The sequence below is a fragment of the Pseudoalteromonas sp. SG45-2 genome, from assembly GCF_014164115.1.
GTDB lineage: Bacteria > Pseudomonadota > Gammaproteobacteria > Enterobacterales > Alteromonadaceae > Pseudoalteromonas > Pseudoalteromonas distincta.
Genome location: NZ_JACJEO010000024.1, coordinates 1 through 80,992 on the forward strand (window position 1 = coordinate 1; position 80,992 = coordinate 80,992).

72 protein-coding genes are annotated in these 80,992 nt (G+C 38.6%); 46 read left to right on the forward strand and 26 right to left on the reverse strand.

The genetic code is table 11. The features are described 5' to 3' along the window. Positions 1-1,031: 1,031 nt before the first annotated feature. From H5116_RS16325 to gntR, 4 genes are all read left to right on the forward strand, one after another. Positions 1,032-2,303 carry an O-acetylhomoserine aminocarboxypropyltransferase/cysteine synthase family protein gene (locus tag H5116_RS16325; RefSeq protein WP_182716639.1) on the forward strand — a complete coding sequence of 424 codons (1,272 nt, stop codon included), beginning with the start codon at positions 1,032-1,034 and terminating at the stop codon, positions 2,301-2,303. A gap of 258 nt (positions 2,304-2,561) precedes the next feature. Continuing rightward, positions 2,562-2,942, forward strand: coding sequence for a BlaI/MecI/CopY family transcriptional regulator (locus H5116_RS16330; RefSeq protein WP_182692377.1), 381 nt, complete (start codon positions 2,562-2,564; stop codon positions 2,940-2,942). 11 nt (positions 2,943-2,953) lie between these two features. After that, positions 2,954-4,570 (forward strand): M56 family metallopeptidase, encoded by a 1,617-nt coding sequence (locus tag H5116_RS16335; RefSeq protein WP_182716640.1) that lies wholly within the window; start codon positions 2,954-2,956, stop codon positions 4,568-4,570. A gap of 192 nt (positions 4,571-4,762) precedes the next feature. Next, positions 4,763-5,773 (forward strand): gluconate operon transcriptional repressor GntR, encoded by a 1,011-nt coding sequence (gntR, locus tag H5116_RS16340; RefSeq protein WP_182681961.1) that lies wholly within the window; start codon positions 4,763-4,765, stop codon positions 5,771-5,773. 109 nt (positions 5,774-5,882) lie between these two features. On the opposite strand, the gene gntU is transcribed toward gntR, so the two are convergent. Continuing rightward, positions 5,883-7,226 carry a gluconate transporter gene (gntU, locus tag H5116_RS16345; RefSeq protein ID WP_004586388.1) on the reverse strand — a complete coding sequence of 448 codons (1,344 nt, stop codon included), beginning with the start codon at positions 7,224-7,226 and terminating at the stop codon, positions 5,883-5,885. A 150-nt stretch (positions 7,227-7,376) separates the two neighbouring features. Here gntU and H5116_RS16350 point away from each other — a divergent pair, with 150 nt between their 5' ends. Next, complete coding sequence (locus H5116_RS16350) at positions 7,377-7,925, forward strand: gluconokinase (RefSeq protein WP_182716641.1); 549 nt, start codon at positions 7,377-7,379, stop codon at positions 7,923-7,925. A 40-nt stretch (positions 7,926-7,965) separates the two neighbouring features. On the opposite strand, the gene H5116_RS16355 is transcribed toward H5116_RS16350, so the two are convergent. The 10 genes from H5116_RS16355 to hisG form a co-directional block, all read right to left on the reverse strand. Beyond that, entirely contained in the window at positions 7,966-8,154 is a 189-nt protein-coding gene (locus H5116_RS16355) for a DUF1289 domain-containing protein (RefSeq protein ID WP_182716642.1), read from the reverse strand. A gap of 2 nt (positions 8,155-8,156) precedes the next feature. Then, positions 8,157-8,711, reverse strand: a complete 555-nt coding sequence (locus H5116_RS16360) for a hypothetical protein (RefSeq protein ID WP_024597354.1) — start codon at positions 8,709-8,711, stop codon at positions 8,157-8,159. A 108-nt stretch (positions 8,712-8,819) separates the two neighbouring features. Then, the gene (gene hisIE / locus H5116_RS16365; protein ID WP_007376299.1) at positions 8,820-9,434 is read right to left on the reverse strand and encodes a bifunctional phosphoribosyl-AMP cyclohydrolase/phosphoribosyl-ATP diphosphatase HisIE; all 615 of its coding nucleotides are present in this window, start codon (positions 9,432-9,434) and stop codon (positions 8,820-8,822) included. Then, positions 9,425-10,204: an imidazole glycerol phosphate synthase subunit HisF gene (hisF, locus tag H5116_RS16370; RefSeq protein WP_002960269.1), complete on the reverse strand. Its 780-nt coding sequence runs from the start codon at positions 10,202-10,204 to the stop codon at positions 9,425-9,427. Before hisF ends, hisIE begins: the two co-directional genes overlap by 10 nt. Then, a complete protein-coding gene (locus tag H5116_RS16375; RefSeq protein WP_182716643.1) occupies positions 10,186-10,920 on the reverse strand; it encodes a 1-(5-phosphoribosyl)-5-[(5-phosphoribosylamino)methylideneamino] imidazole-4-carboxamide isomerase in 735 nt (244 codons plus the stop codon). The genes hisF and H5116_RS16375 overlap by 19 nt, the downstream gene beginning before the upstream one ends. Positions 10,921-10,953: 33 nt before the next feature. Next, complete coding sequence (hisH, locus tag H5116_RS16380; protein ID WP_002960265.1) at positions 10,954-11,544, reverse strand: imidazole glycerol phosphate synthase subunit HisH; 591 nt, start codon at positions 11,542-11,544, stop codon at positions 10,954-10,956. Beyond that, positions 11,541-12,602 (reverse strand): bifunctional histidinol-phosphatase/imidazoleglycerol-phosphate dehydratase HisB, encoded by a 1,062-nt coding sequence (gene hisB, locus H5116_RS16385; RefSeq protein WP_008138596.1) that lies wholly within the window; start codon positions 12,600-12,602, stop codon positions 11,541-11,543. Before hisB ends, hisH begins: the two co-directional genes overlap by 4 nt. After that, on the reverse strand, positions 12,599-13,708 hold the full coding sequence (gene hisC, locus H5116_RS16390) for a histidinol-phosphate transaminase (protein WP_182716644.1): 1,110 nt from the start codon (positions 13,706-13,708) through the stop codon (positions 12,599-12,601). The genes hisB and hisC overlap by 4 nt, the downstream gene beginning before the upstream one ends. After that, on the reverse strand, positions 13,698-14,999 hold the full coding sequence (gene hisD / locus H5116_RS16395; RefSeq protein ID WP_182716645.1) for a histidinol dehydrogenase: 1,302 nt from the start codon (positions 14,997-14,999) through the stop codon (positions 13,698-13,700). The genes hisC and hisD overlap by 11 nt, the downstream gene beginning before the upstream one ends. 5 nt (positions 15,000-15,004) lie before the next feature. Then, a complete protein-coding gene (hisG, locus tag H5116_RS16400) occupies positions 15,005-15,904 on the reverse strand; it encodes an ATP phosphoribosyltransferase (protein WP_002960257.1) in 900 nt (299 codons plus the stop codon). Positions 15,905-16,323: 419 nt separating this feature from the next. Here hisG and H5116_RS16405 point away from each other — a divergent pair, with 419 nt between their 5' ends. Then, entirely contained in the window at positions 16,324-16,560 is a 237-nt protein-coding gene (locus H5116_RS16405; RefSeq protein WP_002960256.1) for a hypothetical protein, read from the forward strand. Between the two features lie 114 nt (positions 16,561-16,674). On the opposite strand, the gene H5116_RS16410 is transcribed toward H5116_RS16405, so the two are convergent. Beyond that, complete coding sequence (locus tag H5116_RS16410; RefSeq protein WP_182716667.1) at positions 16,675-18,528, reverse strand: cytochrome c/FTR1 family iron permease; 1,854 nt, start codon at positions 18,526-18,528, stop codon at positions 16,675-16,677. Between the two features lie 283 nt (positions 18,529-18,811). Further along, entirely contained in the window at positions 18,812-20,095 is a 1,284-nt protein-coding gene (locus H5116_RS16415; protein WP_024597348.1) for a sodium:proton antiporter, read from the reverse strand. A gap of 331 nt (positions 20,096-20,426) precedes the next feature. Between H5116_RS16415 and H5116_RS16420 the strand changes: the two genes are divergently transcribed. The 3 genes from H5116_RS16420 (at position 20,427) to H5116_RS16430 (ending at position 23,452) form a co-directional block, all read left to right on the forward strand. Continuing rightward, positions 20,427-22,343: an ATP-dependent DNA helicase gene (locus H5116_RS16420; protein ID WP_002960248.1), complete on the forward strand. Its 1,917-nt coding sequence runs from the start codon at positions 20,427-20,429 to the stop codon at positions 22,341-22,343. 9 nt (positions 22,344-22,352) lie between these two features. After that, complete coding sequence (gene tsaB, locus H5116_RS16425) at positions 22,353-23,054, forward strand: tRNA (adenosine(37)-N6)-threonylcarbamoyltransferase complex dimerization subunit type 1 TsaB (protein ID WP_182681955.1); 702 nt, start codon at positions 22,353-22,355, stop codon at positions 23,052-23,054. 68 nt (positions 23,055-23,122) lie between these two features. Next, on the forward strand, positions 23,123-23,452 hold the full coding sequence (locus H5116_RS16430; RefSeq protein ID WP_182716646.1) for a hypothetical protein: 330 nt from the start codon (positions 23,123-23,125) through the stop codon (positions 23,450-23,452). A gap of 95 nt (positions 23,453-23,547) precedes the next feature. Here the strand turns inward: H5116_RS16430 and H5116_RS16435 are convergent, their stop codons facing one another. Then, a complete protein-coding gene (locus tag H5116_RS16435) occupies positions 23,548-24,837 on the reverse strand; it encodes an alkaline phosphatase (protein WP_182716647.1) in 1,290 nt (429 codons plus the stop codon). 414 nt (positions 24,838-25,251) lie between these two features. Between H5116_RS16435 and H5116_RS16440 the strand changes: the two genes are divergently transcribed. The 3 genes from H5116_RS16440 to rnd all read left to right on the forward strand — a co-directional run bounded on the left by H5116_RS16440 (position 25,252) and on the right by rnd (position 29,053). Further along, complete coding sequence (locus H5116_RS16440; protein ID WP_182716648.1) at positions 25,252-26,103, forward strand: alpha/beta hydrolase; 852 nt, start codon at positions 25,252-25,254, stop codon at positions 26,101-26,103. A 115-nt stretch (positions 26,104-26,218) separates the two neighbouring features. Beyond that, positions 26,219-27,871: a long-chain-fatty-acid--CoA ligase FadD gene (gene fadD, locus H5116_RS16445; protein WP_182716649.1), complete on the forward strand. Its 1,653-nt coding sequence runs from the start codon at positions 26,219-26,221 to the stop codon at positions 27,869-27,871. Between the two features lie 51 nt (positions 27,872-27,922). Beyond that, on the forward strand, positions 27,923-29,053 hold the full coding sequence (gene rnd / locus H5116_RS16450; RefSeq protein WP_182716650.1) for a ribonuclease D: 1,131 nt from the start codon (positions 27,923-27,925) through the stop codon (positions 29,051-29,053). A 324-nt stretch (positions 29,054-29,377) separates the two neighbouring features. Here rnd and minE read toward each other — a convergent pair whose 3' ends face one another. Genes minE through minC form a run of 3 tightly spaced genes read right to left on the reverse strand, consistent with a single transcriptional unit; the run spans position 29,378 to position 31,162 of the window. Beyond that, positions 29,378-29,641, reverse strand: a complete 264-nt coding sequence (gene minE / locus H5116_RS16455) for a cell division topological specificity factor MinE (RefSeq protein ID WP_004334706.1) — start codon at positions 29,639-29,641, stop codon at positions 29,378-29,380. 1 nt (position 29,642) lies between these two features. Continuing rightward, complete coding sequence (gene minD, locus H5116_RS16460; RefSeq protein ID WP_004334708.1) at positions 29,643-30,452, reverse strand: septum site-determining protein MinD; 810 nt, start codon at positions 30,450-30,452, stop codon at positions 29,643-29,645. 5 nt (positions 30,453-30,457) lie between these two features. Then, entirely contained in the window at positions 30,458-31,162 is a 705-nt protein-coding gene (gene minC / locus H5116_RS16465) for a septum site-determining protein MinC (protein ID WP_024596847.1), read from the reverse strand. A 155-nt stretch (positions 31,163-31,317) separates the two neighbouring features. Here minC and H5116_RS16470 point away from each other — a divergent pair, with 155 nt between their 5' ends. Further along, on the forward strand, positions 31,318-31,605 hold the full coding sequence (locus H5116_RS16470; protein ID WP_182716651.1) for a YcgL domain-containing protein: 288 nt from the start codon (positions 31,318-31,320) through the stop codon (positions 31,603-31,605). Then, the gene (locus tag H5116_RS16475) at positions 31,598-32,614 is read left to right on the forward strand and encodes a lytic transglycosylase domain-containing protein (RefSeq protein WP_004334714.1); all 1,017 of its coding nucleotides are present in this window, start codon (positions 31,598-31,600) and stop codon (positions 32,612-32,614) included. Before H5116_RS16470 ends, H5116_RS16475 begins: the two co-directional genes overlap by 8 nt. 40 nt (positions 32,615-32,654) lie before the next feature. Here H5116_RS16475 and H5116_RS16480 read toward each other — a convergent pair whose 3' ends face one another. Next, positions 32,655-33,200 carry a GbsR/MarR family transcriptional regulator gene (locus H5116_RS16480; protein ID WP_024596846.1) on the reverse strand — a complete coding sequence of 182 codons (546 nt, stop codon included), beginning with the start codon at positions 33,198-33,200 and terminating at the stop codon, positions 32,655-32,657. 205 nt (positions 33,201-33,405) lie between these two features. On the opposite strand from H5116_RS16480, the gene adhP reads away from it, so the two are divergent. After that, positions 33,406-34,416 (forward strand): alcohol dehydrogenase AdhP, encoded by a 1,011-nt coding sequence (gene adhP, locus H5116_RS16485; protein WP_024596845.1) that lies wholly within the window; start codon positions 33,406-33,408, stop codon positions 34,414-34,416. 138 nt (positions 34,417-34,554) lie between these two features. On the opposite strand, the gene H5116_RS16490 is transcribed toward adhP, so the two are convergent. After that, positions 34,555-36,975, reverse strand: a complete 2,421-nt coding sequence (locus H5116_RS16490; protein WP_182716652.1) for a TonB-dependent siderophore receptor — start codon at positions 36,973-36,975, stop codon at positions 34,555-34,557. 219 nt (positions 36,976-37,194) lie between these two features. Beyond that, positions 37,195-38,472, reverse strand: coding sequence for an amidohydrolase family protein (locus tag H5116_RS16495; protein WP_165723874.1), 1,278 nt, complete (start codon positions 38,470-38,472; stop codon positions 37,195-37,197). A gap of 154 nt (positions 38,473-38,626) precedes the next feature. Here H5116_RS16495 and H5116_RS16500 point away from each other — a divergent pair, with 154 nt between their 5' ends. From H5116_RS16500 to H5116_RS16585, 18 genes are all read left to right on the forward strand, one after another. Next, the gene (locus H5116_RS16500) at positions 38,627-40,468 is read left to right on the forward strand and encodes a DUF885 family protein (RefSeq protein WP_024595018.1); all 1,842 of its coding nucleotides are present in this window, start codon (positions 38,627-38,629) and stop codon (positions 40,466-40,468) included. A gap of 97 nt (positions 40,469-40,565) precedes the next feature. Beyond that, positions 40,566-41,078 carry a YcgN family cysteine cluster protein gene (locus tag H5116_RS16505; RefSeq protein ID WP_004334734.1) on the forward strand — a complete coding sequence of 171 codons (513 nt, stop codon included), beginning with the start codon at positions 40,566-40,568 and terminating at the stop codon, positions 41,076-41,078. Then, entirely contained in the window at positions 41,078-41,590 is a 513-nt protein-coding gene (locus H5116_RS16510) for an RNA methyltransferase (RefSeq protein ID WP_024595017.1), read from the forward strand. The genes H5116_RS16505 and H5116_RS16510 overlap by 1 nt, the downstream gene beginning before the upstream one ends. A gap of 78 nt (positions 41,591-41,668) precedes the next feature. Then, positions 41,669-42,559: an ABC transporter substrate-binding protein gene (locus tag H5116_RS16515; RefSeq protein ID WP_182716653.1), complete on the forward strand. Its 891-nt coding sequence runs from the start codon at positions 41,669-41,671 to the stop codon at positions 42,557-42,559. A gap of 88 nt (positions 42,560-42,647) precedes the next feature. Beyond that, positions 42,648-43,904 (forward strand): sugar MFS transporter, encoded by a 1,257-nt coding sequence (locus tag H5116_RS16520; protein WP_165723870.1) that lies wholly within the window; start codon positions 42,648-42,650, stop codon positions 43,902-43,904. Between the two features lie 255 nt (positions 43,905-44,159). After that, on the forward strand, positions 44,160-46,049 hold the full coding sequence (locus H5116_RS16525) for a methyl-accepting chemotaxis protein (protein WP_182716654.1): 1,890 nt from the start codon (positions 44,160-44,162) through the stop codon (positions 46,047-46,049). Positions 46,050-46,054: 5 nt separating this feature from the next. Then, positions 46,055-47,137, forward strand: a complete 1,083-nt coding sequence (locus H5116_RS16530; protein WP_182716655.1) for a GGDEF domain-containing protein — start codon at positions 46,055-46,057, stop codon at positions 47,135-47,137. 13 nt (positions 47,138-47,150) lie between these two features. Continuing rightward, positions 47,151-47,765: a DsbA family protein gene (locus H5116_RS16535; RefSeq protein ID WP_182716656.1), complete on the forward strand. Its 615-nt coding sequence runs from the start codon at positions 47,151-47,153 to the stop codon at positions 47,763-47,765. 251 nt (positions 47,766-48,016) lie between these two features. Next, on the forward strand, positions 48,017-48,769 hold the full coding sequence (locus H5116_RS16540) for a DUF3450 domain-containing protein (RefSeq protein ID WP_004334751.1): 753 nt from the start codon (positions 48,017-48,019) through the stop codon (positions 48,767-48,769). A 10-nt stretch (positions 48,770-48,779) separates the two neighbouring features. Further along, positions 48,780-50,147, forward strand: a complete 1,368-nt coding sequence (locus H5116_RS16545; protein WP_182716657.1) for a MotA/TolQ/ExbB proton channel family protein — start codon at positions 48,780-48,782, stop codon at positions 50,145-50,147. Positions 50,148-50,150: 3 nt separating this feature from the next. After that, the gene (locus H5116_RS16550; protein WP_182672359.1) at positions 50,151-50,678 is read left to right on the forward strand and encodes a MotA/TolQ/ExbB proton channel family protein; all 528 of its coding nucleotides are present in this window, start codon (positions 50,151-50,153) and stop codon (positions 50,676-50,678) included. A 53-nt stretch (positions 50,679-50,731) separates the two neighbouring features. Next, positions 50,732-51,145, forward strand: coding sequence for a biopolymer transporter ExbD (locus H5116_RS16555; RefSeq protein ID WP_004334764.1), 414 nt, complete (start codon positions 50,732-50,734; stop codon positions 51,143-51,145). A gap of 12 nt (positions 51,146-51,157) precedes the next feature. Continuing rightward, the gene (locus tag H5116_RS16560; RefSeq protein ID WP_024597386.1) at positions 51,158-51,763 is read left to right on the forward strand and encodes an energy transducer TonB; all 606 of its coding nucleotides are present in this window, start codon (positions 51,158-51,160) and stop codon (positions 51,761-51,763) included. Between the two features lie 44 nt (positions 51,764-51,807). After that, entirely contained in the window at positions 51,808-53,136 is a 1,329-nt protein-coding gene (locus tag H5116_RS16565) for a lipopolysaccharide assembly protein LapB (protein ID WP_182716658.1), read from the forward strand. Positions 53,137-53,432: 296 nt separating this feature from the next. Further along, positions 53,433-57,521 (forward strand): hypothetical protein, encoded by a 4,089-nt coding sequence (locus tag H5116_RS16570; RefSeq protein WP_182716659.1) that lies wholly within the window; start codon positions 53,433-53,435, stop codon positions 57,519-57,521. A gap of 64 nt (positions 57,522-57,585) precedes the next feature. Further along, positions 57,586-60,282 carry a TonB-dependent receptor domain-containing protein gene (locus tag H5116_RS16575; protein ID WP_182692812.1) on the forward strand — a complete coding sequence of 899 codons (2,697 nt, stop codon included), beginning with the start codon at positions 57,586-57,588 and terminating at the stop codon, positions 60,280-60,282. A 203-nt stretch (positions 60,283-60,485) separates the two neighbouring features. Continuing rightward, entirely contained in the window at positions 60,486-61,625 is a 1,140-nt protein-coding gene (gene asd / locus H5116_RS16580) for an aspartate-semialdehyde dehydrogenase (RefSeq protein WP_004334779.1), read from the forward strand. Between the two features lie 176 nt (positions 61,626-61,801). Continuing rightward, the gene (locus tag H5116_RS16585; RefSeq protein ID WP_220487480.1) at positions 61,802-63,691 is read left to right on the forward strand and encodes a bifunctional diguanylate cyclase/phosphodiesterase; all 1,890 of its coding nucleotides are present in this window, start codon (positions 61,802-61,804) and stop codon (positions 63,689-63,691) included. A 151-nt stretch (positions 63,692-63,842) separates the two neighbouring features. On the opposite strand, the gene H5116_RS16590 is transcribed toward H5116_RS16585, so the two are convergent. Further along, on the reverse strand, positions 63,843-65,003 hold the full coding sequence (locus H5116_RS16590) for a GGDEF domain-containing protein (protein WP_182716661.1): 1,161 nt from the start codon (positions 65,001-65,003) through the stop codon (positions 63,843-63,845). A gap of 477 nt (positions 65,004-65,480) precedes the next feature. On the opposite strand from H5116_RS16590, the gene H5116_RS16595 reads away from it, so the two are divergent. Next, entirely contained in the window at positions 65,481-66,605 is a 1,125-nt protein-coding gene (locus H5116_RS16595; RefSeq protein WP_182716662.1) for a DUF748 domain-containing protein, read from the forward strand. Positions 66,606-66,693: 88 nt separating this feature from the next. Here the strand turns inward: H5116_RS16595 and H5116_RS16600 are convergent, their stop codons facing one another. Beyond that, positions 66,694-67,503: an ion transporter gene (locus H5116_RS16600; protein WP_007583228.1), complete on the reverse strand. Its 810-nt coding sequence runs from the start codon at positions 67,501-67,503 to the stop codon at positions 66,694-66,696. A 100-nt stretch (positions 67,504-67,603) separates the two neighbouring features. Between H5116_RS16600 and H5116_RS16605 the strand changes: the two genes are divergently transcribed. From H5116_RS16605 to H5116_RS16625, 5 genes are all read left to right on the forward strand, one after another. After that, positions 67,604-67,816, forward strand: coding sequence for a hypothetical protein (locus H5116_RS16605; RefSeq protein WP_007583226.1), 213 nt, complete (start codon positions 67,604-67,606; stop codon positions 67,814-67,816). A 14-nt stretch (positions 67,817-67,830) separates the two neighbouring features. Beyond that, entirely contained in the window at positions 67,831-68,112 is a 282-nt protein-coding gene (locus H5116_RS16610) for a hypothetical protein (RefSeq protein ID WP_165723858.1), read from the forward strand. A 68-nt stretch (positions 68,113-68,180) separates the two neighbouring features. After that, positions 68,181-68,372: a YwbE family protein gene (locus H5116_RS16615; protein WP_004334795.1), complete on the forward strand. Its 192-nt coding sequence runs from the start codon at positions 68,181-68,183 to the stop codon at positions 68,370-68,372. Continuing rightward, complete coding sequence (locus H5116_RS16620) at positions 68,372-68,890, forward strand: DUF4240 domain-containing protein (protein WP_024598177.1); 519 nt, start codon at positions 68,372-68,374, stop codon at positions 68,888-68,890. The genes H5116_RS16615 and H5116_RS16620 overlap by 1 nt, the downstream gene beginning before the upstream one ends. Before the next feature lie 439 nt (positions 68,891-69,329). Then, on the forward strand, positions 69,330-69,791 hold the full coding sequence (locus tag H5116_RS16625) for a hypothetical protein (RefSeq protein ID WP_004334802.1): 462 nt from the start codon (positions 69,330-69,332) through the stop codon (positions 69,789-69,791). Positions 69,792-69,818: 27 nt separating this feature from the next. Here H5116_RS16625 and H5116_RS16630 read toward each other — a convergent pair whose 3' ends face one another. From H5116_RS16630 to H5116_RS16640, 3 genes are all read right to left on the reverse strand, one after another. After that, entirely contained in the window at positions 69,819-71,078 is a 1,260-nt protein-coding gene (locus tag H5116_RS16630; RefSeq protein WP_024598178.1) for a Y-family DNA polymerase, read from the reverse strand. Beyond that, positions 71,066-71,479, reverse strand: coding sequence for a S24 family peptidase (locus H5116_RS16635; protein WP_004334808.1), 414 nt, complete (start codon positions 71,477-71,479; stop codon positions 71,066-71,068). The genes H5116_RS16630 and H5116_RS16635 overlap by 13 nt, the downstream gene beginning before the upstream one ends. An 81-nt stretch (positions 71,480-71,560) precedes the next feature. Beyond that, positions 71,561-71,980, reverse strand: coding sequence for a MarR family winged helix-turn-helix transcriptional regulator (locus H5116_RS16640; protein WP_004334811.1), 420 nt, complete (start codon positions 71,978-71,980; stop codon positions 71,561-71,563). Between the two features lie 204 nt (positions 71,981-72,184). Here H5116_RS16640 and H5116_RS16645 point away from each other — a divergent pair, with 204 nt between their 5' ends. The 3 genes from H5116_RS16645 to H5116_RS16655 all read left to right on the forward strand — a co-directional run bounded on the left by H5116_RS16645 (position 72,185) and on the right by H5116_RS16655 (position 75,356). Beyond that, positions 72,185-72,928: a siderophore-interacting protein gene (locus tag H5116_RS16645; RefSeq protein WP_182672349.1), complete on the forward strand. Its 744-nt coding sequence runs from the start codon at positions 72,185-72,187 to the stop codon at positions 72,926-72,928. Between the two features lie 141 nt (positions 72,929-73,069). Beyond that, entirely contained in the window at positions 73,070-74,059 is a 990-nt protein-coding gene (locus tag H5116_RS16650) for an LLM class flavin-dependent oxidoreductase (protein WP_007583209.1), read from the forward strand. Positions 74,060-74,342: 283 nt separating this feature from the next. Further along, complete coding sequence (locus tag H5116_RS16655) at positions 74,343-75,356, forward strand: patatin family protein (RefSeq protein ID WP_182716663.1); 1,014 nt, start codon at positions 74,343-74,345, stop codon at positions 75,354-75,356. Between the two features lie 250 nt (positions 75,357-75,606). On the opposite strand, the gene H5116_RS16660 is transcribed toward H5116_RS16655, so the two are convergent. Further along, positions 75,607-76,038: an Lrp/AsnC family transcriptional regulator gene (locus H5116_RS16660; protein WP_182716664.1), complete on the reverse strand. Its 432-nt coding sequence runs from the start codon at positions 76,036-76,038 to the stop codon at positions 75,607-75,609. A gap of 172 nt (positions 76,039-76,210) precedes the next feature. Here H5116_RS16660 and H5116_RS16665 point away from each other — a divergent pair, with 172 nt between their 5' ends. The 4 genes from H5116_RS16665 (at position 76,211) to H5116_RS16680 (ending at position 80,863) form a co-directional block, all read left to right on the forward strand. Then, a complete protein-coding gene (locus tag H5116_RS16665; RefSeq protein WP_182716665.1) occupies positions 76,211-77,281 on the forward strand; it encodes an ornithine cyclodeaminase in 1,071 nt (356 codons plus the stop codon). Then, positions 77,278-78,189, forward strand: a complete 912-nt coding sequence (gene ctlX / locus H5116_RS16670) for a citrulline utilization hydrolase CtlX (protein ID WP_182716666.1) — start codon at positions 77,278-77,280, stop codon at positions 78,187-78,189. Before H5116_RS16665 ends, ctlX begins: the two co-directional genes overlap by 4 nt. Before the next feature lie 121 nt (positions 78,190-78,310). Next, positions 78,311-79,717, forward strand: coding sequence for a sodium:alanine symporter family protein (locus H5116_RS16675; protein ID WP_182712372.1), 1,407 nt, complete (start codon positions 78,311-78,313; stop codon positions 79,715-79,717). Positions 79,718-79,843: 126 nt separating this feature from the next. Then, on the forward strand, positions 79,844-80,863 hold the full coding sequence (locus tag H5116_RS16680) for a patatin-like phospholipase family protein (protein ID WP_182712371.1): 1,020 nt from the start codon (positions 79,844-79,846) through the stop codon (positions 80,861-80,863). Positions 80,864-80,992: the final 129 nt, after the last annotated feature.

Below are 80,992 nucleotides of genomic sequence, written 5' to 3' on the forward strand. Positions count from 1 at the left end.
GAATCGAGCGGTTTATTAAAATAATGACTGAGTTTTAGTAAATGTTCACAGTAGCTTTTACATGTACTTTGTGAATAACCAAGATAGGCTATTTCAGTTTTGACTTGTTCAATGAGTGTATTCATTACTTACCTCCAAATATGGGATAACCCCAAGGTAAGTGTGGCTCAAATGGTCAGAATAGGATCTCCGCGTAGCGGCTTAGTTCAACAATTTAATAGTGCGCTCATCGCCCATATTTCTGCCGACTTAACGCTCATTTATCTACTTTATTTAGTTTTAACAAATAACCTAAAGCATTACTACCACTAAGTTTTTAAAGCTTTAAAGTAAAGTTTAATAGAACAATATGCGCGCGTCGCTTATTTTCATGAATATACGCGCAAAGAGCAGTTTGACCAATCAAGTAACTACGATTTTTAGCCAACCTCAACGATCTGCTGATCGCTCTTAGCTGATCTTAGAAAGAATGCTAGAAGCTTATGGCGTTTGCTCTCTTGTATAAATAACGTTACGCAAATAGCTTCATATAAAACTAAGAGAACCAACTACCTTTCTTATTTAATACAGAGTAAGTTATGAGAATAGAGATGACAGCTAAACCTAGCCCTATAAATATGTTATTAAATGATATGTATGTAGCGCAAATTAATGTCACTCCACAACTCATTTTTATAGCAATATTTCTGTTTGATTTTAACTCGAACATTTTTGACATACTAATAACTCCTTTTATTACACTGCAGGTTTATTGAAGGATACTTTTCTTTTTTATGCTGGAATATCCTTATTTTATGGGCTTCTATTAATAGCAAATTGTGTAAATTATTACCAATAATAAATATTATACTTGGGGTGGGTTATTATATTGTTAGTTAAAGGGCTGACTAGTTGTTATTTAGCCTTTGAATGTCTGCTAATCACCGCCTTTAACTTAAATCAAATCACCTTAACACCCTTAAATATATTTCATGTACATTTTATAACCAAGAAGTGCTAGGTTAGTGGTAAATTAATTGAAGGAAATAATTATGAAATTAGAGTCATTAGCACTGCACCACGGTTACGAATCTGAGCCTACGACCAAATCGGCAGCCGTGCCTATTTATCACACTTCTTCTTATACATTTGACAACACGCAGCATGGCGCTGATTTATTCGATTTAAAAGTACCTGGAAATATTTACACCCGCATAATGAACCCAACCAATGCCGTACTTGAACAACGTATTGCCGCGATGGAAGGGGGCATTGGTGGGCTGGCTGTTGCCTCTGGGATGGCTGCTATTACGTATGCTATTCAATGTTTGTGTGAAGTCGGTACTAACATTGTCAGCACCAGCCAAGTATATGGTGGGACGTATAACTTATTTGCTCATACACTACCTAGGCAAGGTATTGAAGCACGCATGATTAAAGCCGATGACTTTACCGCGTTCGAGAATGCAATTGACGACAACACCCGCGCTGTTTTTTGTGAATCTATTGGTAATCCTGCAGGTAATATTGTTGATATTGAACGTTTAGCACGTATTGCACACAGCAAAGGTGTGCCGCTTATTGTTGATAATACCGTGGCTACGCCGTATTTATGCCGCCCATTTGAGCTGGGCGCCGATATAGTGGTTCACTCACTTACAAAGTATATAAACGGGCACGGTACTGCCATTGGCGGCATGATTGTCGACTCAGGTAAATTTGATTGGAAAGCGAATGCTACGCGTTTTGCAATGATGAACGAGCCTGATCCGTCGTATCACAACGTGGTGTATACCGAAGCCTTTGCTGAAGCTGCATTTATTGGACGCTGCAGAGTAGTGCCACTTAGAAATACCGGCGCAGCGCTTGCACCTAAAAACGCATCTGACATTCTAATCGGCCTTGAAACCTTAGGCTTAAGAATGGATCGCCACTGCGAAAATGCACAGCAGTTAGCTGAATATTTAGAAAACCATCCAAAAGTGCTTTGGGTTAATTACGCAGGGCTTAAATCAAGCCCGTATAACGAAATGAGTCAAAAAATTACCAGTGGTAAAGCATCCGGTATTTTAAGCTTTGGCATTGCGGGTGGTCTTGAAGCAGGCACGCGGTTTATTGATTCGCTAAATATGATTTTACGCTTAGTTAATATTGGCGATGCCAAGTCGCTTGCGTGCCATCCTGCGTCAACTACACACCGCCAATTAAACGATGAAGAGCTAGCTAATGCGGGTGTAAGTCGCGATTTAATTCGTTTATCGGTCGGTATTGAGAACATTGCTGACATAATTGCCGATGTAAGCCAAGCGCTCGATAAAGCATAGTTACCTCACTACCTTTCATAAAAAACTTTAAAGCATAAAAAGCGTTAGTTGAAAATAAACTATCGTTTTTTATGTTTTTCTAAAATCTATTAATAAGTATACCTCTTTATTTTATCTACCTTTTTTATAAAACCTTCCTAAGGCTTTTATATTTTTACCGCTTGTTTTTTATTCACATGTCAATTTTGTATTGACACTAAGATTACTTACTACTACATTTGTAACAGTACCACTACAAGTGTAGTAATAGGAGCGACAATGAAACTTAGTGATTTTGAAATGGATATTATGCAGCTGCTCTGGCAGGAAGAACCCTGTACCGCGAGTCAACTACATAAGGTGCTTTTAGCTGATAAGCAAAAAGATAAAAAAGTAGCCTATACAACAGTTAAAACTATTGTAGATAGGTTAGAACACAAAGGAGCGATTGAGCGTTGTGGACATGAAGGACGAGCTATTATTTTTAGAACAATCGTTACTCAAGACACATTATCGGAGCAAGCTATGCCTAGTTTTATGCAACGATTTTTTAAAGGTAATTCTCGTAGTTTAATTGCCCACTTTATCAAAGAAGAAAAGCTAAATGATGAAGATATAGAATATTTACAAACGCTTTTAAAAAATAAAAAGTTAGATTAAAGGAGAGGGTAATGACGGATTATTTACTAACTTGCACACTTATTAGCTTATGTATTTTGCTTACAGTAAAAGGGCTTAAAAATGCCCCAGCACGATTAAACTTTTACATTTTAATGACTGCCTTGGCATGTTGGTTTGTCCCTTGGCAGTACTTTTCCCAGTTACCCTTATTTGAAGGGGCAAATCGTTACACATTTAACGTGGCGCAATTGATTCCCGATGTTAAAGCACTAATACCAAATGCTGAACAAGTAGCAACTAAGGACGAATTACAAAGCGATATGGGTATATGGGACTTATTGCCATCACTTAGTAATGTTTTTATAGTTTTAGTTTTAGCTGGTTTTGGATTGTTTTCATTACGCGTGAGCCTTTATGTAAAGCTTATAAAAAACTTATACATTAACTCAAAGCCAAGTCCTGAACTTAAACACATTAACAATCAGTATCCAATTAGACTAACAACCCATACAGAGCCTGCTTTTGCTACCGGGTTAATAAAGCCTGTTATTTGGCTAGAGTCGACGATGGTAAATCGTGAAGAATTAGATTCAGTCATTCAACACGAGGTAACTCATTTACAACAAGGTGATATTTATTGGACGTGGCTTATTTGTTTTATAGAAAGCGTTTTTTGGTGGAATCCTATTTGCTTAAAGTTAACTGGTTTAGCAAAAGAGCAACTCGAACTTAGCTGTGATGAGTTGTGTATGCAAAAGCTAAAAGGTAAATACCAATTGGATTTAGCCAGTTTATTGCTACAAGAGCAAAGTGCAAAAAGCTCGCCTAACTTTTTTACCCCCCCACTTTTGAATATTGCTCATTCTAAGAGTTTTAATATTCAGAGGATCAAAATGTTAAACAAGGAAAAAACAATGAAAAGTAAATATTTGGTTATGGTTGCGGCGGCAATGTCTTTTAGTGCTTTAGCTGCAGCGCAAATTGTAGATGGTAGTTCAGATAACAAGCAGCCAAGTAATAATACGTCTCAGGCTCCTGTTAAAAGTGAAGAATATAAACAACAACTTGCACAGCTTCTAAAAAGTGCTGCTGGGGCAAAAAGTGATAACCCTGAACTGTTAAACCAAGCTGCGCAAGGCATACAACAATGGCACTTAAATAGAGATAAACTTGCTGGTTTTGAAGAAGCTGAAATTAAACTACAAAGCTTTAGGCTGCTAGATCACGTTTACTCTAAACTTGAGCAATATGAAGATATACTGAGTGCTTACGAAAAATGGTATGAGCCTGGTAGTAACCCACCTTATTTTTTAAAAAATTCACTAGCAACCGCGTATATACAGCTAGGGCGTTATGAGCTTGCTGTTGCAGAGCTTGAAGATTTATCAAAACAGCTTGAAGGTAAGCTACATGTTGGCTCTGCTGATAACTTAGCACTGGCATACATTTACCTTGATGATTACGATAAAGCGTTAAAAACCCTAGAGAAGGTTGATGCAAAAGACGATGTATACGGCAATATCCTTAAATATTATGTCTATGATAAACAAAATAACCGTAAAAAGATGGATGAAATCAAAAGTAAAATCCCAGAAGCATTTGCAGTTACCCCCGCGTTATTACCACAAAGCGGCCTACCTGGTTCGCAATTGTTGAGATTGCTATAAGTTTTTAATTACGATGAGGCTCGGAGTATCTGAGCCTCTGTTTAATGTTATTGGTACAAATACATAAAAGAGGATAGGTTATTTAAATCTCTGGGTAATCGCTTAGCGATAACCTAAATAAAAATGGCTAAAAGTAGTGATTTTTCACAATAGTTGGTATGTTACAAGTAACATTTTATTTAATTGTGTGTGATGAAAAAAAACAAACGTTCTTCTCTTCAAGATATTGCCGATGCGGTTGGTGTAACCAAAATGACGGTGAGTCGTTATTTACGTAATCCCGAAAAAGTATCAGAGTCTACTCGCACTAAAATTAGTGCAGCTATTGATACGCTAGGTTACATTGCAAATAAAGCCCCTGATTTACTCTCTAATGCTAAAAGCTACTCTATTGGTGTACTAGTCCCATCGTTAACGAACCACGTATTTGCTCAAGTTATAAAAGGTATTGAAGATGTAACAGGGCCTGCAGGATACCAAACAATGTTAGCCCATTATGGTTACAACCCTGAAATTGAAGAAAAACGGGTTGAGTATCTATTGTCGTATCACGTTGATGGTTTAATTTTATCAGAAACCACACACACAGACAGAACGCTAAAAATGATTGAAACGTCAGGCGTACCTGTGATTGAAATAATGGATACTCATCACTCTCCAATGCAGCAAGCGATTGGTTTTGATAACGTTAAAGCCGCTTTTGATATGACGACGGCACTTTTAAATAAAGGCTATCGAAATATTGTTTATATAGGTGCAAGGCTCGATGTACGAACACGCCTAAAATTTCAAGGTTATTCAGATGCTATGTTAGCTAAAGGTTTTACGCCTAAAAGTGTGATGACTGATCAAGCTTCATCTTATAGTTTAGGTGCTGAACTTTTACAAAAAGCGCGTACTGACTACCCAAATACTGACTGTTTGTTTTGTACTAATGATGATTTAGCAATTGGGGCTATTTTTGAATGCCAGCGAAACAACATTTTAGTGCCTAGCCAAATGGGGGTTGTGGGTTTTCATGGCCATGATATTGGCCAAGCAATGGTGCCTCAATTAGCAAGTGTGATCACCCCTCGTTATCAGATAGGTAATGTTGCGGGAAGAGAGTTGTTGAGCCGGATTAATTCAGATTTGGATGCTAGGATTAATTATAAGCAAGTAATTGATACTGGTTATATAGTTCATCTAGGTGAAAGTGTTTAAATACTCTAATTATATGAGCCTAATTACCTGTGCCTAATTACCTGAGCCTAAATAACAAAAGGCTCAGGTAATTTTTATATGTGTGATGATAACTCTACATACTGTAATTTTACAAAAACAGAGAAATAATCATAGCGACAAGTGCGCCAACAGTACCAATAATAGTTTCCATTACCGTCCACGTTTTAAGAGTTTGCATTTCGCTCAAACCGAGATAGCGACTCGCTAACCAAAATCCTGAGTCGTTTACATGGGAGAGCACAATAGAGCCCCCACCAATAGCGATAGTGACAGCGGCAAGCTGCGCTCCATCAAGGCCTAAAGGCTGAAGCATTGGAATAATTAAGCCACACGCTGTAAGCATAGCTACTGTCGCAGAGCCTTGAATAACCCGCACAGCGGCTGATAATACAAAAGCGAGTATTACAATCGGTAATCCTGAGCCAGCTAAGTAATTACCTAGTGCAGTACCTACTCCTGAATCAACTAATACTTGTTTAAATACCCCACCGGCACCAGTGACAAGAATAATAATTCCTGCAGGTTGTAAGGCACTACCACAAATTTCCATGATTCTAGCATTAGGGACACCGCGCCTTGCACCGAGCAAATAAAATGCCATTAGGCAGGCAACTAAAATTGCTGTAAATGGATGACCTATAAAGGCTAACCAATTATATAAATCAGAGTCTTTTTCAACAAAGCGGCTACCAATAGTATTTAAACTAATCATAATTAACGGCAGAGCAATTAAACCTAATGCTAATCCAAAACTAGGCGTCCCTTTACCAACTCTTTGGTTATCGTCGATTTGTTCGTGCTGTGGGAGTTCTACATGAATAGATTTAGAAATAATAGAGCCCCAAATTGGACCTCCTATAATCATTGCCGGTATGGCAGCAATAAGGCCAAATAAAATCATATAACCATAGTCAGCGCCTAATTGAGAGGCAACCAAAATCGGCCCTGGCGCAGGAATAAGAAACGCCTGACAAGACGCTATCCCAGCAAGTAGCCCAATACCAATTTTAACAACGCTGCCACCGCCTTTTCGTACTACAGCAAAAACAATACCGATTAAAAGTACCACGGCTACATCAAAAAAGAGGGGGAGAGCACAAATAAAGCCCGTAAAGGTAAGCGCCCAATTAGCGTTTTTTTCTCCAAAACGGTGTAAAAGTGTGTGGGCAATGCGATCCAGCGCGCCGGTTTCTTCCATTACTTTGCCAAACATGGCGCCTAAAGCGACCACCACCGCAACAAAGCCTAGTGTTCCGGCCATTCCTTTTTGAATTGTAGCGGCAATTATTTCTGGGCTCATTCCTGAGAATAATCCTGCAATCATAGAAACAAGGATCAAAGAGACGACAGCATGTAGTCGTACTTTCATTACTAAAAAAAGCAATAAAAATATGGAGCCTACCGCTGTTAGTATTAATGATAAATCTGACATTTTTCCCTACTTATATTCAGTGTGAATTATGATGTTTAGTGTGTGTTTAACTTCACTTTCGTATTTGTTACGCGTAACATGTTACCCGTAACTCAATATAATATATACATTGAAAATAATTAATTATTAAATTAAGGCGAGGGTAAATACATGAGTAACACAAATGTAGGTCGTATTTATATTGTAATGGGGGTTTCAAGCACAGGAAAGTCAAGTGTGGGTGATGCATTAGCAAAGCGCATTGGCGCTAAATTTATCGACGGAGACGACTTACATCCCAAGGCTAATATATTAAAGATGTCATCTGGGCAGCCTTTAAATGATGCTGATCGTGTGCCTTGGCTCGAAAGAATACGTGATGCTGCATTTAGCATTGAAAAGAAAAATGAAGTCGCGGTAATAGTCTGCTCAGCATTAAAAAAGAAATACCGAAAACAAATATGTGATGGAAATACAGGCATTACCTTTTTACATCTTTTTGGTGATTTTGAGCTGGTTAAAAGCCGTATGCAGGACAGAAAAGGGCATTTTATGCCTGTTGATTTACTCAAAAGCCAATTTGAAGCGCTAGAAGTTCCAAAAGAAGATGAGCCCAATGTTATAAATATAGATATTAATAACTCATTTGAGCAAGTAGTCGAAAGCTGTATTAGCGCAACTAAAATGAATAGCCACAACAAGTTAAAAGTTTTTAGTTAATCAATTAACTGTTACTTTTAACATTTAGGGGCTTTATTTGTTATGAGTTAGCGTCTGCTCGTGGTGTTTCTAAAATCGCTTTTTTTTCATCTTCAGATAATATTATCCAATCAAAAATTTCTTCGTTGGTACGCCCACACCCGGTGCAGTAACCGCTGCGCCTTTCGCATATTCCTAGGCAATCAGTTTTAAATTTAGATGTTTTTTTGTTTTGATTTAATTGGCGCATTATTAAAGTCCTAACGGTGGAGCAATTTCAAAGCGAGTAGAAAACCCATTACCTTCTTGATTGGTAGCAAGTGTAATGACAGGGGTTTTAGTATCAAGTACAAAGGTGCTGTAAATTGAACTTGCTGTTTCTTTTTGGCTTTCCAACCAACCTGTTTTGGTTAAGCATTGGCGCAATTGCTTAGCCAGTTTTTGATGAGACTTTATTGTTTGCGTTTGTGTTTTAACAGGTGTTTGGCATTGGTAGCTTGCTTGCTCTGACTTATTTAAAGTAACTGTACAGTTTGCTCCAATTATATGAGTATTAGTACGCCATTGATTAGTAAACTGGTTATTTACTTTATCTGTTTTGATTGAATTAAAACCAGACTCATAACCATTTATTAGGTTATTTATGGTGCTGCATTCATCGGGTGTTACTGTGGTTTTTACAGACTGATTCGTTGTAGTAGTGGTTGCTGTAGTTGTCGTCTGATTAGTTTTGCTGGTACAGCCCGCTAAAATAAACGCGACGACTAAAATAAATGCGACAATAGAAGGAGTAATATAGTTTTTCATAGTTCACAGTAACCGATTAATTTAGCCACGCACTATATCACACGTGATTTACTGTAAAAATAAAAAAGCCCATATAAATATGAGCCTCTTTGTTAGTCACAACTAATGCTATTTATGGCGACCTTGCAAGCATTTAACTACATCTTCAAGGGCTAAGCCTTGGCGTTGTAGCAATACTGTAAGGTGATAAATTAAATCAGCAGACTCGTTTGTTAGCTCATCGTTATCGTGTTTCATAGCGGCAAGGGCAACTTCTACGCCTTCTTCACCTACTTTTTGACAACTACGGCTTAAGTCTTTTGCAAATAATGACGCTGTGTAGCTTTTTTCAGGGTCGTCATTTTTACGCGCAACAATCACATCTTCTAACTGTGCTAAAAAGCTTAAACTTGGTTTTGCTTCATCACCAAAACAGCTTTGTGTACCTAAGTGACACGTTGGGCCTTCTGGGTTGGCAAGTACTAAAATTGAATCGTAGTCACAATCTGTATGCACAGATACTACGTTTAAGTAGTTTTCTGATGACTCGCCTTTAGTCCATAAACGCGATTTTGAACGCGAGTAAAACGTTACCTTATTGGTATCAAGCGTAACAGCGAGTGCTTCGCTGTTCATAAAGCCTTGCATTAAAATAACACCAGAGCGGGCATCTTGAATAATCGCAGGGATCATGTCACTTTTAGCGAAATCGACCTGAGCTTGGTTTTGTTGTGTTACTTGCATAATCTTGCTGCCACTTGGTTATCTGTTAAAAATTGTTTTAGTTCGCCAATGTTAATCACATTTTTATGAAAAACGCTGGCAGCTAATGCACCATCTACTTTGCTTTGTTTAAATACATCAACAAAATCTTGCATACTACCCGCACCGCCAGAGGCGATTAAAGGAATGTCACACAGCTCGCGAATTTTACTTAGTTGCTCGTTGTCGTAACCGTTACGAACGCCATCTTGGTTCATACAGTTTAATACAATTTCGCCTGCGCCTAGGTCTTGTACGCGTTTAACCCATTCTTGTGTTTTATAGCGCGTACGGCTTGATGCATTAGGATCGCCGGTTAATTGATACACTAAATACTCGCCGGTAATTTCATCAAAAAAGCTGTCAATGCCGACTACAACACATTGCTTACCAAACTCATCGTGTAATTCTTTAATAAGTTCAGGACGCGCAATAGCAGGGCTGTTAATACTGATTTTATCAGCACCGCGCTCAAGTACACGCGCTGCATCAGCCACTGATTTAATACCGCCCGCTACACAAAATGGAATATCGATATTACGTGCAATGCTCTCTACCCAGTTTACATCAAGTAGGCGTTTTTCAACGCTTGCGCTGATCTCGTAAAAAACTAGTTCATCGGCACCGGCTTCGCTGTAAGCTTTAGCCATTGTTAAAATATCGCCAACAATTTCATGGCCTTTAAACTTAACGCCTTTAACTACTTGGCCGTCTTTAACGTCTAAACACGGGATTATGCGTTTTGATAACATGCCAATGCCTCCTCAACGCTAAATGCGCCATCAAGCAATGATTTACCTAAAATAACGCCGCCCACACCCAGCTCTTTAAGCTTTTTAATGTCATCTAGTGAGCTTACGCCACCTGAGGCTTGCACTTTAATTGTGCTGTTATGGTGAGTTAAATCTTCGTAAAGCTCAAACGATGGGCCCGTCATGGTGCCATCTTTACTGATGTCCGTGCATAAAAAATCAATAACACCTAAGCTTACATAAAAATCTACCAGCTCAAGTAAACCAAATTCAGATTCACTTAACCAACCGTGCGTTGCTGGTGCCCAGCCCGTGGCTGTTTTATTTACATCAAGAGCAATTACAAAATGCTCTGCGCCAAATTGCTCAATCCAGGCTTTTACTTGTTCGCGTTTTTCTACTGCCATTGAACCAATAACAACTTGGTTTGCACCGGCTTTAAGCCAATCACTTACATCTTGCTCTGAGCGAATACCGCCGCCCACTTGATACGGTACATTAAGTGCTTTGGTTGCAGCTTGGATATGTTTCCACTGCTTTTTACTTGGATCGCGTGCACCTTCTAAATCAACAAGGTGTAACTTGCCTGCGCCACTGTCGGCGTATTCTTTTAAACGCGCACCAAGTTCGAAAGGGTAAAACTGTGCTGTGTCGTATTTACCTTGGTACAAGCGCACAATTTGATTTTGTAATACGTCTAATGCTGGAATAATCACAAATAATCTCTTTTTTGTTAGTTAATGGGCAGCTTATAACTGCCAATCAACAAAATTTTGTAATAAACGTGCGCCAACTTTTGCGCTGCGCTCTGGGTGAAATTGCATGCCTGCGTAATTGTCTTTAGCAACAATGGCTGAAAAGGTTTGACCATATTCGCCGCTCACTAGTGTGGCGTCGTTTACGGTGTGCGCAAAGCTGTGAACAAAATACACTTGCTCATCAAGCGTAAGCCCTTTAGTTAATGCATGCTCTTTGTTAACGCTTAAGTTATTCCAACCCATATGCGGCGACGTTAAATTGCCTACATCAAGCGCTTTTACTTGCCCTGGTATTTTACCTAGGCACTGTACGTTACCTTCTTCGGTGCTTTCGCACAGTAACTGCATACCTAAACAAATGCCCATAAGCGGGCGCTGGTATTCATTTATAGCTTGTTGCCAGCCGTTATCTACTAGGCGTTTCATAGCAACCGACGCGTGACCTACACCTGGCAATATAGCGCGCTCAAAACCCGCTAATTGCTCTGGTGAAGTAATTACTGTTGGCGTTTGGCCTAAGCGTTCAAACGCAAAGCGTACTGAATTTATATTGGCACAACCGGTATTAATTATGGCAATCATAAACATCCCTTAGAGCTGGCTGTTTGTTGGGTCGTGTCTTGTGCTACGGCCATACGAAGAGCACGTGAAAACGCTTTAAATAAGCCTTCTACTTGGTGATGACAGTTACCGTCGCTTACCGATAAAATAAGGCTAATAGCGGCGTTATCACTTAAGCTTTTGAAAAAGTGCTCAACCATTTGTACGTCTAAGTCGCCTGCTTTTTCGCGGCTAAAGTTAGCGTTTAATACAAATGATGCACGGCCCGATAAATCAATTTGTGCTTCAGCTTTACACTCGTCCATAGGAAGCGCAAAACCATAGCGTGCAATTTGCGATTTAGTGCCAAGCGCTTGTTTAAGTGCGACACCAAGAGCAATACCAATGTCTTCAACAAGGTGGTGCTCGTCTATGTGTAAATCGCCTTTGGCTTTAATGTTTAAACCAATGTTTGCGTGGGTGCGAATTTGATCAAGCATGTGATCAAAAAAGCCAAGTCCGGTGTCTATGCTGCCATTTTTAGTTTGATCTAAGTTTATGGCTACATCAATTTGGGTTTCTTTAGTGTTGCGTGTAACACGACCCTCGCGGTTTGCGGTAGTCAATTTTGTCACTATCGCACTCCAATCGCCGTCGTATAAAATACCTTCACAACATAAGTTTTGAGCAAGGCCAATATCGGTCTGGCGATCGCCAATAACAAAAGAGCGCGCTAAGTCTACTTTGCCAGAGCGCATAAGCTCGGTAAGTAAGCCCGTTTTAGGTTTACGGCAATCACAGTTTTGCTCATCAAAGTGTGGGCAAATTAATACTTCGTCAAAGCTAATGCCTTGGCTTTGCATTATGTCCATCATTTTGTCTTGTGCTATGTCAAAATCAGCAGTAGGAAAGCTATCTGTGCCTAAACCATCTTGGTTAGACACCATTACTAAACGGTAACCTGCGGCTTGTAATTGTAATAACGCAGGAATAACACCAGGTAAAAATGCTAGCTTTTCAAGGCTATCTACCTGTTTGTCGGTAATTGGCTCTTCAATAATAGTGCCGTCGCGGTCTATAAATAAATAGGGGTTACTCATGATACTTCGTTTCCTGCTAAAGATGCTGCGGTAGCCGGCGTTTGTAAGCCATCTAACCAAATTTTTACTTGTTCAAGTTCTTGTTCACTGCCAATTGAAATTCGTAGCCAGTCGTCTTCACCGTATAGTGTAAAAGCGCGCATAACCAAACCTTGCTCAAGTGCAATTTTAAAGTAGTTTTTATCGGCTAATTTTAAAGTAACAAAGTTACCTTCACCAGTGAGAATTTTTAATGCAGCAGGGGAGGCGTTTAGCCAATCTACCAACTTAGCTTTTAAGCTATTTAAAATAGTAACTTGGCGGCGCATTGATGTAATTGCATCGGGTGCAATTGCTTGCGCTGCAATACTTGCTACAACACCTGATACCGGATACGGCGCAATGACTTTACGAATTGGCGCTAGTACGCTCACTTGTGCAAGCGTAAAGCCCGTTCTGAGCCCTGCTAGCGCAAAGGCTTTAGAAAGCGTACGCAAAACCACTACATTACTAAACTCATTAATAAGTTTAGTCGCGCTTTGCTCTGGGCAAAACTCTATATAGGCTTCGTCAACAATAACTAATGCTTTACCTGCAAGTGCTGTTGCAATCGCTTTTACTTTATCAAGTGGCGTTAAGCTGCCAGTTGGATTATTTGGGTTACAAATAAATACCAGCTTTGAGCTGCCAACAGCTGCAACTATTTCATCAACACTGCCACTTAATAATAATTCTTGTGTAAGCGCGTTAATACTAACGTTGTGTGTATCGGCGGTAACTTTGTACATACCGTAAGTTGGTAAAAATAGCGCAATACTATCTTTAGCTGGCTCACAGTATGTGCGCACTAAAAGCTCAATGCCTTCATCTGCGCCGCGCGTCATTAATACATTTTCGCTTTCAAGCTCTGTATAAGCGGCGTAACGGTCAATAACCAGTTGCGGTTGTGGATCAGGGTAGCGATTTAAATCCTCAATACTCAGTTCAAGATTTTTAGCATACGGGCTTTCGTTAGCATTTAGCCACGTAGTACCGGTTAGCTTTTCACTTTTTGCAGAGCTGTATGCAGCAAGGGCTGCAATATTCTTAGGTAATAAGCTAGACGCTTGTGCGCTCTCATTGCTCATTTTTAATTGCCTCTAAACGAATTGAAACCGCATTAGCGTGGGCATCAAGGCCTTCTGCATCTGCAAGTGGTAAAATTGCTTTTGAAAGCTGCGTTAAACCACTTTTAGTAATTGTTTGCACTGTGTATGTACGGAAAAAATCAAGCAAGTTTAAACTCGAGTAAGTTGCACTGTAACCATATGTTGGTAACACGTGGTTAGTACCCGATGCGTAATCGCCTGCAGATTCTGGTGTGTAGTCACCTACAAATACTGAGCCTGCATTTTTAACTTTATCTAGGTAAGGTGTTGCATCGCCTAGTTGTAAAATTAAGTGCTCTGGGCCGTATTGCGCCGATACATCAAATGCTTGTTTAACTGAATCAACTAAAATAAGTGAAGAATTAGCGAGCGCTTGCTCGGCTGTTTCTTTGCGGCTCAAATTAGCTAATTGGCTTGTAAGTGCCTGCTGAGTTTGTTCTATAATACTTTCGCTGTTACATAGTAAAATAACTTGCGAGTCAGCGCCGTGCTCTGCTTGTGAGAGTAAATCGGCGGCTATAAATTCTGGGTTTGCACGTTCATCTGCAATAACTAATACTTCAGAAGGACCTGCTGGCATATCAATTGCCATACCTGGGATAGTTTGCGCAACGAGCTGTTTAGCCATTGTTACGAAGCTATTACCTGGGCCAAAAATTTTGTTTACTTTAGGAACTGATTCAGTGCCATAAGCCATTGCTGCAATTGCGCCTGCGCCACCACTTTCTATCAAAGTAGTAATGCCACATAACTTAGCTGCATATAAAATAGCAGGGTTAATTGCTTTATCACCTTGTACCGGCGTAGCAAGTACAACGGTTTTAGCGCCGCTTAACTGTGCTAATACACCTTGCATAATAACCGACGATGGCAGCGGAGCACTGCCACCGGGTACATAAATACCGACTGCTTCGATGGCTTGATATTTCAGTTCACATACAACGCCTGGTTGGGTTGATAATTTAATATCTTTTGGCAACTGCGCTTCGTGAAAACGTTTAACATTTGCATAAGCGGTGTCAATTGCGTATTTAAGCTCAGCACTTAGTGCTTGCTCAGATGCGTTAATTTCATCTAGCGGTACGCGCAAACGTGGGTTAGCTCTATTATCAAACTCTTTGGCCATGCTAAGTAAGGCCTCATCGCCTTGCTCTTTTACATTAGCTAAAATAGTTTTGCATATTGCTTCAACCTTTGCGCTTACAGAAACTGCAGGGCGCATTAGCGCCGCTGCTTGTACTTGTGAAGATTCCTCATTCCAACGAAGCATGGTACTTACTCCATCATTTTTTCAATTGGCATAACTAAAATAGAGTTAGCGCCTAGGGCTTTTAACTGCTCCATTGTTTCCCAAAATAATGTTTCGCTGCTTACCATGTGCAGTGCTACGTATTCTTCATTACCCGCAAGGGCAAGTAGAGTCGGTTGACCAGAACCAGGTAAAATTTCACAAATTTCATCAAGTTTGTTTTTTGGTGCGTGTAGCATGATGTATTTGCTTTCTTTAGCTTGTCTAACACCACGTAGGCGCGGCATAAGCTTATTGATTAGTGCTAGTTTGTCAGCGTCTTGCAGATCTTTATTTTGAATTAAACATGCGTTTGATTCTAAAATTGTATCACCTTGAATTAAGCCGTTAGCTTCAAGTGTTGCGCCAGTAGATACTAAATCACAAATTGCATCAGATAAACCTGCACGTGGTGCTACTTCAACAGAGCCAGTAAGCATTACTGTACTTGCGTTGATGCCTTCGCGCTTTAACCACTGAGTTAAAATTTCTGGGTAGGTAGTTGCAATACGTTTGCCTTCAAACCAGCTCTTATCGCGAGCGCCTAGCTCTTGTGGCCAAGCAAGTGCAAGACGACAGTAACCAAAATCTAGTTTTGAAAGTTTGTTTACTTCGCTTGGAACACCTTGGCGTTCACGTTCTGCTTGAACTTCTACTAGTACGTTTTCGCCAACAATACCTAAATCACATACACCGTCCATTACTAAACCAGGAATATCGTCATCGCGCACACGTAGTACGTCAATTGGCATATTAGTTGAGTGTGCAATTAAGCGTTGTTCACGAAGGTTAAGTTTAACACCTAACTGTTTTAACAGATCTTGACAATCTTTAGATAGGCGGCCGCCTTTTTGGATGGCGATACGTAGACGATTTGTGTTACTCATTATTCATTTTCCTTTAATTTAAAAACTAAAAACCCCGAGGGGAACCTCAGGGCGAAAATGAATCAATGTTTTTTGAATCGCCAGAGGTTCCTTTTAGGAATAACCTCTCAGCGAAAGACCTGACAGGTTATTCCGGTGAATGGTGGTGATGATGTACTGTTGTCAGGTTTAAGCGCATTTTTTATCCTATTTAACTGCTCGTTGTTATAGTAACGTTCAGTTGTTATCTGTTTAAATAAATTTCGCATTCATAAAAACATAAACAGCCATATTATGGCAAGTTTTTTTTAGCTTAATTAAAGCATATCTTATAACTGTCGATAATATTAAGAAGGGAAGTGCATTTTTTGCATATATTTGTTTGTTTATTAGCCAAACCAAGCGTTTAGATAATTTAACAGTAAACTAAGGAAGTGTGTATGGATATCATGATTCCTTATTTAGGAAGAATAACCAGACTAGAAGTTGAGTCAAAAAGTGCTTTTCATATTGCGGGTGTGCAAAGTGGATCGGCCGCTGAAAAAGTTGAGCTAGAGAATAAAAAAAGGCGTGAGTTACAAAAAAAGAAAAAGCTCAATATGCTTGACGACCAAAATAGTAAAAAAAAGTCTAACGTAGATGATGACGAAAACCCCCATTTAGATACATGGGCTTGATAATACCAATTTTACTAAATACATAAGCAATTAACTAAAAAGGCCCTTGCGGGCCTTTTTACTATGTATTTTGCTTATGCCAATTAGCTTAAACTCTTAAGCAGATAGGCATTACTATTGGTTTTTGCTTTTAAATATATAAAAGCTAAATATAGCGAACACACATACCTGAGCTACAATACCTTGCCATGTTGACTTAATACCAAGCCATGCTATTTCAAAGCTCATTGGTAGCGACGCAATACCTATTATATCGGCCTCTTGTAATGCAATAACGGCTTTGCCCATAAGCACAAACGAGAGTGCAAATAATAGGTAAGTGGTAATTGCAAAAAACTTAGCAACCGGTAATTTAATTGAGTACTTAATTAATACCCACGTAATAATAGCCAGTATTGCTACAGCTATCGCGAAACCCGATGCAATAGATGAATATTGAGCAGGCGAGCTTTGCGTTAATAAAGACTGATAAAACAATACGGTTTCGAATACTTCTCGGTACACGGCAATAAAAGAAAGCCCCGCTAATCCCCAAAGTGTTCCCGACTCAAGACGCTTATCTATATTGTCTTTTATATATTTTTGCCATTGTTGCGCACTTGTTTTACTGTGCATCCATACGCCAACATACAGTAAGATTACAGCGGCAAACAATGCACCAGCACCTTCCATAACTTCGCGACTTGCACCACTTATTTCTATTAATGTTTGCGCAGCAGCCCATGTTAAGCCACCGGCAATAAGTGCGGTTACCCAGCCAACATGTACGTATTTAAGCGCATCTTGACGTTTCGTTTTAATAAGCACAGTCATAAGGGCAATAATAACTAAGAGTGCCTCTAAGCCTTCTCGCAGTAATATTATTAAACTCGCTGAAAGTAGAGCGCCATCAGTTAGCTTGGTTTCGTTTAGCATGCTATCTGCTTTAGCGAGTTGTGTTAGTGCGGCATTTACTTTTTCGGCAACGACGGCTGTATCTTTTTCGTTTTTGAATGTTTGGCGTAGGTTCATCAGTTGTACTTCGATGTTTTTACGCAGTGTTTCGTCGTAGGCATTTAAGTTGTTTTCAACAAGCTCAAAGCCATCTAAGTATGCGCTAATTGCTAAATCACTTGCTTGTGAGTAATTGCCTTTAGCATGCGCAGCTTGCGCTGCAAGTAACTGCGTGCGAGTAACTGTTATCGGATTTTTGTTAGCGCTAAATAATTGCTCTGGATTACCACGAAGCCATTTAACGTAATGTGCTTGTGCCTCACTTTGACCTGCCGATAATTGTGCAGGGTTTAGGTTTACAATCTGCGAAGCGGTAATGTTTTGTTCTACATTTTGTGGTTTTTGAACATCTTTAAATGCCAAGCTACCTACATAAAAAGCTAAAGACCATCGTTGTTGTTCATTAAATTGGGTAAAAGCAACCATAGGTGTGTCGTCAATGCCGTTACTTACAGCGTCAAATAACCCCATTAATGAGCGGTTTGTTGCGCGCTCTTCGTCGGTAAAGTTGGTAGGCTCTGGCGATAAATTTTTTGCAAGCGGACCGTCGCCTTGACCACTAGGGCCGTGACACATTGAGCAGTTAGTAGCAAAAAGCGCTTTAGTTTGCTCAACCGGAAGCAGCGATGTAGGTAACGATAGTTGTGGCATAAATGTAAGCAGCGACTCACGAAGCGCTGAGCTTGCTGCACGTACATCGGCAACACTCGCTTTATTGGCAATCGCTGTATGCAGTGTTTTAGCTTGTGCCTTTACTGTATCAAACTCATTGGTTTGGCTTGATAGCTGTCCAGCTTGCTCAATAATAACGTGCGAAAATTCAGTCATTTCTTGATATTCGTCGGGGTCTAGTATTTCACCATTTCCAACAGCTGCCACGTAATCTACACCTACATACTCTGCAAGCTGTGCAATTTGTTTTATTTTTGTTTGCTCATTAGGTGAGGCCGACACATTAAAGCTTGCCATAGCCATTATAAAAAGCACAATAAAACAATGAAGTTGTCGTTTGCCCAGAGATACCAAATTTAAAAACACGTGAGAATTATTTTTGGACATTGAAAAGCCCTACAGAGGAAAAGCCAAAATTATAATTGTTTTCATTTGCATTTCAAGCGGATTAATTTAAACAAAGAAGATAAATAAAAAGGATAACAATTTATAGAACTTTAAAGTGTTTTTGTAACACGTGAGTAACAGTAACCAAGTGATTTATATAATAACTTGGTTACTGAGTTGATTGCTCACAAAGCATTTATTACTTTGCTTGCTCAGCTGATTTAATACTGCTTTGAATAAGCGGTGAAATAGTTAAGCCTTGTACAATAATAGAAAATATAACCACAACGTAGGTAACAATCACGATTAGGTTATGTAGGTCAGAGCCACCTACAAAAACTTGCTCGCGTGGAATTGCTGCCGCCATTGCCAGTGCAAGACCACCGCGTAGCCCACCCCAGGTTAAAATTTTAACACTGTGTTTATCGTAACTTCTAAAGCGTTTAAAGATGACAAAGGGTGCGCCTACGCTAATAAAGCGTGCTAGTAATACTGCAGGTACCATTAGTAAGCCTAAGCCAATTTCACCAAGCGTGATTGGCATCGTCACTATTAGCATACCTATTATTAAAAACAGTAGGGCATTTAAAAAGCTATCGGTTGCATGCCAAAAATCTTTTACGTAACGAGTGTCTTCAGGCCCCGTGCGCTCAGTTGCTTTAGTACGAGTAATGTTACCCATTAATATGCCGCTTGTTACCATGGCAAGTGCGCCTGATATTTCCCAAATATTTGCAGCAGCAAAACCTGCGGTAGGAATAGTTAAGGTTATCAATAAGCGAATGTTTACATCGCGGCTGTTAATAATTAAAAAGTGGCCAACCAAAGCGATAACCAAACCAAACGCAATGCCGCCTAGGGCGTCTACAAAAAAGAGTTCTGCTATATCGCCAAATTGTGCATCGGTGCCATAAAAAGCAACCGAAAAAATGGTCGTAAATATTACTAAACCAATACCGTCGTTAAATAGTGACTCACCTTCTACTTGAACTGAGATTCCTTCTGGCGCTCGCATTTGTTTAATAATTGCAAGTACGGCAATAGGGTCGGTTGGGCTAATAAGCGCGCCAAATAATAAACAGTATATAAACGGTACATCAAAGCCAAATAAGGCAAATAGATAAAAACTCAAATAACCGACTATAAAAGTGGAAGCAATAGTAGAAAATAGCACTAGTGCGGTTATTTCCCAGCGCTGTTTTCGAAGCGCCATAAGGTTAATTTCCAATGCGCCAGCATAAAGTAAAAATCCGAGCATACCTTTGAGTAATAACTCGTTAAAGTTAATACTGGAAACAATTTGGGTCATGGCTAACGCATTTTGATCGCCTAATAATTTAACGGCAATAATCAATAATAAAGAAATAACAACTGAGCCTGTAGTAATGGCAATTGTAGTTTGCATTTTGAGGATATATTGGTTTGCAAAAGCAATAAAAATTGCAATGGCAGAGAGAAAACAAATGAGATACCAAGCATTCATTGGCTAACCTTACTATTTTTTTAACGACACACGAAAAAGAGGATTATAAACCCGCGTATGGTACTCCTGTAATATTTCAGAGTCACAGTTTTTATGCCTAAATATAGCTTTTAATACGGATTATTTTTAGTAAGAGTTAATAGAAAATTAGGCTTTGTAAATATTGTCATTATTAAATTAAATGTACGTTATAAATACACAGTGTATTGTAATATCGAATGATTAATCTCACTATTAAAGTGCGTATTAATTCGTAAAGTAAAAGTGGGTTTTGTAATTACTTGCCCTTAATGCTTTGCTTACGTAAAATCCCGCTATTATTTATTTTAAAGTGATTGGTATTATCAAACAGCTGTTTAGTGCAACCGGGCCTTTAGCGTTATCTTTAGATGGGTATACGCCTCGCCAACCACAAATTGATATGGCAGTAGCTGTTGCGGATGCATTAAAAAACAGTTCGCAATTAGTTGTTGAAGCAGGTACGGGTACGGGTAAAACATTTGCATATTTAGCCCCTGCACTTAAGTCAAAAGGGCGCACAATAATATCAACAGGTTCTAAAGCTTTACAAGAGCAGCTTTATCACCGAGATTTACCGCAACTAGTTAAAGCTTTAAGTGCTTCAAAAAAAACCGCCTTATTAAAAGGGCGCGCCAATTACCTATGCACCTACCGACTTAATCAACATGTTGCACATGTACCTACTGACGACTCTGACGTAATGCATCAACTAGCTATGGTAGCTAAGTTTGCAAGCGAAACACAATCGGGCGATTTGGCTGATTGTATAGGTATAGAAGATGATGCCAAAGTACTGCCTTATGTAAATTCAACAGCCGATAATTGTTTAGGTAAAGAGTGTCCAGATTTTCAAAGCTGTTATATACGCAAAGCACGTTTAACTGCGGCCGATGCCGATGTGGTTGTAATTAATCACCATTTGTTTTTTGCTGATATGGCTGTAAAAGAAAGTGGCTTTGCTGAACTTATGCCAAAAGCAGATGCTTACATATTTGATGAAGCCCATCAGTTAAGCGAAATTGCCAGCGATTACTTTGGTGAAAGTGTTAGCACTAAAAAGTTGGTAGATTTAATTAATGATTTACGTGCTATTTATAGAGCTGAAATTCCCGATATGCTGCAACTTGGTAAAAGCTTAAACAAGCTTGAGACAAGCGTTGCTGATTTACGTTTACAATTTGGTGTTGATGGCAGTAGAGGCGATTGGCGAGAAAAACTAAGCGATAAACAAATTTGCGCGGCGCTCCATCGTGTGATCAGTGATTTAGATTTTGTTTATCAAGTACTCAAGCTTTGCCTAGATAGAAGCGACAAAATTGAGCATCCATTTGAACGTGCACTTGCGTTTAAAGGGCAGTTAGAGCGGGTTTTTGATACAGCCCAAACCGGCTTTAGTTATTGGTATGAAACAACGCGCCGTTATTTAACAATTAATATAACGCCATTGAATGTATCAGCTAAGTTTGCTCAAATGATGCAAGACACGGGCGCAGGATTTGTATTCACTTCTGCCACACTTTCGGTTGATAACAAACTAGAGCATTTTAATGCAAGCCTAGGTTTAAAGCCAAAACAAAGCATGATGGTAGATAGCCCATTTGACTACCCTAATCAGGCGCTGCTGTGTTTACCTCGCTACTTACCCGAATCGCATGCTGATAATATGCCACATGCAATTGTAAAACTAACGCTTGAGCTTATAAAATCAGCACAAGGGCGTTGTTTTGTGTTATTTACTAGCTATCGAATGATGCACTTAGTGGCCGAAGGGCTAACTACACAAATAGACTACCCAGTTTATATGCAAGGGCAAATGTCTAAGCGTATAATTTTAGAGAAATTTACTCGCCATGGTAATGCGGTGTTACTCGGCACGGCTTCTTTTTGGGAAGGCGTTGATGTACGCGGCAGTACATTAAGTTGTGTTATTATAGACAAATTGCCATTTGCAGCCCCTGACGATCCATTGCTACAAGCTAAAATGCAAGATTGCCAAATGCAGGGAAAAGACCCTTTTTCTCACATACAATTACCGCAGGCTGTTATTGCGCTAAAGCAAGGTGTAGGGCGTTTAATTCGAGATAGTAAAGACAAAGGCGTACTTGTAATATGCGATAATCGCTTAGTGACACGCCAATATGGCCAAGTATTTTTAAAAAGCTTACCACCTATGCGCCGCACGCGAAGCTTAGAAGATGCCAATACATTTTTAAAACAAATTAATTAGAGTACTAAAATGATCAAAAGTAATATCCTTGCCCTTGATGCTTCAACTGAAGCACTTTCAATTGTTTTACATTACCAGGGCCAAACGTTTCATCATTTTGAAGAGTGTCCGCAGCAGCATAGCCAAAAAATACTTCCACTTGTGGATGAACTTTTAACTAAAGCAAACTGTAAATTAAAAGATTTAGACGTAATTGGTTTTGGCCAGGGGCCAGGTAGTTTCACCGGTGTACGTATTAGTGTTGCTATAGCGCAAGGTTTAGCGTATTCAACTAATTTGCCGCTTGTTGGTGTGTCTACACTGGCTACTATGGCTCAACAAACGTTTGAACAAAACGGCAGCCTGAGTGTTTATCCAAGTATAGATGCGCGTATGGGGGAGATATACTTTGCACATTACCAAGCGCAAAATAATCTAATGCTTTTAGTTAACCAAGAATGCGTTATAAAACCTGATTTACTAAACAATAAGTATATAACAACCACTGAGCCATCTGTAGCAGTGGGCACAGGTTTTAAAACCTATCCTGATGCGCTTAATGACTTTGAAAACGTGACAATTAATACTGATATTACATTGCCTGATGCACGTTATATGTTAGCGCATGTTGAAGCCGCGTTTTTAGCGGGTGACGTTGTAAAAGCGAGTGACGCTCAACCTAAATATGTGCGCGATACGGTAACGTGGAAAAAGCTACCAGGACGTGAGTAATCATATTATTTGCAAATTGGTTGTTTTTAAATCATAATTTTATGCAATATTAAGGTTGGAGACGCGTAATGACGCTGCCTATTGGTTCAGGTTTTTTTACCGGAGATATTCCGGGTAGGGTTAGCTCTACTAAAGTTGTTACTAATAAACCACAGAGTTTATTAGACCAACCGGCTGCTCAAAAAACGAATCCCGATTATGTAAAAAGCAGTGTCGAGGGCGTTGAACTTGCTAATCAGCTGTTTAAAAGCAGTGCTAAAAGTAATGAATACAGCCAAACAATTTACGACCAACCGACAGCTCAAGTAAGCAAAGCGATTTCTACTTATACTGAATTTGCTAATTTAGAACGCAGAGCAGAAGTACAAAATTTAATAGGCGTTGATATATACGCTTAACGCTTATTTAAGCGCTTTAGATAAATACAGCTATAAAATTTAATAAAAAGCCCGAACAAATGTTCGGGCTTTTTGTGTTCAAAACTACGTAAAGCTTACTGCTTAATAAAGCCAATCAGCTTATCTGCTATATCAGTATTATTTTGTGAACCAATAAATTGCTCACTGCCCTTACCATAGGCAAATACCTGCACGTCTACAGCGGTATGTCCGCCTGTTGTCCAGCCAGTAAAGCTTGCATCGCTAATAATACTCTTAACAGCTAAATTAAGCGCTTTTTCACCCATTTTTTTAGCTTGCTCAAGTTTTATTTGGTTTTCAGTTGTAAATTCAATATTGGTGTTAGCAGTCCATACTGGTTTTAAGTCTTTAGACTCCATAAGTTTGTCTGTTAACTTACTAGCCGTTGCCTTAACACCTTTAATTACGTCTGTTTCCCATTTAAATTGGCCGTGCGAACCAATAGTTAAGCCGCCCGTTGAGTGATCGGCTGTAACTACAAGTATAGTGTCTTTATTTTTATCAACGTACGCTTTTGCTTTTTCGATTGATTTAGCAAAGTCGTCCATTTCAGCCATCGCACACGCTATATCGTTAGAGTGACCACACCAATCAATTTGGCTGCCCTCAATCATCACAAAAAAGCCTTCTTCATTCTGGTTATCTAGTAAACCAAGCGCTTTAGATGTTAACTGAGTAAGGCGAGTTGGGTTCATATCAAGGGCAAATGGCAAGCCTTTGCTTGCATACAAACCTATGGCAGGTATTTGTGTAATTTGTCCCAGATTATTAATATCGTCACCGTATTGGTAACCTGCCGCTTTAAATTCTTCAACTAAATTACGGTCGTCACGAATAAAATATTTAGTACCGCCACCTAGCATTAAATCAACAGGTAATTTACCAGCAATCTTATTATCAATATAATCGTTGGCAATATCATCGTAGTTGTAACGAGATTCATTGTGAGCTGTAAAGCTAGCAGGTGTTGCATGGTTTATTTGTGAAGTTGCTACAAGCGCTGTTGTCATACCGCGCTCTTTTGCCATTTCAAGCATGGTTTTAACTGGCTTTTTATCTGTATCTACAGCAACTGCACCATTATAACTTTTATGGCCGCTACTAAGCGCTGTAGCACCCGCAGCGCTGTCTGTTACATAAGTATGGTCATCAGGGTAGGTGTGAGCCATGCCTTTTAAAATAGTGTCAAAAACCGTGCCTTCTACTTCTTTTGTTGCAGGGTCATCTTTAAAATAGCGATAAGCCGTGGTGTAAGCCGGACCCATGCCGTCACCAATCATATAAATTACATTTTTAGGTGCTGATTCTGCGTAAGCACCAGAAGCGGTGCATAAAAGTGCCAATAAGCTGATCTGTTTTTTCATGGTTGTACCTTATGAGTGTACCTTATTTAATAGCCGCTGATATTGTATACAGATAGGATGATAAATAAATGAATATCTGAGATATTTATAATTTATACTTTGATTTTATATACATAAAATTATAGTTAACGCTGTTAGTTCTATTTATTTAAATTATACTAGTTATAAGTTAAGTATATACAATGCCGCCATTTTTAAATTGTTCAAAATACATACAGAGCAAGCTTATTAAAAACGGTTAGTTTGTTGTTTTTAGTTTAAGTTATTAATAATGTTATGTTTAATTATTATGCTTTGCTTCTTTTTTCATCACGAAGATAATTAAATCGTGAATTTGGCACCATTTTCTAAGTTAGTGGTCTGACAACTTGTATGCTATAAATAATGATGCTCTAAATTAATAAAGGACTTACCGTGCAGCCATTTAATATTGAAACCAATAATTTAAATATCCATGGCTTAAAAGTAGGTTCAGGGAACGAAATAGTAATAGCATTGCATGGGTGGTTAGACAACTGCCATAGCTTTATGCCAATGTTAAACAACGTTAACCCAAAGCATACGTGGTACTGTATTGACTTTGTCGGGCACGGTTTATCATCTTGGCGAAGTGATGATGCACACTATTATTTTGTTGATTATATTGATGATGTGTACCAACTTATAAATGCCCTTGGTGTTAAAAAAGTACATTTAGTTGGGCATTCGATGGGAGCCATGGTTGCAGGACTTTTTGCTAGCTGCTTTAGCGATTATGTAGAGTCTGTTACCTTTATTGAGGGGATTGGGTGTGTTACAACCCCTAGTGAAGGTGTGTGTGAACAGTTACAAAGTGCAGTACTAAATAGAGCGCGTTTAAAAAATAAAAAGTCGAGAATTTATAAGTCGAAAGAACTTATTTATGAAGCTCGTGCTCAAACAACCGATTTGAATAGCGAGCTTATTAAGCTCTTAATGCAACGAAATATTAAACAGGTTTCAGATGGTTTTGCGCTAACAACAGATCCAAAGCTCAAAAATCACTCAGGTTTTAGGTTTGATGAAGCGCAATGTATTGGTGCAATAAAAGATTTAATTGCACCATGTCAATTAATTTTAGGTAACGAAGGTTATTCGTTTGTAAAACAAAATTTGGCAAAGTATATTAGTTATTACAATAGCTTGAAGGTCATTAATGTAGATGGTGGGCACCACTGTCATATGCAAAGTAGTGAACTATGTTTTAAGCATATTCAAGACTTTATGCTGCAAAATGGTGCATGTTAATTGTAAGTTTACGTAAAATGTGGGATTATTCCTCCATTAGAGTATTTGCTCAATTGTTAAAGCGCCTTACTTAGATTAAGGTTAATAAAAATATAATTATAAACAGGGGCTAAGAGTGGAAAAAATCTGGCTTAAGCGCTACCCAGAGGGTATGCCTGAAACAATCGATCCTGAGCATTACAACTCGTTACTCGAAGTGTTCGAAAAAAGTTTTACTGACTACACCGATTTACCTGCATTTACTAATATGGGTAAAACGCTGTCTTATAGCGAAATAGATACAGCAACAAAAAAAGTTGCTTCCTACATTCAAAATGATTTAGGTCTTAAAAAAGGCGACAAAGTTGCCGTAATGATGCCTAACTTACTACAAACACCAGTAACCATTTTAGGTATTTTACGTGCAGGTTGTGTGGTTGTAAATGTTAACCCACTTTACACTGTGCGTGAATTAGAGCATCAGCTAAAGGATTCTGACACTACCGCTATTTTCATTTTAGCAAACTTTGCTGACACACTTGAAAAGTCGCTTGCACACACTGATGTTAAACACATTGTAGTAACGCAAGTAGGCGACATGGTTGGTGGGCTTAAAAAGCACATAGTTAACTTTGTTGTGAAGCACATTAAAAAAATGGTGCCAAAGTACAACTTACCAAACACAATTAACTTTTCAGACGTTTTAGCTGCAGACGAAACTAAATATACACGTCCTGAAATGAGCTTGTCAGATCTTGCTTTTTTACAGTACACCGGTGGTACAACAGGTGTATCAAAAGGGGCAATGCTGAGCCATGGCAATATGGTTGGTAACCTTGAGCAAGTTTCAGGCTGTTTAGACAAAGTGTTAAATCGTGGTACAGAAGTTGTTGTTACCGCTTTACCGCTTTATCATATATTTGCTTTAACAGCTAACTGCCTGACGTTTATGAAGTACGGTGGTTTAAATATATTAATCACAAATCCACGAGATATGCCTGGGTTCGTTAAAGAGCTGGGTCAGCATAAATTCACTGCTATTACTGGTGTTAATACGTTATTTAACGGTTTATTAAACACACCAGGTTTTGCTGAGCTTGATTTCAGTCATTTAAAAATGTCACTTGGTGGCGGTATGGCCGTGCAACGTCCTGTTGCTGAAAAATGGCAAAAAGTGACTGGCTCAAAATTAATGGAAGGCTATGGCCTTACAGAATGTTCTCCATTAGTAACTATTAGTCCTTATGATTTAGAAGCATATAATGGCTCTATTGGTTTGCCTGCGCCTAATACTGAGATTAAGCTAATACTTGATAACGGTGAAGAAGCCGCTAAAGGTGAACCAGGTGAAATGTGTGTGAAAGGCCCGCAGGTTATGGTGGGCTATTACAAGCGACCAGATGCAACAGCTGAATGTTTAAAAGATGGCTGGTTTGCAACAGGTGATATTGCAACTTATGACGATGAAGGTTTCTTCTTTATTGTAGATCGCAAAAAAGACATGATCATTGTATCTGGCTTTAATGTTTTCCCTAATGAGATAGAAGAGGTAGTGGCTATGCACGAAGGTGTGCTTGAAGTTGCTGCCATTGGTATTCCTCACGATGTAAGTGGCGAACAAGTTAAAGTTTTTGTTGTTAAAAAAGACCCTTCTTTAACTGAAAAAGATATAATAAGTCACTGTCGTGATAATTTAACTAATTACAAGGTCCCAAAACTGGTAGAGTTTAGGGATGAGTTACCTAAAACTAACGTAGGTAAAATACTCCGAAGAGCCTTGAAAGATTAGCAACCTATAAAAAAGCCGACACATGTCGGCTTTTTTATTGTAGGAGATTAAGTGCAATACCAATTGATCGAAACCCAAAATCAACTGAACACTTTTGTTGAACAAATAAAAAATAAGCCTATTTTAGCTATTGATACTGAGTTTATGCGTCGTCGCACTTTGTATCCAGAAGTTGCACTTATCCAAGTTTTTGATGGTGAGCATTTAGCGCTTATCGATCCGTTAGCTGAGCTCTCATTATTCGATTTTTGGGAAATACTAAAAGATCCTAGTGTTTTAAAAGTACTGCATTCTCCTTCAGAAGATATTGAGGTTTTTCAAAAATACGCAGGCTTTGTTCCATCCCCACTTTTTGATACACAATTTGCGTTGCAGTTACTTGGGGAAGGTAACTGTATGGGCTTTGCCCTTATGGTAAAAGAGTTGCAAGGTATTGAAATAGATAAAAGTGAGTCACGCACTAACTGGCTGCAACGTCCGTTAACTAAAAAACAGTTAGATTATGCTGCTGCAGATACTTTTTACTTATTGCCGTGTTTCGAGCTGATTATAGAGCGTATTAATGCCGCTGGGTTCTTTGACATTGTAATAAACGAGAGTGAGCTGATAGCTAAAAAACGTGCGTTTCAAACACCAGACGATCTTTTATATAAAGATATTAAAAATGCATGGCAACTCAAACCGCACGAACTCGCGGTTTTAAAAGAACTTGCTGTATGGCGTAGAAACAAAGCCATTAAGAAGAATTTAGCGCTAAATTTTGTGTTAAAAGAACATAACATGACTGAAATTGCCAAACGTGGTCCTTCAAGTTTAAATGCTCTACGTCAAATCCCAGGAGTTGAAGCTATTGAAGTTAATCGCTCTGGTGTAGATATAATCAAGTGTATTGAAGTTGCCAAAGCGGTACCAGATGCAGAGCATCCTGATGTACTTAAGCGCTTAATTGATTTTCCTACCTATAAAAAAGTAGCCAAAGATATTAAACAAAAGATCACTAAAGTCGCTAAAGAGCACAATATACCAGAAGACGTTATGGCCTCTAAAAAGCAAATTAATCAATTGATTAGTTGGAATTGGAAGTTAACGTCAAAACAAAAAGAAAGCCATATTAAGCCTGATTTATTAAGCTCTTGGCGATATACCTACGTTAAAGACGCTTTAAAAGAGTGGGATACTTAAGACTAGATATTTTTTTTACTGTGTAATACTTATATCAATCCGCAATAATACTTAATCATTTTGCGGCGCTAAACGTGTCGTTACCTGTGTTAAAAAAATCTCATTTAGAACAACTAAATAGTGATTTTTTTGCCTAGCTATCAACACGTTTTTCCATCCTCAAAATAGATCACTTAATTAAACGAATTGGTATTATCTATAATTTTTGTGTTACATAGTAGAAAAGTTTTAGTTGCATGCAAGGGATTAAAACGTAGATATTTAGAAAGTTATTAAAAAGTAAATGAAAATAAAGAGGGCGCTTATAAAGCGCCCTTTCTTCAATTACTTCTTTTCTTCATCAGGTAGTGTAACGTTTAGCTCAAGTACGGCTAAATCGTCTTCGTTTTGATCAAACTGAACCTGAACTGCATCGGTACTTACGTTCACGTATTTACGGATCACATCTAAAATATCTTGTTTTAATTGTGGTAAGTAATCCGGCGTTCCTCGCTGAGAACGCTCGTGCGCGACAATGATCTGCAATCGCTCTTTTGCTAGTGACGCACTGTTTTTCTTTTCTGAGCGGAAGTAGTCAAGTAAAGACACGTTAACCTCCAAAAATCCGTTTAAATAAGCCTTTTTTCTCAACGTCTAAGAAGCGAAAATCGACGGTTTCACCTAGTAAGCGGTTAATTGCATCAGAATAAGCTTGGCCTGCATCAGATTCTGTATCCAATATAACAGGTTGGCCTGAGTTTGAAGCACTTAATACCGCTTGCGATTCAGGAATAACCCCTAATAATGGGATTGACAGAATATCTTGCACATCTTCTACCGATAGCATTTCACCTTTTTCAACACGACCAGGGTTATAGCGTGTTAATAGTAAGTGTTCTTTAATATTTTCTAGGCCTTCTTCAGCACGTTTTGATTTGCTGTGTAAAATACCTAAAATACGATCTGAATCTCGAACTGACGACACCTCTGGGTTTGTTGTAACAATTGCTTCATCAGCAAAGTACATCGCCATCATAGCGCCAGCTTCAATACCTGCTGGTGAATCACATACTATGTAATCAAAGTCTTCTTTTAGTTCATTTAGTACGCGTTCAACACCTTCACGTGTTAAAGCATCTTTATCACGAGTTTGTGAAGCAGGTAGTAAAAATAATTTATCTACACGTTTATCTTTAATAAGCGCTTGGTTAAGGTTTGCCTCACCATTAATTACATTTACAAAGTCATAAACAACGCGGCGTTCACAACCCATAATTAAATCTAAGTTACGTAAACCAATATCAAAGTCGATAATAACTGTTTTATAGCCTTTTAACGCTAAGCCTGTGCCAATTGCAGCACTTGATGTTGTTTTACCAACACCGCCTTTACCTGAGGTAACGACAATTACTTTTGCCATGAGATTTATCCTTTAACCAAAGCTGAAATTTCTAATGATTCGTCTTTTTGTTGTATTTGCACTGCATTTCCCCAATGTTCACCTTGTAGCGAATCACTGATCCAGTAATTACCATCTATTGAAACCAGCTCGGCTTCAAGTTTTTGGCAAAAAATGTGTGCTTCTTTAAAACCTTTTGCGCCTGCAATAGCGCGACCGCGTAGGGTGCCATAAATATGCACATTCCCATCGGCAATGACTTCCGCACCATGACTAACTGCGCCAAGTACTATCAAATCTCTATCTTTTGCATAAACTTGTTGTCCAGAGCGAACTGTACCGCTGATAATTTGCGCTGGTAAATGCACCGTTTTTTCTACAATCGATGTATTGGGCTCTTGTTTAACAGGTTCGCTCTTAACGTCTTGTGAATAATTTAAAACAGATAAGCCAGCAGCCTTTGCTTGAGTATGTTGCTCATCTGAGCCATTACACACACCAACTGCATTAAAACTCATTCGCTCGATTAATGATTTTAAGTGAACAAAATCAAGTGAACTGTTTTTAATTTCAATTAAATTAACGACAATAGGCGCACCCTCAAAAAACTTAGGGGCCTGGGCTATTTTTACATACAGTTGTTCTGCTAAAAGGTTTATATCAGTACTATAAAGATGCAAAACTGATAACGTAAAAAGATTCCCTTTTAACTCAAAAATTTGGTCCGACATACACGCTCAATTGATTTGTCTGATTAGAAATTAATTTTAGATAAACGTAGGCTGAATAGGGCCTTTATTGAAATTTCTAATCTAATTTTTCTAACTTATTATTACTCTCATGTTATAGTGTGCGGCATTGTTAAGCAAGAATTTATAGGGCCATAATGCTCACTGCAGTATATAAAAGTAAGAAAAAAGCGGATACGTTCTTATTTGTTGAAAAAAGAGATGATTTTAGCAAAGTTCCGGAACCTTTGATGGCTACGTTTGGTCAACCTGTTTATGTGATGATCATCAATTTAGCAAAACGTGAGCATTTAGGTGGGGCAGATTTAGAAACTGTAAAAGCAGCGTTATCAAATCCTGATAAAGGCTACTACTTACAAATTCCACCACCTGAGCAAAATTTGCTAAGCCAATTACGAAAAGACAATGGAGTTGATAGTGATTAAAAAACTTATCGTTATATTATGTGGTGTATGTTTAAGCTCACCTGTTATGGCAAAAACTCAGGCTGAATTTCAAGATTATTTAGCGAATTTAAAGCAAGAAGCTATCGCAAAAGGTTACGAAGCCAAACTTATTGACGATGCGTTTGCAACAGCAACGTATAAAGAAAAAGTTGTTTCGGCTGACAAAAACCAGCCAGAAGTAAAAGAAACCCTTGAAACGTATTTACCAAAACGTGTACCACAATGGAAAATTGACCGCGCACGTAAGCTTTACGCAGAAAACAAAGAGGTACTTGAAAAAGTAGCGAAAGAGTTTGGCGTACAAGCACGCTTTATAGTCGCGCTTTGGGGGCTTGAAAGTAACTTTGGTACAATTCAAGGCGGTCATAACGTTATTTCATCATTAGTGACACTTGCTTTTGATGGGCGCCGAGAAGCACTTTATAAGCGCCAACTTTGGGCTGCACTGGATATTTTAAAGTCGGGCCACATAACGCTTGATAAATTTAAAGGCTCTTGGGCAGGCGCAATGGGGCAAACGCAATTTATGCCTACCTCTTTTAATGCTTACGCGGTTGATTACAACAACGATGGTCGTAAAGATATTTGGACTACAAAAGAAGATGCTTTTGCCTCAATTGCTAATTATCTAAAGCAAGAAGGCTGGAACGACTCTCTTACGTGGGGTCGCCAAGTTCAGTTACCTGAAAACTTTGATAGTAAATACGTTTTAGTGCGTGGTACCAAAACTCGCAAGCAGTGGTTAGAATATTGGAACGACTCAGAGCGCTCATTAGCTGATTGGCAAGCACTGGGTGTTCGTAAAGCTGATGGTTCTGATTTACCTAATGTAGACGTACGTGCTGCGCTGGTTATGCCTGATGATATAAATGGTCGTATGTACTTAGCGTACGATAACTACAAAGTGTTTATGCATTGGAATCGCTCGTATTACTTTGCTACTAGTGTAGGTTACTTGTCGGACAGAATTGGTTATCCAAAAATCTAATTTTTAAAATATACCTATAAATAAAGCCGCAATTGCGGCTTTATTCTTTTTTGAATATCTTTTCTTTTAGGTCAATAACTTTACCAATTCCAGAACCTAGCTTCATTAGCTTATTAAGTTGCTCTGGCGTTAAACGCTGTAGTTCTGATGACCATTTAGTGACGGTTTCAAGTAGGTTGTGAATCTCACCCATTTGTTTTTGTGCATAAAGCTCATCATCGTTACTGGCTTCGTCTAATAAGTTATCGCGTAGTAGTGTTAAGGTGGGCTCAATTTCACGTTTTTTACGTTCTTCAAATACGCGATTTGCCATATCCCAAATATCGCCAGCAGGGGCGTAGTACTCTTTACGATCGCCAGGAATATGCTGTACTTTAATTAACTGCCACGATTGCAGCTCTTTAATGCCCATACTTACATTACCGCGAGAAATACTAAGCGCATCTGCAATCTCATTAGCTGTCATTGGGTTTTTAGTAATAATCAGCAAACCACACATTTGTCCGATCGTACGATTGAATCCCCATCGGCTGCCCATCTCACCACAATGCATTACAAAGGCAAAATTCTTTTCGGATAAACTCATAGCTTAGTAACTTTCAGTAATTTCAGAAAGTAAATGCTAGCACGCTCATTATGGATAGCAAGTTCTTAGCAGGCTTATAAGTTAATTTAAATGACTAAAATATGATTTAGATTAATATTTATACATCTATATTAGGATATGTTGTACACAACAATACATAAATAAATCCTTATCTTTAATTTTCTTCACATACGATGGAATGACTATGAAAGCTGCAATTAATACTCAATACAAAGGTAAATTAGAAATAACAGACTTACCAATTCCTGAGGTGGGAATAAACGATGTTTTAGTAAAAATAGCGGCCTGTGGCGTTTGCCATACCGATTTACATGCCTGTCATGGGGATTGGCCAGTAAAACCAAAAATGCCATTAGTACCAGGGCACGAAGGTGTCGGTGTTATCGAAAAAGTCGGAAGCAACATTAAGCACTTAGAAGTTGGCGATAGAGTCGGTATTCCTTGGCTCTATAGTGCATGTGGGCACTGTGAGTTTTGCCTAGATGGTAAAGAAACACTGTGTTTATCGCAGCACAATACTGGCTATTCTATTGACGGTAGTTATGCAGAATATTGTTTAGCGCATGGCGACTACGTTGTAAAAATACCAGAAGAACTCGGTTTTTCTGAGGCTGCTCCATTATTTTGTGCAGGTGTTACAACCTATAAAGCATTAAAAGTATCCGGTGCTAAACCAGGACAGTGGGTTGCTATTGTTGGTGTGGGCGGGCTTGGTCATTTAGCAGTACAGTACGCTAAAGCAATGGGTTTTAATGTAATAGCTGTTGATACAGGTAAAGAAAAACTCGCGCTTGCTAAAGAGCTAGGCGCAGATATCACCCTCGATTTTAAAGAGGTGGTTCCAAGCGAAGCTATTTTTGAACAAGTCGGTGGCGCGCATGGTGTTGTGTGTACTGCGGTGTCTAAAGCGGGGTTTGAACAAGCCTATAAAAGTGTACGCCGTGGCGGTAAATGCGTATTAGTGGGATTACCTCCAGAGGATATGCCACTTCCTATTTTTGATACTGTGCTTAATGGCATTTCAGTAGTTGGCTCTATTGTTGGTACACGTAAAGATTTGCAAGAATGCTTGGAATTTGCAGCGCAAGGTAAAGTAAAAGCGATTATTGAAGAAAAACGCTTAGAGGACATTAACGAAATTTTTGATGATATGCTCAAAGGTGAAATTAACGGTCGCATAGTGGTTACTATTTAATTTAGATTAAGCGTTTATAAAACACAAAAAAGCACGGCTTCTAAATTAGAAAACCGTGCTTTTTAAGTATTTAACTAACCTGAGCGCTGAAAATAGCTGCTTGAGATAGATTTATTATCCAGAGTTCAGGTTAGCTAGTTAAAGTGTGTAACTAAAACTTAGTTTTGCATTACGCTCTTCGCCCGGCATACCACCTAAAAACATCGCTTTTGAGTAATACTTTTTGTTGAACAAGTTATTTAAGTTTAACTGCATATGCCATTTATCAGTTGTATACGATACAGCTGTATCGTAAGTCGTGTAACTTGGTACATAACCATCAGGAATCGAAAACGAACTTGAATTAGTACTTCTGTTATCTACAAATGTAATACCACCACTTATATTTACAGCTTCAGGTAAATTAAACATATCTGCGTAGTAGGTTACCCACGTACTTGCTGTTACGTAAGGCACACCTTTTTGGCGTGTGTCGTAACTGCTGCTATTAGGATTACTTTTGTCACGTGCATCTTGATAAATACCGTTTACGTTTACTTTCCATTTATCGTTCAAGTAAGCATTTAAATCAAGCTCAACACCTTTTGTTTGCTCTTTACCATCATAATAGCTTTCAGGTACATCTGAGCCTGATGTTAATGCGTCATAAAGCGGGTTTGCGTATTCTAAATTAGTACGAGAGCTTTCAAATATAACAACAGATGCGAGTAGTTGGTCATCAAATGCTTTAAATCTAAAGCCTAGGTCGTTACTTATAGACTCTGAATCTTCACGGTCAGCTTCGTTACCTGCCACAGAGCCTAATACACTATACGCTGTACGCCCTTTTGAATGATTTACAAATACAGATAAATCTTCAGATGGCTGATACGTTGCACCAAGGTTATACGTTAAGCCAGAATCTGATGTACTCGCTTCAGGTGTTGGCTCTGCACGGCTAGAACTGTAGCGCTCATCAACACCAAAGTGCTCATAAGTTTGCTCAATTCGGTTATATGCCACACCAATACGCGTTGTAAGTTCTTCAGTTATGTAACCAACATGTTGAATGCCTAAGCCCCATGCTTGTACTTTTTTATTGTAGTCACTTGTTTTAAGCGGATCGTAATCTTCAAAGTTACCGGTTGGCCAATTTGGTTCTCTTATATCGTAAATATACGGCAAAGAACCTTGGTACGTTACATCACCATCATTGTTTGTGAGTACGTAATCCTGATCCCATATTGAGAATTGTTTAAAACGAATATCTCTATCTTCGTAGTTGGCGTTAACTAGTAATTCGTTATCTACGTCGCCTAACATAAAGTCATAACGTAAATCTAAGAAGTACTGCCATGATTTTTCATCTGCTTCTACTTGGCGGTATTCTTGTCGGCGTGCTGCATACGGGTAAAGTACACCGTCTTCAACTAATGGAGCACGAGGGTCGTTATTAATTATTCCATCGCGTGTTGAATAGACGTAGTTATATGCACCTGTTTGGCGCGCAAAACTTGATGTGTAGTTACGGTACTGTAGCTGCTGGTTTAAAAACAAATCGTCAGTAATGTAATAGTTATGCGTTAATTTAAAACGCAACTCTTCACCTTCGTTAGCATCAGCCATTGGTGAAATAATACCATTTGTGCCAAAGCTATAAGGTGTTAAGCCATCAGATGCAGATAATGAATTAGCAAGTTGGTCGCGTTGTGCATCACTTAACTGTACGCCGCTTCCTGTTGGATCGTTTACTAAATCGGCACCAGTTACTTCACCCGCGCTTAAGCCGTTTGCAGTTTCTGCATTGTAAATACGAATAGGGTGACCAATAGAATCAACCGCTATTTCATCTTTTATATAGGCGGCAGAAAGCATGATGTTTTGTCTGTCATTAAGCACGTATTTAAGCGAGGTATAAATTTCGTCGCGATCTTCTTTTAAATCGCGAAATCCGTCACTTGACGCTGTTTTAGCCATAACACGATAAGCTAAATCATCTGTTATAGCGTTAGTGCTATCAAACGATAATGAATAGCTATCCCACTGGCCAAGCTCAGCTGATACTTTGTGTTTTTCTTCAAACTCTGGCTTTTTTTCAATTAGGTTTATTACGCCACCTGCACTACCAATGCCATATAAACCTGTTGCAGGGCCTTTTAAAACCTCAACAGATTCAACATTTGTAAGTGAACGAGTTGGGTTAAATGTATTACCCAAGCCAGCACCGCCGTACATACCATCGTAGGTGTAGTTTGCATCTAAACCACGAATTACTAAGTTATCACCAATACCGTAATTATTACCTGCTTGTGTTAAGCCACTTACGTTTCTAACTAAATCTTGTAAGCTATCTACACCTTGAGATTCAATCAGTTCTCGGTCAATAATTACTACCGGTGCAGGTGTTTCCATTAAAGACATGTCTGATTTAGTAGCAAGACCAGAGCTCATCACCACGCGGTTTTGCTTTTCGTATACGCTGATGCGTTCAATATCAGCATCGACTTGTGTATTTTGGGCAAATGCCATATTTGCATTTAAACAAGCAAGAGTTATAAGAGAGTACTTAAACGTTTTCATAGAGTGATAACTATTCGCGTTATTGAATTTGTGCGAATGATAATGGTTATTGTTTTTAAAGTGAATAGAAAGTTCATTTTATTTGATTAAATAAAACTGTTCGGATAATTAATAGACAAAAGCGAGTCTAATAGGGGGGGCGGTGACCCTTTTATGGCATATTCAATACGGGTGAGAGTTTTATTAAGGCTGAGTAAACTCAGCCTTAATAGCGTGTATTTACAATTGGTTTTTATAAACAACCCCTGCTTTCATTACAAAAGGTACTGCCTCTAAGGTTTTAATACTTTTAAGAGGATTTGCTTTAACCGCAATTATATCAGCTGCAAATCCGGTTTTAATTTGTCCTAACTGAGTATCCATTTTTAATAACTTAGCGCTATTAATAGTTGATGCTTGAATGGCTTGTAGTTCTGTCATGCCAAATTCAACCATGCGGCTAAACTGTTTTGCATTATCTCCGTGCGGGTAAATTGCTGCATCCGTTCCGAACACCATTTTAACACCCGCTTTTACAGCACGGCTAAAGCTATCACGTTGCCTTTTAGAAACTTGGCGCTCTTTATTTAGGTTTTCTTCGTCTACCCCGTTTTGCTCGCCATAAGTGAGCGTGTATTCGGTGTTATAAATATCCATAGAAAGCCAAGTTCCATGCTCTTTAGCAAGCGCTATCGCTTCGTCATCTAAAAAGCTGGCGTGCTCTACGCTATCAACACCCGCTTTAATGGCTGTTTTAATCCCGCTTGTACCGTGTGCATGAGCTGCTACTGGTAAATCTCGCATATGGGCTTCATCAACAATGGCTTTCATTTCTTCAAAAGAATACTGCTGTGCACCTACTTTAGTCCCTTTTGAAAATACTCCACCTGTGGCGCAAAACTTAATAGCATTTGCCCCGTATTTAATATTTTCGCGTACTTTTATACGCGCAGCCCATGGACCGTCTGCGACGCCACTTGAAGTATATTTAAGCTCAGGAGGTAGGCGGTTGTTATCACAGTGCCCGCCAGTAATGCCGAGTGATGGGCCTGCAGCCCAAATACGAGGGCCAACTATGTCACCCGCATTTATGCCGTCACGCACGGCTATGACGCTGTAACCTTCTGCGCCAACATTACGTACTGTTGTAAATCCAGCTTCTAAGGTTTTTTTAGCAAAATGAGCCGCTTTAATCGCCATTCTAGGAACTGACTGGCCTAAACGTTCACTGCGCGGCACCGTAGGGTCGCTTGTTAAATGCACATGCATATCCATTAAACCTGGCATAAGGGTTAAATCAGGGAGTTGAATGTGTTTATCATCTTTAGTCAGCGTTGGTTTTTTATTTTGTTCAATGTTTGTAATTACGCCATCATCAATAGTAATTAAGGGTGATTTAATGAGCTTGCCATCTTTAACATCAACCATGGCTTTAGCCGATAGGTATGTAACTGCATGGCTATTAAAAGCGGTTAAGCAGAGTAAGGCAATAGAGGTGCTGAGTAGTTGTTTTTTCATTTTATTTTTCTTTTAAATCATATTTGAATTAATAGAAATGTAACAAGTTCAGATAAAAGTGCAAATTTAATACGATGAATGCAATCTATCGTAATTTCTTTATTAAGCACGGTTTAATGCGCATAATTAAAAAACGATATTAAAAAGGATTATCATGAAATCAATTAAATTAGCATTAGTTGCCAGTGGCGTTATGTTTGCTTTAAGTGGCTGTATGAATACTGAGCTTAGTACACAGACTAATACCAGTACGCAGTTAAACACAGTTAACGCATCAGCAGGTATTGTTTCAGAGCTTTCAGCAGAGCAACAACTCGATGTACTTGTTGCACAGTATTATGATGAATCGCTCACATATAGCCCCATCAGTGCAACGTACAATGGTCGTAATGAGTTTAACGATCAATTCACGCCTGTGATTTCAAAAGAAAATAGAGCTAAAAAAGCCGCTTTTTATAAAAAATATCAACAGCGATTAAACTTTATTGATAAAGCACAGTTAACAGGGCAATCGCTTTTAAGTTTTGAAATATTAGAGCGTGACCTTGCACTTAAATTAGAAGGCATGCAGTTCCCTGATTATTTACTACCAATAAATCAAATGGCGGGTGCGCATAACACCTTTGCAGGTTTTGGTTCAGGTCAAAGTGCTCAGCCGTTTAATACCGTTGAAGATTACACCGCTTTTATCTCGCGTAGCGAAGGTTTTGTAAAGTGGCTTGCAAGTGTAGAGCGTTCAATGGCGCAAGGCATCAAACTAGGTATTACGTTACCAAAACCACTTGCTGAAAAATTACAGCCACAATTTGCAGCTCATGTAGTTAAAAATGCCGAAGACTCATTATTTTGGAGACCAGTTAAAAAATTACCAGAATCGTTTAGCGAACAACAAAAGCAAAAAATTACAGCGCAGTATCGTCAATTGATTATGCAGCACTTAGTACCGGCTTATAAAAGTATGAGTGACTTTTTAGCTAATCAGTATATTCCTAATAGTCGAGAAAGCGTAGGTTACAGTGACTTACCAAACGGTAAAGCATGGTACGAATACCAAATTAAGAAAAACACGACGCTTAGCTTATCTGCAGACGAAATTCATGACATTGGTTTAAGTGAAGTGTCGCGCATTTTAAGCGAAATGAAAAAAGTAAAAGAAACCGTAGGCTTTAAAGGTGAGCTATCTGAATTTTTTGATCATTTACGCGATTCAGATGAATTTTACTACGACACGCCCGAGGAGTTAATTGCGGCATATGAAAACGTTAAGAAAAAAATAGATGCGCGTTTACCTCTACTTTTTAACATAGCACCCAAAGCACCTTACGTTGTAAAAGCAGTTGAAGCCTACAGAGCGCAGTCGGCAGCAGGTGCATCCTATGCATCTCCGGCGCCTGATGGCTCTCGCCCTGGTATTTTTTATATCAATGCTTATAACTTAAAAGCGCAGCCTAAATTTTTACTCGAAACTTTATCGATTCACGAAGCAGCCCCAGGTCATCACTTTCAAATAGCACTTCAGCAAGAAATAGAGGGCTTACCTGATTTTCGTAAATTTGGTGGCTATACCGTGTTCGCAGAAGGTTGGGCGCTTTACGCAGAAAGCTTAGGCAAAGAGCTAGGCTTATTTACCGACCCTTATATGTGGTATGGACGTTTATCGGATGAGCAATTACGCGCAATGCGTTTAGTGCTTGATACTGGTTTTCATGCAAAAGGGTGGACGCGTCAACAAGGTATAGATTACATGCTTGCAAATTCATCTATGGCTAAAAGTGATGTAATTGCTGAAGTAGAGCGATATATTGCATGGCCAGGACAAGCGCTTTCTTACAAGTTAGGGCAATTTAAAATTCAAGAATTACGTGATTTTTCTAAAAAAGAACTCGGTGATAAATTTGATATTAAAGCGTTTCACACGCAAATATTAATTGATGGCGCATTACCAATGCCAATCCTTGAGGAAAAAATTAAGCGTTGGGTTAAATCTCAAAGCTAATTTGTAGCGCAAAGCCAGTACTTTGAAAGGGTATTGGCTTTGCGCCATTTACAGCAATACGGTAGAATGCGCGCTCTTTAGGGGGCACGAGTAAACTATGTTTGATCAACAATTAGCAAATACACAATTTTGGCTTAAAAAAAGCTTAAGCGACATGAGTCAAAACGAATGGGAAGCCATTTGTGATGGATGCGGAAAATGTTGTTTAAATACGTTTATTGATAGCGAAGATGAAGACGAATTTACCGCCACCGATCAGTTACGCGAAGGTGAGCAATTAATATTTACTAATATTGTATGTCAGTATCTTGATAACAACACCTGTGGTTGTAGCGAATATGAAAACCGCCAAACGCTTGTTCCTTCTTGTGTAAAACTCACAAAAGAAAACCTTAAAGACATCTTTTTTATGCCACAAAGCTGCAGTTACCGTCGTTTACATGAAGGTCGTGGTTTGGCTTCTTGGCATCCGTTATTAAATAATGGTGATAAAACAAAGATGCATGAGCTAGGTATTTCTGTAAAAGACAAAACAGTAAAAGATTGCGATGTAAAGCTCGACGACTTTGATTTGTACATTGCAGAATGGCCAACAAAGGACGTAGATTAATGAGTAAACAACAAGCCGTAATTGGTTTAATCAATCCTAAAAGCCCGACTAATGTTGGCGGTGTATTGCGAGCAGCTGGCTGTTATGACGCTAAACAAGTTTTTTTTACAGGCAATCGCTACTTAAACGCCAAAAAGTTCCATACAGATACAAAAAATGTAGTGGAGCGTATTCCTTTAACCGAAACAGATAATTTAGAAGCAATAAAGCCACAAGGCGCAACGGTTGTGGTTATTGAGCTTATTGAAGGTGCAACACCTTTACCTGAGTTTAAACATCCTGAAAATGCATTTTATGTATTTGGTCCCGAAGATGGTTCTGTCTCAAAAGACGTCTTAAAGTGGTGCGATGAGGTTGTTTATATTCCAACTATTGGCTGTATGAATTTAGCGGCAACCTGTAATGTAGTTTTGTATGACCGCTTGGCTAAATTAGGCGGCGTTGAGAGTAGTGACGATACTATTATTAGCTCTCGTGATACAAACAATAAAATGAGGTGGCAAAAAAGCTGATTAGTTAAGGTTTATTTGTGCAAAAGTGTTAGTAGTAGCTAAACTTAAAAACACTATTAATCACAAATAGATACTAAAATGCGCTGGTTTTATTTTATATTATTGCTAACAACTAGTAATAGTTTTGCTGAAACATCGGTTGAGTATTTTCAAAATGGTACTCAACACACTTTAACTGGGCATTCCCATAAATCAGGGGTGCTCTATGAAGCTAAAAACTCCAAACAAACACTTCATCTAGCCACACTCGATTGGCCTCCCTATATTGGTAATAATGTATGTAATAAAGGCTGGGTTTATCAATTTTCAATTGCCTTGTTAAATAGTAAGGGCTACAGCGTATATATTGAATTTTTGCCTTGGGCAAGAGCGGTACGAAATGTAGAACTAGGCAGGGCTGACATACTAATGCCTGAATACTTTATAGAAGATACAGCCCCCTCCGATTATGTTGATGGTAAAACACGTCGAGAATTACTCGGCTTATCTAATTCGTTTAAAGGTGGCGAAATTGCTTTTTTAAAAAGGAAAGGCGATACAGACCATTTCACAGGAAACTTGAACTCGCTCAAAGGGCTTAAGATTGGTGTTGTTCGAGGGTATCAAAATACGCCAGAGTTTGATGCCATGATGGACAATGGTGAGTTTGAAGTTATCGCCTCTGTTGATGACTTACAGCTTGTTAAGCTACTGACTGCTAAACGTGTTGATTTGGTTATAGGCGATCCTCAAGCTTTGAAATCATCTGTGGCTTACTCCTCTTTAACTAAACCTGAAAAACATTCTTTGCTTTCTTCCATTGAGCAAGAAAGCATTCCTTTGCAATATAACTCGTTATATTTTGCCATTAGTAAGCGTGCACATAATTGGCTTTTAGTATTAGAGGATATAAACGAAGGGCTTTATCAGTTTAATAACAGTGGCGAAATAGACCGAATTGTTAGAGCGACCAACACGCAATGTGAATAACGCCACTGGAACGTTCCATAAGTGCGCTGACTAATTTATATTTAAACATGTAAAATCGTTTTCAACTTGTTAATGGAGTGAAAACGACGTGAGTGAAATAAATACAAACCAATCATTCGCGGTCAACGAACAGCCAAATAAAAATTATCTGTTTCCACTGACTGCAATGACGACCCTATTTTTTTTATGGGGCTTTATTACTGTTTTAAACGATGTACTAATACCACGCTTAAAAGGCGTATTTGATTTGAGCTTTTTTGAAGCGATGCTAGTACAGTTTTGCTTTTTTGGGGCTTACTTTATTGTTTCTATTCCTGCGGGGCTTTTAGTTAAGCAATTTGGTTACAAAAAAGGGATTTTAACTGGTTTAATTGTGGCTTCAATGGGGTGTATGTTGTTTTACCCTGCTGTTGTAGTACATGAATATTGGCTATTTTTAGGCGCTTTATTTGTACTTGCTGCAGGCGTAACAGTACTTCAGGTTTCTGCCAATCCTTATGTTGCTGCTCTTGGCAGCGAAAAAACAGCTTCTTCTCGTCTAAATTTAGCACAAGCACTTAATGCGCTTGGTACTACCGTTGGGCCTTATGTTGGTGGTTTATTATTTTTCGGTACTGCAGGTAGTTTAGCCGCATCGGCAGCAACTGCTGAATCTGTAAAAGTGCCTTATTTAATGCTTGCTGGCGCTTTATTACTTATCGCTATTGTGTTTGCCTTTATAAAGCTTCCAGAAATTGAAGCCCACAAAGAGGAAAATAATACAGCAATTGAATCTCGTTCGTTAATGCAAGCACCGCACTTAACTATGGGTGTACTTGCTATATTTTGCTACGTAGGTGGGGAAGTTGCCATTGGCAGCTTTTTAGTTAACTACTTTGGTGAGGCACACATAGCAGGGCTTGAAGAGCATACTGCGGCCGCACTTATTAGTTATTACTGGGGCGGGGCAATGGTAGGACGTTTTATTGGCTCTGTATTATTACAAAAGATTGCACCTTCTAAAGCTATAGCGTTTAATGCATTTAGTATTATTGCGCTATTATTGATCACTATTTTTACTCAAGGTGACGTCGCTTTATACTCAGTATTGGCAATTGGTTTATTTAACTCAATTATGTTCCCGACTATATTTTCAGTTGCAATCGAGCGACTAGGATCATTGACGAGCAAAGGTTCTGGCTGGTTATGTTTAGCAATTGTTGGTGGTGCACTTGTACCATTACTGCAAGGGTTTATAGCTGATACAGTAAATATACAGCAAAGCTTTTTTGTTCCAATGTTATGTTATGTATTTATTGCATGGTACGGTTTAAATGTTGTTCGCTTAGCAAATAAGTGGAAATAACAGACTATACAAGAGTGACTGAATACGTATTCAGTCACTTATAAAGTTACATTTAATGGGAACGTTCCACAAGCTATAAATCTAGTCATTAATTAATTTAATATTAGCCAGTTATCCACAAAAGCCTTTTTTTTACAATCCTTTATTCTTATTTTTCATCAATAACCTAACTGTAAGTCTCTTTTACTAAGACATTTAGCTAAATTTTTGCTAAAACAGTAAGGCTAATAATGATAAATAATAAAAAGGATGTATATGCTTAACTCGTTGAAATTTACTTCCAAAGTGACTATTGCAGCCTCCTTAATTTTGGTTTTGGTGCTAGGGTTATTTACTTTTAATAACTACATTGCGATGCGCAAGCAAACCGAGCAGCAGTTAAGTTTGGTATTGCAACAAAATTCCGAATCTGTTTCACAAAATATAGCGAGTTGGTTAAATGCAAAGTTGGCGATTGTTATATCAATTGCTAAAACCCATAAAGCGAATGATTCTAAAGCACTCACCCTTTCACAATTAAATACAGCAGAGCTTGCTGGAAGCTTTAAAAATACGTATATAGGTAAATCCAGCGGCACGTTTATATTAAACGATCAATCAGTCGTTTTACCTGCAGATTTTGATGCGACTTCTCGCCCTTGGTATAAATTAGTCGAAAACAAATCAAATACCGCTTTTACAACTCCTTATATTGATGTGACTACTAACGAGCTTACAATTTCAGCGGTAGTACCCATACTCCAAAATGGCCAGTTTAGCGGCGTTGCAGGTGCCGATATTGATATGCAGACCGTGACAAAAATTATCAACGATATTGACTTTTTAGGACTCGGTTATGGTTTTTTACTCGATAATAAAGGCCAAGTGTTAAGCCATCCAAATGCTCAGTTAAACTTAAAAAATACATCAGACATCTTTGGAACCAATACACCTTTACAAAGTGAGTTTACCCAGTACGAGATAAACGGAGAGTCTAAGCTTATTTCGTTTACAAAAATTAGTGGTATTGAAAACGTAGATTGGTACCTAGGTGTTGTTATAGACAAAGATAAAGCGTATGCCAGTGTCTCTAATTTTGGCCAAACCGCAGCTGTTTTTATGGTGATAGGAATTATCACTATTATAATTATGATGCAGCTTTTATTACGCTATTTAATGCAGCCAATGAATCGTTTAAACGATGCTATTAAAGATATAGCACAAGGTGAGGGCGATTTAACAAGGCGTTTAACCGTTGAAAACGACGATGAATTTGGCGATTTAAGCTATTCATTTAATATTTTCATCGAAAAAATTCAGCATTCAATAGAGCAAGTAAAAGAGTCTACAAAGCAATTAGATACAGCTATTGAGAGCTTGGTATCACAAACACATTCTTCGCTGTCTATGTATGATGATCAAAGTAAACGAACCGATATTGTTGCAGCGGCTATTAACCAGTTTTCTGCCACATCAATGGATATCTCAAGTAATGCAGAGAGTGCATCGCAGCTTGCTAAAAATGCAGATGAACATTCAACACAAAACCAAGAAGCATTAAGCCACAGTGTTGCAACTATCCACCAGCTCTCGGGTAATATGGAAAAAGCTCAGCAAACTATAAACAGTTTAAATACGCATACAGCCAGTATTGGCCAAGTGCTTGAAGTTATTAAAGGTGTAAGCGAGCAGACTAATTTATTGGCACTTAATGCCGCAATTGAGGCCGCTAGAGCAGGAGAGGCGGGACGCGGTTTTGCCGTTGTAGCAGATGAAGTTCGCCAATTAGCGCACCGCACTCAACAGTCAACGCAAGAGATTGAAGACACGGTTAGTCAGTTGCAAAAAGGCTCAAACCTTGCGGTAGAGCTTATGAAAACAAGCCTTGAAGGCAGTGAACAAAGCGTGCAACAAGCCGATGCTGTTGGCAATTTAATGAGCCATGTTATACAAGCGATTCAACAAATTAACGATGCAAATCACTCTGTGGCCACTGCAACAGATGAGCAAAACCAAGTTGTTAAGTTATTAGATACAGATATTCAAACAATTAATTCGCTTTGTATACAAGGCAAGGCCAACTTAAATGACACGCTTGACGAATGTACCAAACTAAAACAACAGTTTAGTGCTTTAGAAGATATGGTTCAAAAGTTTAAAGTATAAAATTAATGACTAAAAAAAATGTGAATAAACCAAATTGGCTCAGTCTGATAAATATCGACAGTGTTTATAGCTCAGACATGCAACGCAAAGCGTTTTCCTTATTTACCATGATTGGGATTTCAATTGTGTTGATCGCAGTATTAGTGTTTTTTAATTATAAGCTTTATTCGCCACTACTGACCGCTTCATTAATTATCGTTAACATTACAAATATAAGCTGTTCTATCTATTTTATAAAAACGGGTAATCTGCAAGTTGTGGCATTAATAAGTATGAGCATTGTGTGCATGATGTTTGTTGCACTTGTTTATACCGGCGGTAAAGATAATACCGCGCTATATTGGCTAATGTTTTATCCTGTCGTAACGTTTGCATCTTTAGGGGTTAGATTAGGTGCTTGGTTAGGCTGTACCTTACTGTTTTCTTGTATTGTTATTTTATACGGCCCTGACTTTGGTCAAGTTAGCTATGGCAACGTAGAAAAAACACGTTTTATAGCGTCCTTTTCTATGGTGTTTTTATTCTCATTTATTGGTGAGTATTTTAGGCATAAAAGCCACATGGCTATTGCCGATATTACGCTAGAGCAAAAACAAGATGCTTATACTGACCCCCTTACTGGCATAGCAAATAGGCGTTTTATTACCTCTCATTTTTTAAAGCTTGCTCAAACACGCCCAGAGCAGTACTTACCTTTTTCAATTTTGTTAATTGATTTAGATAATTTTAAATCTTTAAACGATACGCATGGCCACGATTTTGGTGATACGGTATTGATAGAATTTACCAAACTTCTTGAGTCTCAATTTTTGGCAACTGCGTTAAAGGCCCGTTATGGCGGTGAGGAATTTGTTGTTATTTTACCGCAGCTCACAGCCTCTGCAGCCTCTGTAATTGCGAACAAATTTCGAGAAGCCGTGGCAGGGCATGTTATATTTACTGATGACAAGCAGCGTATTTCAATCACCTGTAGCATTGGTATTTCCCAAGTAAATAAAGTAACTGATTATGATGATTCATTAAAGCAAGCTGATGAAGCTCTTTATAGTGCAAAGGCTGCTGGTCGTAATAGTGTCGTCTCAAACTAGTTGAAGGATTAATATGTCTCAAAGTAAGTTAATATATGTTCATGATCCAATGTGTAGTTGGTGTTGGGGTTACTCACCAACCTGGCTTAAGCTAAAATCAGAGCTTGCTGGTAAAGTGGCAATAGAATATAAAGTAGGTGGTCTTGCTCCCGATAGCCAAGACCCAATGCCACAAAATATGAAAGAGATGCTTGAGGGCACTTGGTATAAAATTTCAGCTCAGCTAGGTACGCAATTTAATTATAACTTTTGGCGCAATTGCCAGCCAAGGCGTTCAACGTATCCCGCATGCAGAGCTGCACTTATAGCGCGTAAAGCGGGTAAAGAAGCTCAAATGGTGGCTGCTATCCAACACGCTTATTACCTAAACGCACAAAACCCGTCTGATGAAAGTACATTAATTAGTTTGGCTGAAAAAATTGGCTTAAATAAAGATGAGTTTTCGGCGCAGCTAGCGTCAAGCGAGCTTAATGATGAATTTAAAGCTGAGTTATCCTTTGTTCGCACTTTACCAATTCAAGGTTTTCCCTCACTAGTGCTTATTAAAGATAATAAAGCTTACCCTATAGAAATTAATTATACCGATTGGCACTATTCCCTTAATCAAATTAATTCAATTTTGGATTAACCACCTTCTTGCATCTTCTTAATAGGGGGTATTTGGCCAGCAAGTACCCTTATTCGCGTTAAAACCTCCTTGTAAGTCTTAATTGTTACCATTGTCATAAAAGCGACTTTTTTGCGCAACATCCTTGTCATGTTTCATCTATAAACTCCTGCTCATTGAATTATTAAGTCATAAATTATTTATATAACAAAGTTTATGACCTAAAAAAACAAACTAGCAAATCCGCTAACTAACGAGTAAAGGTGTATGCGATGAAAGGCGTTAAACCATTAATCTTAGCTGGTATTGTGGCCGCAAGTGCAGCAGTACACGCAAACGATTTAGATAAGGTTATTGATAAAAGCAGTGAAATTAATAAATCAGCTGCGCAATCACAAACAAAAATAGACAAGATTGCAGATTCAATGCAAGGACGTTTACAGCAATTTAAAACCCTCAATAAAGAGATTGATGGTTTAGCTGTATACAACGCCCAGCTAACTAAACAATTAAATAATCAAATAGAAGAGATGGAATCTTTAAACCTGTCAATGGATCAGGTTTCTATTATTGAACGTCAAATTACTCCGCTAATGCTTAGAATGATTGAAGGTCTTGAGCAGTTTGTATCTTTAGATATTCCATTTTTAGCTGATGAGCGCACTAAGCGCGTTACGTCTTTAAAAGAAATGATGAATCGTGCTGATATTAACTCAAGTGAAAAATTCCGCCGTGTACTTGAAGCGTATCAAGTAGAAGTTGACTACGGGCGCACTATTGAAGCTTATACCGCACTTTTAAATGTGGATGACAAAGAGCGTGAAGTTGATTTTTTACGCATTGGCCGTTTAGAGCTTATTTACCTAACACGCGATGGCAAAAAAGCAGGTAGCTGGAATGCAGATACAAAATCATTTGAAGCATTACCAGACTCTACAATAAGCCAAATTAATAAAGGTTTACGCATTGCGCGTAAACAACTTGCCCCAGATATGTTAACTCTGCCAGTACATGCAGCAGAATAAGAGGTTGAAAATGAAATTGTTTACTCAAATGACAAAAATAGCTCTTTTTGCTGCAAGCCTAAGCATTACTGGTGCAAGTATAGCGGCAGAGCCAATGAACTTAGATTCATTACTTAAAACGCTCGAAAATGGTAAATCAGCTCAAAGCGAGCAAAATAAACAACGTGAACAAGAGTTTGCTGCTCGCCAAAACGAGCAAGTACAAACACTTAAAAATACCCAAGCAAAGCGCAATCAAATGCTGGTGGAATCTGAACGTCTAGAAACGCAATTTGAAGAAAACGAAGTAAAACTTGCTAACTTAACAGACACGCTTTCTAAACGCATGGGTTCGCTTAAAGAGTTGTTTGGCGTTCTTCAACAAGTTGCAGGGGATTCTAGTAATAAGTTTGCGACATCAATAGTATCTGCTCAGATTGATGGACGCAGTACGTTTATGGATGACCTTGCTCAAAAGATGGGTTCAACTTCAAAACTTGCTTCAATAGAAGATATTGAAAAAGTATGGTTTGAATTACAACGCGAAATGACCGAGCAAGGTAAAGTAAGTCGTTTTAACGCAAGTGTTATTGTTGAAGGCGGTACTAAAGCACAGCAAGAAGTTGTGCGAGTGGGCGCATTCAACCTTATATCAAACGGTAAGTATTTAGAGTTTAATTCCTCGACTAATTCTTTGAGTGAATTAACACGTCAACCTGTATCGCGCTTTACTGCAACAGCAGAAGAGCTACAAAGCACTAAAAGTGGCGTGGTGCAATTTGCACTTGACCCAACAGGCGGCTCTATTCTTGGTTTATTAGTACAAGCACCTGATACACAAGAACGTGTTCATCAAGGTGGCACAGTGGGTTATGTGATTTTAGGCGTGGGTGTTATTGCACTTCTTATATCACTTGAGCGTTTTTTCTCGTTATTAATCATGGGCGGTAAAATTCGTCGCCAGCTTAAAGATACAGTTGCACGTGATGACAATCCGCTTGGACGCGTAATGAAAGTAAAAGATCAATTTCCAAGTGTTTCACACGACACACTTGAGCTTAAATTAAGTGAAGCTATTTTACGTGAAATGCCAAAAGTGACGCGTAATTTAACACTTATCAAAATCATCTCTGTTGTTGCGCCGCTACTAGGTTTATTAGGTACGGTAACCGGCATGATCAATACATTCCAAGCAATCACCTTATTTGGTACTGGGGATCCTAAGCTTATGGCGGGTGGTATTTCTCAAGCACTAGTAACAACGGTATTGGGCTTAGTGGTCGCCATACCAACGGTATTTTTATACACCTTACTTAATACTCGCGCTAAAAATATCTTGTTAACTATTCAAGAGCAGAGCGCCGGTATTATTGCAGAGCGAAGCGAGAAGGGAGCATAAACCATGGTGCTATTGATTGATTCAATCAATGCTATCCGTGATTTTCTCGACACCGGTGGCCAAGTTCTCTTGGTCATCGGGGTGTTAATCTTCGCGATGTGGTTATTGATACTCGAGCGATTTATTTACTTTTTTAATGGTTTTAGAAGCTATAAACACGCTCTTAAAGCCACTTGGATTAACCGTGCAGAACGAGATAGCTGGAATGCAGAGCAAATACGCGAAGCGATGATATCGCGAGCTGGTATGCGCTTAAACACCAATCTTTCTTTAATTAACGTGATGGTTGCTTTGTGCCCGCTACTTGGTTTGTTAGGCACGGTGACGGGCATGATAGAAGTGTTTGATGTAATGGCAATTACTGGCACAGGTAGTGCGCGCTCAATGGCATCAGGGGTATCAAAAGCAACTATCCCGACAATGGCAGGCATGGTAGGTGCGTTATCTGGGGTATTTGCCTCAACGTACTTACAACGAAAAGCTAAGCGCGAAGTAGAACTACTACAAGACAGCATGGTTTTAGACCATTAAGCAAAATTTTGATAAGCGGCTTATATAAAGCCACTTATCCTAGGAGAATAAAAATGAGAGCCCCGTTAGGAAACCTATTTCAAGAAGACGAAGCTGAAGAAATAAACATGACCCCAATGTTAGACGTTGTATTTATCATGCTTATTTTCTTTATTGTAACTGCCTCTTTTGTTAAAGAAGCCGGTATTGATGTAAACCGCCCAGAAGCCGCAACAGCTGTTAAAAAAGAGCGTGCTAATATTTTAGTGGCTATTTCTGATACAGGCGAGATTTGGATTAATAAACGTCAAATTGATGTACGCGCAGTACAAGCCAATATCGAGCGTTTAAAAGCAGAAAATCCACAAGGTAGCGTTGTGATTCAAGCAGATAAAAAAGCCACTACCGAAATGTTAATAAAGGTGATGGATGCCTCGCGCGCGGCGGGCGCATTTGATGTATCAATTGCCGCACAAGATGCGTCTTAAGGGCTAGTTATGTTGCGATATTTAGTTGCATTAGTGATAGCCGGTGTAGTGACCTTTATGTTGTTTTTAGGCATGCAGGCACTGATCACTGGCGGTGAAGGCGCTATGACGGATCCGGTAAAGGGTAACGTACTTGATTTTGTTCGCTTGAAAAAAGAAGAAACCGTACAAAAAAAAGAGCGTAAGCCACAAAAGCCACCAACACCAAAAGAGCCGCCACCACCAATGGAATCACCGCAAATGCAAAATAGTGATGCTACAGCAAATGCTAACAACTTTGACTTTGGTGCCAATGTAGATGCGGATGTAAATTTAGCCGGCGGGTTAGCACTTGAAACAAGTGATGGTGAATACTTACCGATTGTAAAGGTGGCCCCAGTTTATCCGCGCCGTGCGTTATCACGTGGCATAGAAGGCTACGTGATTGTTGAATTTACAGTAACTAAACAAGGCACTGTACGCGACCCACAAGTAGTAAAAGCAGAGCCTGAGTCACTTTTTGATAGAGCTGCGATGGATGCAGCCCTTAAATTTAAATATAAACCGCGCGTAGTAAACGGTGAAGCCGTTGAAGTTGCGGGTGTTCAGAACAAAATATCTTTCCAAATTAGCGGTTAATTAGTAATTAACCACGAGTAAACGGACAGAAATGCGAGGCGATTATGAAATTACTACCTACAGCTAAACTTTTAAAGTTAACACTATTTTGTACCGCTGCGATCAGTACAAGTATTGTTACACCAAGTGCTCTAAGCCTAATTCCAGGGCTACATGTAGCTACGGCATATGCAGAGCAAGAACAAAAAACGAAACGTGTACCAGCACTACGTGAAAAGGTTTATAGCCAGCTTGCTCGTGCCCAAAAACTTGCAGACGATGGTGATGTTAAAGGTGGACTTGAAGCGCTTGATAGCATTCAAGAGCGAGCTGCAAGCATGAACTCGTACGAAGTGGCAATGATGCATAACTTTTACGGGTTTATTTATTACAACGAAAACGACTTACCAAAAGCGATTGCCTCGTTTGAAAAAGTGGTAGCTGAGGAAGCCATTCCTGAGTCACTTCGTTTAAGCACTACATTTAGCTTGGCTCAACTGGCTATGGCTAATAGTGATTACACTAAAGTTATCTCTTTTTTAGATGATTGGGACAGTATTAACACTCAGCCTAAAACAGAAGGCTACTACTTGTTAAGGGCTCAAACATACTATCAGTTAAAAGATTATAAAAAAGGGCTTGAGTACATATCTCAAGTGATTGCTTTAAGCGACAGCGAAGGCAAAATCCCTAAGGAAAACTGGTTAGTACTACAGCGTGCAATGTATTACTCGCTTAATCAAACTGACAAAGTTGTTGAAGTGCTTGAGCGCATGGTAAAGCTTTATAATAAGCCTGAGTATTGGGTGCAGTTATCGGGTATGTATGGTGAAACAGGTAGGGAAAAACAACAGTTGGCGGTAATTGAAGCCGCTTACCAGCAAGGATTTTTAACCTCTAAATCTGATTTACGCCAATTAGCGCAAGTGTATTTATACAATGGTTTAGCGTTTAAAGCTGCAAAAGTGATGAGCGATGCCATTGATAAAGATATTGCTGAAAAAACAGCAAAAAACTACGCTTTTGTTGCCGAGGCGATGATCCAAGCTAAAGAAGATGAAAAATCTATTACCTACTTTGCAAAAGCTGCTGATATATCTGAGCACGGTAAATACGATCAACGTTTAGCCGAAGTATTTGTAAATACAGAGCAATATGAAGAAGCCGCCGATGCAGCGCGTAAAGCACTTGATAAAGGTGGTCTTGATTTTGAATCAAATGCATTTGTTGCACTGGGTATGGCGCAGTACAACATGCAAAATTTTGATGCATCAATTTTAGCGTTTGAGCAGGCAGAAAAACATAAAAAATCTCAGCGTTTAGCACAGCAGTGGATCAAATATGTAAAGCGCGAAAAAGTGCATGCAGAAACACTTAGAACAGCTTTACTGTAAATTTTAAAGCGCTTTACTAATTAACAAGTAACGCGTGTAAAACCAGTTCATAATCGCAACACTAAAACCGCCTCAGGGCGGTTTTCATCGTCTCTAAAAGCATCCAATTGTTTGATTTTAAATAAGTTACTTTTGTCATCTTATGGTTATTAAACTGTAACTACTTTGTCATAAGTCTCCCGTATTGTAACCGCAGCTAAACTCAAGTGACCTTAAAGCATTATTTAAGTGTTTTATGGTGACTTGAGTTTATTTGAGCACCTAAAAAATAATTAAATACTTTAACGGAGTGAACAATGAAATTATCTGACTTATTCAAAGTAAGTTTGATTGCAACTGCAGTATCTTTAGCTGGTTGTGGTGGAGACTTAGTAGTATCTGAAGGCGACACAACTATTAATGAAGGTGATACAGTAACTAACGTTATTGAAGGCGGTGACGATACAAGTGGTGAAACGTCATCACGTGATGATTCACAAAATGCTACCACTGGCTTTCCTACTGATATTGATAATGCACTAACTCAAGGTTTAGCAACTGATGTTTCTAGTGAGTTTACATCTATTACAGATAAGCCCGTATATCGCTTAGCTGCAGATACCGTGTTCACTACTGATGTATCGTTAACAAACGACGCACACTGGATCTTAAATGGCCGTACTGCGGTTGGTAATGATCGCGCAGATAACGCCAAGCTTTATATTCAGCAAGGTACAACGATTATTGGCGAAACAGGAGATGACTTCCTAGTTGTTCGTCGCGGTTCACAAATTGAATCGGTAGGGACTGTAAGTCAGCCCATTACAATGACCTCAATTCAAGATGTTACAGCTCAAGAAACAACGATTGGTCAGTGGGGCGGTTTAGTATTATTAGGTAACGCGCCAGCAAATTCTTGCGGCGACCAAGAAGGTGAAGCAACAGCTGATGAACTTGCTAATTGTGGTGTGTCGGCTGAAGGTGATGCAGGTCAGTTTGGTGGCGATATCAGTGATGATAATTCAGGTACTTTAAAGTATGTACTTGTTAAGCAAGCCGGTAAAACGTTAGGTAATGGTGATGAGTTAAATGGTATAACGTTTGCCGGTGTTGGCTCTGCAACTACGGTTGATTATATTCAAGTACATGAAAATCTTGATGATGGTATAGAGTTCTTTGGTGGCACAGTTAATGTAAGCAATGTTGTACTTACAAATATTGGTGACGATTCGCTAGATTGGTCTTTTGGTTGGACGGGCTCAGCCACAAACGTTTATATTCAGCAAGCGGCTAACGTAGGCGATAACGCTATCGAAGCTGATAACTCTGAATTTGATTCAAGTGCAACACCATTAACACTACCTACTATTTCAAACGTTACAATTGTGGGTGCTGAGGGCAATAACGGCATTCGTTTACGTGCGGGTACTGCTGGGGTTCTTAAAAATGTATTTGTAACGGGCCCAGCTACTTATGAAAACTGCTTACGTGTAGGCTCGGATTCAGTACCTCGTGCAGAGGATGGCACACTAACGATTACAAACTCTATAGTTGCTTGTCAAACTGCAGCGAATAACTTTGGCAGCGAAGTTATTAACGGTGGCGATGTACAATCTTGGTTTGAAGGCCAAGACGCTAACCAAACACTTACCCCAGCTGATTTAATGCTAGATGACAACGGTTATACACCTCTTGCTGGCTCGCCGCTTATTGCAAATACGCAAGTTGGAGCATTTGATGGCTCAACTAATTGGATGGAAGGTTGGACTGTTGGTATTAATGGTGGCTTCCCTACTGATATTGATAATGCACTTGCACAAGGCTTAGCATCAGATGTTTCTAGCGAATTTCCGGAAATTACAGATAAGCCAGTATATCGCTTAGCTGAAGATACAACGTTTACAGCGGATGTAACACTTACAAATGACGCACATTGGATTTTAAATGGCCGTACAGCAGTAGGTAATGACCGTGCAGACGCTACAACACTTTATGTTCAAGCCGGCACGACATTAATTGGTGAATCAGGTGATGACTTTTTAGTTGTTCGTCGTGGTTCGCAAATTAACGCAAATGGTAATGCAACTGCACCTATTACAATGACATCTATTGAAGATGTAACAGGCGCTGAAACAACAATTGGTCAATGGGGCGGTTTAGTACTTTTAGGTAATGCTCCTGCTAACTCGTGTGGCGATCAAACTGGCGAAACGACGGCTGAAGAACTTGCTAACTGTGGTGTATCTGCAGAAGGTGATGCAGGGCAATTTGGTGGCGATATTAGCGATGATAACTCAGGTGTTCTTCGTTATATTGTTGTTAAGCACGCAGGTAAAACTCTTGGTAACGGCGATGAGCTTAATGGTATTTCGTTTGCGGGTGTAGGCTCTGCAACAAAAGTAGAATATATCCAAGTTCATCAAAATCTTGATGATGGCGTTGAGTTTTTTGGTGGTACTGTAAATGTTCGTAACATAGTACTTACTGATATTGGTGATGATGCCTTTGATTGGTCGTTTGGTTGGACAGGTCGTGCGCAAAATATTTATATTCAACAAAGTGCTGTTGGTGGTGATAACGCTATTGAAGCGGACAACTCAGAATTTGATTCAAATGCTACACCTTTAACAAAGCCACTAATTTCTAACGTAACAATTGTAGGTGCTGATGGTACTAACGGTGTTCGTTTACGTGCAGGTACAGCGGGCGTTCTACGTAATGTAGTAATTACAGGACCTGAAGGTTACTCAAACTGTTTACGTGTGGGTTCTGACTCTGTAGCAAATGCAGAATCTGGTGAGCTTTCTATTGAAAACTCAGTAGTGGCATGTAGTGAAGATAATAACTTTGGTAGTGAAGCAATTGGTGGTGGTAACGTTCAATCTTGGTTTGAAGGCCAAACAGGTAACCAAACGCTGACTGCTGCTGGCCTTAGTTTAGCAACCGATGGCTTTACACCTAAATCTAGCTCACCATTATTAGGTTCGGGTGTTGATTCGTCAGACCTTGATTCGTTCTTTACTAAAACAGATTATATTGGTGCGTTTGATGGCGATAATAACTGGATGGATGGTTGGACAGTCGCTATAACACCAAGTTTTCCTGATGATATTCAAAACGCCTTAGAGCAGGGTTTTGCTACTGATGTATCAGCGAGCTTTCCTGAAATCACAGACAAGCCAGTTTATCAGTTAACTTCTGATGTTGTATTCACTTCAGACGTAACATTAACTAACGATGCACATTGGATTCTAAAAGGCCGTACAGCCGTAGGTAATGACCGCGCTGATGAAACGACTTTATATGTTCAATTTGGTACTACGCTTATTGGCGAGTCGGGTGATGACTTTTTAGTTGTTCGCCGTGGTTCTAAAATAGAGGCCGTGGGCAGTGCAACTCAGCCAATTACTATGACGTCTATTGAAGATGTTACTGGTGGCGAAACGACTATTGGTCAATGGGGCGGTTTAGTGCTTTTAGGTAATGCACCGGCTAACTCGTGTGGCGATCAAGAAGGCGAAGCTACCGCTGATGAGCTTGCAAACTGTGGTGTGTCTGCTGAAGGTGATGCTGGCCAATTTGGTGGTAATGACCCAGAAGATAACTCAGGTACTTTAAAATACGTGGCAGTTAAACAAGCAGGTAAAACGCTAGGTAACGGAGATGAGTTAAACGGCATTACGCTTGCTGGTGTTGGTAGTCAAACAGAGCTTGATTACATTCACGTTCATGAAAACCTGGACGATGGTGTTGAATTTTTCGGTGGTACTGCAAACATCAGTCACCTTGTTTTAACTAATATTGGTGATGACTCACTAGATTGGTCATTTGGTTGGACGGGTAAAGCGCAATACGTACTTATCAAGCAAGCCGAATCAACAGGTGATAATGCAATTGAGGCGGATAACTCTGAGTTTGATTCAAGTGCAACACCACTCACAATGCCTACAATTTCTAATGTTACTATTATTGGTAATGTAGGGGTTAACGGTATACGTCTACGTGCAGGCACTGCGGGTATGCTTAAAAACGTGGTTGTGACAGGTGGGGCAGATTATTCAAATTGTTTACGTGTAGGTTCAGATTCAGCTCCTCGCGCAGAGGATGGTACATTAACTGTTACTCACTCAGTTGTTGCATGTGAAACGGCAAATAACTTTGGTACGCAAGCAATTGGTACTGGTAATGTTGAGTCTTGGTTCTTAGGCCAAACAGGTAACTCTGTGCAAGCAGCCACAGACCTTGGTTTAGCAGATAACGGATATATGCCTTCGGCTGAGTCATTACTGTTAGGTAATGGTTTTGATTCTTCAAGCCTAGATAGTTACTTTGATTCAGTAGATTACATTGGTGCAATGGATGCACAAACAGACTGGACAGCAGGTTGGGTTAAGGTAGGTCTTTAATCCAAACCACATTATAGCCGAGCGAAAGCTCGGCTAATGTCTTGTTTTGTTTCGGAGTATAAAAATGAAATCTTTTAAACCCTCTTCTCTTGTTCTATGTAAACTAAATTGCGCAGTTATGGCTGCAATTATGGGGCTATCAGTAAACACAGCTATAGCAGCCGAAGCCGAAGAGCAAGAAATAGAAGAAGTAGTTGCTGTTGGCCAGCGACTAAAAGGTAGTGCAGGCGCAGTACTACAAGAGCGTCAAAATCAGGCATTTGTTGCTGATATTATGGGTGCTGATCAAATATCACGCACAGGTGATGGCGATGCAGCTTCAGCGCTTCGTCGTGTGACTGGTTTAACTTTAGTCGATGGTAAATATATTTATGTTCGTGGTTTGGGTGAACGTTATTCAAGTACCCAACTTAATAGCATGTATGTGCCAAGCCCAGATCCCACTCGATCAGTTGTTCCACTGGATTTATTTCCATCGGATATTATTGAAAGCTTAAGTGTGCAGAAATCGTTTTCTCCTGATATGCCAGCGCACTTTGGTGGTGGTAATGTAAATATACGCACCAAATCTATTCCTTCTGATTTTTTGTTTAAAATACAGTTGGGTACTTCATATAACACCTCTAACAGTGACACCGGTTATTTTTACAGTGGTGGTGATGATGATTGGATGGGGCGCGATGATGGTACACGTGCTTTACCTTCATTAATTTCTACAGCGCTTAAAAGTGATGCAGGACTTGAAGGTGACAGCAGTACTTCGCTTGAGCAGCGTCAAGCGCTCTTACAATCTCTAGATTGGCAAGTTGGACCTACTGAGAAAGACGTTGATCCAGGCATGAATTTTTCAGTAGCACTAGGTGATAGGTTTGAGTCTGAAGTAGGTACTTTTGGCGTTCTTGCAGCTGTTTCCTATGACAATGAATGGGAAGTAGTTAAAGAGCAAAGCGGTACAAATTTAGGTAGTTTGGGCTGCGAAGATAAATGTTTTGCACAAACTTATGATGGCATATCTACTGAACAAACCGTTCGTTGGAGTGGCACATTAAATTTAGGTTATGAATTTAATAATAACCATAAATTTGAACTAACGAATATAGCTCTGCATGATATGAGTGACAGAGTGCGTAATCGTGACTTTTTCGATGCTAACGAGTCAGAAGAAGGTGTTACTGAGTTACGCCGTGTTGACGTTATGTATGAAGAGCGTGAAATGTTCTCTACGCAGCTCAAAGGGACGCATAATTTTCCTGAATTAGAAAATTTATTTTTTGATTGGTATGCAGGTACAAGCCGCGCCAACAGAGATGCTCCAGGTGCGTTAGATGTTGTTTTTCAAACTAACTTAAATGATGGTGTTTTTGAATCAGAACAGTTACAAGATGTTGCTGCAACAAACGTAACACGTGATTATCAAACTTTGCATGATGACGTAGATACATATGGTTGGAATATGGGCATCCCGTTTTATGGTGATGGCTATGAGTTAGAGCTTAAGGTGGGTGGCGATTTTTCTGAAAAAAAACGTGATGCAAGTAATATTCAATTTGGTATTACGCACCGTGGTATAACAGATGAATATACATTTGGCTCAAACATAGACCAAATTTTTTCTGACGAAAATTTAGCTAATAGTGAGTTTTATACAAGTATTACAGGCTCTGGTATTTTTGATGATGGTACCGCAGATGGTGATAAGTACAGCGCTGCACATAAGTTAGACGCTTATTATTTTATGGCCGACTTTTTCTACGAAAACACATGGCGTATAACCGGTGGTATTCGTTGGGAAGACTTTTCTCAAATATCAGTGCCTTTTCAGGCTCATACTAATTTCTTTGATGGAACAATTGAAGAAGTGAGCGAAGTTGCAATAAAAGAAGATAACTTTTTTCCTTCTTTAGCAATTACTTATATTATGGATGAAGAAATGCAGTTTCGCTTAAACTTAAGTGAAACGACGATTCGCCCAGATATGCGTGATGTAAGCTCAACTTATTATGTTGACCCACTAACAGAGTTTTTAGTGCGAGGCTCGCCTACACTTCAAAGCTCTAAGCTAAAAAATGCTGACTTTAGGTTTGAGTGGTACATGCCTTCAGGAAACAATCTATCAGTTGCTTTGTTTTATAAAGATATTGAAAACCCAATTGAAATGGTTGAGTTAGCGGGTGTTGGTGGAGCTGCTCCGCAATTACTAACAGCAAATGCGCAGTCGGGTGAACTAACAGGTATTGAGGTAGACTTTTTAACTGACTTTAGTTTTATTCATAATGATTTATCTGCCATATTTTTATCAGGTAACGTTACTCTATCGGATTCAAGTGTTGAGCTTGGCATAAACGATGCTGATGGGGTTGATTCATTATTTGAACAACAACTAAAAGAGGCGTTGGAAGCTGACTCTGTTTCTAACATTGTTACTAATAATAAACGTCGTTTAGTTGGTCATTCTGAATGGGTAGCAAACTTACAAATGGGTTATGACTCTGCTGATGGTTTTCATTCTACTTCAGTTGTTTATAACGTGTTTGGGCCGCGCATAATTGTACCAGGTACGCGTGGTAACGAAGACGCAGAAGAAAAGTCATTTCATTCTCTTGATTTAGTTTATTCTTACTTCCCTAACTTTAATACTAAAGTTAATTTTAAAGTTAAAAATATACTTGGCCAAGAAAAAGAAATTGAACAAGAAAACTTAACACTTTGGCGTCAAGAAGAAGGCACTGAGTTTAGTTTAAGCTTTAGCTACGAGTTTTAATTTTCTACCCAAGGAAGGGGGATATAATAAAACCTAATTACCTATTAGCCCTGTATTTAATACAGGGCTTTTTTATGACTATGAAAAATATTTAAGTTCTACTTTATTCACTAGTTTTAGCGCGCTGGTGGTGTTATTTTGACGTTAATGAAAATTAAATCTCACGCAATGAATTTAATTTTTAATGTATTAAGGCATCTTTTATGAATCAAACAGTGGAACAAACAATGAAAAAAGTAGGATTAGTCGGTTGGCGTGGCATGGTTGGCTCTGTGTTATTAGAACGTATGCAGCAGCAAAGTGATTTTGCCCATATCGACACCACCTTTTTCACCACCTCACAAGCGGGTCAACTAGGCCCTGATATAGCAGGCGACGCAAAACCATTGCTAGATGCAAGTGACATTAGCGAACTTGCTAAAATGGATATTATTGTTACTTGCCAAGGCGGTGACTACACCAATGCGGTATATCCAAAATTACGCGAGTCGGGTTGGGATGGTTACTGGATTGATGCAGCTTCAGCACTGCGTATGAGTGAAGACAGCATAATAGTGCTAGATCCCGTAAACAAAGATGTTATTGAACAAGGCTTAGAGCAAGGCGTTAAAACGTTTGTTGGCGGTAACTGTACAGTATCGCTAATGCTACTTGCATTAGGCGGTTTATTTGAGCAAGACCTAATTGAATGGGTAAGCCCAATGACTTACCAAGCGGCCTCTGGTGCTGGTGCGCGAAATATGAAAGAGCTTATTGCACAAATGGGCGCTATTCATGCAAGTGTTGCCGAGCAATTAGATAACCCAAGTTCTGCTATTTTAGAAATTGATAAAATAGTCAGTGAAACAATGGCGTCAAAAGACTTACCACAAGACCAATTTGGTGTGCCATTAGCGGGCAGTTTAATCCCGTGGATTGACGTACCAATGCCAAGCGGTCAGTCTAAAGAAGAGTGGAAAGCGCAAGTAGAAGCCAACAAAATTTTAGGCTCTTCTAAGCAACCAGTGCCAATTGATGGTTTATGTGTTCGTATTGGCGCTATGCGTTGTCATTCGCAAGCGATGACCATTAAATTACGTGAAGATATTAGCGTAGAAAAAATTGAAGAAATTTTAGCGTCTCATAATGAGTGGGTTAAGGTAATTCCAAACGAGCGTGAAATTAGTGCCACAGATTTAACACCGGTTAAAGTAACGGGCACTTTAAGCATTCCTGTTGGCCGTATTCGTAAATTAGCGATGGGACCAAAATACATTAGCGCATTTACAGTAGGCGATCAGCTTTTATGGGGCGCGGCAGAGCCACTTCGTCGTATGCTACGCATAATTGTTGATGGTGAGTGATAAGTAATCAACATTAACAAAAAGGGGTTGGCAATTTGCCAGCCCTTTTTAGTTTAATGGCTTATAAAACCGCTTAAGAGGCTCAAATAATACTTTTTTATGAATGTTCACTGTTGTTTATTATTGAACTTAAGTAAACTGTTTACATTGTGCAACAGCCTATTCAAGTAACATTAATGACCTCTCACATAAATAACTTTGCCAATAAGCGATTAGCATTTGTTAGCTCCTATTTTAGTTCTGCAATTGCTATAAACACGGTTGTTTCTTGTTTTCTTATTTTTAGTAGTATTAACCACAGCGCCTCGCAAGAAAAACTTTACTGGCTTTTTACGTTATCATTTATTTCATTACTTCGAATAGCGAGCCATGTATTTGTTAACAACACCCATGCTTTTAAATATCACCTGTATTTTATAGGTTTATTATTAACGGCTTTAACATGGGCTGCTTTTCCTATTTTGTTTTATGAAAAAATGCAAATGCAGGAGAAGTTTATATCACTCGTTGTTTTTAGCTCCCTTGCTGGTGGCGGTGTAAATGTTTTAGCATCCGATATTCGCTCTTCATTGTCGTATATAACCTGTTTATTGGTTCCTTTTAGTATTTTATTACTTTTACAGCCTATTGAAGATGAGAATGTACTAGGTATTTTAGGGCTCGTTTTATGGTTTATTTTGTGTTTTATAACGGCTTCACGTAGTGCAAAAGATGTAAAGTCATCAATTAATAACGAACTTAAGTTAGATCAATTTATTGAAAACTTAGAAAATGAAGTGCAACTTCGCACCGAGCAAATAATCCTTTTAGAGCAAAAAGATAACCTCACTAAGTTATTTAACCGTGGTAGTTTTGTTTCTAATGTTGAACTTGATTTAGCCAATCACAATGATGATATTAAAGCCGTTTTATTTTTAGATATGGATGATTTTAAAATCATCAACGATAAATACGGTCACGATTTTGGGGATTTTGTGCTGGCCCAAACAGGTAAACGATTAGTTGAAACACAAACCCAAGGCGACTTTATTGCGTGTAGATGGGGTGGGGATGAGTTTATTTTTTATTCCCGTAATAACACCGAAGACGAACTTTTTGACTGTGTTTTTAGATTAGTTAAAACCTTAACAAAAACAGTGAGTATGGATAGCTATCAAGTAAACCCTTCTTTTAAGGTTGGGCTTTATTTTACGCGTGAAAATTTTAATCTTGAAGACGCGATTAAATACGCTGATGTTGCTATGTATGAAGGTAAGAAAAGCCGTAACGAAATATCGGTATTTGACGAGCGAATGCATGAATCGCTTAAAAGAGAAGAAGTACTTCGTAGCTCAATTAAAGAGTGCGTAGAAAAAGGTGACTTTCATCTTTGTTATCAACCCATTGTTGATATAAGCACAAATGAAATAACCACGTTTGAAGTATTACTTCGTTGGCAATTTAATGATGAATTTATCCCCCCTTCAGAATTTATAGATATTGCAGAGCGATATGGAAAAATTAATATATTAGGTGAGTTTGTACTAGAGCAAGCCATTGCGAGTTTAAGTAAGTTAAATGCGGTGAATAGTAAGATTGGATTGTCGATTAATGTGTCTGTCTTGCAACTAGAAAACCATAATTTTTTAGATTTTTTAGTTGCGCTTTTAAATAGATACGCAGTTAAACCATACAATGTGCATTTAGAAATAACAGAAACAGTCATGATTAAAAATTTACCGTATTTGTCAAAAGTGATTACGGCCATAAAAAATACCGGTGTACGTATCTCTATTGATGACTTTGGTACTGGGTTTTCTTCTATATCGGTTTTAAAAGAGCTATCAGTTGATTACATTAAAATAGACAAATCTTATATTGATAATATTTGTGAGTGCTCAAAAGATAAAAGTATTGTTTCTGCGGTAACTAACATGTCGCATATGATTGGTTGCCAAGTAATAGCGGAGGGCGTAGAAAACTCCGCTCAGTTAACGTTATTACAAAGCTTAGAAATTGATAAGTATCAAGGTTTCATATTCAGTAAACCAGTTAGATTTGCCGACGCGCTTAAACTTATTAGTTAGAGCGCTGACTTTTTCACAAAGTTTGTTTATGTAGGGATGATCCAACAGTGCCGTGCGTTTTGCTTAGCGTTTCCATCATGCTTTGTACATAATCCTGCTACTGAAAAATCAGTCGCTAAAGGTCAATACCCCTAGTAATAATGAACTTTTATTAACTTAATGTATTCACATGAGCCACCTGATTACGCCCTTCATTCTTGGCATGGTAGAGTGCTTTATCTGCTTCATTTATTGCACTCTCAATTGTCGTTTTATTACATTTAATATTTATTACGCCAAAACTTGCCGTTACATTAATTACTTTATCGTTAAAATGAATTGGGTAACTGGCCAGTGCACTTCTTAGTTTTTCGGGAAGATCTTTAGCTGACGATTCGTCGTTTCTTGCTATTAATAAAGCAAATTCTTCGCCGCCAATGCGGCCAAATAAATCACATGGGCTTATGCAGTTTTGCATTATTTTTGCAGCTTCAACTAAAACTAAATCACCACCTGCATGTCCAAATTCATCGTTTATTTTTTTAAATTTATCTATATCCCAATAAATTAAGCTGACGTAGTTATAATTATTAAGTTTATCTTTTAGTTGCTCTTGGCTTTTATTATAGAATCCACGCCTATTTAAGCAGCCTGTAAGTTCGTCGCTCATTGCAAGATTGTTCATTTTTTCAGCTAAATCTGATGCCATCATAAATATTATGAATACGGCCATGCCTACATGTGCAGTAGGGACAGTAATAAAATTAATTAATGTATACAGCGCTATATATTCTTCATTTACTTGGCTGCCTTGCAGTAACGCTATGCTTGCTGCAACAAATAAAAGTAATCCACATAGCGTATAAGTAATACTAGCGCCTATTTCGGCAGGAAGTGATTTTTGTTTATGCCTGAAAATAATAACTGCATTGAGTACAAGTAAAATCACATCATAATACACATACAAGGACATAAATAAGCCAACATGCACATATATAGCTGTAAAATAATAGACAGCAGCAAGAGTAACTATTGCTGAGATAATTAAATAGCGAATTTTTATACCCGAGTTTACCCTAATGCAATGCCCCCACGTACCTAGCAGTACTGAACCTACAGAGAAGCTACTTCCTAACATCCAATATAATGTGTTTGAGTTAAATAATGGTTCTGCCAACATTGTTGCCCATTGGCATGCAGAGAATGCAAATGCGATTGTCCAAAGCATGGCATATTGCTTTTTACCTAACGTATACCACGACATTAAAAATATGACAGACCAAATAATACTGGTGAAAAAGAGGGTAACTAATATATAAAAAATAGGATTCATGTATTTTTATTCTTGTTTGCGTTAATTTTACTTTAGTAGATGAAAGCGGTTTATTCGACCTAACGCCGGTTATTAGTTAGCTAAATTGTAAATAGATATGTATGCAATCATTTCTTAAGTTATGTATTTGAATAGTGGTATATCCCTTGCTGTAATAACTGTTGTTTAGAGCTTTAAGCTTATATGGCTTTGCTTTGTTTATAATTTTATTCCTAACAGGTATTTAAATTACAATTATTAGTAATTTTTACACGTTTATTTATTTGCTTAATTAAAGAATTCAGCTAGGGCTTATTTATTCTTCTAGGTTAAATTTGTAGCTGTACGTTTAGGTTTTAGGTAAAGCAGAGTTTATGTTGTGTGGCTATCTTCATAAGTGCTTTATAAAAATAAATATTAAACATACGCAGCCCTTTATATAGAAAAATTTAACCCTGAAAGGTCAAAAGGCCCCCGTTTTTAGTAAAGGAAATTACAATGCATTTTTCATCCAAAATATTTCACGACAAATACCTTAAAGGTGTAATAGCGCTGGTTGTGTTACTTATACTAACGCGAATAGCCGCGCCTTATGTAGTTCAGCACTACGTAAATTATCAGCTAAAACACACACAAGGTGTTACTGGGCATGTTGGTGACGTAGATTTGTTTTTATATCGCGGTGCCTACGCAATTGACGACGTTGAAATTTATGCTGTTGATGCAACTTCAGCTCCTAAGCCTTTGCTGAGTATTCAAACTCTCGATTTTTCACTTGCGTGGTCAGCCCTTTTAAAAGGGAATTTAGTAACAAACATGGCGTTTACGCGTCCTAAAATAGTTATTTATGATAAAGACCCCAATGCTTCTGAGCAAAATCAACAAGTAAAAGACGAAACTACTTGGGTAGGTCTCGCCAATAATTTAGTACTGTTTTCTATTGATACCTTAACAATTGAGCAAGGCAAGTTAACTTTAGTTAACTCAACGAATAGTGGTGAAAAACCCACTTTTATATCAAATATCAACGCTCGAATTGAAAATATAACCAACGCGCAAAACCTATCAAAAACACTAGTGACTACTCTAAGCGTAGAAGGTGCATTAATGGGGGAGGCCGCATTAAAGTTTGATGGCAAATTAGATCCCTTTAGCAAACAAGCCAATTTTGATTTTAACGCAGAGGTACAGCGTTTCTCTGTTAAAAACCTCGATACTGTATTTAAGGTATACACGCCTTTTGATATTGAAGCGGGTGGCATTGATGGCGCTATGGAATTGGTGGCTAAAGACAATAACTTAAATGGTTATGTAAAAGCGGGCGTTCAAAACTTGAGTGTGTTCTCGTGGCGCGAAGATATAGAAAAAGATGACGATGGAATATTTACGGCCATATTTGAAGGCAGTGTTGATTTACTGGGCTCTATACTCGAAAACGATGAGTCTAAACTTGTTGCTGCACGTATCCCTATAGAGGGGCAATTAGATAATACGGATGTTTCGACTTTTCAAGCTGTGATTTCGGTATTAGAAAACGCATTTTTTGATGCGTTTAAAATGAAAGTAGATAACGTTATTTCTTTTGAAGATACGGATGAAAAATCTGATAACGAGGAGAATTAAAGCTCTTTGGTAATGTTCGTTTTAGTTAAATACTTAAGCTGCACCCACTTTTTAAACTTTAAGTGGGTGCTTTAGTACTTTTCTCAGATTAGTTTTTGCGGTTACTCAATAGCTCTTTAAGCTCAGCAATTTGGGATTGTAGTTCGTTTACTTGCCCTTGCGTTGCAGGTAATGAGCTGTCGTCTGCGAGCTCTTCTCGCGCTTTGCGGTGCTCTTCACTCATTACTTCTAAAATGGCACCTACCATCATATTTAAAAATACAAATGCGGTTAAAAATATAAACGTAAGGTAATAAATCCAGCTTAGTTCGTACACCGCCATTGTTTCATACATTATGTCGGTCCAATCTTCAAATGTTGCCACCCTAAACAGAGTAAGCATGGAGATTGAAACATCTTGCCAAAGTACGGGGTTTATTTCAGCAAACATCATGCTGCCCATTGCAGCGTATATATAAAAAATAACAAACATTAATAGGGCTATATAACCCATTTGTGGAATGGCTTTAAGCAATGAATTAACTAATAAGCGCAGCTCTGGGATCATCGATACCAATCGCAGTACTCTAAATATGCGAAGTAATCGAGCAATTAACATAGTAGAGCCAGCAGCAGGATATAAACTGCCCAATACTATGATGGTGTCGAATATGTTCCATCCTTTAGAAAAAAAATGTTTTATGCCTTTACTTGCAATAAAGCGGATTACTAGTTCAATTAAAAAGAATGCGGTAATGCCAACGTCCATCCAATTTAGAGCAAGCTCTACGGTAGGATGTAGTGAGTAAGTGTGCGCACCTACTGTCAGGGCAGAAACAATAATTACAGCTATAACAAATGATTGAAATATCTTGCTTTTGTCTATACGCTGAAACAACTTTTGTAACTGCGACATCATAGAAATAGATCCTTTGGAGATTAAGATTTTATGGCGCTAATATACAATAATACTGTAATAATTTAACGCTTTTTCGATATAGAAAGTGTAAGGAAATTTAATGTTTATCAATAAACTAAAAAGTAGCGCATTACTTATTGTTGGATTATGTGTTTTAGCAGGTTGTAGCTCTGATGCGCGTTTTCATGAAGTTCAATCGGCGCGCCTTGATGAGTGTAACTATAAAGCTGACAAAGAATATTACGAATGCCTAGATAAACAAGACTCTAACTACGAAGAGTTTAAAAAACAGCAACAAGCAGAAACTAAATAAGTAACCTTTATATTATGACTAAAACTCAAAAGCAGCGCGATAAGCACATTAGACTAGCACTTACTAATGCATGCGAAGCAATAAAAGAAAGCGTAATTGGTTTTGATTATCTAACGCATACCATTGATTTAAATAATGAGGCCAATACGTTAAAAGTACAATGTTACTTTATTGATGAGGTAGCCCGTGAAGATGCAAAACCGCAACTTGATGAGTTAACGCAGATTATACTTAGCCAGCTAGCAGCTATTAAGTTGAACGCAAAACCAGCACACATCTCATTTTTAGCCAATTAACAGCGGTTTAGTTGGTATGACACCACATGGACGTTATAATTAGATAAATTATTTTTAGGGTTTAAATTATGGCTGTTCCTTCGCGTTCGCAAATTTCACCAGGTACCACAGTAAATATTGTATTAAAAGAAGATCAACGCAGCGGCACATTAACAGAGGGTGTGGTTGAGCGCCTTTTAACAAAATCACCAAACCACCCACACGGCATTAAAGTACGTTTAGAAGATGGTCAAGTTGGCCGAGTAAAAGAGATTTTATAATGGCAGCGTTAACAGAACAGGCTTTTTGGGAATTAGTAACAACGCCTGATTTAGGGCTCGATCCGCAAAGTGTGAGCGATAACCTAAAAACTAAACTTAATGATTTAAGCGATCAACACCTTATTGATTTTGATAAGCATTTTGGCATACATATGCGCAAGTGTTTTACCTGGGATTTATTTGGTGCCGCTTTTGTGATGGCTGGATGTAACGACGATTACGGTTTTAGTGAGTTTAGATGTTGGTTAATTTCGCGTGGTAAAACAGTTTTCGAAAACGCTTTAGAAAATGCTGATTCGTTAGCGCAGTGTACACCTGTTTATTACTTAAATGAGCAGCCTTACCCGTATATTGATGAGTATGATTTAATAGCCGGTTTATTATTTGAAGAACGCAGCGAAGACGAATTACCGTTTATTCCATCAGGCAGCGATGAACCCAAAGGCAAACGTTTTAAAGACAAACCTAAGTTTTTAAAGCAAAGCTACCCTTTATTATTTGCAAAGTACTGGCAATAAAATAAATAGTAATTTGTGCGCTATTTAAACAATTTAATGAGTTTAATTTCCCTACAAGTAAGCGCATTGATATAAATCGTTTTGTTGTTTAAGTACGTATTAACTAAAGTACTTAACAGCAAAATGGTTTGTAATGCAGTATCTAGGATGAATCTTTGTGGATTTAAATGTGTTCAATCTAAGGGATTTATTTGTGGCACGAGGTTTGTAACCTAATGGGATCGGTAATTGCTCTTGCGTTATCTTACTGGCTTACACACATGTAAGAATCAGTAATAGTCGAGCAAAACTCCCTTAGCTGCTCGTGTCTTAGTTCCTGAATACGACTTCTCTCCTTTTATAGTAAATCTCTGTTATAGTTGTTAAAAGTTATAAAAGCTAAGTGATTAGGCATTTTGCTATTATTTAACACGCTGACTCACGAGGATACACCCACGAAATGAAATATTTAACACTCGCTTTATTAACTGTCGCTTTTACAAGTGCAAATGCTTTTTCTGAGCCGAGTAATAAAACACGATTTATACCGCTTTTAAAGTCAAAATTGGGAGCCTACGAAGTTGTGTCGAGCAACTCAGGGTTATGCGTTAACAGCAATTTGAGTTTGACAGATGAAAGTGATTTAAGTGCTGGTTTTAAACTTGGTGAGCAAATTGTATTTGGATCGCTCCACAATGGTACCCGAACCATTAAAAAACCAAACTTTTGCTTTATAACCAGCACGCTTAAATATAAAAGTGATGGCCTTGAAAACGGCTTAAGAATGAGCCGTTGTGAAAGCCCTGCAAACGAAAAAACAATCAGTCAAAGTATCAAATTTTTAGCTGATAACACACTCAAATACACATTGAGCGAACCCAATGTAGAGTGCACATTTAAAAAAGCAGATGAGAGTAAATAAAGCATCTAGTAAGTAGTAAGTAGCAAATCATTCGCAGTATATTTTAGGGATATCGCGCCAACGCGTAGTGTACTGCGGCGACAAAAAATCACGGTTCATGTGCCACCGGTCATTTAATTTACTACTTGCAAGGCTTAGCATTCCTTTTCCGTATCGATTGTTAATTGTGTCTAAGCATTGCATAAGTTTTGGATTATCAGGGCTTTTATTAAATAAGTCATTTTGCTGAAACTGTTCTGATATTAGCTCTACCGCACCCACACCACATTTATAAAACCGTATACCGGGTTGGTAAATCTTATTAAATACCTCAGATACAGCATTAGCCATCACGCAGGTGTCGTTAGTGGGTGAGGGGAACTTATACACAAAAGACTTTTTATAATATCTATTTTCGTGCGCGCCACTGGCTGCAAAAATATAAAGCTGGTGAGTGAGCGAGTGTTGCGCTCTTAGTTTATTAGCCACTGTGGTTACATGGTTAATTAGCGCTGTTTTAAGTGCTGTTGGCTCACATATGCGCTCTCCAAAACTACGGGTCGAATAAATCTCCCGCTTGTCTTGTCGTACATCATCCCAGTTTAAACATGTTATTCCGTTAAGCTCGCTTACTGTGCGTTCAACAACCACACTAAATGCACGGCGCATTGCTCTAGGGTTTTGCTGAGCAAGATCCCAGGCGGTGTGTATATTCATTATTTTAAGTTTTTTAGCTAGCCGCCGGCCTATCCCCCACACATCTTCGCAGCTCATTCTTTGTAAAATAGCTTGGCGAGTTTGTTCGCTATTTATTACTGCTACACCATTAAAACCACTGAGCTTTTTAGCGGCATGGTTAGCGGCTTTTGCTAAAGTAGGGGTCGGGCCAAAACCAACACCTACAGGTAGCTTTGTTTCGCGCCATACTGTGCGCCTTATTGTATGACCGTATTCATGCCAGTCTTTAATTAATGATGTGTAGCCATCAAAGTGCAAAAACGATTCATCAATACTGTATATGTGCTGTGTATCGCAAAAGCGAGCGATGATATTCATCATTTTGTCGCTTAAATCAGCATAAAGCTCGTAATTGCTAGAGCGAATAACAACGTTGTTTTGCTCAAGTAAATGCTTAACTTTAAAGTACGGGCCAAATTTAGGAATATTTAAGCGCCGAGCAATAGGGCAAATAGCGCATACACAGCCATCGTTATTGGTAAGTACAACCACGGGTTTTGATCGAATAGCAGGGTCGAATACTTTTTCGGCACTGGCATAAAATGACACAGCATCAACTAAGGCATACATTTTAGTAACTCTGGGCTTTGCCTGTGCATTCTTATTGATAGCGTTACTACGCCTTCGAGCTGAAATTCGTCTGCAGAGGTTAGTTGTACAGGCTTATGTAAAGAAGAAGCTGAAAGCAGCCGTGCATTGGTTTTATCAAGCAGTTTGCATACAAAAAGACCATTTAAGTTAGCAACAATAACGTCACCATTTTCTGCAGGCTCTGCACGGTCGATAACTAATAAGTCCCCTTCAAAAATTCCGACTTCTTGCATAGAGTTGCCCGATGCTAGGCCAATAAAGGTAGCATTTGGGTGCTTTATTAAAAGCTCATCAAGGGTTACACCTAGCTCGGTGTACTGCGCTGCGGGCGATTCAAAACCACACACGCCTGCTTCTATATAAATGGGAATGACAAACATAACACAACCTAAAACGCATATACTGTATAAGTGTACAGTATATGCGTTTTGTGTAAGTTATGCCAAGAAATGTATAACCGATCAATCCATATTTTTGATCATTTGCTGTGCGATATCTAAAAAGTCTTTGATTTGCTGAGGGTTTAAGTTTTTACACATTTGATTATTTATTTTCTGCTCTGAGGCTAATAACTTATCAAAAAGAACTTTGCCTTGCTCTGTGAGCGACAAAATAAAGCAGCGCTTATCGTGCTCACTTGCCTGTTTATTTATTAAATTTAAGCCAATAAGATCTTTAATTAAACGTGCTATTTGCGCTTTGTCGCGCTGCGTTTTAGTAACAATATCGTTAGCCGTACAGTTATTTACGTTCGCGATAATATGTATGCAGCGTACGTGCATAGCATTTATACCAAGTTCGCCTGCGTTAATTGCTTCACGAATTGTGACGCGGTAATTTTGCATCAATTCAAACAGCGTATTTGATAAAGGTGTATTCATAAAACTCTCAATGTAGTTGACAAAGTCAATTAACTTGTTATAGTTGATTTTATCAACCAATGGGGCGTTGTGCAATGTCTGCTTTTATAGCAGCTAATTATTATACCAATCTGCTTATATATGGGGTTTATTTAATTTGTTAAATTGATCAAAGATTTATGCAAGTTGGTATTAAAGTCCAAGTTTTGTAAAACGAGGTAATGCATGGGTAAACAAATTCGCAAAGCTAACATATTAAGTACGCAGCAAATCACACCACACCTACAACGCATTGTTGTAGGCTCTGATGATTTTAACGACTTAACCTCACAGCACATTGGTAACTATGTAAAAGTACTGATCCCAAAAAATGGTGAAGTAGATTTTAACTTAAAAACAGCGTGTATGCGATCTTACACAATAAGGCATGTAGATGCACAAACAGGCGCGTTAACACTTGATTTTGTTATAAATATGCACCAAGGTCCGGCAACTGACTGGGCTAAAATTGCAAAAGTAGGTGATGAGGTAGGTATTGCAGGCCCAGGCCCTAAAAAGCTAGATAATTATGGGCATTCGCATTATGTGTTGCTAGGGGATTTAACTTCGGTAAATGCAATAAAGGGGTATATACAGCAATTACCTTTATTTTCAAAAATTGATGCCTTTGTACATGTACCCACCGAAAAAGACATTATTGATTTAGAAACAAGCCGCGATGTTAATTGGCTTGTTACCGACAATGCTGACGAAGCGCTACTTAGCGCGCTTCAAAATTTGCACATTACAGCAGAGCCTCCTATTGTATTTATGGCATTGGAAGCTGGGCTTGTTCGTAAAGCAAAAGCACTGCTAACAGAGCAATTTAATATACCACGCGGTAATATTGTTTCCTCAGGGTATTGGAAAAAAGGCGTGGATTCAGAAGGCTATAAAAAGCTGCGCCAACGTGATGCACAGCTTGCTTGAATACCTTAGAGCAAAATAACATATACCTATTTTGCTCTAATACCACTGCGTAACTTGAATTGACCTAATAGCAGACCCATTTAAGTGTTTTATGCTAATGATGTAATACATTGTTAGCATGCATTTTTAGGAGCTGCTATTTTGTTAAATTCCATTCCTTTTTCGTTATTAGAACTTGCCCCCATGATCAAAGGGGACAGCGTTACTAACACTCTTCATAAAAGTACTAAATACGCTCAACGTGCAGATGAGCTTGGCTTTAACCGTTTTTGGCTTGCTGAGCATCATAATATGCCAGGTATAATTTGTGCGGCCACTTCAATTTTGGTTGGTCACATTGCAGGTAATACCAAAAAGATACGCGTTGGGTCGGGCGGTATTATGCTGCCTAACCACTCCCCATTAGTTGTTGCTGAACAATTTGGTACATTAGAGAGCTTATATCCAGGGCGAATAGATTTAGGGCTAGGGCGTGCCCCAGGTAGCGATCCTGTAACGAGTCGTGCATTAAACAACGATATGAGCCGCGCAGAAAATTTCCCAGGTGAGGTAACTGAACTGCAAACATTGTTAGGTCCTTACAATGGTACGCATCCTATACGTGCTATACCGGGGGAGGACACAAACGTTCCGATTTGGTTATTAGGCTCGAGTTTATTTAGCGCGCAACTAGCGGCGCAAAAAGGGTTACCGTATGTATTTGCAGGGCATTTTGCACCGCGCTTTGTGCACGATGCAATAGCGTTGTATAAGCGCGAATTTAAAGCATCAAGCGTACTTGATAAGCCATACGTAATGCTTGCACTGCCTTTAGTGGCTGCAGATACCGACGATGAAGCGCAATACTTGTCGACTACTTCTAAGCAACGTGTACTCGAACTTATACGCGGTAATGAGCTGTGGCTAAAACCACCTGTTGAAAGCATGGACGGGTTATGGAGCGAACAAGAGCGCGCTCATGTAGAGAACTTTTTAAGCCTAAGCGTAGTAGGCGGACATGTAAGTATTAAACACAAGTTAGAGATGATAGCTAAACAGCTAGAAGTTGATGAGTTTATATTTACGAATGATGTGTTTGATAGTGAAAAACGCCACCGTGCACTCGAAATTTTAATGGAAATAAAACACTAAAATATAGTTAGTTAAGCAAGCGTACACTCTGGGCTTGTTAATATACAGACATCATCAAAAGTTAAACTTTTTTAACTCATTTTATTAACTTTAAGTGATGTCTGTATTTGTTATTTAAATATTCAAAGTAAATTTGATTTCTATTTTTAGTACATATTTTGCTTTATATACCGTTCTGTTTTTTCAATTGAACTGATTTAAACAATCAATTTTAAGATATCACTTTTGTTTTTTATAATGTAGCTATTAAACCAGACATCATAAAATTAAAGGCAGGTACACCGTGAACTCTCTAAACACCGCAACAGCTAATTCAGTTAACAAAACAGCGCAGCCAAAAGTTGCTCTGATTGCTGAAGGTGGCGGGCAGCGAGGGATATTCACAGCTGGCGTACTTGATGCGTGGTTAGAGCAAAGCTATGACCCTTTTGATTTATTCATTGGTACTTCAGCGGGTTCACAAAACTTAACTAGCTACTTAGCGCGTCAAAAAGGCTACGCTAAACGCCTGATTAGAGGACTTTCGCGTAATAAGCGTTTTTTTCAGCTTGGTCGCGGATTAGTGGGTAAGCATATAGTTGATCTAGATTGGTACTTTGACAAAACCACTGAAGTAAACAGAGCTATAGATTTCAAAACAGCGAAAACTAGTTTAGGTGAGCGTGAACTACTTATAACAGCCACAAATGCACGAGACAGAAAAGCTTATTACTTATCGCCTACAGGTGATAGCGGTCAATGGCGTGATTTGTTAAAGGCTTCTAGCGCACTTCCGTTTTTATACAAACAAGGTGTAAAGTTAACACCTTGGTTAAACGCAAAAGCAGCGAATGAAACACATCTTGTTGAAGAACAAGCACAGAGCGATTTTTATCTAGACGGCGGTTTAGCCGCTCCACTCCCCGTGCGTGAGGCTTACAACCGAGGTGCTCGTAAAATTGTTGTAATAAGAACGGTTGACGCTAATTTTCAAGCGCAATCTGCATGGGTACAAAAGCTAAGAACATTTGCTATAGCATCAGGCTATTGTCCAAAAACATTGGATTACTTAATACAGCACGAGAAAGCGTATTTAGATGAGCTTGAGTTTATTGCAAATCCACCAAGTGATGTGGAAATAATACAAATTTTTGCAGACGAAAAACTGCATAGCAAATTATTAGGTAGTTCAAATAACGATTTACGTTTTGATCATAAATTAGGCTTAGCTGCAGGTCGGTCTTATTTAGCGCAGCAAAGCCAATTTGAGATCAGCAATGCGCATAACTACTCACAAAGCGAGTATCGTTACAATTAAGCAAATTGGATACCCAAATCATGAATAATACTGCGACTAAAAGTTGCAGTATTATTCATTTAAATGCCTTTTATTTAAATGACACCCACCCTAGTTTGTATATTTATTAACCCCTCAATTTTTAAAAATTTAAATGGGTGTCATTCTAAAATTTAAAATAGTAAAAAATTATTGTGAATACTTAAAACATTATAAATGGGTGTCATTTAAATATTCTTCATTTAAGTATTCTTTAAATATTAAAAATAACTTAAGTTGATGAAAGTAATATGCTTGTTTCACTATTTAAAATACCGTCAATTTCACGTACTTGCCTTAGCACTCCATCAAACTCACTTAAATTTGCAGCTTGAAGCTCTGCAACTAAATCCCATGCACCATTGGTGGTGTGTAATTTTATAAGCTCGGGTATTCCGCGCATTGTTTTAATTACTTGTGAGGTAGATTTACCAACGACTTCTATCATCATAATTGCGCGCACAGCTTCTGTTTCTATGTGTTCGTGAACGCGTACAGTAAACCCTAATATTGCGCCTGAGCTAACTAATCTGTCTAACCTATTTTGAACTGTCCCGCGTGATACATTTAAAGAACCGGCTAAAGCTGAAACCGAAGCGCGGCCGTCTTTTCGTAATTCAGCTATTAAAGCATTATCAAGAGAGTCATAAATATAAGGAGTCATAAATCAAACCTTTAAAAGAAGTTACTGACCAAAATACATAAATTGTACATAACTGGATAGCAAAATGATAAAAATTAGTACTATTTGTGTAATTAATTGCCATATTAAATGGCACGTAGCCTCGTTAAACTTGTTTTAAATTAACTAATACATTTATTCAAGAGGTTTCAGCATGAGTCATTTTATAGCACAGCCAAAACAAGGCGTTCCATTTGTTAGCGTTCAGGCAATGGTTAAGCTTATAAATAGCTTAGGGGTCGAAAACGTTTTGCTAGATCTAACACATAAATTAGAAACCGACTTTGCCCGTTGGACTGAGTTTGATAAGTCACCTCGCTATGCAGCACACTCACCAGAGGGTGTAATAGAGCTAATGCCAGTGAGTGATGGCCAAATGTTCAGCTGTAAATATGTAAATGGTCACCCAAAAAACACCTTTAAAGAACTTCAAACAGTCGCTGCATTTGGTATTTTAGCCGATGTAGATAGTGGCTATCCGGTTATGATAAGCGAAATGTGTTTACTAACAGCACTACGTACAGCCGCAACTTCTGCAATGGTAGCTAAATATTTAGCACCTAAAAACTCAACAACCCTTACTTTAATAGGCAACGGTGCTCAATCAGAGTTTCAGGCACTCGCTTTTAAAGCGGTACTAGGTATTACGCATATTCGTTTATACGATATAGATAAAAGCGCCTCTAAAAAAGCATTTGCTAATTTAAGTGCATGCGGGTTAAACGTGATTATTTGTAATAGTGTACAAGAGGCAGTAAAAGGGGTAGATATTATCACTACCTGTACTGCTGATAAAACTAACGCCACTATTTTAACAAATGACATGATCCCACAAGGTGTGCACATTAATGCCATAGGTGGCGATTGCCCAGGTAAAACAGAGTTAGATGCTAGATTGCTTGAGCGTGCTAATGTATTTGTTGAGTACGAGCCGCAAACTCGAATAGAGGGCGAAATTCAACAAATGAGTCCAAGCTTTACAGTAACTGAGTTTCATAACGTTATTAACAAGCCGTCGCTTGGGCGTACTAGCCAAGATGAATTAACCATTTTTGATGGTGTTGGCTTTGCGAGCGAAGACTTTACAGCACTGGTATTTATACGCGATGAGTTAATTAAAACGGGCGAGTTTGCTTTGCTTGATTTAATTACACAACAAGCGGACCCTCGTAATTTATTTTCAGTGCTTAGTGAGCAACCATTAGTAAAAGAGCACGTGGCATGAGCGAAGTAAACCAAGCCCCCAATGCTGTAGTGATGGTAAGGCCACATCACTTTACATCTAACCCACATACAATGCTCGATAACGCATTTCAAAGTGAATGCTTAGCACAAAATCAAAGTGAACAAGCATTTAAAGAAGTGACTAATGCCGTACAAATATTAAAAAATGAAGGGGTAACAGTTCACCTTTTTGAAGATGAGCAAACACACACTCCCGATTCAGTTTTTCCTAACAATTGGTTTTCAACTCATCAAAGTGGCCAATTAATAATCTATCCAATGTTTGTAGAAAACAGAAGGTTAGAATATCGAAAAGATATTATTGATTTTTTAACGGATCACTATAAAGTGTCTTCAGTGACTGATTATTCATTTTTATCGAAAGAAAATTCATTTCTTGAAGGCACTGGTTCACTGGTTATCGATCATCAAAATAAACTCGCTTACGCGGTAGAATCAAAAAGAACTACCAAGTCGGTGGTTAATACAATATGTGAGCAATTAAAACTATCACCCATAGTGTTTAACGCATATGACGAGCAAGGAACTGCGGTTTATCACACTAATGTTTTAATGTGTATTGCTACAAAATTTGTAATGATCAGTTTAAATATGGTGCCAATTGAACAACGTGCACAGTTAGCTAAACATTTTTTGAAAAGCCATCATCAAGTTATCGATTTAACGCTTGAGCAAATTAATAACTTTTGTGGCAATGCTATTGAACTACAAGGTAAAAATGGTCGTATTTTAGCCTTATCGCAAACTGCGTTTAATGCACTTACACCGGCACAAATAACAGTTGTACAAAAAACGGCTAAGCTTGTGCCATTACCTATACCTACTATTGAGTCGGCTGGTGGCTCAGTTAGGTGCATGATTGCAGGAGTTCATTTGCAAAATAAATAATGTATAGTTTTAAGGCAGCTTAGCTGCCTTATTTACATTAAATTTTTAGTCGATGTCGCAAGCAAAAGCCGTTATACCCAAAAAAGGGTATTAATATAAAAAATATAAGAAGGAATTAGCAATGTTCGATACCGTCGTCAAAAGCGTAAACAACCTTTTGTGGGGAGAAGGCCAGGTACTTATTTATATACTCTTGTTTACGGGGGTATGGTTTTCAGTACGACTAAAAGCAATTCAAATACTTAAATTTAAACATATGTTTAGCCTTTTAAAAGGCAGTAGCAAATGTAAAAAAGACGACATTTCATCATTTCAAGCGTTGTGTACAGGGCTTTGTGCACGGGTAGGTACCGGTAATTTAGCCGGTGTGGCGGTTGCAATTTCACTTGGCGGCAGCGGCGCTATATTTTGGATGTGGGTAATAGCCATATTGGGTATGGCTACAGGCTTTGCCGAAAGTGTACTTGGGCAAGTATATAAAGTGCGCGATAGTGGCGGCGAGTTTAGAGGGGGCCCTGCGTATTATATTCAACAAGGTTTGGGTAGCCGGGCGTTTGCAATTGTGTTTGCTGCGTGTTTGTTTTTAGGTTACGGCTTTACGTTTAGCGCAATGCAAACGAACACAATTACCGACGCACTTAATTACGCGTTTGAAGTTCCTACATTTTATTCAGGCCTAGTTATTACCGTGCTAGCCGGCTCAATTATACTCGGTGGCTTTAAAGCAATTGCCCGGTTTGCAGAGCGTGTTGTGCCAATAATGGGCATTGTGTTTGTACTTGCTGCGGTAATTATTACGATTATAAATTTCCCGCAAGTACCCGCCATGCTTAAAGATATATTTTTATCAGCGTTTGGTTTACAAGAAGCAGGCGCCGGTGCAATGGGCGCTGCCATTAAAAACGGTATTCAACGTGGTTTATATTCTAATGAGGCCGGTGCAGGTAGTGTGCCGCATGCTTCAGCAAGTGCCAGCCCAATACCTAATCACCCTGTAACGCAAGGTTACATACAAATGCTAGGCGTATTTTTCGATACAATAGTACTGTGTAGCTGTACCGCGGTGATCATTTTATTAGCCGATATAGACATAAGCGGTGAAATGGAAGGCATTCGTTTAACACAAAGCGCGATGACCGCTCATTTAGCACAAGGTGGTGTTTACTTTGTAGCAGCCGCTATAACCTTATTTGCTTTTACATCGGTAGTGGCAAACTACGCCTATGCAGAGAGCAACTTGCACTTATTTAAGCTCGACAACAAAGTAGGGCGCGGCATTTACACTTTGCTTTATTTATCAATGATGTTGTGGGGCGCATCGGCCACATTAAAAGAAGTCTGGGATTTAGCCGATATTGCCTTAGGGTTAATGACAGTGGTTAACGTTATCGCTATTATACTGTTAACGCCGACTATTTTGTCTGTTACGAGCGATTACCACGCACAAAGAGACAAAGGTTTAGAGCCCGAATTTAAAGTAAAAGATGTAAAAGTACAGGGTAAATGCGAAGACGGCATTTGGGACTAATTCAGCACACTTAACTATAAAAAGCGGTTTTATGGCAACATAAAGTCGCTTTTTGATTTGCATAAATATTCACTTTCAGTATTGTAAGAAAACTATAGCAACCAAAATAAAGGCACAATTTTTTAGATGATCGAGATTCACGCAGGGAAAACAGCGGCTAAAATTATTAACGAACAGGGCTTTAAACCTGAACTTTTTACCTCTTTTTTAGGTGCAAGTGGCGGTCCTAAATGGTTTACATTATTTGGCTTAGATAAATATATTTTTGGTGAATTTTTTAAAAGCCGTACCCAACCACTTAATTTAATTGGCTCATCTGCTGGCGCTTTTCGCTCTGCGTGTTTTGCACAAAACGATCCTGTTGCTGCGATTGAGCGCTTAGCAAAATCGTATTCGCAAACGCGATATTCAAGTAATAAACCTACACCAAGTGAAATCACAATAAAAGCGCGCGCATTACTTGAAGATGTTTTTGGCGATAACGGCGTAACCGAAATTATAAATAACCCAATATTTAAAGCGCACTTTATAGTAGCAAAATCGAATGGCTTTATTGCCAGCGAAAATAAACTTATACAACTTATGGGCTTGTCAAAAAGTTATATGTTAAACCGCGTTAACCGAAAATTATTAGGCTCACAGTATGAGCGCTTTATATTTGGCCCAGCAACAAGTGACTTATCAATTACCGACACCTACAATTTTAAAACGCAAAGCATAGCGCTTACTCAAAATAATTTAAAAGACGCGTTACTTGCATCGGGTTCAATACCACTTGTTATGCAAGGCATAAAAAATATTGAAGGCTCGCCGCAAGGAATATATCGCGATGGCGGAATAATTGATTACCACTTTGATTTAAAAATTAATAACCCAGGCTTAATTTTATATCCGCATTTTAATAGTGAGCCAAAAGCAGGGTGGTTCGATAAAAATTTAAAACGTAAAGTATCACCACTTAATTACGATAATGTGGTAATGATCACTCCATCAAAAGAATTTATAGCAAGCTTACCGTACGGAAAAATTCCAGACAGAAATGACTTTACCGATCTTGATGCAGACACGCGTATAAAATATTGGAATACTGTTTTTAGTGAAACTGAAAAGTTGGCTGAGGCGTTTGATAAAAAATTAAATAACTGAAAAGTTTATTTCGAATTTAAAACAGGCCAGTGGTATTAAATAAACAACAGTAAAGGCTATTATTATTTATATTTTACTGTCACTTTTTATAAATTATTAAATTATTAAATTATTAAATTATTAAATTAT

Coding starts and splice junctions, on each gene's coding strand:
- hisF (WP_002960269.1), bottom strand. CDS start 10,204: ATGTTATCAAAACGCATAATCCCGTGTTTAGACGTTAAAGACGGCCAA.
- H5116_RS16350 (WP_182716641.1), top strand. CDS start 7,377: ATGAGTAACACAAATGTAGGTCGTATTTATATTGTAATGGGGGTTTCA.
- H5116_RS16405 (WP_002960256.1), top strand. CDS start 16,324: ATGGATATCATGATTCCTTATTTAGGAAGAATAACCAGACTAGAAGTT.
- ctlX (WP_182716666.1), top strand. CDS start 77,278: ATGAGCGAAGTAAACCAAGCCCCCAATGCTGTAGTGATGGTAAGGCCA.
- H5116_RS16480 (WP_024596846.1), bottom strand. CDS start 33,200: ATGAGTTTATCCGAAAAGAATTTTGCCTTTGTAATGCATTGTGGTGAG.
- H5116_RS16505 (WP_004334734.1), top strand. CDS start 40,566: ATGTTTGATCAACAATTAGCAAATACACAATTTTGGCTTAAAAAAAGC.
- H5116_RS16355 (WP_182716642.1), bottom strand. CDS start 8,154: ATGCGCCAATTAAATCAAAACAAAAAAACATCTAAATTTAAAACTGAT.
- H5116_RS16615 (WP_004334795.1), top strand. CDS start 68,181: ATGGCTGTTCCTTCGCGTTCGCAAATTTCACCAGGTACCACAGTAAAT.
- H5116_RS16330 (WP_182692377.1), top strand. CDS start 2,562: ATGAAACTTAGTGATTTTGAAATGGATATTATGCAGCTGCTCTGGCAG.
- adhP (WP_024596845.1), top strand. CDS start 33,406: ATGAAAGCTGCAATTAATACTCAATACAAAGGTAAATTAGAAATAACA.
- H5116_RS16430 (WP_182716646.1), top strand. CDS start 23,123: ATGACGCTGCCTATTGGTTCAGGTTTTTTTACCGGAGATATTCCGGGT.
- H5116_RS16595 (WP_182716662.1), top strand. CDS start 65,481: ATGCATTTTTCATCCAAAATATTTCACGACAAATACCTTAAAGGTGTA.
- gntU (WP_004586388.1), bottom strand. CDS start 7,226: ATGTCAGATTTATCATTAATACTAACAGCGGTAGGCTCCATATTTTTA.
- hisH (WP_002960265.1), bottom strand. CDS start 11,544: ATGATTGCCATAATTAATACCGGTTGTGCCAATATAAATTCAGTACGC.
- H5116_RS16640 (WP_004334811.1), bottom strand. CDS start 71,980: ATGAATACACCTTTATCAAATACGCTGTTTGAATTGATGCAAAATTAC.
- H5116_RS16325 (WP_182716639.1), top strand. CDS start 1,032: ATGAAATTAGAGTCATTAGCACTGCACCACGGTTACGAATCTGAGCCT.
- H5116_RS16360 (WP_024597354.1), bottom strand. CDS start 8,711: ATGAAAAACTATATTACTCCTTCTATTGTCGCATTTATTTTAGTCGTC.
- H5116_RS16535 (WP_182716656.1), top strand. CDS start 47,151: ATGTCTCAAAGTAAGTTAATATATGTTCATGATCCAATGTGTAGTTGG.
- H5116_RS16680 (WP_182712371.1), top strand. CDS start 79,844: ATGATCGAGATTCACGCAGGGAAAACAGCGGCTAAAATTATTAACGAA.
- H5116_RS16620 (WP_024598177.1), top strand. CDS start 68,372: ATGGCAGCGTTAACAGAACAGGCTTTTTGGGAATTAGTAACAACGCCT.
- H5116_RS16660 (WP_182716664.1), bottom strand. CDS start 76,038: ATGACTCCTTATATTTATGACTCTCTTGATAATGCTTTAATAGCTGAA.
- H5116_RS16570 (WP_182716659.1), top strand. CDS start 53,433: ATGAAATTATCTGACTTATTCAAAGTAAGTTTGATTGCAACTGCAGTA.
- hisC (WP_182716644.1), bottom strand. CDS start 13,708: ATGAGCAATGAGAGCGCACAAGCGTCTAGCTTATTACCTAAGAATATT.
- hisIE (WP_007376299.1), bottom strand. CDS start 9,434: ATGCAAGTAACACAACAAAACCAAGCTCAGGTCGATTTCGCTAAAAGT.
- H5116_RS16645 (WP_182672349.1), top strand. CDS start 72,185: ATGGGTAAACAAATTCGCAAAGCTAACATATTAAGTACGCAGCAAATC.
- H5116_RS16610 (WP_165723858.1), top strand. CDS start 67,831: ATGACTAAAACTCAAAAGCAGCGCGATAAGCACATTAGACTAGCACTT.
- H5116_RS16525 (WP_182716654.1), top strand. CDS start 44,160: ATGCTTAACTCGTTGAAATTTACTTCCAAAGTGACTATTGCAGCCTCC.
- H5116_RS16600 (WP_007583228.1), bottom strand. CDS start 67,503: ATGATGTCGCAGTTACAAAAGTTGTTTCAGCGTATAGACAAAAGCAAG.
- H5116_RS16495 (WP_165723874.1), bottom strand. CDS start 38,472: ATGAAAAAACAACTACTCAGCACCTCTATTGCCTTACTCTGCTTAACC.
- H5116_RS16585 (WP_220487480.1), top strand. CDS start 61,802: ATGACCTCTCACATAAATAACTTTGCCAATAAGCGATTAGCATTTGTT.
- H5116_RS16490 (WP_182716652.1), bottom strand. CDS start 36,975: ATGAAAACGTTTAAGTACTCTCTTATAACTCTTGCTTGTTTAAATGCA.
- hisD (WP_182716645.1), bottom strand. CDS start 14,999: ATGCTTCGTTGGAATGAGGAATCTTCACAAGTACAAGCAGCGGCGCTA.
- H5116_RS16470 (WP_182716651.1), top strand. CDS start 31,318: ATGCTCACTGCAGTATATAAAAGTAAGAAAAAAGCGGATACGTTCTTA.
- H5116_RS16550 (WP_182672359.1), top strand. CDS start 50,151: ATGGTGCTATTGATTGATTCAATCAATGCTATCCGTGATTTTCTCGAC.
- H5116_RS16545 (WP_182716657.1), top strand. CDS start 48,780: ATGAAATTGTTTACTCAAATGACAAAAATAGCTCTTTTTGCTGCAAGC.
- H5116_RS16515 (WP_182716653.1), top strand. CDS start 41,669: ATGCGCTGGTTTTATTTTATATTATTGCTAACAACTAGTAATAGTTTT.
- hisG (WP_002960257.1), bottom strand. CDS start 15,904: ATGAGTAACACAAATCGTCTACGTATCGCCATCCAAAAAGGCGGCCGC.
- H5116_RS16500 (WP_024595018.1), top strand. CDS start 38,627: ATGAAATCAATTAAATTAGCATTAGTTGCCAGTGGCGTTATGTTTGCT.
- H5116_RS16605 (WP_007583226.1), top strand. CDS start 67,604: ATGTTTATCAATAAACTAAAAAGTAGCGCATTACTTATTGTTGGATTA.
- asd (WP_004334779.1), top strand. CDS start 60,486: ATGAATCAAACAGTGGAACAAACAATGAAAAAAGTAGGATTAGTCGGT.
- H5116_RS16530 (WP_182716655.1), top strand. CDS start 46,055: ATGACTAAAAAAAATGTGAATAAACCAAATTGGCTCAGTCTGATAAAT.
- gntR (WP_182681961.1), top strand. CDS start 4,763: ATGAAAAAAAACAAACGTTCTTCTCTTCAAGATATTGCCGATGCGGTT.
- H5116_RS16635 (WP_004334808.1), bottom strand. CDS start 71,479: ATGTTTGTCATTCCCATTTATATAGAAGCAGGCGTGTGTGGTTTTGAA.
- minD (WP_004334708.1), bottom strand. CDS start 30,452: ATGGCAAAAGTAATTGTCGTTACCTCAGGTAAAGGCGGTGTTGGTAAA.
- H5116_RS16675 (WP_182712372.1), top strand. CDS start 78,311: ATGTTCGATACCGTCGTCAAAAGCGTAAACAACCTTTTGTGGGGAGAA.
- H5116_RS16555 (WP_004334764.1), top strand. CDS start 50,732: ATGAGAGCCCCGTTAGGAAACCTATTTCAAGAAGACGAAGCTGAAGAA.
- H5116_RS16410 (WP_182716667.1), bottom strand. CDS start 18,528: ATGGCTATGGCAAGCTTTAATGTGTCGGCCTCACCTAATGAGCAAACA.
- H5116_RS16590 (WP_182716661.1), bottom strand. CDS start 65,003: ATGAATCCTATTTTTTATATATTAGTTACCCTCTTTTTCACCAGTATT.
- H5116_RS16435 (WP_182716647.1), bottom strand. CDS start 24,837: ATGAAAAAACAGATCAGCTTATTGGCACTTTTATGCACCGCTTCTGGT.
- H5116_RS16630 (WP_024598178.1), bottom strand. CDS start 71,078: ATGTATGCCTTAGTTGATGCTGTGTCATTTTATGCCAGTGCCGAAAAA.
- H5116_RS16540 (WP_004334751.1), top strand. CDS start 48,017: ATGAAAGGCGTTAAACCATTAATCTTAGCTGGTATTGTGGCCGCAAGT.
- minC (WP_024596847.1), bottom strand. CDS start 31,162: ATGTCGGACCAAATTTTTGAGTTAAAAGGGAATCTTTTTACGTTATCA.
- H5116_RS16625 (WP_004334802.1), top strand. CDS start 69,330: ATGAAATATTTAACACTCGCTTTATTAACTGTCGCTTTTACAAGTGCA.
- H5116_RS16665 (WP_182716665.1), top strand. CDS start 76,211: ATGAGTCATTTTATAGCACAGCCAAAACAAGGCGTTCCATTTGTTAGC.
- tsaB (WP_182681955.1), top strand. CDS start 22,353: ATGATCAAAAGTAATATCCTTGCCCTTGATGCTTCAACTGAAGCACTT.
- H5116_RS16335 (WP_182716640.1), top strand. CDS start 2,954: ATGACGGATTATTTACTAACTTGCACACTTATTAGCTTATGTATTTTG.
- hisB (WP_008138596.1), bottom strand. CDS start 12,602: ATGAGTAACCCCTATTTATTTATAGACCGCGACGGCACTATTATTGAA.
- H5116_RS16565 (WP_182716658.1), top strand. CDS start 51,808: ATGAAATTACTACCTACAGCTAAACTTTTAAAGTTAACACTATTTTGT.
- H5116_RS16510 (WP_024595017.1), top strand. CDS start 41,078: ATGAGTAAACAACAAGCCGTAATTGGTTTAATCAATCCTAAAAGCCCG.
- H5116_RS16415 (WP_024597348.1), bottom strand. CDS start 20,095: ATGAATGCTTGGTATCTCATTTGTTTTCTCTCTGCCATTGCAATTTTT.
- H5116_RS16575 (WP_182692812.1), top strand. CDS start 57,586: ATGAAATCTTTTAAACCCTCTTCTCTTGTTCTATGTAAACTAAATTGC.